Here is a 115,343-nt window from a genome sequence, read left to right as displayed (position 1 = left end):
GCAGTCCGCTCATGATCGTTCCGACTACCTGACCGGACCTCTCAGGTTCGGCCAGTGAGGCGGCAAACGGAATCAGCACCTGGGCAGCAACCGAAAAGACCCCTGCCACTGCGATTCCCACTGCCAGGGTGGCAAAGTTGGGCGCAAATCCGCTGACCGCTTGACCGGTCGCCGCCAGCAGCATGAGCCCTACCGTCAGCTTGCGTCGGTCGACCATGTCGCCTACCGGAACCAGAAGTATCAATCCGAGTGCATACGCGACCTGTGCAATGGTCACCGTCGCGGCCGCTGCAGAGGCCGAGACGTTCAAGTGGTCCGAGATGGAATCGAGGAGTGGCTGATTGAAGTAGTTACCGCCCGCGCACAGACCCGTCGCTGCAGCCATCAGCAGCACTATCGGTAGTCCGAGCCTCGGACGCGCGTCGCTTGAAATCATGTCGTCAAGCATGACCGGCAACACCGACGCGCGTCCAATAGATAGATATGCATGATCTATCTCCAGAAGCGATAGATTGGTGCAATGGAACTACGTCACATCCGCTACGCCCTGGCAGTCGCGGAAGACAGACACTTCAGCCGTGCAGCCGCGCGGTTGCACGTTTCACAGTCCGCGTTGAGTGCCCAGATCAGAGACCTCGAAAAGGAACTGGGAGTCGAATTGTTCAACCGTAACAGTCGAAACGTCGGCCTGACTGCTGCCGGGGAGGTTTTTGTCGCCCGCTCCCGTGAGGTGCTCGGCGCCGTGTCGAGACTGGTCAGTGATGTCTCGGCACGGAGCAACGAACAAGTGCGGCTGACGGTCGGCACCATCACCTCGGCGGGGCGCGTCGACGTCGGCCGTGCGCTGGCAGATCTGACACGCCGCCACCCTGCAATCAACATCACCGCGCGACCGTACGGCAGTGAAGTAGTTATCGAAGGAGTCCGGTCCGGCGCAATCGACGTCGGCATCGTCGGATTGGCCGCAGGCCGCTTACCCAAGAGCTTTGCCGCCGCACCGTTGTGGAGTGAACCCACCGCAGCGTTTGTTGCTCCCGACCATCCCTTTGCCCAGGCCTCGTCGATCAGACTCGAAGACCTACGGGATCACACTCTCGTGGACTTCGCCTCCGGCAGCGAGGCCCGTGTCCAAACCGACCAAGCCTTCGCCGAATCACAGGTCCCACGCGGAAAAACGCTCGAAGCCAACTCGGTGGACCTGATCTGTTCACTGACCGCCAACGGCCTGGGTGTCGGTTTGCTCCCCCAGTCCATGAGCGCCCTACATCCCGAACTGGTCTGTATTCCGATCACCGATGCCCCGCATCGGATCGTCCACGCAATTACCGAACCCACCCATTCGTCGGCGCTCGCCCGCGAATTCGTCGAACTACTCGCGGCGCAGTTCGCTACTTGAGCAGTTTAGACATTCGCCTGTCCGCCAACGGCTTACCGCCTGTCTGGCACGTCGCACAGTATTGAAAAGAACGCTCCGCGAACGACACCTCGCGTACGACGTCACCGCACACCGGACAGGGAAGTCCGGTGCGAGCATGTACTCGCATCCCCGAGCGTTTCTCACCTTTGAGCCGCGCCGCGTCCTGACCTTCCGAACGCTCGATCGCGTCGGCCAGCGTGGACCGCATCACGGCATACAGCGTCGAAATCTGCTCCGGCGTCAGCCTCGACGAGGTCGCGAAGGGCGATAGTTTCGCGGTATGGAGGATCTCGTCCGAGTAGGCGTTCCCGATGCCGGCGATCAGCGACTGATCGACTATCGAGTTCTTGATCCGCGCCGACGTCCCGCCCAGAATCTCTGCGAACTCAGCTTCTGTCACAGCCATCGCGTCCGGCCCCAACCGGGCGATGCCCGGAACCTCCTGCGGATCGTTCACCACCCACACGGCGAGACGTTTCTTGGTGCCGGCTTCGGTGAGATCGAATGCCGGCGTCAACCCTTCAGGTGTGAAGAAATGAACGCGCAGCGCCAACGGCCCCTTCCCCGGTTTCGGCGGCGTTGGCGACGGATTATCGAGCCACCGCATCCAACCGGCACGGGAGAGATGCGTGACCAACCACAACCCGTCGCAATCCAGAGCCAGATGTTTCCCGAAGCGGGCGGCGCCCGTGACGTCACGCCCTTGCAAAGTCGTGATCGGCGGATCGAAGGTCTTGAGCACACTCAATGCAGCGATATCGACGCGTCCCACCACTGCGCCGACCGCGTGCTGACGAAGGAACCCTGCCAGCGCTTCCACCTCGGGTAGTTCAGGCATGGCATCAGACTAACGCCGACCACGGACACTCACCGTGTGCTCAGTCCGTTTCGGTCAGCAGAACCACCGAGTGTCCACCGCGCGCCTTCGCTGCGTACATCGCGCGATCTGCACGTCGCAGCAAAGTGGGATAGGCGATGAGTGCATCGTCCGGCGATTCGAAAGGACCTGCGACCTTCGCGATTCCGACGCTCAGGGCCACCTCGGAATGGCCGGGAGCAGTGACCGTTGATCGCTGAAGTTCTTGTTCGAGTCGATCGACCGAGCGTTGATCGCCCGAATCGACGATGATGAACTCGTCACCGCCGATCCGTGCGATCAAGGCCGACGGGCCGGCGCATTCGACCAGTCTCGATCCGACCTTCTCGATCACAGCGTCCCCGACTGTGTGCCCGTACTCGTCGTTGATGGTCTTGAATCGATCGATGTCGACAGCGGCGACAACGACAAGCGCCGAATTGGCGTACGACCGCTCCAGTAACAGTCGCACCTCGTCGGCCAGTCCCCTCCTGTTGAGAAGTCCGGTCAGTGGGTCCAACTGCGAATTCAACGCATCGGTGCCGAGAATGGAGAAGATGAACTGACAGGCAAAGGGGATCACGTAGATCGCCGCGCCGACGAGAACTGTCAAAGCGACCAGAACCGGAACATCCGAATAGTTCTCGACAACGGAAATGCGCATCACAATGCCGATGACTACGACGAATACCCACAACATGTGCAGGCTCTGTATTCGAGCATTGTGGAAGAACGCGATGTATCCGCCGATCACCGAGAACATCACGGCATGTGCCAGTGCCGCAAGTGGATTGGAATACAACAGCATTGCGGCCGCTATTCCCACTTCCGAATAGAGCACAAAGGCGTATGACCAGGAACGGGAGAGGTTGCGCCTCGTCGAGAGGGCGACAGCCATCATCACGGTTATGACGATGATGACTGCGTTCGCGGTGCGCGCGTGCGGAGTGGTCGGTCCCTGTGGACTGAAGCGAGTCAAGAACATGATCACGGTGACCAGCACCAACGAGCAGACGACAAGAAACCGCGAGGCGACGGTCAACCCTTTGTCCGCGAGATAGCGATTGAAGGTGTCGAATTGGTCCGGACGCCGATACCAATCGACAAGTTGAGAAGAGATCAGCCGGAATGCGGGACCCGAGAGCGGCCGTTGAGACGCGACGGCGTCCGAACGCTCCACACTCTCGGCAGATTCCATAAGGTCAGGGTAATCCAGTCAACTCCCCGCAATCAGACAATTCTCACTCTTTGCCATCCCACATCACAACCCGATCGCCGCCGGCGGCCTTCGCGCGGTACATCGAGGCGTCTGCTACTCGAAACAGTTCCGTCAACTCCTCGTCGGAAATGATCGAAGACCATTCGGCAGAGGTGATCGCGACTCCGACGCTGGTCGTCACCGCTGGATCACGATCGTCGATTCGCAGGTGCCTTCGCAGATTGTCCTCGAATGCGGGCGCTGCACCGACGTCGATCGTGTCCACCAAGACGAACTCGTCCCCACCGAATCTGGCGAAGAGCGCCTTCTCGCCGCCGCACCACCGCAGTCGATCAGCAATCTGACGAAGTACGAGATCGCCTTCTTCGTGCCCCCGCGAGTCGTTGACGCTCTTGAACGAATCGACATCGACGATCGCGACGACATACGACGACTTGCTCGACGCATGCCCCGTTGCCCCCATTTCGACAACAGCTCGCTGCAGCCCGCGCCGATTCAGAAGGCCGGTCAACGGATCCACATCCGAGCTGTCCGCGTCGGAGCCGAGAAGTGAGAGGACGAACTGGCAGGCGAACGGGATGACCACGATCCCGGTGGCGATGATCAGACACAGTGCGGTGGCCAACGCAGGATCCGCGTAGACCGCGACCTTTCGGCCGACCACTGCAAGAACCACGATGGACAGGGCGATGTGAATCGCCTGGAGTCTCGCGTTGTGAAAATACGCGATGTAACCACCGATCAGTATCAAGAGCACGCACTGGATCAACCCGATGAAGGGGTCGTTGTTCAAGAACACACCGACAAATACGCCGACCTCGCAGTAGGCGACAAAAAAGTACGACCACCGACGCGTGATTTCGGGCAGAAGGCAGAAGAGCACGATCACCGCGACCGTGACTCCGATGATGACGGCGTTGACGACGCTGGTGACGTGGTTGTGCACGCCCGCGTCGCTGAAGCGCAGCAGAGTCATCGCAACGATGACCGTCGTCAGGGAACCGATGACCAGCAATCGGACGGCTAGCTCCAGGCCCTTCGTGGCGAGGTATCGATTGAAACTGTCGAATTGATCAGGACGCCGATACCACTGAACGAGAAGGTCGAAAGCCGACTTCACAGCTGATTTTTCACGGCCACGCGGAGCGGGCAGAATCGACTGCAGTCGGTCCTGCCCGAACGATGTCATGCGCAGATCATAGGTGCGCAGACCGTCGTTCGGGATCAAGAGCGCAGGATCGAGGCCGCAAATCCGCGGTCGGTGTCAGCGCCGAACGAGGTACGTGTCCATGATCCAACCGTGCTTCTCGCGCAGCTCCGCCCGGCGCGCGACGATCCGATCTTCGACGTCGCGCAGGTTGCCGGAAATCAACTCCTCGTCCGCGGTTCCGAGGTATGCCCCCCACCAGATTTCGGCATGGTCTTCGGTCACCTGAGTGAAGGTGCAATGCGCGTCGAGCATGACGACGGCGTTGTCCACGCCGTCGGGCAATCCCTCGGCCAGTTTGCGGCCGGTCGTGATGTGGATGGGTTCGCCGATTCGGTTGAGGACGATTCGGTGTTGTGCAGCCAACGACTGCACGCTGGTGATTCCCGGGATGACGGAGTAGTCGAACGTCACTCTCCCGCGAGCGAGCACCCGCTCGACGATCCGCAGAGTGCTGTCGTAGAGGGAGGGGTCACCCCAGACGAGAATCGCTCCGACGCCAGGTTCGGCCGCGAATTCCGCTTCGAATTTCGCGGCCCGACGCTCGTGCCAGTCCTCGACAACCCCCTCGTAATCGGTCGGGGTTCGGTCCCGCGGCGGGTCCGTGATCTCGACCACCTTGTAGTCGAGGTGAACATGCTCGTCGAGGATGCCGGTTCGCAAGTCGACCAGAGCCTGCTTCTCGTCACCCTTTCCGATGATGAAGAACGTATCGGCCCTGTTCATGGCCTTGATCGCCTGAACCGTCACCTGGTCGGGATCACCCGCACCGATACCGATCACCAAGAGTTCGCGCATGTGCCGAGGCTATATTGCCGTGCGCCTTTATTAACCGCGGGAGGTTAATAAAGGCGCACGGCAAGGCAGGCCCTAGACTGATTCCCGTGACTGTCTCCACTGCTTACGAAGACCTCCTCCGGCTCGTCATGGAGACGGGTACCGCCAAATCCGATCGAACCGGAACCGGCACCCGCAGCATCTTCGGTCACCAGATGCGTTTCGATCTTGCCGACGGCTTTCCGCTCGTCACCACCAAGAAGGTCCACCTCAAGTCGATCGTCAACGAGCTCCTGTGGTTCCTGCGCGGCGACTCCAATGTGGCGTGGCTGCACGAGCACGGCGTCTCCATCTGGGACGAGTGGGCCGACGAGAACGGCGAACTCGGCCCCGTCTACGGCGTCCAGTGGCGTAGCTGGCCCACCCCTTCGGGCGAGCACATCGACCAGATCACGCAGACCGTCGAGACCCTGCGCTCCAACCCCGATTCGCGACGAATCATCGTCTCGGCGTGGAACGTCGCCGACATTCCGCAGATGGCGCTGGCTCCATGCCACGCTTTCTTCCAGTTCTACGTCGCCGACGGCAAGCTCTCCTGCCAGCTGTACCAGCGCAGCGCCGACATGTTCCTCGGCGTTCCGTTCAACATCGCCAGCTACGCGCTGCTCACCCACATGATGGCCCAGCAGGCCGGACTCGACGTCGGCGAGTTCGTCTGGACCGGCGGTGACTGCCACATCTACGACAACCACGTCGACCAGGTCACCGAGCAGCTCGGTCGCGAGCCCCTTCCGTTGCCGACCCTGAAGCTGAACAAACGCGACTCCATTTTCGACTACACCTTCGAGGACGTCGAGATCGTCGATTACCAGCACCACCCCGCGATCAAAGCGCCGGTAGCGGTCTGACGATGACCGATCGCACAGTCACCCTCATCTGGGCGCAGGCCCACGACGGCGTCATCGGCGTCGACAACACGATCCCGTGGCGCGTGTCCGAGGACATGGCTTACTTCAAACGCGTCACTATGGGACATCCGGTGATCATGGGACGGCGCACCTGGGACTCCATTCCACTGAAGTTCCGGCCGTTCAGCGGGCGTCGGAACATCGTCGTGACGCGCGATCCGCAATGGCAAGCCGAAGGCGCCGAGGTAGTCCACAGACTGGACGACGCCTTGGCGTTGCCGGACGGTGACGTATTTGTCGTCGGAGGCGGGCAAATTTATTCGGCTGCACTGCCATTCGCGACGCATCTCCTGGTGACCGAGGTCGACCTCGACATCGCCGGTGATGCCTTTGCTCCCGAGATCGGCCCCGAATGGAACCTGAAGTCCGACGAGCCCTGGCAGACCTCGGAGAAGAGCGGGCTGCGCTTCCGCTGGCTGGAATACACGCGCTGACCGACTTCCGCCGATAACGAGGCACCTCGCGAGTGAGTCGGTCATACTCCAAGAACGACATTCACCGCTTCCGAGAGGTCTTCGATGGACAAGAAGTCACTGACCGCTCTCGCTCGTCAACAGTTGAAACTGGCGGGCTCGGCGACCAGCGGTCGCAGTTCACAAACCGTCTACGGCGGCCACCAGCGCAGCCTGCGACAGACGGTGATCGCCCTGAGCGCCGGCAAGAGCCTCGCCGAACACGACAGTCCGGGCGAAGCCACACTGTTGGTCCTGAGCGGGAAGCTGAATCTTGTGTGTGGGAGCGACCAGTGGAAAGGATCCACCGGTGATTTCCTCACCGTGCCGGCCGACCGCCACAGCGTCGAAGCGCTCGAAGACGTTGCATTTCTGCTCACCGTCGCTATGAAGGGTTGAAGTCGGTACCGTCTTCCGGGTGAGCGAAACCGTGATCGAAGTGTCCATCGTCGCAGCCCCGTCCGTTCTGTGGCCCGCCCTGCGCGACCCGTCGCTGATTCGTCGTTGGTTCGGCTGGGAGTACGACGGTCTCGACGACGAAATCACCCAGATCTACTCCACCGCTGAGGCCGATCCCGAAGCACTGACGCTGAAACTCGGAAACGGTGACCGCTTCTCACTTCTCGAACAAGACGGCAAGACGGTCGTCCGCATCGATCGGCCGGCCAAATCTGCCGACGACGACTGGTACGACGACATCACCGAGGGATGGACGACGTTCCTCCAGTTGCTCAGATTCGCAGTGGAGCACCACGGACTCGCTGAGCGAAGAACCATCTATCTCGACGGCCTGCTGCTCCCTGGCGAGAATGCGGCAACCGTCCTCGGGCTCACCGAAATCGGTTTGGAAGCGGGAAGTCGATACGCGGCGACAATCGCTCCCGGCGACTATTTCGAAGGCGTCGTCGACTACGTCACCGATCACCAATTCGGGTTGACAGTCGAAGATCTCGGTCCTGGTCTACTCTCTGTCGCGACCCAGTCGGTGACTCCGCAGCGGCCAGACGGAGGCATGTCCATCCTGCTGACCACCTACGACCTGAGCGATGACGAGTTCGACGAAATCAAGCATCACTGGTCGTCGTGGTGGGAAGGTCGCCGTCAGGAGGGCTGACGTTCCGCGAGGCGATATGCTTCGACCATGGTCGAAGCATCGGGTCACAGTCCGGCACGCACGTTCGGCGAGTTGCTCGACCGCCTGGGCGATTCCAATGCAGACATACCGACACTCCACCGTCTGCTCGAGGCGGTCCTGGTGGTCGGTTCAGGTCTGGATCTCGACCTGACTCTCCAACGGATCATCACCTCTGCGACAACGGTTCTGGATTGCCGCTACGGCGCCCTGGGGGTTGCGGCGCCGGGGGGCGGGCTCTCGGAATTCGTGTACGAGGGAATCTCCGGGTCCCAACGCGCGACCATGGGGCATTTCCCCGAAGGTCATGGCGTTCTGGGTGTTCTGATGAATCACCCGCAGACTTTGCGTGTGGCGCATCTCGGCGACCATCCCGAATCGGTGGGATTCCCCGCGAATCATCCACCGATGGAGAGTTTCCTCGGGGCGCCGATCATGATGCGAGGAAAGGTGTTCGGAAGCATCTACCTGACTGAGAAGCGCGGAAAAGCCGAGTTCACCCAAGAAGACGAGGTCATTCTCGAGGCCCTCGCCATCGCAGCCGGCATCGCTGTGGAAAACGCCCGGCTGTTCGAGCAGTCACGAACTCGTGAAAGATGGCTCACCGCAACATCTGCCATTCGCTCGCGGTTGCTGGCCGGTGACTCGCTCGAGGACGGCCTGCAACTTCTTGCCAGTCGCGTTCGGGACCTGACCGGCGTCGACGACGTGATCGTGGTGATCTGCGAGAACGGGTACGCACAGGTTCACGCTGCAGCCAGCGCCAGAACCACGTCACGTGGAGTCAGAATTCCAGCGACGACCTATCCGTTCGACGTGGTGCGGAGCACTCGAAAGCTACAGGTACTCACCACTTTAGGTGCGCTCACCGAACTGGTGCCGTCGGCCGGAAGTGCGGTCGTGGCACCGATGTGCGTCGCCTCGGGTGTAGTCGGCGCGGTCATCGTGGCGTCGAACTCGACCAACACGCACTGGGATCACGACGAACTGACCCGGATCGAGTCGATGGCCGAACTCGGCTCCGTTGCAATCGAGTTCGACGAGAAACAAAAGGCGCAACGCCTGTTGTCGGTTCTCGCGGACCGCGACCGCATCGCACGAGACCTGCACGACAACGTCATCCAGCGACTGTTCGCGAGCGGAATGAGCCTGCAGAGTACGCTTCCGGACGAGACCCTCCCGGAGTCGGCGCGCGCGATTGTCAAACGATCCCTCGAACAGCTCGACAAGACAGTCCGCGAGATTCGGACAACCATCTTCGATCTGCAGACTCCCACAGCCACCGATTCGTCGAGCCTGCGCCGACGCCTCCTCGATGTCATCGGCGACGCCACCGCACAGTCCGCCGTGACCCCCAGCGTCCAATTCTCCGGCGCCATCGACACTCTGGTGAATCCCGGGATCCACCAGCACGCCGAAGCTGTGCTGCGTGAGGGGCTGAGCAACGTCCTTCGGCATGCACACGCACACCACATCACCATCGCAGTCACCGCGGACGTCGAATTTGCGATCACGATCGAGGACGACGGCGTCGGACTCCCCTCCGACTTCCACAAGAGTGGACTTCACAATCTCGAGCGCCGTGCCGAACATTGCGGCGGTACGTGCACGATCGTCAACCACGATCCGAGCGGTGCACGCCTGCTCTGGCGAGTACCGCTCGGGCGCACCAACTCGAATCGACCGAAGTCCGGTCGGTAGACCTATCGACTGCCGCTGCGGATTTCGGTGGCCAGCACCGCAGCCTGAGTACGACGCTGCATGCCCAGCTTCGAGAGCAGACGCGTCACGTAGTTCTTGACTGTCTTCTCCGCGAGGAACAATCGCGCGCCGATCTCCCGGTTGGTGAGTCCTTCTCCGATGAGGTCGAAGACTGCTCGCTCCTGATCGGAAAGTTCGGCCAACGGATCAGCTGTGCGGTCGCTACGGATCCGCTGCATCAGCGCCTCCGTCGCCCGACTGTCGAGCAGTGAACCGCCGCGCCCGACTGTGCGGACCGCAGCGACCAGATCGGTTCCGAGAATCTGTTTGAGGACAAATCCCGAAGCGCCCGCCATGATCGCGTCGAGTAGTGCCTCGTCGTCCGCGTACGACGTGAGCATCAGGCAGCGCAGGTTGGGCAGCATCGAGCGCAGTTCGCGGCACAGTTCGACGCCGTTGCCGTCCGGCAGCCGTACGTCCAGAACCGCGACGTCGGCATTGCTCTGCGGTACCGCAGCCAATGCTTCTCCCACGGATGCGGCCTCACCCACCACCACGAAGTCTTCGACCCCGCCGAGTAGGTCGAACAATCCGCGTCTGACGATCTCGTGATCGTCGACCAGGAATATCCGCGTTGTCATCGAACCCCTCCAAAAGGCATCTCACGTCGAACGGTACCGGAGATGGTGGACTCAAAAGTCATTGAATGCATTCTCTTCACTTGTTGACGTGCCGGACGATGAGAACCGGGCAATCCGCAGTATGGAGCAGTGCCCGACTGGTCGATCCGAGGAGCATTCCCGCGAATCCGCCGCGCCCACGGCTGCCGACGACGATCAATTGCGCCGTCTCCGCGTATTCGCTCAGCACTCGGACCGGACGGTCACGCGCGACGACTCTCTCGACGACGACGTCTGGGTAACGCTCGGTGAAACCAGCCAATTGCTCGGCAAGGACAACTTCCTCACCTGTCTGGATGCTGCTCCACAGTGGATCGTCGGGGGTGGCGCCGAGGGAGGGCTGCACGCTCACATCGCTCCACACGTTGACGGCGATCAATGTTGCACCCCGAGCGGATGCCTGTTCGAAAGCATGCTCGACTGCCTCGATGCTGCTTTCGGATCCATCGACGCCGACGACGACAGGACCTTCGGTCGGCGGTCGACCATCAAGCGTCCGGCCCCGGACTACCGCCACCGGAGATTCGCCGTGCGAGACGACCGACACCGTCGCGGAACCGACGACCAATCCGGTGAATTCACCATGCCCGCGGGGCCCGAGCGCAATGATGTACGCGCCCTTGGACAATTCGATCAGGCGATCGGAGACGCTGCCGTCGAGTAATTCGGTGACGATCTGGAGGTCGTCGTCGATGCTTTGCCGCGCGAGGATCTGCGCGCTGTCCAGACGAGCGGTGGCAGTGCGGCGAAGTTCGTCCTTGAAGCTCTCGGCGAGGTACGGCTCGGAGTAGTAGAAAGCGGGGATGTGCACCACCGTCGCGATGTGCAGCGGACGACCGAGCGCCACCGCCGTTCGAGCGGCCCAGACGACAGCCGACGACGCCGATTCCGAGCCGTCCACTGCTACGACTACGGGTTTGGTTGCACTCATGTTCGTCCCTCCACGATCGACCAGAGAATCTCTTCGCCCTCACACTATTGCCCAATGACGGCAAAAAGGATTCATCAGCCGACGCGAGTCCCGAATCGGACATTCCGAGTTCGGGTGGACTGCGGCAACGGCCCCGCCAACATCCCTTTCGGGCGTCAACGAGGCCACCGGTGCCGGATTCGCACGCAAACCCTGGCTACTCGATCCACGTTAGGCGAAGAACCCGACCGGTCAGAAGTGAAAAAAGTCCCATATGAAAGCGCCGAAAATCGGGTTTCGTGCGCAAGAGATCCCGAATCACCCGATCTGCTGTGCGCCTTTATTAACCGCCGGCGGTTAATAAAGGCGCACGGCAGGGTCAGTCACAAATCTTGCGGAACTTCTCGATCAGCTGAACACGGCCGTTGCGATCGGCCGCCAACGGCGTGACGTTGAGCGTCGTGACGCCAGCTTCGGCGAAGGCTGCGACGCGTTCCTTGACGTAGCTCTCGGGACCGATCAACGACACGGCGCGAACCAGCTCGTCCGGGACCGCTGCTGCGGCCTCGTCCTTCTTGCCCGCGAGGTAGAGATCCTGAATCTTCTCGGCGGCCTCTTCGTAGCCGTATCGCACCGCGAGGTCGTTGTAGAAGTTCTTGCCCTTGGCGCCCATACCGCCGATGTAGAGCGCAAGGCTCGGGCGTACCCAGTCGAGCATGTGGTCGACGTCGTCACCGATGGCCAGGGCCGGCGACGCGTACACCTGAAGCTCGCCGAGGCTCGGATCGCGCTTGGCCTTGCCCTTCGCAATCGGCTCGCCCCATACGCTTGCTGCCTTTTCCGGATGGAAGAAGATGGGTTCCCAGCCTTCGGCGATCTCAGCCGTCAGCTCGACGTTCTTGGGTCCGAGCGAAGCGATCAGGATCGGGATGCGCTCACGCACAGGATGATTGATCAGCTTGAGCGGCTTGCCCAGTCCGGTGCCCTTCTCGGCGGGGAGCGGAACCTGGTAGTACTTGCCCTGGTATTCGACCTTCTCGCGGCGCCACACCTGACGGCAGATCTCTACGACCTCACGCGTGCGTCCCAACGGAGCGTCGTACTTGACGCCGTGGAATCCCTCGATCACCTGCGGTCCGGAAGCACCCAGGCCCATAACGAAGCGACCGTTGGAGACGAAGTCCAGGCCCGCTGCCGTCATGGCGGTCAACGAGGGCGTACGGGTGTAGATCTGGAAGATTCCCGAAGCGAGTTCGATGGTCGACGTCTTGGCCGCCAGGTAACCGAGCTGGCTGACCGCGTCGAAGGAATACGCTTCCGGAACGAAGGCGATGTCCAGGCCCGCCTTCTCCAGGTCACCGACCTCTTCGACGGTTTCGGCGAACCCGCCGCTGTAGTTCAAACCCATACCGATACGCACGTTGTAACCCCAATCCAGACGATTGCCGCCGTGTGCGACGCGCACACAGCCTTGGTACTCCCATCGAACACCTAACTCACATCGAACACTACGGAACATGAGTCCGCATTCATGTGACTACCCCGTTCGTATTCGATGACCGAAACGAACGGGGTAGCGGGAGAACTTGGAGAGGTCAGGATTCTTCGGGGCGAACCACCATGACGGGGCACTTGGCCGAAGCGATCAGAGTATTGCTGGTCGAGCCGAGGAGCATGCCACGGAATCCACCACGGCCACGGCTGCCGACTACAACAAGCTGCGCTTTTGCCGACCAGTCGAGCAGCCGTCCTCGTGGGTTGTCGAGGTATACCTCGCGCCGGACCTTCACGTCCGGGTACTGCTCGGACCAACCGGCCAAGCTCTCGCTGAGTACTGCGTGCTCTTCCTCTTCAAGAGACTGCGGGGCAAGCGCAGCTGCCCTCGGGTCTTCGAATGCCGCGCTGCCGAGGTCACTCCAAACGTGCAGCGCCACCAACTCGGCACCGCGGAACGCTGCTTCCTCGAATGCCGCGCCCACTGCTTGCGCGCTGAGCGCACTGCCGTCGACGCCGACCACGACGGGTCCCTCCGAAGGCACTGCGCCGTCGCGGTCCCGCACGACGATGACCGGGCACTTGCCGTGACTGGCAACACCGACCGCTGTATTACCGAGAACTGCCGTCGCCGCCTTGCCCGAAGCGGACGCTCCGACAACGACCCGCCTGGCCTGCGCCGAACTCTCGATCAACCACTGAGTTGCGCTGCCGATGGCGATTTCGGTGTGAACTTCGAGTTTCGGATCGATCTCATGGGCGAATTGTTCCGCCTCTGCCAAGATCGCTTTTCCCGCCTCTTCGACCCATTCGTACACCCCACCCGCGTCGACGTACGGTCCGCCGAAACCGTAAGGCGCGAAGTCGAGAGCGTGGATGATGTCGAGTCGCAATTCGCGCTGGGCGGCGATTTTCGCGGCCTCGCGGAGCGCAGTGGACGCAGTGTCCGAACCCTCGACTCCGACAACAACACTGTTATGTTCGCGTGAACTCATGTGCCCACCTTCCTGAAGAAGTAACCGAGCCACTTTCACTCTAACCATCCCACTTGTCCGGCTTTTTTGGGGTCGCCCCCTCTTCATTTCGGGGACTTAGGTCCCCGAAACTGTTGACGGATAGGAGAATTAGCAGAGCAATCAGGGCCAGGTGTGAACGGGATCTCCCGCCCGCATGTTCTCGACGTAACCGCGGAGCATTCCGGTGAGCGCAGTCGAGCGGTCCGCGCCCGAGGCCTCCGCGCGCGCCACGTGCTCTCGTTGCCAGGCGGCACCGGTCTGCCGATTCAGGCACCGCCCCTCGATGACGCCGAGATACCGATCGCGGGCCGCGGCGGACAATCCGAAGTCCGCCAAACCCTCGTCCGCCAACGGCAGCAGCCTTCGCAGGACCAACTCGTCGGCACCGACCCAACCGATCTCCGGCCAGTACAAGGTTGCGTCGAGTCCGTACTTGGCGCCGATGTGCAGGTTCTCTTCTGCCGCATGGAACGACATGTGCGACCACAGTGGCCGCTCCGCGTTCACCAGCGCCCGAACTGTGCCGTAATAGAAGGCCGCATTGGCCATGATGTCGACGACAGTCGGTCCGGCCGGCAGCACTCGATTCTCGATACGCAAGTGCGGCTTGCCATCCGAGCAGTCGTACACCGGACGATTCCAGCGATAGACCGTGCCGTTGTGCATCTGAAGCTCGCTCAACTCCGGAACCCCGCCCGCCGCGAGCACTTCCAGTGGATCGATGTCCGACACGTCAGGCAGCAGGGCCGGGAAGTACCGCGAGTTCTCTTCGAACAAGTCGAGCACTGAGTGGATCCACCGCTCACCGAACCACACCCGCGGCCGCACACCTTGGTTCTTCAGCTCGAAAGTTCTTGTGTCCGTGGCCTGCTCGAAGATCGGGATGCGCGATTCGTGCCAGAGTGCCTTGCCTGCCAGGAAAGGAGAATTAGCCGCCAACGCCACCTGTACGCCGGCCAGACACTGCGCGGCATTCCAATGCGCGGCAAACTCTTCCGGCGCAACGCGAAGATGCAACTGCATGGACGTACATGCCGCCTCCGGGACTACCGAATTGGTATCGGCTCGAAGAATTTCCACGTCGCTGCCAGGTAGCGCGACACCTTCGACGTCGAGTTCGATGTCCTCGCCTCGAGCGGTGAAAATTTGCTCGTTGAGCAATTCGTAGCGCGGGTTCGCGGTGATCCACTCTCGATCGAGATGCTCGAGTTGCAGAGTCGGCAGCATCCCGATCATCACCATCTCGGCGTCGTGCGCATGGATTCGCGCGTCTGCGACGTCGAGGGAGGCGCGCAGTTTCTTTTCCAATTCGAAAGTTGCATCACCGGTGAGTGGGCCGGGTTCAACGTTCATCTCGACGTTGAACTGTCCGAGCTCGGTTTGGAAAACCGCAGCGTCGTCGATGGATTCGAGCACTTCACGGTTGGACATCGCAGGAGCCATGTCCCCGTTCACCAGGTTGAATTCGATCTCCATGCCCAGCAGCGGCGCCGGCTTGTCGACGGCGTCTCGGAAGTCACCACCGTCGAGCATCTGCTTCATGGCGTCGACGCATGACCGCACTTTCTTGCGAAAGAGCCTACGGTCCGCCCGCGTAAACTCTCGCGCCGTGACTTCTGCACCCATCGCGCATTCCCCCTTCGACGATCAACGTCACTGAAGGCTATCCGGCCGGTGTCACCGACAAACGAGAACTGCGGTGGCACCAGGAAGAATTTCCCGACGCCACCGCAGTTCTCCGAAAGTTTCTCTTTACGAGTTGTCTACCCAGGTGACAGCCACGCCGCGAGCCTGCAGCCACGCTGCGGGATCGACCTTTGCGCCGTTCTCGGCAACCTCGAAGTGCAGGTGCGGGCCGGTGGACTGTCCACGGTTACCCACTGTGGCGATCTGCTGGCCAGCATTGACGCGCTGGCCGACGTTGACCTGGTAGTCGTTGACGTGGCCGTACGTGGTGACCGTGCCGTCGTCGTGCTGGACGCGAACCCAGAGGCCGAAACCTGACGCCGGGCCGGCGTCGATGACCTGGCCGTCTGCTGCAGCCAGAATCGGCGTACCGATCGGAGCCGCGATGTCGAGACCACCGTGGTGCGCTCCCCAGCGCGAACCGAAGGTAGAGGTCAGCGTTCCGGATACCGGCTGCACGGTGCGAGCAGAGGTGCCGGGGTTGATCCCCGCGAGGAACTGCTGTGCCTGCGTGTTGAGATCGGCAGCAAAATCGGGAAGCTCGGGAATGTCGAGAGCGGGAAGTGCCGCCAATTCAGCCGGAACGACAACGCCCTCGGGGAGCAGACCCTGCGGGATTTCGATGCCGGCGATGGTCTGTGTTGCCGGCGCCGCAGCAGCGGTTCCTGCACCCATCTGGCCTGCACCGACGAGGAGTGCACCGGTAGCCGCAGCTACGACACCCGCCTTGACACCGGCACCAGGGCCAGCCGACGGGGTGCGGTGGCGGCCGCTTGCTGCCTCGGGATCGATCTCGAAGACAACATCGTCATTGCCCGTGCGGTGGTGGTTTCCCACAGTGTGTACTCCGTCAGTCGTCGGCGTGCAGCGTCCTTCTGATGAAGCCCGCTCCTCTGTCTGCCGAAGAATGTAACAGTTTGATCAAGGCGGCCGCCACCGTTACCCGATCTTGACCAAAACTATTTCTCGCCGTTCTGTCGGCTGGCGTCCAGTTCTGACTTGAATGCGTCGTATCGTGCCCGGTGAGCGGGTCGGCGACGAATGATCGCCCACGCGATACCCAGAACCACGAACCAGATCGGTGTGACGACAAGTGCCTGCAGGGTGTCGTCCTTGGTTGTCAGCGCCCAGAGGATGAAGACGAAGAACGCGAGCACGACCCAGCACATCACGATGCCGCCGGGCATCTTGAACTTCGACACCTCGTGCAGGTGCGGACGACGCTTCCGGTACACCATGTAGCTCGCCAAAATGATCGTCCACACGAACATGAACAGCAGCGCCGAGATGGTCGTGACGACGGTGAAGGCCTCGATCACGGAATCGCCCGAGAACAGCAGGATCAGCGACGCCAGCAAGAAGATGCAGGAGAACATCAGGGCGTTCGCGGGGACCTTGCGCGAGTTCAGCTTGCCGAGTGCCCGCGGTGCGTCGCCCTCCTGCGCAAGGCCGAACACCATGCGCGAGGTGGAGTAGATACCCGAGTTGGCCGAAGACGCAGCGGAGGTCAGCACGACGAAGTTGATGACAGATGCAGCGATGCCGAGGCCGGCGAGTGTGAACATGGCGACGAACGGACTCTTGTCTGCGCTGATTTCGCGCCACGGAGTCACCGCGATGATCACGGTCAGTGCAACGACGTAGAACAGCAGGACACGAATGGGGATGGAGTTGATGGCCTTCGGCAGGTTCTTCTCCGGGTCCTTCGCCTCGGCGGCGGTGGTGCCGACCAGTTCGATGCCCACGAAGGCGAACACGGCGATCTGGAAGCCGGCCACGAAGCCCATGAATCCGGTCGGGAACATGCCGCCGTCGTTCCAGAGGTTGTCGATACCCGAGGTGGCACCGTTCGGCGCCGTGAACCCGGAGACGACCATGACGATGCCGACGATGATCAGGCTGACGATGGCGACGATCTTGATCAGCGCGAACCAGAACTCGGTTTCACCGAAAGCGCGAACGGTCGGGAGATTGAGGAGCAGCAGCGCCGCGATCGTCAGCAAAGCAGGTATCCATGCCGCGAGACCTGGCCACCAGTATTTGAAGTATCCGGAAATCGCGATGACGTCCGCGATGCCGGTGACGATCCAGCAGAACCAGTAGGTCCAGCCGGTGAAGAATCCCGCCCAAGGGCCCAGCAGATCCGCGGCGAAGTCGGAGAACGACTTGTACGCCATGTTCGAGAGCAGCAACTCCCCCATCGCCCGCATGACGAAGAAGAGCATGAAGCCGATGATCATGTACACGAAGATCACGGAAGGCCCGGCAAGCGAGATCGTCTTGCCCGATCCCATGAACAGTCCGGTGCCGATGGCACCACCAATGGCGATCAGCTGGATATGCCGGTTGGACAGCTGACGTGAGAGGTGGGGGTCTTCGCCGGACGGCTTCGTCAGGTCTGGTGTATTCGCGTGGTCGGACACGGAGGATCCCCCTCGTCATACGGTTCATCCGGGGCATCGAAATCGTGCCCGTCGGGGGAACCTCGGAAAATGTGCTCTCTCAAAGTACGCGTGCACTGGCTCACATCAAGCATCGGAAAGCGGACGCCGATAACCTGTCGAGGTGAACACTGACAGCACCGCCCATCAAGACGGACATATCGCCGCGACGCTGTTCGATTTCTCCGGAACCCTCTTCCGTTTGGAGGAGAGCGACGATTGGACCGAGCACCTCGTCGATCATCAAGGCGATCCGCTCGACGTGCACGCTCAAGCCGAGTTGATGCGTCGGATGACCGCGCCGGTGGGCAGAACCGTTGAGATGGACGAAGCCGGGATCTACGCGTGGGAGAACCGCGACCGGGATCCGAAGTTGCATCGTCAGGCGTACCTCGACGTGTTGAGTAAGTCCGGAGTGCCCGATCCGGTTCGGGCCGAAGCTTTCTACGCGCTGCTGGTCGATCCGGACCAGTGGTCGCCGTACCCGGATACCGGTGAGGTCCTGAAGTCATTGTCGGAGAAGGGCGTACGCACTGCCGTCTTGAGCAACATCGCCTTCGACATCCGTCCGGCGTTCGTCGACCGCGGCTGGGACGTCTGGGTCGACGAGTTCGTCCTGTCGTTCGAGGTGGGTGCAGTCAAACCGGAACCCGCGATCTTCGAATACGCCCTGGCACAGCTGGATGTGGATGCGGCGCAGACCCTGATGATCGGTGACAGCGACGTCGCCGACGGCGCGGCCCGAGACGTCGGTTGCCAGTTCGCACTCGTCGATCCCCTGCCGACGACCGAACGCCCGCACGCGCTACTCGACGCAGTGCGGAAGTTCGGGCTTCTGTAGGGAGCGCTCAGCAGTCGCCCGACTTACCGACTGTCTCGTATTCGCCGATGGCAGCAACCTTCTCGGCAGAGGCGCTCTGAGCGTCGAAGTGGTAGCCCAACCACTCCTTCGCCAGCCGTCTGGCGAGTTCGAGGCCGACCACTCGCTGCCCGAAACACAGGACCTGTGCGTCGTTGCTGAGAACTGATCTCTCCACCGAGAAACTGTCGTGGGCAGTCACCGCCCGGATCCCCGGGACCTTGTTGGCGCTGATAGCGACGCCCAATCCTGTTCCACACACGAGGAGCGCCCGGTCGGCTTTGCCGTCGGCCACCAACCTGGCGGCAGTAACAGCAACGTGCGGATACGCAGTGTGTTCGTCGTTCCCGACGCCGACATCGGTCACGACCTCCACGCGGTCGTCGGCTTCGAGGTCGGCCTTGAGTGCCTGCTTGTACTCCAAGCCGGCATCGTCGCAACCGACGACGATACGAAGTCGCTCAGCCATGATCGTGCTCCTTGCGTTCAGAGTTCGTGTTCAAGAAATCAGCGACGGTACGGACACACATCGCCATGGATATCGCGCCGGCGTCCGGGGTCCCGACGCTCCGTTCTGCCAGCGGTCGTGCCCGACCCACCAGCGGGCGCAATTGCGCCGTGGCGTCGGCTGCGGTCTGGGCAACGTCGGCGGCTTCGTCCCACGCTTGCGCCGTGAGGACCCCGTTTCCGACTGCGGCACTCAAGGTTTCCACGAACGGCCACAGAGCATCGAGCATCGTTTTGTCGCCTAGTTTTGCTCCACCGAGCGCCACTATCGCGTCATAGCCAGCCCGTACACCGTCAGCCAGGTCATGGGCGCCTGGTTGTCCCTTGTCACCCAACCGGGTCCCCATCGCCGTAAGCGCGGCACCCCACAGCACGCCGGACGTCCCGCCCGCCTTTGCTGCCCAGGCTTCACCCGCTGCAGTCAAAACTCCTTGTGGACCGGCACCCTGCGCGGCTGCGGCCTGCGCTGCCAGCGTCGCGTATTCGGTTCCGCGAACCATCCCGCGCCCGTGGTCTCCATCACCTGCCACCGCATCGATGCGACCCAGTTCTTCTTCGTTGACCGCCATCACCCGAGCGAGAGCATCGATCACCGTAGCCACGGTTTCTCCGCACAGCCGTCCCCGGTCGTCGCCCGCAGCGCTCACACCGGACGTCTCTTGCACGGAAGTGGTAGTACGACGCTCCCCCGATCGTGTTGCCACACCGAATGTTCCGCGCCGAAATGCCGGAGTGTCCGCGGCTGCGGTCCAGAACGATTCGAGTTCCTCGTCCAGCCACATGAGCGTCAGTGAACAACCGGCCATGTCGAGGCTGGTCACCAACTCTCCGACCTCCGGCGAGACAACCGTGTATCCGGCCTCCCGCAACAGCTTCGCCGCGGTACCCCAGACCACGAACAATTCCTCGTACTTGGTACGCCCGAGTCCGTTGAGGATCACTGCGACGCGGGTCCCGGAGCCGTCCGGCCGTTCGGCAAGCACACCGTCGACCAATAGCTTCGCCAGTTCTGCGGCACTTGGCATCTCGTGCGTGGACACACCCGGTTCTCCGTGAATGCCCAGCCCCAGATCCATCATTCCGGTTTCCACGGCGAACAGTGGGTGATCTGCGCCCGGCATGGTACATCCGTCGAAAGCAACACCGAGTGTTCGCGTGTTGTCGTTTGCCGCGCGTCCTACTCGCTGTACCTCGTCGAGGTCGTATCCTGCTTCCGCAGCCGCCGATGCGATCTTGAACACCGTGAAATCACCAGCGATTCCGCGCCGCTTCGTGATGTCCTCCGCGGATGCACTGGCAATATCGTCGGTGACCGGTAGGTACCGAGCGTCGATTCCCTCGTGCGCCAAAGCTTTCACTGCGAGCGAGAAGTTCATCACGTCACCCGCGTAATTTCCGGTCGTCAGAAGCACGCCGGCACCGCTGTCGACAGCGCGAGCGACGGAGGTCGCCTCCGCTGCGGAGGGAGACGTGAAGATATTTCCCACTACGGCGCCGTCGGCGAACCCCGGCCCGACAACACCACAGAACGCGGGATAGTGGCCGGAACCGCCACCTACGACGACCGCAACCTTGCCCGGTCGAGTCTCCTGGGCACGTACAACACCGCCTGGCACACCGACAACATAGTCGGAGTTAGCGTCGAGGAAACCCTCGAGCATGTCTTCCGTAAATGTCGCGGGGTCGTTGAATAGCCGAGTCATGACAAAATACCTCTAACGCAGTCGATTTCCGGTTTCGGGGTCGAATAGATAGACACGTTCAGGAAGAGCAGTCGCCGCGCACTCGTCGCCTGCCGCAAACCTCTCGTGGGCCGGTGTCTGAACCATCAGCGTTGATCCCGAGCCCGTCGACTCGGTTCCCGCTGCATTCACCTGCACCAGACCGAACTCCATCAGGTGCTCGAAATGCTTCACGTGCACCGTGATCTGCCCCTGCCCGGCAGGCCCCGACACCATAGTCATGTCTTGGGGGCGAACTCCGACTCGAACCGACTGACCCTCAACAACATTGCGTGTCGAGACCGGCAAGGTACCAGCCGAGCCTATGGCAACAACCGCAGATCCGTTCTCGAGGCGCACAATTCCGTCGAACATGTTGATCTGCGGTTCGCCCACGAACTCCGCCACGAAAATGTTAGCCGGATCGTCGAACACCTCGTCAGGAGTGCCGTACTGCTGGATGATGCCACCGTCCATCACCGCAAGCCGGTCGGCCAAGCTCAGCGCCTCGACCTGGTCGTGAGTGACCACGATTGTGGTGTAGCCGAATTCGCGTTGCAGCATCTTCAGTTCACGCCGAACCCGTTGCCGTGCCGACGCGTCGAGGTGCGAGAGCGGTTCGTCGAGGAGCAGCACCGGCGGGTTGCGCACAAGCGCCCGAGCGAGTGCAACCCGCTGCTTCTGTCCGCTCGACAATCCTGCCGGACGCAAGGCGAGTAGGTCCTCCATCTCCAGACGACGGGCAATGGTGGACACCAGTTCGTCTGCGCCCGCTACTTTTCGGGCTTTCAATCCGTACGAGAGGTTGTCGCGCACCGAGAGCGGCGGATACAAAGCGTAGCTCTCGAATCCAACCCCGACGCCTCGTTTCCCGGGTGCCAGCTGACTGATCTTCCGGTCACCGATCAAGATCTCCCCGCTCGAGACGGTCTCCAGTCCGGCGATCATCCGAAGGGTTGTCGTCTTGCCGCATCCCGAAGGACCCAGTAGCGCAACCAATTCACCGGGTTCGATGTGCAGGTCGATTCCTTTGACCGCGTGGAATGTTGCCCGCCCACGCGAAGAGTAGGTCTTCTCCAGGTTGTCCAAGGTCAGTGATTGCGCGACCTTCGCGCCGCTACGACTATCGGCGGTAGTGGTCATCGCCCGTCCTCCTGTGCTGCGTAGGTCGTTACACTTTCGCCGGTCCTAACGGCGCCGACGATCGCGCTGCCGAGTCGTCGACTGTCTGTTCCTTCTGGTGCGCCCTCGAACAGGTGAATGTTCTGGCGAGCCAATTCCACAACGATCTCGGCACCTTCGACCGCGAGCGAACCACCCGACGACAGACCGATCATCGTGACCCCGCCGCCGAGATCTATCGAGAGTTCGACATTGCGGCCAAGCCGCTCTACCAGTTGAATCCGGCCGCGTACGGCCACCGCGGCGGAGTTTCCCGAGTAATCTGCGCGAATCTCGATGTCACACGGTCGGATACCGATTCGAGCGCCGACCGACGACGAAATCGAGATGTCGGCCGGAATCTCGACCTCCAGCTCGGTGCCCAGAACCCGGAGCACCGCGCCGTCGACTGCTGCGTCGAACACGTTGATCTCGGGTTGACCGAGCGAGCGTGCCACGAACGTGTCAGCGGGCGCATGCCAGATGTTGGCCGGGGTGTCGATCTGGACCAGCCGCCCTTCCCTCAGGATTGCGATTCGATCACCCAGCGCGAGTGCTTCCTGATAGTCGTGCGTCACGTACACCGTTGTGGTGTTGGACATCTGGCCGAGCTGACGCAATTCTGCACGCATCGCAGCACGTAGTTTGGCGTCGAGGTGTGAGAGCGGCTCGTCGAGGAGGTACACGTCAGCCGGCCGCACCAGCACACGACCGAGTGCGACACGCTGCCGTTGTCCGTTGGACAACTCTCGCGGGAACCGCTCGAGCAAGTGGTTGATTCCCAGCGTTTTCGTGACCGCGTCGATACGGCGCTTCTGCTCGTCCTCCGAGTATTTTCCGGTTCGACCGGATTTGAGTGGTGACGCCAGATTCTCCGACACCGTCTTCTGCGGGTAGAGGGCGTAACTCTCGAAGGCCATGGCGACGTTACGGTGGTATGGCTCGACGAGAGTCATGTCCACTCCACCGATGTCGACGGTACCGTCGTCGACTTCGACGAGTCCGGCTATCGACTTGAGCGTCGTGGTCTTGCCTGCGCCGGAAGGTCCCAGAATGACCAGGAATTCACCGTCTGCCACGTCGAGGTCGATACCGTCGATGCCCACGGTCTTTCCGTAGTGCTTCGTCAATGCTTTGACAGTAAGTGCGACCATCAGGATTTCACCGCCCCAAACGACAGTCCGCGGACAAGGTATCGCTGAATCGTCAACGCCAGAATCAGCGGTGGTAGAGCAGCGATCACCGCCGCCGCAGCTGTCAGGTTGTAGTAGGCCTGTCCGCCGCCACCGAGGAACTTGGTCACCGCGACGGTGACGGTTCCTGCGTTACTGTCGGCCAGGATGAGAGGGAATACGTAGTTGTTCCACGCGAAGATGAACGAAAGCAAAGCTGCCGCAGCGATTCCGGGACGAACAAGTGGCAGTGCCACCATCACGAAGGCGCGCTTACGGGTGTATCCGTCCAACAATGCTGCTTGCTCGAGGTCTTCGGGAAGGTCTTCGAAGTACGAGCGCAGGATCCAGACCACCAGAGGCATCGTCACCAGTTGAAGAACCCACACCATCCCGAGTTTGGTGTCGAACAACCCGATCTGGTTGTAGATGACGAACAGCGGGACGATCACCATCAGCTCCGGCGCAAAGCGGAAGGAAAGCATGTTGAACATCAAATCGTTGGATCCCTTGTACTTCCAACGCCCGGCAGCATACGCCGCCGGAATTCCGATAGCCAACGAAACAAGAACAGCGCCACCACAATTGATCAAGCTGGTCAGCAGGGCCGACTTGAAGTCGACACTCGTCAGATCCGTGCCCTTCTGACTCAGCACGGTTCCGAAGTTCTCGAACGTGGGACTGAACTTGAAGTATGTGGTGGTCTGCTCGGCCGGAGTCTTCAGCGCCAGCAGAAACATCCACAGGATGGGAAAGAGCGAGAAGACGAACCACACGACCAACACGATGTCCGCGGCTACGGCACCGATGGTGAATCTCTTCTGGCCTGGCATCAATTCACTGGCCATGACTTTACGACTCCGCTCCGGCAGCACGACGCTGCGCTTTGCCCAACACGCTCACCAGATAGCGCGCGGTGACGAACACGATGATCCACAGCAAGAACATGTAGGTGCTGCCGCGGGAATAGTCGAGATTGATGATCGAATCCTCGAATGCACCGATCTGGAGCGTTCGGGTGGACAGTCCTGGTCCACCCGCAGTCAGGACGTACACCGCGTCGAACACTTTGAGGTTGTCCATGAATCGGAAGATCACGGCGACCAGAATGTAGGGCCACAACATAGGCAGCATGAGCCTGCGGAACATGTAGAACCAACTGGCACCGTCCACCTCGGATGCTTCGAACGGCTCCTTCGGCAGCGAACGCATTCCGGCGAGAACAAGAATCGCCACGAAGGGAGTGAAGATCCACAGGTCCACCAGAATGACCGACCACAGTGCATTCTGACTGCTCAACCAGTCGAATGTGTTACCCAGTCCAAGAACGTGATTCAAAATTCCGAACTGCGGATTGAACATCAGTTTCCAGATCACACCGGCGATGACAGGTGCAATCATCAATGGAAGGATCAGCACCTTCTCGAAGATCTTCCCGATCAAGCTCGAACGGTTGAGCAGCAACGCGATGCCGACGCCGATCACGGTTTCGACCGCTGTGGCAACAATCGCGAAGACTCCAGTCACGCGCACGCTGGTCCAGAAGCTCGAGTCGCCCAGGACACTCGCGAAGTTCTTGAACCACACGAACTGTGGATCAGGATTCACCGCTGCGTAATTCAGGAACGAGTAGTACGCGCCGATCACGAACGGGTAGAGAATTCCGACAACGATCACCACAGCCGGAATCGAGAGGATGTAGGGTCGCAACTTGCGTCGCCACATCGGTACTTCGGGAGGTTCGACGTTGTGGGGCGATGCGTCTGCCGGTTTCGCGGAGGGTGCCTCCGACGGCGGACGGGTGGATTGGGTAGTCACTATTCCTTACTCCCTTGCTCCGGTGATCCGCCGCGGATCAGAGGTTTACCTTGGATGTGTTGGTCTTGGCGAGCGAGGAGAGCGTCGACTGCGCATCCTTGCCGCCGTAGATGTCCTGCAGCGCCACGGCCCAGTCCTCCGTGGTGTCGAAGAACTTCTTCTGAGGCGTGAACTGGATTTTGGAACTGCCGATCACCGTCTCGAATGTTTCGAGGTAGCCCGGCATACCATCGCCGACTTCCTGTTTGAAAGTCTCGTCGAACACGGACTTGCGTACAGGGTTCGCGAAGATACCCGATTTGACGGCGTCGTTGAGTGTTCCCTTGCTGGTGGCCCACTGCAGGAAAAGCCAGGCCGCATGCTTTTTCTCGGAACGCGCATTCATCGCCAGCGACCACGTCCACAAGTTGGTCGCATAGCTGCCGTCCGGCCCGGCCGGCCCCGGGTACCAAGCGAGGTTCCCGGCTTCCCGACTCGCTCCGGGCTTGTTCTTCGGGTACGTCGCACTGTCTGCGTCGTACACCATCATTGCCTTGCCGTCACCGAGATCGCCTGTTGCCTGCGGATAGTCGTACGTTGTCCACGAAGTCGGTCCGGCAGCGTGCATCATGTCGATCCACTTCTGCGTGAAGGCCACCGCCTTGTCCGAATCCATGGTGGCGACCAGTTCGCCATCGCGGAGTTCGTAGTCCTTGGCACCCTCGCGACTGAACTGTGTCATGAATCCGGGGTGAATCGTCGCCCAGGACTTCGACCCTCGCGTGGCGATTCCGTAGACGTTCTCACTTCGATCCGTGAGATCCGTTGCAAGTTCGATCAATCCGTCGAATGTGTCAGGGAGTGTAATTCCCTTGTCGTCGAAGACCCTCTTGTTGTAAGTGACGACATTGTTCTCGAAGCCCAACGGTAACGCCCACTGTCCCCCTGTTCCGAGAGGGGATCCCAGTTCGAAATCCCAACGGGTAGAAGTTCGCAGCCCCTCGTAGATATCTTCGAAGTCGTATTCGTCGCTCGTGGCGGACGTGTTCTCGAGCCACGGTTTCAGGTCCTCCAGCCAAGCCGGTGGACCGTACTGCCAGATGAAGTACGCACCGAGCATGAACACGTCGTGCTTACCGGTTCCGCCTGCGAGTTCGGTGTTGAGTTTGGTGAAGTAGTCCGCCTCCGGCACCAGATCCGCCTTGACCGTGATTCCGGTCAGCTCGGTGAAATCAGCAAGGAGTGGCTGCAACGCCTGCTGATACGGGTGCGGAGTCTGCAGGATGTTGATGCTCGCGCCTTCCAGCGCCCGCCAATTGAATCCGCCGGTCACCTCGGACGCGCCGTTAGTCGGCTTCTCACCACCGCCGACACCACAGGCGGAAAGTATGGGCACACTTGCAGCAGCCATTCCCGCGATACCGAACGCCCGCAGCATCTCTCGACGAGTGAGCTGCGGGCCACCGCTGAATGGGACGCGGGGTGTGAAACGACTCATGTGGATTCTCCGCTGAATGGATGAGTGGGATCTCGAACGACCTGCGGCACAGGTCGGTTGTGCGAACTGTCAGGGAATGAGTGAGACCTTCACGGACTCGGCGCCACTGGCGACCAGATCGAGCCCCTTCTGGAAATCTTCCAGCGGAAGCTGATGCGTGCAGATCTTGTCCATCGGGAGCAGGCCGGACTCGATCATCCGGATTGCGGCAGGCCAGCAGTCGGGCCCCAGGTGCGCCCCGAGGACATCAAGTTCCTTGTCGTCGCTGATGATGCTCCAGTCGACGCTGACGTCGTCTTTGAACACCCCGTATTCGACGTAGGTGCCGAGCTTACGCAAGATGTTGAGGCCCTGGGGAACTGCGGACGGATGGCCTGTCGCTTCGATATAGACATCGGCCCCGTACCCGTCGGTGAGATCCTTGACGATCTGCACGGCGTCCTCGTCGGCGATGTTGATGACGATGTCGGCTCCGCACAGTTTGGCGAGCTCGAGCTTTTCCGGTGCCATGTCGAGAGCGATCACGTGCGCGGGGCTTTTTGCTCGCGCCCCGGCGACCATCCCCAGCCCGATCGGCCCGCAGCCCGCAACCACAACAACGTCGTCGAAGGTAATGCCTGCTCGTTCGACTGCATGTAGTGAGCACGACAGCGGCTCGGCAAAGGCGGCATGCGCTGCCGGCAGATCCTTGGATACCTTGTGCACCAGAGCTTCCACTGGGTAGACCATGAATTCGGCCATCGCGCCGGGGGTGACACGCTTGAATCCGTACAGGTTGTGCGGCTGGCACATGTGATACTGCCCGCGCTTGCAGTAGCGGCACTCCCAACACGGGACGATCTGTTCGGAGACCACACGGTCGCCCACCTGGATCCCCCAGCGCTTCGCCCCTGCCGCATCGATCGAGACAACCTCACCGACAAATTCGTGCCCCGGAATGACCTCGGTCTCCGCCCAAGCCGGACGGTTTTCGTCGCCCCAGAATTTTGCTGCACCGTGGTAGCACTTCAAGTCGCTCGCACAGATTCCGACTGCTTCGACCCGAACCAGCGCTTCACCGGGGCCCGGTACAGGCTTCGGCACTTCTTCGAGTCGATAGTCGCGCGGACCGTGGCAGATGACCGCCTTCATCGTCTCGGACATCTTTGTCTCCTCTTGGGATCAGGTCTGGATGGGGCGCAATGCGCTGGTCCAGTAGCTGCACATGAACACAATTTCATGTGTCGGCGGTCACAGTATCGGATCCTTTTACATATGTCCAGCACAATTGTTCATCTGAACTAGGTGCGTGAGCATCTGTTCATGCGGTACCTTTCTGTCATGCCGATCAGCAGCTCAGACGCGATGCCACTACCCGCATCCACGCCTGCCGGCTCGACATCGACCAGCACAAACAGCACATTCACGCGCGCGTTGCTCTACACCGCGGCCAAGCTCTACTACGACGAAGAAGCTACTCAGGCCGAAGTCGCAAAAGCCCTCGGCACCAGCCGTGCCACTGTCAGTCGCATGCTTTCCGAGGCGCGACGGCAGGGCATAGTCCGCATCCAGGTCGTACCGCCGCAAGAAGAAGCACACGGAAGCCTGGCCGAGCGGTTGCGCGTCAAACTCGGACTGCACCGCGTGTACCTGTCTGGACCTCTGCCCACTCCGGCGCAGCAGAAGGGCACGGTCGACGTCATGGGCTCGGTACTTGCCCCGGCGACAGCCGAGGCCCTCGCCGGGGCCGGCCTCATGCCAGGTGACGTACTGCTCGTGTCCTCCGGGCGCACGGTATACGAAGTCGCACAATATGATCTGACACCCATCCCAGGGGTCCTCGTCGCTCCCACCGTTGGTGGCAACGACCAACCGGAAGAGTGGTACCAGACCAACGAGATCACCCGCTTGATCTCGAACAAGATCGGCGGACGTCCGAATTATCTTTTTGCGCCGGCGCTTCCAGGACCCGATCTGTATCCGACCCTCACCAAGGATCCGGCCATACAGCGAGTTCTCGGCCTGTGGCCACAGGCTCGGGCTATCCTCATGGGCATCGGCGCTCCACCTCTACTGCGCGCCGACATTCCGCAGTTCGTCCCGATAACGTCGTCATCGCTTCGAGAAGCCGTGGGCGACATCTGCTCTCGATTCTACGATCGCGACGGCAACACCGTCGACTTCCCCGGTAGCGAACGCCTTATTGCGCTCGAACTGTCTGCACTGCAAGATATCCCGGTGGGCATCGCCGTGGCCGTCGGCGCCGAGAAAGTCGCTCCTATCATTGCCGGTGCGCGCAGCCGGTACTTCAATCAACTTGTCACCGACCCAACCACCGCACAACAGATACTTGCGGTCGAGTAACTTCGAAAGGCTTTGCCATGCCTACTGCGTCAGCTCGCCCGCTCGCCGGAAAACGCGCTCTTGTCACCGGAGCGTCGAAAGGCATCGGCGCGCAAATCGCACACGCCTTTGCCCAGGCCGGCGCGGACGTAATCGTCTCCGGTCGTAGCCGCTGCGAACTGACAACGCTGGCCGACCGACTCCGCGACAGTTTTGCCGTCCGCGCCGAGATTCTCGTTGCAGATCTCGCATTACCCGACGCACCGACACAGGTCGCACAGGAGTCTCTCGCGGTATTCGGTGGCCTGGATGTGCTGGTCAACAACGCTGGAATCTCGTATCCCGAATTTGCCACCGACATCACCGAACCCAACTTCGACGCGGTTCTGAACGTCAACCTCCGTGCGCCGGCCTTGCTCGCCGCGAAGATCGGCTCAGCCATGGCCGATGCGGGCGGCGGAGCCATCGTGACGGTTGCTTCGGCAGCAGCCTTGCGCGCGTTGCCCGAGCACTATTCGTACTGCATCGCAAAGGCCGGGTTGGTGATGGCCACCAAAGTGCTTGCCTTGGAATTAGGTAGCCGCGGCGTCCGGGCCAACTCGGTCTGCCCGACGGTTGTACTCACCGAGATGGGCCAGACGGTATGGGGTGAACACGACAAGGCTGCACCGATGTTGAACCGTATCCCGACTGGGCGCTTTGCCATGCCGGACGAGGTATCCGAAGCCGTCGTCTGGCTGGCGTCGGATGCCGCCGCCATGGTGAACGGAACCGACCTTCCCATCGATGGCGGCTACCTCGTAAGCTGAGCGGCCGCAGCCATCGGGCCGTTCAGCCGAACTCGGCGAGGGCGTGGATCTGTTCTTTCGTCGACGGGTACAGCGTCAACCACGTTTGATACAAATCCTCGTACATCGCCTTGTTGGCTGCGTTCGGCACTACTTCGTGCGACAGAGTCGTCCAATCGGTATCCGGCGCAACAAGTCCGGTCCCGATCGCAGCCAACAGCGCATCGCCGTAGCTGGCGCCGATGGTCTGAGCCGGAACCAACTGCGTGTGTCCGGTGATGTCGCTGATCGCCTGTGTCCAGACCCGACTCTTGACCCCGCCTCCCACAGCGATCGTGCGGCGAACAGGTTCATCTGTGTCACCGAACATTTCGAGTATCTGACGGATTCCGAAGGCGATACCTTCATAGGCGGCCCGAAACAGATGCCCCCGGCCGTGGCGCAACGACAGTCCTGCGACGACGCCTCTGGCTTTGGGGTCGAACACGGGGGTACGTTCGCCGGCGAAGTACGGCAGGATCAGCAGCCCTTCGGCGCCGGCCGGCACGGCCTCGGCCTCGGCGAGCAACTGTTCGAATGGTGCATCACCGGTGAGCTTTTGAAGCCATCCGGTCAGGCTTCCGGCAGTGGAAGTGCCGGCCGCGAGTGCCAGAGTATTCTCCTGAACCCCTGCGGTTGTCCACAGTGCCGGATTGCTGTGAAACTTGTCGAGCACCTGTACCAGGAACATCGTCGACCCGTACATGAGCATGAGATCCCCGGGATGACGGGCCCCCACACTGAACCCCTCGGAAAAGGCGTCGACAGTACCCGCGACAACGGGCGTCCCGGCAGGTAGTCCGGTCTGCTCGGCCGCATCAGCATGTACCAGTCCGACAACATCACTCGGCCATACCAAACGAGGCGATTCCAGATGCCCCAGAATGCGATCCAGCCAATCGGATTTCCAGCTGAAGTCTCGGACCGAATAAAGCGGATCACACTGACTGGCCGTGTGATGATCCTGAACGTACTCACCGGTCAGCTTTGCGGCGATGTACGAATTCGAGCCGTACCACCGCGTCGCCGCGGCAAAAGTTTCCGGTTCATGGATGCGTACCCACTCGATCTTCGGTCCGACGGCCTGACTCGACAGGAGTTTGCCACCACAATCGAGTATTGCCTCCTCGCTGAACAATTCGGTCAGCGAGGCCACTTCTGCCGAGGCTCGACTGTCGATTCCGTAGAGGATAGCCGGACGAACAGGACGAAGTTCACTGTCGCACAACACCAGTGCCGGACCGACGCCACTGACACATACACCGGCCACCTTGGCAATCGTGGGAACCTGTGCCACAAGACGTTTCGAGATCTCACAGACCTCGGACCACCACATCTTCTCGGCGTCCACCTCGGCCCACCCAGGGCGGGGCATCGAGATCTGGTGATCGATCTGCTCGGTCGCCAGGACCACACCGTCAGGGGTCACCAGAACCCCTTTGCTGCTACCCGTCCCCATGTCTATACCTACCAACAAGTCCACGGAGTCACCCTAACCGAGCGAGCGGTGTCAGGCTCTGTGGTTACACACCTTCGGTGAGTTCGCGCAACGACGCGTAGCGCTCGCGCACGTGGGGAGCTGGTTCGGCGTCGAATCGTCGCTCTTCCGGTTTCGGCCACACCGGCGGCTGCGTGTCCCCGGACAGTGCCCATGCTGCTTGCCTGCATGCCCCTTCGGCGACGTACTCACCCGGAGCAGGGATTACGACCGGCACTCCGAGAATTGCCGGCGCAATCTCACAGAGAGCGCGAGACTTCGCTCCGCCTCCGACGAGGAGAACTCGCTTCACCTCGACGCCCTGACGAACCAGATCGTCGACGCCGTCAGCCAAGCCGCACAGGAGCCCTTCGACTGCGGCGCGCGCGAAATGCGCCGGCGTCGAGTTCTGCAGCCGGAAGCCGTGCATTGCTCCCGTGGCGTCGGGGCGGTTGGGCGTCCGCTCGCCCTCGAAGTACGGAATCATGACCAGCCCGTCGTTTCCGAGGGGCGCGGTCAGCGCCAACCGGGACAGTTCGGCGTGATCGACACCGAGAATGGACGCTGTCGCATCAAGAATGCGCGCGCCGTTGAGAGTGCACACGAGCGGCAGGTGCAGACCGGTTGCGTCCGCGAATCCTGCCACGTTTCCACTGGGATCGTGCGTGGGGGTGGCCGATACAGCCGACACGACGCCGGATGTTCCGATCGAGATGATCACGTCACCGGGGACTGCTCCCAAACCCAGTGCGGCTGCGGCATTGTCACCCGTACCCGGTCCGATGATTCCCCCGGGGTCAGTGCTTCCGATCTTGTCGTTCGGCGATGCAACTCGGGGAACATGGGGGGTGCGATCGCGAAATGCCAACGCCAGCAAGTCGGTACGGTATTCGCGCGTCGAGGCAGCGTAATAGCCGGTTCCACTTGCGTCGCCCGCGTCTGTGGCGAGCTCCTCGATTGAACCGGACCCGCCCAATTTCCAGGACAGCCAGTCATGCGGAAGACACACCGCGGCAGTGCGATCGGCGTTGCCTGGCTCGTGATCTGCGAGCCATCGAAGCTTGCTTGCCGTGACCGCGGCGACCGGAACTACGCCAACCGCGTCGGCCCACGCCTTCGATCCGCCGAGTTCTTCGACCAGATCCGTCGCAGCCTTCGCCGAACGAGTGTCGTTCCACAGCAGCGCCGGCCTGACGACCTCGCCGCCGCTGTCCAGACACACCATGCCGTGCTGTTGAGCTCCGACGGATACCGCTGCGACGTCGCCGAGCCCACCCGCCGCGGCGATTGCATTGTCCATCGCCTCGAGCCAGCATGTCGGATCTATCTCGGTACCGACGGGATGGGCCGCCCGTCCTTCTCGTACCAGTTCTCCCGAATCGGCATCACGGACAATGACTTTGCACGACTGGGTAGACGAATCGATACCGGCTACGAGGGTCACACTGGCGTCCTTTCCGAAGGACCGTCAGCTCGCGTTGGCGACCGCGGGCATCCGGTTGCTGCGCTTACGCAGCGATCGCACATATTCTGCGCGCTCGGTCTCCGTCATTCCACCCCAGATGCCGTACGGCTCGTGGACGGAGAGTGCGTGTTCGCGGCACTGCTGGAGCACGGGGCACGTCGCGCAGACCTTCTTGGCGTTGCGTTCACGGTTCTCGCGAGCGTGTCCACGCTCGCCGTCCGGGTGGAAGTACACCGCGGAATCGTGCCCACGGCACGCTCCCTGCAGCTGCCAGTCCCACACTTCGGCGGTCGGGTACGGCATCGGAAGGTGCTTGTGCATGATGGCGACCTCAATTCCTTACTCGGGTGAAACGGATTCGGGTGACTCGGGGCTGACGCCGGGTCGGACTTATCGACGCCTGGCCGATTGGCCGAGTCGATGTGCACAGACCGTTGCGAGTTCGCCGGTGACCGGCGGAGTCAGCGCTACGACGCCGTCGTCGAGAATTGCCTGCAGCCTGCGGAAATACTCATCCGGGGCGAGGCCGAAGGTTACAAAGATCTCTTCGTCAGGTCCACCGTCGAACTGCTGCCACTTACGTGCGAACTCGACGATCTCTTGTGTATCGGTGCGGCTCATCAGGTTCTCCCCTGTTTGTGCGCCCTGCTTCACAGAAACTGCGACTCGTCTCCTCGGACGCCCGTGGCAGTGAGTCAAGACACAGACTATGCCTACTTCTGCTTTTTCACAAGACTTACTTACGTCTTTTTGTGGACAAAGTATGCCAACTTTCGCACGCTGAAGTTACCGACGAGGAATGCTTGAATAGGACAATGACCCGACCGTCCACGACTCCGGCTACCGCGGGAGAGGTATTCACGCTGATACGCAGCGGTTCCGCGACCACGCGCAGCGAGATCGGGAAGCTCACCGGCCTGTCCAGGACGGCGGTATCGGCCAGGGTTGCAGCACTTCAATCGCTTGGTTTGATCGCCGATGACGACGAGGGCCCGTCGACGGGCGGCCGGCCGCCGTCCACTCTCACCTTCGCGAACTCGTCCGGCGTGGTTCTCGTCGTGGCAATCGGTCGATCGCGGGCACAACTTGCCGTCACCGACCTGGCGGGCACGATCCTCGCGGCAGAAGACATCGACAAGTCGGTCGGGGTCGGCCCCGACGAACTGATGCCCGAAATTGCCGAGCATCTTTCGTCACTACTGGCCCAGGTCCACCGCGCGTCTACCGAGGTCATCGGAATCGGACTGAGCATTCCCGGAACGGTCGACGTCGCCGCGGGAGCGAGCCTCGACTCTCCGATGATGGCCGGATGGGACGGCGTCGCTCTTGCCCCCTATCTGGCATCGGTGACCACGGCGCCACTGTTTGCCGACAACGATGCCAACGTGATGGCCCTGGCCGAATTGAGCGAACGACGCGAGAGCGCGCCCAACCTCCTGATGATCAAGGCGTCAACCGGCCTCGGCGCAGGAATCGTCATGGGCGGAATCCTCCAACGCGGTTCACTCGGAGCGTCCGGCGAGATCGGGCATACCAAAACCGCTGCAGCGCGGGGCATGAAGTGTCGCTGCGGCGATGTCGGCTGCGTCGAAACCGTCGCCAGCGGTTGGGCTCTCGTGCACGCCCTCCGAGATCAGGGTCGAAGCGTCGGGCACGTGCGTGACGTTGTCCGCCTCGCCCTGGACGGCGACAGCGAAGCCCGCCGGCTCATCAGAAGCAGCGGCCGACTTATCGGCGACGTCATTTCCGGCGCGGTCAACCTCCTCAATCCCGAGGTCCTGATCATCGGCGGCGACATGGCCGAGGCAGACGAGCTCTTCCTCGCCGGACTTCGGGAGTCCGTCTACGGCAACGCAACGGCGCTTGCCACCCGAAAGCTTCAGATCGCTTCGGTCAGCCACGGCGCACAATCCGGGATCCTCGGTTGTGCGGTTCTCGTCCTCGACCATCTGCTCAGCGCAAGGGAAATCGATCTGCGGATCGCCGCGTCGCTCCACACCTGAGCAACTGATTTCTCGCATGCTCTGAACCAGATAATCAGACCTTTCCGGCACCCCTTGTGTTGACGCTCACACTTCTGCATAATTCATTACCTACCGATCATTCGGTTGCCAATATCGACAATGAGATCGCGCAGGAACGCTCCGAGTCAGCCAAAAGCATGCACCGAGCACACCGGCAACGTCGCAGATCGAACAGCGTTTCACCCCTGTTCCGACTTCGCAGTTCACCGCGCCGGTGAACCACGTGACTGGCAGAAAGTAGCTCGATGACCACAACCAGAACTGGCACCAAGCCCGCCGCGAAGGAGTACGACCGCGCCGCGATGGCGTCGATGGTCGGCACCACCGTCGAGTGGTACGACTTCTTCATCTACGCCCAAGCCGCAGCCCTGATCTTTGCCGACCTGTTCTTCAAGCCGATGGGCTCGGCAGGCCAGATCGTCTCCTACGTCACGGTCGGCATCAGCTTTGTCTTCCGTCCTCTCGGCGCCATCGTGGCCGGATATCTCGGCGACAGACTCGGCCGTAAACGTGTCCTGGTCGCGACGTTGGCGATGATGGGGGCCGCGACCGTTCTCATCGGCGTGCTGCCGACGTATGCCTCGATCGGCATCTGGGCGCCGATCCTGTTGATCCTTCTCCGAATCGTGCAGGGATTCTCGACGGGCGGCGAATGGGGTGGGGCTGCTCTTCTTGCCGTCGAACACGCACCCACCAAGCGTCGAGGATTCTTCGGAGCGTTCGTCCAGATGGGCGTACCGCTCGGAATGTTGCTCGCCACCGGCGTTTTGGCACTGTGCACGTTCACCCTCACGGACGAACAGTTCACCACCTGGGGATGGCGAGTGCCGTTCCTGCTCAGCGTCGTGTTGATCGGCGTCGGCTTCTACATTCGAAGCAAGGTCAGCGAGTCACCCGTGTTCGCCGAACTCAAGGAACGCCGCACCGAGAGCAACACGCCTATCCGAACTCTGTTCAAGAAACACCCGAAGCAGGTCGTACTCGCGGCCCTCTCCTTCATCGGCACAAACGGCAACGGCTACATGGTGATCGGCGGATTCATCGTCGCGTACGCAACCAAGACCTACGGCCTGGGTAAGACCGAACTACTGATTGCCACGCTCGCAAGTGCAGTCACGTGGGGCGTTTTCACCATGATCGGCGCTTACTGGTCGGATCGGCGCGGCCGCACCACGGTGATGAACGTCGGCAACCTCGCAATGATCCTCTTCGCGGTGCCGTTCTTCCTCCTCATCGACACCGGCAATCTCGGCTGGATCTACGTGGCGATGATCCTGTTCTCGGTCGGACTCGGACTGTCGTACGGACCTCAACCGGCATTGTTCGCCGAACTGTTCCCAGCTTCGATCCGCTACAGCGGCGCGTCGATCTCTTACGCTGTCGGCACCATTTTCGGCGGCGCCTTTGCTCCCACCGTCGCCCAATGGCTCCTCGGCAAGACCGGTGGCACTCTTGCCATCTCGATCTATCTCGCCCTGTTGGCCGCAGTGTCGTTCGTCGCCACGATGCTCATCAAGGACCGGTCTGGACGAGATCTGATGGTGTAATCGACCTGAATGAGAACGCCCCACGGCGTCGCGATGCCGGAGTTTGTCAGCCGAACTTTCGAATGGCGAACTCCGGCAACGTCTTCGCAGTATTCGCGGAGCGTACGATCTTGTGGTTCTTGCCTCGCATCAGCGCCAGTTGGATCCGCGATTCGATCCAGAACGCACCGCGTGGCGATCGGTTCCAGGTCTTGTGCAGCAACGTCTTCGTCGCTGCGACGGCGTCCGGCGAGCGAGTCATGATCTGCGACAACAGTTCCTGTGCCGGTTTGATCGGATTGTCACTGACTCCGCTCACGAACCCCCACTCGAGAGCCTGATTTCCATCGAACAGTTCAGCAGTCATGGCGAGGCGTTTCACGACGTCCATCGCCGCGAGTTCGCGCATCGTGACCGTTCCGGTCATGTCGGGGATCAATCCCCACTTCGCCTCCATCACCGAGAACGTGCAATCAGGGGTGGTGAATCGAAAGTCTGCGGCGAGCGCCAATTGCAGTCCCCCGCCGAAGCAGTGGCCGTGAACGACCGCGATGACCGGCACGGGCAATTCGCGCCACACCCAGCACGCACGTTGAAAGAGGTTGGTCTTCTGACCGGGAAATTTCGCGAACGCCTTGGCCATCCGTCTCGGCTGCTTACCGGCAGAAGCGAAGTCCAATCCGGCCGAGAATGCGTCGCCCGCGCCTTGCAGAACCACGCCCCGGATCGAACGATCAGTTCTGATCGTTCGAGCCGCGTCCACCAGCGCGTCGAGCATGTCCAGATCGAGACCGTTGAGTTTCTCCGGCCGGTTCAGCGTCACGTACGCCACCGACTGCACTACCTCGACACGAACACGATCACTCACGGCAACTCCTCCGATTCGACATATCCCCGACGAACTTACCTGAGAGTAAGTTCGTCGGGGATTCGTCATACCATCTCGGCAAGAAGTTCCATCGTCACTTGCCCGGCCGGATCCGAATCAGTGGATGAAGGCACGGCCACGACGGTGTCCACGCCCACCGCTCGATACGCCTCGAGTTGCTCGCGCGCATCGGCCGCGGTTCCCACGATTCCCACTGTCTCGACAACCATGATCACCACGTTCCTATTGAGCGACAACAACTAACCGAAGTCGCGTCGTCGAGTGGCGAAGTGGTCAAGCCGGTCCTGCTACCCGGACAGTAGAACTCGGCGTCGTCAGTACTTCGCCGTGACAACCCACACTTTCAGCCGTCCAGGTGGCTTTGATCGACGCGACAACGGACTGCAGTAGTGGATCCAGGTCGACCAACTCTCGATTCCAGACGACACCCACGTGCAGTTCGAGGTCGTCACTCAACGGAACCACGGCGAATCCCGGATCGGCAAAGATTCCGGCTGCGCCACCGGTCGAGGGGTGCAAAGAAATTGTGATGCCCTTGTTGCGCCTGATATGACTCGCCAGGAGCACAGTGTCGTAGTCGGGCATCCGGTGCAACTTCTTGATCCCGGAATCCACGAAACGCTGGCGCACTCGACGCATCGCGAAAGGCTGCGGGGTCACGGGTGGCACCGTCAGTGTGCGATGAGCGAGATCTTTGAGCGCGAGCATTTCGCTACTCGCCAATGGATCGTCGGCGAGCATGGCGACCACGAACGAGTACGAACCGATAATCACGCTGTCCAGCAGATCGGTGTTGATGGGTAGATGAACGAGGGCAGCTGCGAGATCACCCTTCTCGACGTCGGCGATCAGATCCGCAGAGTGAGCGACGACGAAATCCACGGAACACGGCGCCGCCGCATCTTCGACGACTGCTATGAAACTGTCGGTCATCGCGGGCGGCGCGCGGTGTGTTCCCCCGATACGCATCACCCGGTTGCTGTTGACGAACTCCGCTGCGACGACGCCGAGTTGGTCGATACCACGAAGGACGTCGCGGACTCGATCGAGCAGTGCCCGGCCCAACGGTGTCACTTGCACCTCGTGGTAACGGCGGACGAACAGTTCGCCACCGAGTTCGCGTTCGAGTTCTTTGATCATCCGGCTCACCGGCGACGCCGTGAGGTGCATTCTGGCAGCGGCTCTACCGAAATGCAGCTCCTCTGCAACGGCAACGAAACACCTCAGGTGCGATAGATCCATTCATCGAGAATGTTCGTCGGTCAAGCAGTAGTCAACTCGGGAATTCCTACACGTTGCGTTTTGCGGCATATGTGAGCGTCGAAATGAGTGATGGCCACCGCGACCGCATTCGTGTGATCGTTGAACGAGCAGCAGGAAGACCCGGCCTTGTCGCGATCCACAGCCATGTCGCGACCCACAGCCGCCCCCAATTCCACACTGCAGCAATTGCATTCACGAAAACGCGCAGGCGACGGCACCCAGTGTCCACATGCCGGACACACCGGTAGCTTCCCCTCGGTCCCGGACACGAGTTCCGTCACGAAAGGAATTCCCCACATGAGCATGCCGCAGGACACCGCGCCCGATCTGCCGAACGAACACGACCTTCCCTTGGCAAACGTCCGGGTCGTAGACCTCACCGGGCAGAGCGGCGAGATGGGTCCACGTATCCTCGCGGATCTGGGAGCCGACGTCATTCGAGTCGAGCCGATCGTAGTCGATCGGCCGTCCGCCGAGCTTCAGGAGTTCGCCGGACTCGACGTCCGTCACGAGACCCACAATGCGAACAAGCGCTCGGTGTCGCTTGACCTCGACACGACTGCCGGCATCGGCATCCTACGACGACTGTTGCAAACGGCAGACATTTTCATCGAGGGTCTCGGAGTGGACAGACTGACCGATCTCGGTCTGGAACCGGCGGCGCTTCGGCGGGAGTTCCCGACCCTGGTGATCGTGTCATTCAGCGATTTCGGCCGCACCGGACCGTACCGGAACTGGACGGCAACGGAGCTGGTACATGTCGCTCTCGGAGGTGTGTTGTCACGGTCGGGTCTGCCCGGGCGCCCGCCGTTGGTTCCTCCCGGACCGATCGCACTCGAATCGGCTGCGGTCACCACCGCATGGGCCGCGTTGCTCGCCTACTACAACCGGCTGCTGACCGATTCGGGAGACGACGTCGACGTCTCGGTGTTCGAAAGCACCGTTCAGATCATCGATCCGGGATTCGGCATGGCAGGATCGGCGGCCGGCGGCGTACCGACATCCGACGGCCCCCGCGGACGACCCGATTCGAGCCATCTGTACCCGATCTTCCCGTGCACGGACGGATACGTACGCCTGTGCATCCTCAGCCCTCGGCAATGGCAAGGGATGTTCGAATGGATGGGTAGGCCTGCTGAGTTCGCGGATCCCGAACTCGGTCAACTGAAACACAGATACGCCGCAGTTGGCACGCTGTATCCCGCAATCGAAGCATTCCTCTCTTCCAAGAGTCGCACGCAGGCGGTGACGGAAGGCCAACAATTCGGTGTGCCGTGCGGCGAACTACTCGACTTCGCGGAGGTTCTCGACTCCGAACACTACTCGGCGCGAGATGCTTTCGCTGCGGTCCCCACTCCCCTGGGCACACTCCGAATCCCGAACGGACTGATGGAGATTGACGGCACACGAGCCGGAATTCGCAGGCGGGCACCGCGACGCGGCGAGTACGACACCGAGATTTTCTCCGATCTACCGCCGCTGGCCGGCCCGTCGACGGCGAACTCGCCACGAGCGAACCCCGTCCGACGGCGACCGCTGGACGGAATTCGCGTACTCGATCTCGGCGTCATCGTCGCAGGTGGCGAAACAGGTCGACTTCTCGCCGACATGGGCGCCGAGGTGATCAAGATCGAAAACACCGCCTTCCGTGACGGTAGCCGACAGTCCATGTCCGGCGCACTCATCACTCCGGTCTTCGCCTGGGGCCACCGAAACAAGAAGAGCATCGGTATCAACCTTCGCTCTCCCGAAGGCCGTACCTACATCGCATCTCTCGTCGAACAATCTGATGTCGTCCTCTCGAACTTCAAACCAGGAACAATGGACAAACTCGGCTTGTCCTATCAGGAGCTGTCCCGGATCAATCCTCGGATCGTCGTTGCCGACTCGAGCGCCTTCGGTAACAGCGGGCCTTGGAACGCCCGGCTCGGATACGGTCCGCTGGTCCGCGCCTCGACCGGCCTGAGCCTGGCTTGGAAGTACGACACCGCCAACGGCGGATTCGCTGACGCCTCCACCATCTATCCTGATCACGCAGCGGCAAGAGTTTCCGCGATAGGTGTTCTCGCGCAGCTTGTCCGACGCCTCAAAACCAACCGTGGTGGAACAGTGAGCGTGGCCCAAGCCGAAGTGATTCTGGCTCAACACTCGGATCTGTTTGCCAGCGCATCGGTACGCATCGGCACGGAGTCGGACAGAGGAACTGGCAACACACCGAGCGGACTGTATCCCGCCGCAGGCACGGACGAATGGATCGTGATCGACGTCCGCGACTCCGACGAATGGGAACGACTGGCCAAGTGCATCGGCTCGATCGAACTCGTCTCCGACCCCCGATTCGAGACTGCGACGAAACGCCTCGAACACCGCGCCGCACTCGACGCCGTCATCGAGAACTGGACCCGCAGTCGATCACCACGGGCAGCAGTCGATCTACTCCAGGAAAGCGGAGTCCCGGGCGCCATGATGCTAAGGCTTCCGGAACTACCCGAAGATCCGCACCTGCAGGCACGCCAAACCTTCAGAGTCGCAAGGCATCCGTTGATCGATCGTCTCCTGCCGAGCGAGAACACACCGGCGCACTTCGAAAACATTCCCGATGTGGAGTTACGACCGGCTCCGCTTCTCGGCGAGCAGACCCGCGAAATCGCGTCGACCCTTCTCGGCTTGTCCGACGAGGACATCGATCGCATGATCGCCGCTGGCGTCCTCGAGGAAGAACTCCCTCCGATCGACACCGACAACCGGTCCGTCACAAACTCCTGAAAACCCCGGTCACCGTGCCGACGGTCACCGCGAACACCAGAGCAAACTACAGAAAAGAACAGCGCCATGACCGTCATCCCCACCCATCGCGTCGTACCTGTCGATCCTTCCGCGAACCGTCAGCTCGAATTGCTGCGCGCACAGCGCGACGACTTCCTGGCCGACGGTCCGCCGTCTGCCGAAGTTCGACTCGATCGGATCGACCGGTTTCTCGCCTCCGTCCTCGAGCACGTCGACGAGTTGACCGAGGCCCTCGACGCCGATTTCGGAAATCGTCCACGAATTGCGAGCCTGCTCAGCGACATAGCCGGAGTTATCCCCGGAGTGGAGCACATCCGAAACAACATCGACGAGTGGATGGCAGATCAGGAGGTGGTCGGCTCGGATGCTGCGGGCACTCCAACCTTCGTGCAGATCCGGCCGAAGGGCGTGATCGGGGTCATCGGACCGTGGAACTTCCCGGTGCTTCTGGTCGTACATCCGGCCATTGAGGCGCTGGCAGCCGGAAATCGGATCATGATCAAGTTTTCCGAGATCCCGTCGAGAACCGCAGACGTGTTCGCCAAGGCGATTGCCACGAGAATGTCCCCGGAGGAAGTGGTGGTGATCAGAGGCGGAGTGTCGACGGCATCGACATTTTCGGATCTGGCTTTCGATCACATCATCTTCACCGGGTCACCAGCCGTCGGTGCCCTCGTCGCCGAAAACGCGGGCCGGAATCTGGTACCGGTGACTCTCGAACTGGGCGGAAAGAATCCGGTGGTCCTCGGTGACGACGCCGACGTCGCGTTTGCTGCCGAGCGCATCTCGGGTGTTCGAATGATGAATGGCGGACAAATCTGCTTGTGCCCGGACTACGTCTTCGTGCCTCGTGCGAAAGTCGACGACTTCGTGAACGAATACCGCAGTTCTGTCGAGAATCACTTCGCGGACTACCCGAACAACCCCGGCGTCGTCACGATCGTCAACGACCGCAACTTCGATCGAGTCACTGCGCTTATCGACGACGCGGTGAGCAAGGGGGCACGCGCGATCTCCCTCGTCACAGACGAGGATCAGAAGTCCCTTCCGGACAGGGCATCTCGACGAATCGCACCAACCCTGCTGCTCGATGTCACATCCCAGATGGCAATTGCCGCCGAAGAGATATTCGGCCCAGTCATCGTCGTGTACCCCTACGACGAGCTCACCGAAGCGATCGACCACATCAACGCGCAACCCAGCCCACTGGCGGCGTACTGGTTCGGATCCGACAGCGCTGACTTCCGAGAGTACATACGCCGCACCACATCCGGTGGAGTAACCCGGAACGACCTCGTCGTCCACTGGGGCGTCGAAGGAGCTCCGTCCGGAGGAATCGGGCGCAGCGGAATGGGGGCGTACAGCGGCAAAGTAGGATTCGACACCTTCTCACACCACCGAACCGTGACGGCCAGTACCACTGAGACCGCGTTGGCAGCCCGATTCATTCCGCCCGCCGGTGACGTCGAAGCCGAAACCATCGGGGCTGCAATTGGTTACGCCCTGGACGCAATCCAGCAGCGCCTAAGCAAGTCCTGAGGCTCCACGTCGACTCGACCACCCGAAAAGGTTCACCATGCGCACCACCGCCGCCATTTCCACCGGTCCGAACAGTTCGTTCGAACTCCACGAGATCGAGATTTCCGATCCACGCTCGGACGAGATACTGATTCGGCTCGTCGCGACCGGAATATGCCACACCGATCTCGGCGTCAAGGCCGTCTCGACACCTGGTGTCGCAGCTGTCTACGGGCACGAGGGCGCAGGTGTGGTCGAGAAAATCGGATCCGAAATCACCGGTGTCCGAGTGGGCGATCACGTGGTGATCGGTTTCGACAGCTGCGGTCGATGCCCGAGATGCGCTGCCGGGAATCAGGCTTACTGCCAGGAATTCGGTCTGCGCAATGCCTCGGGGATGCGGCTCGACGGTACGTCACCACTGACCACTCTGGACGGAACCGAGGTATGGGCGTCCTTCTTCGGCCAGTCCAGTTTCGCGCGACACGCGATAGCCCGACGCACGAATGTGATCGTCGTGCCACCTGACGTGGATTTGACAATGGTTGCTCCACTGGGATGCGGATTTCAGACTGGGGCCGGTGCAGTCGTCAACATCGTCGATCCGGAACCGAGTTCGAGCCTGGCCGTCTTCGGTACAGGCGGAGTCGGAATTGCTGCAGTGATGGCGGCTTCGGCACTCGGAGTGGAGACGATCATCGCGGTCGATCTCCACGCCGAGCGTCGACAACTCGCTCTCGACGTCGGCGCTACACACGCATTCGACGGTTCCGATCCCGATCTGTCGGAAAAGGTTCGCGCACTGACGAAAGAGAGACCGACGGCGGCGATCGACACCACGGCCGTTCCCCAGGTGATACGTACAGCCGCACACGTACTCGGACCCCTGGGAACTCTGGTTCTGGTGGGCATCGGCCAACCAGAAGTGAGTTTCGACGTCTCCGACATCATCATGTCAGGAAAGACGATCCGTGGCTGCATCGAGGGTGCTGCCGATCCGGCGATTCTGATTCCACGTCTGCTCGCCTGGTATGCCGAGGGAAAGTTTCCGTTGGAGAAGGTGGTGACGACGTACGGCTTCGAGACGATCAACGAGGCCGTGCGAGCTGCGACCGGGGCAACGGTCAAACCGATTCTCATCTTCTGAACCTGTGCGCCCTGGTTGCCCGAACACTCATTCAACATGACATCTATTGCAGGAGAAGCAGAACCGATGAACTCACTTCGTGATATCGATCCCCGAACACCGGTTCTGGTGGGCGTGGGCCAAGCGTCCGAACGTCTCGACGATCCCGACTACCGAAAACTGTCTGCAGTCGGACTCGCAGCAGAGGCGGCACATGCCGCGCTCGCCGATACGGGCGTCGACCCCGCCCTGGTCGGTGCCCGACTCGACACCGTTGCCGGAGTCCGACAGTTCGAGATTTCGAATCCGGGTGCATCGGCCCCGCTGGGGAAGTCCGACAACTATCCACGTTCAGTGGCAGATCGCATCGGTGCCGACCCCACCCGCGCAATTCTCGAGGTCGTGGGCGGGCAGTCACCTCAGCATCTCGTCACGGAATTTGCACGCACCATCGCGAGCGGCGACGCGGATGCTGTGCTGATCTTCGGATCCGAGGCGATCTCCACCACCCGTCACCTCGCGGGAACCGACGATAAACCGGACTTCGGCGAAACCCGCGGGGGTGAACTGGACGACCGCGGATTCGGATTGAACGGGTTGGCCTCGAGCTATACGGCAAGCCACGGGCTCACCGACATTCCTAGTCAGTACGCGTTGTTCGACAACGCTCGCCGCGCCCGTCTCGGGTTGACTCGCGAAGCGTATGCGCGATCGATGGGTGAACTGTTCGCACCATTCACTACTGTGGCGGCGAAGAACCCACATGCCGCCGCTCCGACGGAACGAAGCGCGGATGAGTTGGCCACCGTCACCGGACGCAACAGAATGATCGCCGACCCGTACCCCAGATTCCTGATTGCACGCGACCAGGTGAACCAGGGAGCCGCCGTTGTGCTGACGTCGGTGGCAGTCGCCACCGAACTCGGGATACCGCAGGAGAAGTGGGTCTTCCTGCACGGTCAGGCCGATCTCCGTGAGAAGGACCTGCTCGATCGCGCCGACCTCGGCACCAGCCCCGCCGCGATCACTGCTGCCCTACACGCACTCGAGGTCGCCGGCATCGGCGTCGACGACCTGAACGTGCTCGACTTGTACAGCTGCTTCCCGATTGCCGTGTCGAACGTGTGCGACGGGCTGGGGTTGGAGGCCGACGACCCTCGCAACCTCACCTTGACCGGCGGACTGCCCTACTTCGGCGGTGCCGGCAACAACTATTCGATGCATGCCATAGCCGAAGTGGTGCAGGCGCTTCGCGCGGCACCAGGGACTTACGGCTTCGTCGGTGCCAACGGCGGCCTGCTGAGCAAGTATTCGACCGGAATCTACTCGACCACACCGACGAACTTACGGGACGACAACAGCACCGGCCTGCAGGTCGAACTCGACTCGGCGCCGAACGTGCTCGTCGCAATCCGAGCGGACGGCTGGGCAGAGATCGAGACCTACACAGTTCAGCACCGACGTGACAAGGTGCTCGGGATCGTAGTGGGTCGCCTCGACAACGGACGCCGCTTCCTGGCCACCGGCATCGACGGCGACAGCGAGCTTCTCGACCGTCTTCAGATCGGGGAGCCGATCGGGAGCAGAGTGTTCGCGAGATCGTTCGGACCGGGCAACGTCGTCACGTTGTCGGAGGAGCGCATGGATGAACTTCGTCCGCGAGCCATACCCCAGCTGCGCAACGACTATCAGTTCGCCACAGTCCGGCGTACGGGCCATCTCCTCGAAGTGACGATCAATCGCCCCGAGACACGCAACAGCCTCACCCCGCAGGCCAACGACGAGCTCGACCAGATATTCGACGCCTATTTCGCCGACCCGGACCTCTGGGTCGCGATCCTCACTGGAGCCGGCGACAAATCCTTCTCCGCAGGCAACGATCTCGGTTACTCGGCGAGCGGGAAACCCATGTGGGTGCCCAAGAACGGTTTCGCTGGTCTGACGAGCCGACGGAACATGACTAAACCCGTTATTGCCGCGGTCAACGGTTATGCCATGGGCGGCGGATGTGAAATTGCTCTGGCCTGCCATCTGGTTGTCGCCGACGAAACGGCGCAGTTCGCGCTCAGCGAGGTGAACGTCGGTCTCGTGGCCGCGGCAGGTGGACTCGTTCGGCTGCCACGCTCCGTTCCCGAGAAGCTGGCAACCGAGATGATCCTGACCGGCAACAGGATATCCGCGGAGACTGCCAAGTCTTACGGCCTCGTCAATCGAGTCGTCCCGGCGGGCACCGCACTCGACGGAGCCCGTGCGTTGGCGGACGAGATCCTGACCGGATCACCTACGTCGGTACGCATTTCACTTCAGATCATGAATGAGACTCGTGCGGTATCTGACGTAGTCGACGCGATCGATCAGCCGTCGCCCGCTCTCGACGAGTTACTGGTCAGTGAAGACCTCGTCGAAGGACTGACGGCGTTCGGGTACAAACGTCCACCCGAGTGGAAGAACCGCTGATTTCTGCCGAACTATGTCGAACCGCGAGTGAAACCCCCGAAAGTCCGCGGACTTTCGGGGGTTTGCTCGTCGAATTAGCTGCACTAATGTACTGATAGTTTCGAATCAACCACGCCACGTTGGTCTTACGACACAACATCGCCCCGATCTACTCCTCTGTTGAATCAGCGACCTACTCTTCCGGTGAACGTGGTCGCGGTTGCCCACAAACGCAAAGCTCCGCTGACCCAGATCACAAAAGACTTGCCTGCTGCACTCGAAAATAGCTGCACCCCAAACAACTTGACAACGTCGGACTAGTTGTTTGCGAGAATTTTTTAGATCACGGGCTTAGCTAAATCCACCACACCAACTGGACGATTGGTCTGCAGTTCCGAAATTGGAAGCGCTGCACTGATCGACCTGGCGATGGAGCCCACGTGCCTTTGAATTCATTTTCACGACGAATGTTCTTGACCGCCGGCGCCGGCGCGGCAGCTGTCGCGGAACATCGACCGGAGTGGGTGGGCGGTCAGCCGCTCGGGCTCGGCCCCCGGGTGCCGATGACGATCATTTCGCCGTGGACCGTCGGTGGGTTCGCGTGCTCGCAGGTCTTCGACCACACGTCGGTGAATCAGTTCCTGGAGAAGCGATTCGGGATCACCCAACCGGAGATCGATCCGTGGCGGCGGACGGTCAGCGGGGACCTGACGTCGGCCTTCGACTTCGCGAACCCGCGAAGCCGGCCGAATGTCACTCGCCCGCAGCCCACCCCGCCGCTCGAGCCGCGGTGGACCCCGACCCCACCGGCCTTGCAGCACATGCCGGTGCAGGAGAGCGGTACCCGTCCCGCTCGGGCATTGCCGTATCAGCCGGACGCGTCGGCGACCGTGGACTCCGGTGCGCGTTCTCTGACGGTGCGCCTTGTCAACGGCGGTGCCGAGTCGGCGCACCTGGCCTTGTATCCCTACGCCGACGAGTTCGATCTACCGCGGCACTACGACGTCCCCGGGGGAGGCTGACGACACCGTAGCCCTCGAGGGTTCGCAGTACAGCCTGACTCTGTTGGGCCCCAACGGTTTCAGACGCGAATTTGCCGGGGCGATCGACGGCGCGGCAGCTGCGCTCGACGTGTCCACCCGAATCGACGCGGCGGGCGGAGTAGTCGATGTGACTGCGGCTAATTCAGGGTCCCGCGCTCTGACCGTCGTGATCGACGGTCAGAGCCGTCTGATCGCGGCCGGCGGTAGTGCGTCGTGGACGGTGCCGTCAGTAGACGGCTGGTATGAGGCCACCGTGTCCGTCGACGAGGATCCGGACTTCCGCCGCCGACTCGTCGGGCACATCGAAAGCGGACGGGCCAGCGTCAGCCAACGAACGTGACACGGCTCTGCCAACTTAACTGCTGTGAGTCAGGGATGATGGTCGGATCAGTCGTGGAGACGAAACGCGGGCGGATGCGACGCGGTCGCTGTACACACGGCACCGCTATCCCGCGGAGATCATCGCGCATTGCGTGTGGCTGTACTACAGGTTCGCCTTGAGCTTGCGCGATGTCGCAGAGTTGATGCTCGCCCGCGGCATCGTCGTCTCGCACGAGACGATCCACACGTGGTGCGCAAACAGGGCCGCGCTCCGAGGGTGCTGGTAGCGGTGTTCAGCGATTTCGCCGCACTTCCGGCCCCGCCGACACAAGCTCACCCGAGCGATTACCGCTCCGAAATGACCAACCGATTCGCCACCTGGAACGACGTCACCGCGTACCCGCCACCTGAGCCCGTGTCCCATGAAAGAATCCGCCGCATCACTCGCTGCTACTTCGGAGCCATACGGATTGCACCGTCGAGCCGAATGGTCTCACCGTTGAGCATGGCATTGTCGATGATGTGCGCGGCAAGAGCCGCATATTCAGCGGCCTTACCAAGACGTGACGGATGCGGAACCTGCTGCCCGAGGGAACGCTGCGCCTCCTCGGGAAGACCTGCCAGCATTGGTGTTTCGAAAATTCCGGGCGCAATGGTCACTACCCGGATCAGATGGCGAGCGAGCTCGCGGGCAATCGGCAGTGTCATGGCAGCAACTCCGCCCTTCGAGGCCGCATACGCAGGCTGTCCGATCTGCCCGTCGAACGCCGCGACCGACGCGGTGTCGATGATGACGCCACGTTCGCCGTCGATGGGGTCGGTCTGCGCGATCTTCTCTGCGGCGAGACGCAGCACGTTGAAGGTGCCGATGAGGTTGATGCGAATCACTCGTTCGAAATCGACAAGAGGAAGCGCTCCAGCCTTACCGAGGACTTTGCCCGGCGTCCCGACGCCAGCACAGTTGACCAGCACACGCAGATCTCCGAGCGATGAAGCGAAGTCCATCGCCGAGACGATATCGCCCTCCGAGGTGACATCGGCCGGCGCGAAGTGGGCACCCCGGCCGATCTCCTTGGCTGCGACATTCCCTCCGGACGCCGGTAGATCAAGAAGTACTACTTGAGCGCCACGCTCATGTAGTGCTCGGGCGGTCGCGTTGCCCAACCCTGATGTTCCTCCGGTCACGACAGCGACCGCTCCCGAGATATTCATGCACTTCTCCTCTTTGGATGATGGTACGAAAGGTGTGTTCACGCGCGGTACTTACCGATGCGGGAATAAGTCGGCCCACAGAACGGACCGGTAATACTCAGTGCGTCGGGTCGGGACGCGGATACTTGAGTTGCCCCTGGACACGTGCACCGCCATTACTGAACGTGCCGACAATCGTGGAGTCAGATGCGTTCGATGATCGTGGCGTTGGCCAACCCGCCGCCTTCACACATCGTCTGCAATCCGTAACGTCCGCCGGTGGCCTCAAGGTGGTTCACCAAGGTCCCGAGCAGGCGGGTACCGGAGGAGCCGAGCGCATGCCCGAGCGCGATCGCGCCACCGCGCGGGTTCAGCTTGGCCGGGTCGGCTCCGAACTCATGCGCCCATGCCAGCGGCACGGGCGCGAACGCCTCGTTGACCTCATAGGCGTCGAGGTCGTCGATGCTGAGCCCCGACTTCGCGAGGATCTTTTTCGTCGCCGGGATCGGCGCAGTGAGCATGAAGACCGGGTCGTCACCGGCGACCGAGAACGAATGGAACCGCGCTCGCGGCGTCAGGCCCAGCTTCGACGCCATCTCCTCACTCATGATCAACACCCCGGAGGCACCGTCCGTCAGGGGCGACGAGTTACCGGGGGTGATCGCCCACTGCGCTTCCGGGAACCTGTCCGCATACTTATCGGAGAAGAACGACGACTTCAGGCCCGACAACCCCTCAGCTGTGGTGGACGCGCGCACCGTCTCGTCGACCGCGTGCGGCACCGTCTCCCCGGTCGCGTCGGTCACGTCGATCGGAATGATCTCCCTATCGAACAGCCCGGCTGCGGCGGCCTCGGCGGCCCGGCGATGAGATTCGGCGGAATAGGTGTCAAGGGCCTCGCGGTCGAACTTCCACTTCGCGGCGATCAGTTCAGCCGAAATACCCTGGTTGACGAGGCTCTCGGAGTAGCGGGCAGCGATGCCAGGACCGAAAGCGTCCTGTCCGATCGTCGAGCTGCCCAACGGAATCCGCGACATCGACTCCACTCCAGCGGCGATCACGATGTCGTAGGCGCCGGCGATGACACCCTGCGCGGCGAAGTGCGCGGCCTGCTGGCTCGATCCGCACTGGCGGTCAACCGTGGTCGCAGGGACCGACTCTGGGAAACCGGCCGAAAGCAGAGCAGTTCGCGCGATGTTCACCGCTTGCTCACCGATCTGAGAGACGCAGCCGCCGATGACGTCGTCAACCAGGGCGGCGTCGACCCCGTTACGTTCGACCAGTGTGCGCAGGACGTGCGCGAGCAGTTCGACCGGGTGCGTACCCGACAGTGCCCCGCCAGGCTTCCCCTTCCCGGAGGCGAGCCGCAATGTATCAACGATTACTGCACGTGTCATTGCTGAGTTTCCTTCGGTCGTCTTGAACCCCTCGGACGAGAGGTCTCCATCAGTGGCATCACCGCGGCACCCACTCTCGAAGAGGCAGAGTCGTTGCATTCGCTGTCAGGTAGCGGCTTGCACACATAGTGCGGCGCTCATATCAAAAATGCCGCACCAAACGCCTTGCTTCGGCCCCGACCACCAAACTCCTACCGGCGGAGTTGGGTTAGACCCCGAAAGGCGAGCCAGACCAGGTTTACGCACTCACAGAAGCATGCAGGCTTTGCAATTCTGGGGTTCATCATCGCTTGGTGCCGTGCGCAATACGCACGGCACCAAGGTAATACCCGCAACCGAAGTTGTTCAGGTCCATCCGCCGGCATCGCCGCTAGTCAGCGCCAGCCGTAACCTTGGACACTACGATGATTCCCGCCAGTTCTCGTTGGTGAGAGTCATCCGAATTCGATCAACGCCGTATCCGGTTGCCCCGCAACCACTTTTGACTCCTCGACACTCGACCAACCGCACCGAGCAGTTGTAAAATCTGTTATCGAGAAATTGCGTCGAGATCTCGATTCTTGGTGCGATCACCCATTCTGATAATCCCGGCTGAGACCAGCAACAGAACGATAACTACAGCACAGGTCGTGTAGCCGCCAGGACCAGCCAGGAGTGGAAGCACGATGAATGGCGCAACCGCGCCGCCGAGGTGGCCGACCCCGTCACAGATCGCCGTACCGGTACCGCGTTGAGCAGTAGGGAAAACCTCAGCCGTATACATGAATGCTGGTGCCGACATGGTGCCGACCCCGTAGGCGGCGACCAAAGCCCCCACGGCGCCTAACGTGTTTCCACCGGTCATGATCAAGCCGACGCCAGCGGCGAAGATGAGTGTTCCCGCAACAATCAGTGTGCGACGTTCTATCCGTTCGATCAACAGTGCCACCATCACAGCCGCAATGATCGGTGCAACACGGGAATAAGCGGAAATCTCGAGTGCTTGAGACATCTGGATTCCGACGCCCTCAAGTATCAAGGGCAGATAGCTCACGACTCCGTACATCGCAATGTAGAAGATGAACCAGTAGCCAAGGACTATCGCGAGTCTCCGTCGCAGTGGTTTGCGAAGCAAGGCCCTCAGACTGGATTCGCCTGGATCTGCGCGGCGTGTCTCCGCGAAACCCTCACTTGGATCGACACCGGCATTGCGCTGCATCTGGCGCACAATTGTTGCGGCCTCGTCAACACGCCCCTGTGCAACGAGCCAGCGCGGCGATTCCGGCAACGATCTTGAGTTGATGAAAGGCAAGACTATTAGAACTAGCCCTCCGAACATGAGCAACAAGCGCCAGCCCGCTGTGTGTAATCCGTTGAGTATTGGAAGTGAAACCAGCCCGCATACCAGATTCAACACCATTCCGATCAGGTAGATGCGGGAAAGGTACTCACCGCGACGATCGCGCGGGGCCATCTCACCAATGTAGCCCGAACACAGTGCAATAACCGCGCCCATGCCGCATCCCGCTAAGAACCGGAACAACGACAGTGATTCGACGTTCCATGCCATTCCGGTTGCAAAGCCACCGAGACCGAGAACCAGGAACGTGAGGAATAGGCCCTTCTGACGCCCAGCGCGATCTGCAACGCGGCCAATGAAATACGCGCCTACACAGTAGCCGATGAGGTTCCACATAACCGGCCAACTAAGGTCTGCACTTTCCAGCCCGAGATTTTCTTTCACACCGGGAATGATCAAGGGGAACACTGCAATGTCGTAGTTGGCGAAGAAGAATGCCAACACCAACGCCAGCCAGCCCCCACGACTCAGCCCGACCCGAGGCATCTGGTCAATCGTTGCCTCAATGGTGAGATTGCCACCTATCGACGACACAATCGGTGGTGAGTGTTCGTCGAGTGCATTTTCGTCGTTCATCGCGCTGTCATCTCTCATTCGGTGAGGAGGTCTCAATTGGTGTGTGTCACCGCGTCCCTGCTGTAGCTCCCGCAAAGACTCCGTACCCAGATCCGCTAGATCGTCGCGCCTAGATGCGCTGTAACCAGGTCGATTGCCGTGCCGTACGAACTCAGGTTCGGCATCGTCATGAATCCGTGAATCGTGTCTCTGATGTTGATGTGATTCACGAAAGTTCCGTCGCGCTCCAACAAGGACGCGTAGTTGATGCCATCATCACGAAGGGGGTCATGCCCCGCCGTGATTACCAACGCTTCTGGTAGGTCGGCAAATGACTGGTTGAGAGAAGGGCACACCCGCGGATCCGAACGCTCTTCGCTTGTTGTGTACATGTCGAAGAACCACAAGACGTCAGATGTGGTCAGCACAGGTGCGTGCTCGTTGTCGAACCACGAGGGTCGCGCAATCGCGTACTCCGTCCCCGGATAGAAAAGCACCTGAGACTTCAATGCCGGTATCGCTCCCCGATCGAGATGGGTAAGCACGGCGGAAAGATTTGCGCCGGCACTATCACCGCCCACAGCTAGCCGGTTTACATCGATACCGAGCGCCGGTCCGTTCTCTCGGACCCATGAAAGTGCCGCAACTGCATCGTTGACAGCGGCCGGGAACTTGTTCTCGGGAGCAAGTCGGTAGTCGACAGATACAACGACAATGTTGTTGCGCAATGCGATATCTCGGCACAAGTAGTCGACTCCGCCGTCAAGTCCGCCAGTGGCCCACCCACCTCCGTGGAAGTAGAGCAGTGCGGGAATTGGTCGAGCGTCGACGTCCGGACGGTAGACCCGGACGGTGAAGGTCACCTCATTCGCATGCACGCTGTGCTCCGACACCTCGCCGACCTGTGGGAGTTCCGGCAGTTGTACACCCATTTGATCGATGGCCGTGCGCACGTCGGCGATAGAGAATCCGCTGAGGCCTTCAGCGGGCAGAACTGCCGCCAACGCGACTGCGACCGCTTGGGAATCTGCGGCTAGCGGGGTCTGGAGTGAAACTTCGGTCATGATGTTATCCGTTCTTGTTGAGTTCGAGTCCGGTGAATTCACCGTTTTCCCACCATTCTTCGATGAGCCCCCAGTAGTCCCGGTCGGGCGCTTGATAGATCTCCCGGAAGATTCCCTGGGTGACGTTTCCCTGGCCGTTGTAGTAACCGGGCGTGCAGGTCGCCTGGTAGGCGGCATGGGACTCGCCGGCGAGACGGACCACCTCGCCCCACTCGGATTCCGCCTCATGCGTGGGCTCGAAGCTCACGATGTCGGCGTCGAGCGCGTGCTTGATCATTCGGGTGGCATGCCGTGCCTTGCGATCGAGCATGTAGGTGTAGTGCACGTTGAATGCGTTCTGGCTCAACCCCAGTTCGATGAGGTTGGGGAAATCTCGCGAGAAGAATCCATGCAGGGTTTTCAGACCGCCGGCGAAATGCTCGCGAAGGTTGCGCCCGTCGCGCCCGAGAATCTCGTAGCCATAACTTCCCACCGTGTGCGGTCCGGTTTCGAACCCGGTGGCGAAGATCAAACAATCAACTTCATGCTCGACACCGTTGGCAACGAACCCGTTTTCGGTGATCCGATCGAGGCCCTGTCGTGCATTGATCAAGGTGACTGATTCTTTATTGAAGATCGGCAGGTATTCGTCGTGGAACCCGGGGCGCTTGCAGACCACGCCGAACCATGGCTTCAGCGCCTCAGCTGTCTCCGGGTTTGAGACCGTCCGGTCGACACGTTCGCGAACAGCGTTGACGATCTTCAAGTCGGACAGGATGGAAAGATGAATCTGGTCTTTCTCCGGCAGTGAGGACACCTCGACATCGACCAAATCGTGCCCGGGGAGGGCACGGTAGATCTGCGTCCACACATCTTGAACGAGGTCCTCCACGTGCACGAGACCCGACAATTGGTCGGTGAAGTTCTCGTGCATCTGCGATTGCCAGCCGGGAGTGAGAGTTGCAACCCAGTCAGGATCAGTTGGGGCGTTGTTTCGTTCGGCGACCAGCGCCGGGGTGCGCTGCACGACGAACACCTGCTCCGCGGCATCGGCAAGGCGCGGCGCGACCTGGATGCCCGTCGCCCCGGTACCGATCAGTGCGACCCGCTTGTCCCGGAGTTTGTCCAGCGGGAGATCTTGATCGCCTCCGGTGTACTGGTAGTCCCATCGGCTGGTGTGGATGATCTTGCCCTTGAAGTCATCGATTCCCGGCACAGTCGGGTACTGCGGTTTGCTGAACGGACCGTTGGCCCTGATGACGAACTTGGCGCGAATGGTGTCTCCGCGGTCGGTTGCGATCACCCAGGCGTTGTGTGACTCATCCCAACGGACGTCGGTGACGACGGTTTGGAACAGCGCGTTGGGGTAGATATCGAAGAGCCGCCCCAGTCGTTGGGCGTGTTCGAAGATTTCTTTCCCACCGACGTATTTTTTGGTCGGCATGTAGCCGGATTCCTCGAGGTACGGCAGGTACAGGTACGACTGGACGTCGCACTGTGCACCCGGGTATCGGTTCCAGTACCAGGTGCCGCCGAAGTCGCTCGCCTGCTCGACGATGCGAAAATTGTCAATGCCTTGTTCCTTCAACCACTTTCCCGCAGTGATACCGCCGAAGCCGCCGCCGAGTACCACGACGTCGAGGTCCAGATCGACACCTTCCCGGTCGATTCGAGGCGCGTACGGGTCCCAGGTCCGGAGGGCCTCTTCGTCGTGCGCGTCCGCGCCCTTCGATCTGCTCGTGGGTCGAGCTAGCCGCGCGTCACGCTCTTCGTCGTAGCGGGCAAGCAGTTCTGCGTAGTCGAAGTCCACATCGACCGGAACTCCGGATTCGGGCAACACGACTGGGGTTTTGACGACGCCATCTTTGCTGTTCATCGAAATCCTTCTGAGAGATTGACGGAAAACCGACACAGCGTCGAAATTTCTTGACAGCCTGTCGAGTAGTGACATAAGTTACAGACCCAGATGGGATCTGTAAACCCCACTCAGTCCGCACAGCAATCGAGCCTGGACTGAAGGTTGATAGTCGTCGAGATGAGGAAATTCACTGTGAAAAAGCACATTTCACTGGAACCCGAACTTGTGTCCGCTGCAGCGACAGGCGGAACTGTGGACGGTGTCCTGCGCCGCTCCGCCGCGAGGTTTCCCGGCAACACGGCCCTCACCTTCGACGGAAGGGCGCATAGCTATCGCGAACTCGATGACGCCGTCACCAAAGTGGCTGCATACCTGATCTCACTCGGCCTGAATACGGGTGATCGCGTCGCGGCGTACGGCACCAACTCCGATGCATACGTGATCAGCTTCCTTGCCTGTACACGCGCAGGCCTGGTACATGTGCCGGTTAACTACGCACTCAGGGGCGGGGAGTTGACGTATCTCCTCAGCCAGTCGGGGGCACGGGCTGTCCTGGTCGACCCAACCCTTGAGGACGTCCTCACTACCGTGTCGAGCAACCTGGTCGCTGGCGAACACATCCTGCTGCTACGCGAGGCGGAGGGTTCCATACTCGAGGTCGCCGCAGAAGACACCGTTCCGAACCTGATGCCGGCTTCCTCACCAACTCACCTGGCCCAGCTCCTCTACACCTCTGGCACTACCTCAAAGCCCAAGGGCGCCATGATGACCCACGAGGCTTTGGTCTACGAGTACGTTTCGGCGGTGATGGCACTCGACTTGACGGCCGACGACAACCCGCTCGTCGCAATGCCGCTCTACCACTCGGCAGGCATGCACGTGTTCATGCTGCCTTACCTCTCGGTGGGTGCGACCGTGAATTTGATTGCAGCGCCTGACATTCCGGAAATACTGCGCCGCGTCGAGGAGGACCGGATCGGATCCTTGTTCCTCGCCCCGACCGTTTGGGTTCCGCTCGCCAGCCACCCCGATTTGGACTCTCGCGACCTGTCCTCGCTACGCAAGGCACAGTACGGCGCGTCGATCATGCCGGTGACGGTGCTCAATCGACTGCGTGAACGCTACCCCGATCTCGGATTCTACAACTGCTTCGGCCAGTCCGAGATCGGTCCGCTGGCAACGGTGCTCCGCCCCGAGGACCATGAGGACCGGCCTTCTTCCTGCGGTCGACCGGTCTTCTTCGTCGAGGCCAAAGTCGTAGACACGGAAGGAACCGACGTCGCCGCCGACGAGTCAGGCGAAATTCTTTACCGCTCCCCACAACTCTGCCGAGGGTACTGGGAGAACCCAGATGCGACGGCGGAAGCGTTCCGTAATGGCTGGTTCCACTCCGGCGACCTCGTTACGCGCGACGAAAAGGGATTTGTGACCGTCGTCGACCGGATCAAAGACGTCATCAACACCGGCGGCATCCTCGTCGCCTCCAGGGAAGTCGAGGACGCAATCTACTCGCATCCAGCAGTCGCGGAGGTCGCAGTCATCGGCGCCCCTGACGACAAGTGGATAGAGGCGATCACCGCTGTCGTGGTTTTGCGCGACGGCGCGCAGGCCACCGAGGAGCAACTGATCGAGCACGTCAAAGAACAGATCGCACCGTTCAAGGTACCCAAGCAGATCAGGTTCGCCGAATCCCTCCCCCGCAATCAAAGCGGCAAGCTCCTCAAACGGGAACTGCGAGCGTAACGCGTTCTGCAAAGCCACATTTCACACCGGCAAGCCAAAAGCCCCGGCATTGACCACACGGTTGGTGCCGATGAAAAAAGTTCGTCGTCCTCAATCGCCGACGACGAGCGAAACTCAACAGGAGAGATCATCATGTACCGAGTCACCATCGCCTACAACCACCCCAGCGATCCCGCCGCTTTTGACGAGTACTTCGTCAACAATCATCTTCCGATCGTGCGCGCCATCCCGAACCTCGCGAAGGTCACTTTCGGAAAGTGCGAGACGCTGGATGGGTCCGCCCCCGAGCACTACGGAATCGCCGTCATGTACTTCGAGTCGAAGGAAACGGCGATTGGCGCGCTCACCTCGAAGGAAGGCAAAGCAGCCTCCGCGGACGTCGCCAACTATTCAGCAGACGACGCGCTCATCTCGTTCAGCAACGAGGACCACGCCTGGCCGTGAAATCGACTGCGGCAGAACATCGCGCTCACATCGCACACGCCTGATGCAGGACCACACCTAATGGGTTAGACAGGCGCGTCCGGCACCAACCCCACACAGGCGCATCCAAATAACAGGAAACGAATGGAGACTAAATGACACGGCGATATGTGGTCACCGGCGCCGCCTCAGGCATCGGACGAGCGAGTGTCGAACGACTCCGCGGTCAAGGTCATCGAGTCATCACAGTTGATATCACCAGTGCCGATATCAACGTCGACCTTTCAGCCTCGGAAGGTCGTGACGAGATGACACAAGCGGTGACGGCACTCTGCGACGGCCAGGTGGATGCCGTCGTTGCCGTCGCGGGTACGACCGCCCCAACTGCGAAAACCGTGGGCGTCAACTTTTTCGGGGCGGTTCGGACACTCGAACTCCTCCGCCCGTTGCTGGCCAAGTCAGATGCGCCCCGTGCAGCGGTAGTGTCGTCGCTGGCCGCCTTACAGCCGGTCGACGAGAAGCTTCTCGAGCTCCTACTCGCAGGTGACGAAGCGGCAGCGAAACTCGAGGTCGACCGAATCGGTGATGCGGTAGATGCCACCGGAAATAATCCGATGTACACATCAACCAAACGCGCGTTGTCACTGTGGGTCCGAAAGAATGCCTCGGCGCCGGAGTGGGCCGGTTCTCGCATTGCGTTGAACGCGGTGTCGCCCGGTGTGATTCGCACCCCGATGACGGACCACGGATTCAGCTCAGAGGCAGGGCGTGAGATCTTCTCAGGAATCCCACTCAATGCACCGGCAGGAAACCCTGAAGTCGTCGCCGCCGCATTGGATTTTCTGACGAGTGCCGAAAATTCATTTACGACCGGCCAGGTACTTTATGTGGACGGAGGAATAGAATCAGCATCCCGCTCTGACGAATTCTGACCCACGATACCCGTCGGAGCACTTGCTCCGGAGTGCAGTGACGCCCTCTCGAGCAATCGGGAGGGCCTCACTATGCACCGCAATCGTCATTTCGACGTCGCGGATCTATCCCCCATGCGGAACTGAACGCCACTGAACGCAGATTCTCCAGCATTCGCCGGGTTTCACTCGGCTCAGGCTTCACCAAGCGATCTTGATAATAGGCATTTATGCTCATGTCATTCAGGACAGTCGCCAATCCCACGTAATCAGAGCTACAGGGCTGCGCCACACCTGCCAACGCGTCCATTTCGATCTGATGCGCGTATTCGCGGACGAACGATTCCAACAACGCCGACCACCGGCGACGAATATCGACATCGATACTCACGGCCTGCATTCCGGCGATCATAACTGCATCGTGGTCAACCCACGTGGAATAGGAGGCATTTGTCAGTCGGTCGTGGTAGTCCTCGATCGATTCGTGAGCGCGTCGGGGAACCCCGCCCGTCCGCTCGATCCATATGTCCCAAACTTCCGCTACCAAATCACCGAGCACCTCATACTTCGATTCGAAATAGAAGTAGAAGTTTGAACGGTTGATACCGGCTGCAGTAGCGATATCTGCCACAGAGAGTTCGAGGAAGTTCCCTTTTGCGAGGAGATCGCGAAACGCGTCTAAGATTGCTCTTTTTTGAAGCTCACCCTTCGAAGGATGCTGGCGTCGAGAACTTGAGGCTGGTTCATGGTTCTCGATCGTAGGCATGACTAGATCATACCGAGGTCACCCGAACGACTGACTGACATGCTGCGCGATGCCCGTGAGACCATGGATCCCTGCGGGACGGATCCGGCTGGGACGTCGAGAACTACTGTGATAGTGGCGCCAACATAGGCTGCCCGGCCTGGCGAACTGCATAGCCACCTAGACTTTGCCCAACGATTACTGCGACCGGTCGGGGCAGAGGTCCTATCTGCTTGCCGATGCCAACTCGGACAGATTAGTCACAAATGCCAGGCCGAGAACGCCCACAACTGTGATTGTGACGTGGGCCCCCTTCGACTCGCTTTCGGTTCCGAAGGTCAAACAGATCGTCAGCGCTCGGCTGCATGCTTGACCGCGTCAAGTGCGTCGTTGGGTCGTTCGGATCGTCGGTGTTGCGTCTATCCAGTTCGCTTCGCTCCACCTCGGCGGCCGCCCGAGGGCTCAACCCCACGACGCAGGTCGGACGATCAGATGGAAGCTCTGATTCCGGAACGTAGCCGAAAACTGATCTCAGAGACGGAATCCGGGATCTGATTGGAGCGATCTCCGTAGCAGGAAGTCTGTCGCCGAAACTGGGTACTGCGACAAATGCTCCATATGCCGCCTGGTTGTCCATACCTTCCACTTCACGTTCGCGGTATTGCATCGGCGAGGGTGAGCCCACGATCCCCCGACCACGCCGCGAGGTAGACCTCGACCAGTTCGACGGTGTTGGGCATCTGCGCCCCCCCAGAACATCCCCCGGCCCAAGCCTGCCTCGGTGAAGCGGACAGTGAGCGAGGTGACTTCGCTCTCCAGTTGATGCCAACCGAGGCGTCGTGGATCTCCCCTGGACAGATCCTCCGATTCGAGATATCCCCGACGAACTTACGTGAGAGTAAGTTCGTCGGGGATTCGTCATACCATCTCGGCAAGAAGTTCCATCGTCACTTGCCCGGCCGGATCCGAATCAGTGGATGAAGGCACGGCAACGACGGTGTCCACACCCACCGCTCGATACGCCTCGAGTTGCTCGCGCGCATCGGCCGCGGTTCCCACGATTCCCACTGTCGCGACCATCGCGTCCGAGACCTGACTCAAGATCTCTCGAGGCGCGGTCCCGGCCCTGGCTGCCTCGATCACGGATGCAAACCCTGCTCGCACGAACATGTCCGAGTACCCGGGGGCAGCGAGATACGGCACAAGCCCACGTCTGAGCTGATCGATCGACATCTGAGTTGGGCCTTCGGTTGCCACGGCCGCCGGCGCCCAAACCGACACCTGGGGCATTGGCGTTTCCATTTCAGCCGCGATTTCCTTGCACCGTGCGATCAGGCGCCCCGCTTGCTCCGGGCTGACCAGATTGAGCACCAGTTCGTCGCCCAACTCCACCGCGGCGCGAAGGGCCTTGTCTCCGAAAGCTGCAACGATCAGCCGCCCACCCGGCGGCTGAAGTCGCAGCCGATATCCGCTGGTCCGCATCACCGTTCCGGCGACTTCGCCCCGCTCGCCGTTCATGAGCGCTCGCACACCGCGGGCGGACTCCGCGAGTGCACGTGCTGCCCCGGATCTGCTTCGCCCATGCCATTTTTCGACCACGACAGTGCTGGACGTGCCCAACGCTATCGACACGTGACGCCCGGTCAGGTCGGCTACCGACGCCGCCCCGATCGCGATCATCGCCGGATCACGAACCGTCACCGCGAGCGGGCCGACCACCAACTCGGAGTGCTCGAAGCCGGCGCCGACTGACGTCGCCAGAGCAAAGGCGTCGTACGTCGCCATCTCCCCCACCCACACTCGGCCGAACCCCAGTTTGTCGGCGAGGCGTGCAGTAGTGGTCACCTCCCGCGGCGGACGGTCCTGCCACAAACCCAAGGAGATGTCGATCGTCGGCAGTCGGCTCCTCGAAATCCCGCTTTTCGAAATCCCGCTATTCGAAATCGGAGACAAGACCCATTCCCTTCAAGAGTGTCGGACGGTCGTAGTACTCGAGCCACTCTGTGACCAGCCCGTCTGCCATGCTGAGGATTCCGACAACAGGAACGACGCCGTGGGTCCCGTCGAAGTGGAAATCGTCCACTCGCTGTACAAAAACCCTGCCGTCGATCACGCCGAGCGACTCGATCTTCAGGGTGATCCGTTCACACTTACTTGCCAGCAATGCAATTCGGCCCGCTACAGCCTCCTTGCCGACAAGAGGTTCCTGCATCACGCTGTGGAGCACACCGTCTTCGGCGAACAGGTCGACGACGCGTGCCCAGTCCATGACGTCCCACGCCTGGAACATCTCACGCGCCAACGCAAGCTTGTCACTGTCGTTCATCACACTCATGCCACACTCTTCTGTCGAAGCTCACGCTTGAGGATCTTTCCGGTCGAATTGCGCGGCAGTTCTTTCCGAATCTCCAGCCGCTCGGGAAGTTTGTACGACGCGATGCGCTTGTCTTTCAGGAACGCAACCAGAGCATCGAGTTCGAGTTCCGTCTCGGGTCGAAGTGTCACCACTGCTGCGACGCGCTCACCGAGCACTTCGTCGGGGTCGCCGATGACGGCCACGTCCGCGACGGCCGGATGCTCGGCGATCAACCCCTCCAATTCGGCCGGAGCGATGTTCATTCCACCGCGGATCACCAGGTCCTTGCCGCGATCCAGGTAGCGGAGGAATTGTCCGTGATCACCGGCAATCTCGAAGATGTCTCCGGTGCACAGGAATCCGCGTTCGTCGAACGGTGACGGCCGATCGCCGAGATAGCCGGCAAAGACCGTCGGTCCGCTGATTCGCAACTCACCCGGGTGCCCGACTTCCGTGATGTCCTCGCCAGTGACCACGTCGACCAAGCGAACGTCCATCCAGTCCGAGATCCTGGTGCTCCAGCGAAAGTTCTCGACACCGAAACGAGGGAAGTACCGTGCGCGGTCGTCCGGATCCGGCATGTCCGCAGGCGAGGAGAGCAGACTGATGCCTTCGTTGGATCCGAAGAAGTTGATGACTCCGATTCCATATCGCTCCTGCCATCCCCGCACCATCGGAGGTTGCAGTGGCACAGAACCCGAACCGATCCGCGTCAAGCTCGACAGATCGACCGCCGCGAGCATCGACTCGTCGGCGAGCAGCATCCACAACAGAGCAGGCGGCGCTACCGTGTATGTAACCCGCTCGGCCTCGATCTGCCCGAGGAACACTCGAAGGTCGAACGGGTGGTGCTGTACCAGTACACATCCCGTGCGGAGCCAGGGCAGGAACATTCCGTTGATTCCGGCCATGTTGACCATCGGGAACGGGTTCAGCAGGACGTCGTCGACGACGATGTCGGGAGCATCGATCGTGGCCCAGCAGATGGCCAGCCACTCGTAGTGCGAACGTGGGACCCCCTTCGGCTCGCTTTCGGTTCCGGAGGTCCAACAGATCGTCATCGCGTCGTTGGGGTCGTTCGGATCTTCGGTGTTTCGTCTGTCCAGAGCACTTCGCTGCGATTCGGTGGCTGCCCGAGGACTCAGCCCCACGACGCCGGTAGGAAGCTCAGCCGGAAGCTCTGATTCGGGAGCGTAGACGAATACCGATCTCAGAGAGGCAATCCGGGATCTGATTGCAGCGATCTCTGTAGCCGGGAATCTGTCCCCGAAGCTGGGCACGCTGACAAATGCTGCAAACGCCGCCTGATTGGCCATTCCTTCCACTTCACGTTCGCGGTACTGCATGGGCAAGGGTGAGACCACGATCCCCAGCGACCACGCTGCAAGGTAGACCTCGACCAGTTCGACGGTGTTAGGCATCTGAACGCCCAGAACGTCTCCCCGGCCCAAGCCTGCCTCGGTGAAGCGCGCAGCGAGCGAGATGACTTCGCGCTCCAGTTCGTTCCAACTGAGGCGTCGTGGATCTCCGCCGGACAACTCGCTGCGGTTCGCCGGATCAACTACGGCAAGCTCGTCCCCTCGGGCCCGCACCTGCGCCCGGAACACGTGATCGATCGTCTCGTCGGACCACCACCCTTTCGAGGTGTATTCGTCCACCTTGACGCGAGGCTGCAATCCCCTGTGTGTCTTGTTCATTCGCGCACTCGATTCAGTTCTCGTAACGGCCGGAAATGTCGATCACGTCGCCCTGCTTCTCGAACGCCTGAGTAGCGGCATTCCACTCGAACGGCTGAAAGGCCAGGATTCCCAACGCATGATCCGCGGTCATCGTGAACTTGATTCCGTCGATGAACATCGGCGGGTGGTAGTCCTGCGTTCGCGCGGCACTCATGATGGTGGCACGTGAGAGTCCGTCGGATGACTGAGAGGCCCGAGTGAAGTTGTCCACCAACAGGTCACCGATGGCCCAGCCGTTCACGGTGTAGCTGTTGGTCGGGGAATCTGCACCGTGAGCCGCTGCACCGGCGAGATAGTCGCGCACCGCCGCGTCGTCCTTGTAGAGAGCGTTGTTGGGATCCTTGAGCCACACCATCACCTGCTGCCCGTCCGCAGCATCACCGGCGGGTGCATACAGGGTCGCACCGTCGACGCAGTTCGACGGCTGAATCACGGTGTCGGGCTTCCATCCGACACGTCCGATCGCCTGAGTGATCGCGAGGCAGTCGGTAGTGACACCGGCGACCACCAAAACCTCGGCGCCGCTGGCCTTGAGAGTCGAAGCCGCCGTCTTGGGGTCGGTCAGCGCCTCCTCCGCCGCGATCTCGAAGTTGGTTCCTTCGATCGCGGACTTGAAGCCGTTGGCGATTCCCTGTCCGGACTCGGTCTGGTTCGTGGCCAGTGCGACCTTGGCGCCGTTCGGATACTTCTTCTTCAAGCTCTCGACCACTACCTCCATCTCGACGCCCGGATCCGGTAGATACTCCGTGGTCCACGGGAAGTCTTCGATGACCCGGAACTCGGGCATGCCTGCCTGCGCGAAGAGCAGCGGCACGCAGGCAGTGGTCTGATCGTCCGCGATGGCGTTCAACTGTCCGGCCCCGAAGGTACCCAGAACGTCGACCTTGTCCTTCTGAATGAACTCTCCGACGTTGGCTTTGGCGCGCTCCGGGGAGAATGCGTCGTCCTTGACCACGACGTCGAGCTTGACGCCGCCGACGCCGCCGGCCGCGTTCTCCACCTCGAACCGTGCTCGCATTCCTTCGATCACGTTGCCGACGGCATCGGCGAGCGGGCCGGACGTCGGCCCACTCCATCCCACCGTGAGTTTGTCGGTGATCGGCGCTGCGGCACCGCTGGGATCACTGCAGTCGTCGACCGATACTGCGCCGGCCGATGTCGACGTGTTGCTCTCTGCGTCGGAGCTACCTCCGCAGGCCGAAAGGAGTAGTGCCGCAGCGGCGATGACTGCGGGAATCGTGGTCTGCCTTTTCATATCGTCCAGTTCCTTGCTGTGAGTTGAGGGAAACGAGAGTGGGCGAGGGAGACGGCGCTCAGGTGCGAGGTTCACCCTCGCGATACTTGGGATGATCGGCGGGAACCACGAGGACGAACCGTCGGAGCACGCTGTTGATCCGTCCGACGATTCCGTCCGGCATCAAGAACACGATCGCGATCAGCACCGCGCCGAACACCACTCCCGACACGGGGCCGTCGGTGACGCTTCCGGTGTAGTACGGCAAGAACACCACTGCCGTTGCCCCAACGATCGGGCCGAATTGGGTTGCGATTCCGCCCAACACCAGTCCGGTGATGAACTCGATCGACTTCATCAGCGAGAAGGATTCGGGTGAGAGCGCGCCGATGTACATCGTGAACAGCGAACCTGCCAGGCCCGTGATCGCGCCGGAAAGCCCGAAAGCGAGAATCTTGACCCGCGCGACGTTGATGCCGTTTGCGCTCGCCGCGATCTCGTTGTCACGCACCGCGACCATAGCCAGACCGAATCGACTCTTGACGAGATTGCGAATCAGGAGCATGACGATCGCCAGAGTCACCACCGACACCCAAAAGATCCAGAGGTAGGTGTCGGCTCGGGTCAACCCCGTCCATTTCGGCGGAACGAGCAGATTTGCGCGAACCACCATTCCGGCGGCACCACCGGTCAGATCCCCGGTCTTGCGGATCACCTCGGGAAATGCCACAGCGACGGCGAGTGTCACGAGAGCGAGATACAGCCCCTTGATCCGCAACGAGGGAAGACCGACGAGAAGCCCTAGTACAAAACACAATACGACCGCCATCGGGATCGTGGTCAACGGCGAGTATCCGCGATCGACGATCAGAACGCCGGTCGTGTACGCGCCCAGGCCGAAGAAGGCAGAATGGCCGATCGACAGAAGTCCGGTGTATCCGCTGACGATATTGAGTCCCGCAATGGCAATCGCGATGATGAAGACGCTCGTGAACTGGCCCACGCGAAACGGCGCGCTCTGTGACGCGAGAAGCAACGCACACACGGCAGCCACCAGCAGAACCAACTGGAGTATCCGGTACGACGCCGATCCGGCGACCACTACCCGCGGTCGCCTGACTGCCTTTTCGGCGACGGTGGGTTCATTTCTCTCGGCAAGCGTCGTCATACCCGCTCCAGTTTCTTGGTACCGAACAGTCCATTGGGTCTGACGAAGAGGATCACCACGATGATCAACAGGGCGGATGTCTGCTGCAGCGAGCCGCCGATGACCGAAATGTAGCCGCTGAGCATCGATTCCAGGACACCGATCGTCAACCCGCCGACCACGGCGCCGACGAGACTGTCCAGGCCGCCGAACAGCGCTGCGGCGGATGCTGCGATGAAGATCGGGAACATGGTCGTGAGACCGAGTTGTTGCGGCGAGAGCGGAGTGACCAGGACACCGGCCAGGGCACCGATGGCAGCTGCTACTCCCCAACCGATTGCGAGTATCCGGCTGGTCGGAACTCCGGCGAGAGTGGCAGATTCGGCATTGTCCGCGACGGCACGCATGTGCAGACCGACTCTCGTCTTGCGAAAGAGCAAGGACATCAACACAAGTAGGACAACGAGCGCCACCAGTACGCCCAGTGCGTCGCCGTAAACACGCGCACCCCCCACCGAGATGTAGTCGGTCGGACCGTTGGGGAACGGGCTCGGCATGATCTTCGTATCGCTCCCCCACAGCATTCCGGCCAACGAGTTGAGCCCGGTGAACAATCCCAGTGCCACGATCAGCACTGCCATGTCGCTTCGACGCTGAACCGGCCGGATGAGCAGACGCTCCATCAATGCTCCGAGCAGGAACCCCAATGCCAGGGCCGCTCCGATCGCCGACCAGATCGGCCAGGACATCGTCGTCAGCCACCAGGCGACAAAGGTTGTGAACAGGGCCAACTCGCCCTGAGCGAAGTTGATCGTGCCGGTGGCGCGAAACACCACCACTAGTGCCAGCGCGAGAATTGCGTAGATCGACCCATTGGTCAATCCGGAGATGAGTCGTTCGAGAAAGAGTGTCACCGTTTACTCCTGGTACCCGAGGTAAGCGCTGCGCACGACGTCGTCGGAACGAAATTCCTCGGGCGTTCCGGCAGCGACGATGGTGCCTACGTCGAGCAGGAAGACCTTCGACGCGAGTTTCATCGCGAGATCGGCGTTCTGTTCCACGATCAGCAGTGCAGTTCCGTCGCTGCGGTTGATCGCACCGAGCGTGTCGAACAATTCGGCGATGACGATGGGCGCCAGCCCCAGGCTCGGTTCGTCGCACAAAAGGAGGGTGGGACGGCTCATCAATGCCCGTGCGACCGCGAGCATCTGCTGTTCACCGCCTGAAAGAGAACCGGCCAACTGTGTGGACCTCCTCGCGAGCACGGGGAATGTCTCACACCACCGCTCGATGTCGGCTTCGATCTCCGCCTTGTCCTTACGAAGGGCAGCGCCGACGAGCAGGTTGTCACGCACCGACAGTTGACCGAGAGTTCCGCGGCCCTGTGGGACAAGGCTGACGCCGGCGGCCACAGCGCGTTCAGGTTTGGATCCCAACGGCGACCCGTTGAAGGTGATCGTTCCCTGATGCGGGATCAATCCGGCAAGCGCGCGCATCATGGTGGTCTTGCCTGCACCGTTCGCGCCGAGAACGACAGCGACCCCGCCGGGTTCCACGTCGAGCGAAATCCCGTGCAGTACATTGCCTCGCCCGTAACCGGCGTGCAGATCGTCGACGCTCAGCAGGGTCATGCGGCACGTCCCAGGTACGCGTTGATCACGGCGTCGTCCTGCTGGATCTCCGCCGGGGTTCCCTCGGCAATTTTGTGGCCGAAGTTCAGGGCGACAACGTGATCGGAGATCCCGAGCACCAATCCCATGTGGTGTTCGACCAGAAGCGCGCCGAAGCCGAAGTCGTCGCGGAGCGAGACGATCAGTTCTCCCAGTTCTTTGACTTCACTGTGCGTGAGCCCGCCGGCAGGTTCGTCCAGCAGAAGCAGCGAGGGCTCGGACATCAATGCCCGTGCCAGTTCGACACGCTTGAGAGTTCCGAACGGTAGACCGGACGCGGGTGCGTTCGCGACGTCGACGAGTTCGAGACGTTCGAGCAGGTACCAGGCCTTCTCTCGAAGTTCTCGGACTCGCGCACGCGCCGGAGGCAGGCCGAGAAGCCCACTCACGAGCCCGAAGCGACCTCGCGACGATCCACCGACCATGGTGTTGTCGAAGACACTCATGCCGCCGAACAGCGCGAGATTCTGAAAAGTTCGAGCGATTCCTGCAGATGCCAACGCATAGGGACGCAATCCCAACAGGTCGGTTCCTTGCCAGGTGATGACACCGCGACTCGGTTCGTAAATCCTTGTGATGCAGTTGAACAGCGTGGTCTTACCAGCGCCGTTCGGCCCGATGAGTCCGCAGATCTGTCCCGCGCGGACGTCGAAGCCGACGGCGTCGAGAGCCGTGACTCCGCCGAATTCGATCGACACATCGGAAAGCGTGAGTACGACCGGTGCATTCCCAGGTTGTGCGGGTGGTGTGTTTCCAAGCATTGGTTTCACCTCCTCGTGACACTTCAATTAACAGTGTGATAGAGATTACTACAGTAAACAGAGGCACTCCGTCAACGTGCGGCCCCCGATCCGGAGCCGAGAAGGGACATCATCGTGAGGTCCAACAACATTCACGCAGTCGACAGCGGCGGGGGCCCAGACGTCAGGGACTACAGCCCGGTCGACGCTCTCGTCGCCAAGCAGGAAATCTACGAGGTTCTGGCTCGTTTCCTCCGAGCCGCAGACCGCGGCGACGTCGAGGACGCCAGGCGGTGTTATCTGCCCGGCGCAACCGAAGACCACGGGGGTGTCTTCACCGGCACCGCCGACGACTACATCGACCACATCGCCGGGGCCATCACCCACCCACGGTCACTGACCACCCACGCAATGACCAACGTCTTGGTCGAACTCGACGGGGATACAGCACACGTCGAGTCCTACGTGCTTGCCTTCGCACGAATCAAGACCTCGGACGGCATAGCCGACACACTCACCGCGGCGCGCCTGATCGATCGCTTCGGTTTCGAGGACGGCAGGTGGGGAATCCGCCACCGCGCACTGCGGTGGGACTGGAACCACGACATGGCCACAGCCGAAGGCTGGATCTTCGGGATGCTCGCGCCTGAAACGTCATTGAAGAAGAGCAAGAAATTCCCCGACGACCTCATCTACACCCGACAGACGCAGGAGAACTCATGACAACCTTTCGCGGAACTCCGGTCGAGGGTGCGACCGTCCTCGTCACCGGCGCCAATCGAGGCCTCGGGTTGGCCTTCGTCCAACAGGCGAAGTTGATGGGCGCAGCCAAAATCTATGCGGGGGTGAGAAATCCCGACGAGGTGCCGGCCGAACTCCGAGCCACCGGTGCGCACATCGTCGAACTCGACGTCACCGATCCAGGACTCGTCGACACTGCCGCCGGGGCGTGCGGTGACACCTCGGTCGTCGTCAACAACGCCGGGCTGTTCACCGGGAATCGGCTGATCGAGGCCGACGACCGAGAGGCCGCTCGAGCCGAGATGGAGGTCAACTACTTCGGACCGCTGACGATGATCCGAGCCTTCGCGCCGGTCCTCGCCGCCCGCGGCGGTGGATCGATAGTCAACGTCTTGTCAGTCGCCGCAATCGCACCCACCGCCTTCATGGGCGGCTATTCACCGGCCAAGGCGGCTGCTCTGTCGCTCGGCGGCATCGCCCGTGCCGAACTCGAACCGGACGGCATCACCGTCACCTCGTTGATCGTCGGCAGTGTCGACACCCGCATGGCTTCACACGTGCAGGGCCACAAGGAAAATCCCCTCGACATCGCCGCGACCGGACTCGCCGCCATGCAACGCGGCGAGTGGACGTGCGACACCGATTTCATGGCAATCGACGCCCGTGCGCGTCTGGCTCGAGACCCGATTCGGTACGAACGCGGACTGGGCAAGCTCCTCTTCGCCGGCGAACTGACCACTCGATCATGAGCGATCCGATTCGTGTTGCCCAGTGGGCGACCGGCGCCATCGGCAAGACCGCGCTCCGCGGAATCATCGATCGTCCCGACCTCGAGTTGGTCGGCCTGTACGTCTACAGCGACGCCAAGGCCGGGCGCGATGCCGGCGACATAGCCAGACGCGCACCGACGGGCGTGATCGCCACACGAGACGTGGACGAGATCATCCGCTCGCGCCCCCAGGTTCTCATCCACAGTCCGCGTTTGCAGATTCCGTACGAACGCCACGACGACGATTTGTGCCGTCTGCTGCGCGCCGGGATCAACGTGATCACGACGGCCGGGCAGCACTTCCCCCGCGCACACGGCACCGAGCGCGAGCACATGTTCGCCCAAGCATGTAAGGAAGGCGATTCGACGCTCTTCGGTGTCGGAGTGAGCCCGGGCGTCATCGGTGAGCGATTGGCATTGGCTCTGACGGGAACATCGATCGAACTGGACCGCATCACGATCGACGAGGTGCTCGACGCTCGCGGCATGCCTGACCCCGACTTCGCGTTCACCGTCATGGGAATGGGTTCGCCCCCGGAGGAACTGGACGGAACCGGGCCGTTGCCCTCGCTGTACGCGTCGCTGTATCTGGAGACCATCGCGTTCATGTGCGAACGTCTGGGGATCACCTACGACGAGGTCGTATCCGATCACAGGGTCGTTGCGGCGCGAACGGATCTCGACGTGGCCGCCGGACGCATCGCCGCCGGAACCGTCGGAACCACCGAATGGCGCTGGCACGCAATGGTCGACGGAAAGCAGTTCCTCACTCTGGCCATCATCTGGACCATGGAACCCGATCGTGAGGAATACGCGGGGCGCGATCAGTGGGAAGTCCATCTGTACGGCAAACCCGAGATCGTGATGACCGTCAATCTCGTCGAACCACAAGATCCGAACAGCCGGACAACCGCCGGTCAGTTCATCACTGCGGGCCCGGCACTACGCGCCGTCGAGCATGTACTCGCTGCTCCCACCGGCATTTTCGAACCCCCTGTCTTTGCCCCCTTCAGATTGGAGCATTCAGCATGACCACTCAGCCGACGGCCGTAGGTTCGACTGCCACCCGTGAACCCGCCACCCGCGAACCTTCTGTGAACGCGCTCCTACCCGATGGTCGCCCCGTGCAGAATCTCGAAGACTTGCTGCGCAGCCGGGCGATTGCCAGTCCGGAGAGCACCGCCGTCATCTCCGATGACGGCCGTACCAGTTTCCGCGAGCTGGACATCGAAGCAAATCGTGTCGCGAATGCACTTCTGCGCGATGGTGTTCGAACAGGTGACCGGGTGGCGTACATCGGCGCCAATGCACCGTCTTTCCTCTCCGTCCTGTACGGATCTTCGAAGATGGGCTCGATTCTGACGGCCGTCAACAATCGGCTGGCACCGGGCGAGGTCGACTACATCCTGAGCAACAGCGAGCCGACCGTCGTCGTACTCGGAGCAGGCGATGAGGGCCTCTCCGACGTCGCGGCGGCGGTCGGTAGCGTCCGGACCGTCGTCACGGTGGACGGTTCCGCAAACTCGGTCTCGTGGAGCGACTGGCTCTCCGGTGCCGGGGACGACGACCCAGGAGTGTCACGCCTTCCCGACGATACCGCGCTGATCTTCTACTCGTCGGGAACCACCGGCCACCCCAAGGGAATCGAACTCACCGGCGCGAACCTCGGCCGCGCCCTCGCGACCATGTATCACCTGCTCGATCTCGACACCGATTCCGTGGCCATGTGCCCGGTCCCGTTCTTCCATGTGGCGGGGCTGGGTCTCGCTCTCGTCACGACGCTCGGCGGTGGCGCTCTACTTCTCAAGACCATCGCCGGTCCGCTGGAGCTGGTGGCGCTGATGCAGGAGTACCGGGTGACTCATGCGGTCGCTGTTCCCGCGGTGATCAGCGTCCTCACCTCTCTTCCTGCTGTGCGTGAGGCGGATTGGAGTGCCCTGCAGTTCCTGGTCTACGGAGCGGCGCCCATGCCGCTACCCCTGTTACAGGACGCCACCAAGGTTTTCGGATGCAGCTTCCTGCAGGCCTACGGACTCACCGAGTCGACTGGCGGCGTCACCATGCTGACCCCCGAAGATCATCGGGCGACCGACGAGTCGACCGCGCATCGGTTGAAGTCCGTCGGGCAACCGATGTTCGGCGTACCCATCCGCATCGTCGATCCCGTGACGCTCGAAGACGTCCCGGTCGGTACCCGCGGCGAGGTGGTCATCGGCGGCGCACACGTCATGAGGCGCTACTGGCGCAACGAGGCAGCCACTGCGGCCACCATGTTGGACGGCGACTGGCTCCGAACAGGAGACGGCGGATCGTTCGACGAGGACGGGTATCTCTACCTCCACGACCGCCTCAAGGACATGATCGTCTCCGGCGGTGAGAACGTCTATCCCGCCGAGGTGGAGAGCGTTCTCTCCGGCCACCCCGACATCCGGGAGGTCGCGGTAGTCGGCATTCACTCCGATCGGTGGGGTGAGACTCCCATTGCGGTGGTCGTTCGTTCGGGCGATTCGGCTGTCACCGAAGCTGAGATCATCGAGTGGTCACGCGAGCGACTGGCGCACTTCAAGTGCCCCAGTGCAGTTCAGTTCATCGAGGAACTGCCACGCAACGCGAGTGGGAAGCTTCTCAAGACTCGTCTGCGACAGGACTTCGCTTGAGTCCATGACAAGAATTCGGGGCCGGTCGCTTTGAGCGATCGGCCCCGATTTCTGTCGTTCGATGTGAAGCTGGCTCAGCCTGGGTGAATCCGGAATTCGACGCCGCCGACGATCAGGCCGGGCTCGACGGTGTTCGCTCCGATCGACGCCGCCAGATCGACCGCACTGAGCATCGACCGCTCGCCCGGAACGAACGACACGGCGCGCGACCCCAGCGCAATCGAGAGTGATCGCGCCGAATCCAGTTTCTTGCCGAACACTTCGGCCCACAGCGCCGCCGTCTTGGCCGGATCGGGAGAGGACACGTCGACGCCGAGAATGTCGTCGACCCGTGGATCGAGGGAAACCTCCTTCTCCGTCTGGTCCCAGAACCACTCGTCGGCGTCGGGAATCTCGTCGAGTTCTACGAGCAGTCCGAGATCACCGGGATGAAGTTGGACGATCCGGTGACCGTAGGCCTCCAGATCTGCCACCGTCCGAACATCGGCCGCAGCTGCACGTTCCAGATAGGGCTCGATGTTCGAAACCTGGATCGAGAGTGCATAGCCGCCCTCCCCTCCGCCCTTGCGGATCCATCTCGCCAGCGAGACCCTCTCGTCGAGCGGTGCGACGATCTCGAGAAATGCCTGCGGCCCGACGGCCAAGGTCTCGTCGGCCAAACCGATGTCTTCGAGCAGTGGATCTGCGAATCCTGGTGCCAGATTCAACGCTTCACGTAATTGTTGACCGGTCTTGTCCAGGTCTCGTGCACCGATCACCACCTGCCGCAGGATCTCCCACGTGCCCGCGTCGTGCGTGCCCGTCACAGTCCGACCGCTTCGGCTGCGGTGTCGGCACTCTGCCAGCGTCGGAGCTCGGCACCCGGCGCCCACGTCGAGTGGGTGCCACTCGAAATCCGTTCGGGAAGGCGAAGTTTGCACAACGGTCCGTCTCCGACGCGGGCAGCGTCGAAGATCAGGCAGAAGGACGCGTCCTCGTTCATGTCGGTGGTCAACGTGATGAGATAGCCGTCGTCTTCGGCGGTACCACCCACGCGTGGTGCCATCGAGGTCTCGCTTCCATACACGCCGTCACCGAAGGAGAATCGTTCCTCGTTCCCCGTCAGCAGGTCGTGTTTGACCAAGCCGTCGAACAGGAACCACGACGGCTTACCAGAAGCCGCATAGGCGTATCGGTACTTCTCACCCGCGAAATTGCCGTTCATCATGCCGAATTCGGTGATCGAGTCACTGAGTTGCTCTTCACGCGTGGCTCCGGTGACCAGGTTCAAACGCCAGCGGTGAAGCCGGGTCTGCATGCGATCGAGAGCGAGGAAACGGAAGGCGCGCTCCCACTGATTGCCCATACCGTTGTCCGACGGCTCCGGATCACCCTGGTAGAAACCGTCCAGAACAATCTCGTCCCCCTCTTCGTAGGCGTTCACGAAGTGCAGGACGTAGGTCGGATCGGCCTCGAACCACTTGATGTCAGCGGTGTTTCCGCGGCGTGGGATGACTCCGAGACGGAGCGGGATATCGGGATGGAAATTCGCGACGTGCGCGCCCTTCTCCAGTAGAACCGGATCCCAGAACAAGGGGCAGTCGTTGAGGATCGCGTAGTTCTCCGTGAAGGCCATGTCGTGTGGCAACCGCGGACCGGGAAGCGGGACGTCGACGTAGTGGACCAACTCGTTGGCCGAGTCCACGACGCCGTAGTGCATGTACGGCGCTTCCTTGCTGTAGTTGAAGAACAGCATTTCTCCGGTCTTGTCGTCCACCTTCGGATGCGCGGACACACCCCATTCGAAGGGGAACTTGCCGTTCCAGCTTTCCTTTCCGAGTGTCTCCGCCGACATCGGATCGAGACGATACAGATCTCCGCACTGGTAGAAGCTGGTGAGAGCAGTCCCCCGGTGAACGACGACGTCGGTGCTGGACGCGTCCTTCATCCGAGTGCGCGCACCCTTGCCGCCCTCGGGGCGACTGAGTTTGGGAGACTCGGCGAGTCCGGCCCACAAGGCGCCGCCGGCATCCTGCTCGGCCGCCAACCCGTCAGTCCGTACGAATCGATTGCGGTAGAACGACTCTCCGTCACGAAAGCCCACGATGTGAATCATTCCGTCGCCGTCGAAGGGATGATAAGCCTTCATCGAGGGATGGAGCGGATTCTCGGTGTTGCGCAGGTAGACACCGTCGAGGTCTTTCGGAACCTCACCGAATACGACTTCGAGGTTGTCCGCTTTGAACTCGGTGGTCTGGGGTTGCCACGGGCCGGTGCGATACGGGTGATCGTCATCGGCGGGAAGGGTGGACAACAACTTGCCTACGATTTCGACGTCCATGGAATTCTCTTTTCGACTGATGGGGAAAGGCTGGGCTGCACTTTCAGGAAACTGCGTCGACGACAAAACTGACGGTGGTGGCCGTACTTCCACCGAAGTTGAGCGTCGCAAAGCGGCTCGCACCCTCGACTTGGAAACCGCCGGCCGTTCCCGTCACCTGATGGGCCGCGTCGAGAAGCATTCGAACACCACTGGCACCCACCGGATGACCACCGCCGATCAGACCGCCGCTGGGGTTGATCGGTAGCTTGCCGCCCATGGCGATGTCACCACTCTCGATGGCTTTCCACGACTCGCCGGGCGCGGTCAGACCGATGTGGTCGATCGCGAGATACTCACTCGCCGTGAAACAATCATGTGTTTCGATCCCGTCTATCCCGGCCAGGTCGACTCCGGCCCGGGAGAAGGCACCCATCACCGCATCCCGAACGTGTGGCATCACGTAGGGATTATCGGCGTCGCGGGCCAGCTTCTGCTCGAGACCTAAACCAACAGTCCGGTGACCCCAGCCCGCGATCTGGGCCAGCGGAGTCGCCGCGGCATCAGGATGCTCGCGGAGGTACTTGTCCGTCACCAGCACAACCCCGGCGCCACCGTCGGTCACCTGGCTGCAATCGAATCGTCGAACACCGCCTTCCACAACAGGATTGGTGGCTTCGTCGCCGCCTGCATTCCCGAGCAGATCGGGTACCGCCCAACCGCGTGTCTGTGCATTGGGGTTGTTCTTCGCGTTCGCGAAATTGATCTGCGAGATCGCGCGAAGGTGAGATTCGTCGATCCCGTAGCGCCGCCCGTACTCCTTCGACACACGATCGAACATGTACGGCCACATGAATTTTGCTTCCTGACCTTCGTGTCCGACCCAGGCTGCAGCGCCCAGATATCCGGCCGCGTCATCACCCGGAACCGTCTTCTCCAGTTCGATACCCATCACCAGAGCCGCGTCGTAGTTGCCGGCGCGCAGGTCTGCCATCGCCGCAAGTACAGCGATACTGCCCGATGCGCACGCCGCCTCGTGCCGGGACGAGGGCACACCCCATAGATCTGGATGCACGGTGGCGGGCATCGCACCCAGCTGACCTTGGCCGGCAAACAATTGACCGAAGGCATTACCGACGTGGATCACCTCGATGTCAGTGGCAGGAACCTTCGCCGCGGCCAGGGTGTGGTTCGCCACCTCTTCGGCAAGGTTCGCGAAATCGAGTCCCTCGCGGGTGAAGTTCCGTGCGAAGTCGGATTGATACCCGCCGAGAATCCAAATGTTCGAAACAGTCATGACCTCTCCCCTTGCCGATCCGGCATCGGTGACGTCACCGAGATACCCGTGCATCGGCGGTTGTAATTTCATCGCAACCGTACTACAACTAGCAGAGTAACTCTACTAATTGAAGGGTTGAAAATGACTGATGCTTTTGTCCTCGACTACGTGCGCACACCGCGCGGCCGAGCATCGACGCGAGGTGCCCTCCACGAACACAGCCCAGTCGATCTTGTCGTCCACCTGGCCAAGGCTTTGCAGGGTCGAACGAACCTCGCCGCAGAGCAGATCGACGACGTCGTTCTCGGTTGCGCATCGCAGGTGGACGAGCAGGGCGCGAACATCGCGAGAACTGCCGCACTCCTTGCCGGTTGGGGCGATTCCGTTCCCGGCGCGACCCTCAATCGTTTCTGCGCATCCGGTGTCGACGCAGTCGGCCAGAGCGCAGCCCGCATTCGCAGCGACGACGTCTCCCTCGTCGTGGCCGGTGGCGTCGAAAGCGTCTCCCGCACTCCGATGTTCAGTGATCGCGGACCGCTGTGGACCGACCCGGCAACCATCGCGCAGATCGGCTCCATCCATATGGGTGTTGCCGCCGACTTGAATGCCACGATCGAGGGGTACTCCCGCGACGAGTTGGATGCGTACGGCGTCGAAACCCAGCACAAGGCTGCCGAGGCCTGGCGCAACGGCGCATTCGAGCGGTCCGTTGTGCCAGTTCCCGGCAGAAATGGTGAAGCCGGAATCGCGCACGACGAACTGGTCAGGGCAGAGACGACGGCAGAGGGACTCGCAGCGCTGCCTCCGGCCTTCGAAGGGCTCGGCGCCGCCGGTCAGGATGCACTCGCGCTCGCCGCCTACCCTGAGGTCGGCAAGATCGAACACCTGCACACCGTCGGATCCTCTCCCGCCATGGCCGACGGCGCAGCACTACTACTCCTCGGATCCGAGAAAGCCGCGGCCAGAGCCGGCCTGACCCCTCGCGCACGGATCATCGGATCCGCCTCGACTTCGGTGAATCCGGTTCTCATGCTCACTGCGGGCCAGAGCGCCGTGGAGGCAGTCATCGCTCGAGCCGGGCTTCGTCCACAGGACATCGACGTGTTCGAGTTCGCAGAGGCCTTCTCCGCGCTCTGCCTACGGTTCCGCCGCGATCTTGACGCCGGGCCGGACCGCATGAACCCCAACGGAGGCACGATGGCGATGGGCCATGCATTCGGCGCCACCGGAGCAATTCTCGTCGGCGCGTGTGTCGACGAACTGGTACGGAGCGACGGACGCTACGGTGTGGCCGCGGTCAGCGGCGCCGCCGGTGTCGGAGTCGCGGTGCTCGTCGAACGGATCGCCTCGTGACCGCCAGTTCACTCTCGGGCCGCGTTGCCGTCGTCACGGGAGGGGGTAAGGGCCTCGGCCGTGCCGTCGCACTGCATCTCGCGAGCCGAGGGGTCACGGTGATCGTCAACAATCGAAATCGCACCGTCGACGCGAGCGGCCGGGGCCCTGCAGATCAGGTCGTCGACGAAATCCTCGAAGCCGGTGGCCACGCCGTCGCCAACCACGACGACGTCACCGACCCCGAGGTCGGTCGAAAGTTGGTGGACGACGCTCTCACTCGGTTCGGACGACTCGACTTCTGCATCACCAGTGCCGCGGTCAGCGGTCCACAGATGCTCCATCGCACCACCGCCGAGAACCTCAGCACCGTCATCACGACAAACGTCGTCGGGACCGCGCTGGTTGCCGCTGAAGCCTCCCGAGTGATGCGCGAGGCCGGATTCGGGCGCATCGTGATGATTGCCTCGACCGCAGGACTGCACGGCGAACCCACCGTATCCGCCTACGCCGCCAGTAAGGGTGCCGTCATCGCATTGGGCCGCACCGCGGCCGGCGAAGGTGCGAGTCGCAATGTGTTCACCAATGTCGTACTGCCCTATGCCACTACGCAGATGACCGAATCCGGAATGGATTCACGATTCATCGACATCATGGGTGCCGACCTGGTAGCCCCGGTGGTCACTGCTCTCGTCGATCCCGAGTCCACGACCAACGGGCAGGTGATCGTCACCGCAGGTAACGGAGTGCGTTCGGCCGACGCCGTCGAGGGCTCGACCGAATTCTTGCCCACCACCACAGAACTCGATGCCAAAGCGCTCGACGCACTGCTCGTGACCAGCCGGCTCGGCACTCCTCACACCTATCCGAGCGCACAGGAAGCCTTCGCGGACTTCGCTTCCGAACTGCTCGACCACCACAATCAGAAAGCGCGCGCATGACCGACATCCCATTGGGCGACCTTGCACTGAACTTCGGTGTGAGCGCACTCGCCGTGCTCGTCTTCATCGCAGTCGTGATGGCCGTAGCCATCCGGATGAACAATCACTCGATCATCGACATCTGTTGGGGGCCTGGCTTCGCCGTCGTCGCCGTCGTCTCGTACCTGACGTCCATCGGAGCGGACGGCAACGATCTGCGTCGCCTCGTGGTGCTGGCACTGACCGTGGTGTGGGGAATGCGACTCGGCCTCTACATCGGCTTCCGAAACCGTGGGCACGGGCAGGACAAGCGCTACACTGCCCTGCTAAAACATCAACAGGGACCGCTGGTTCCGTTCCTGATTCGCAAAATCTACGGCCTCCAGGGCGTTCTCATTCTCGTGGTGTCGCTGCCGGTCCAGTTCGCGATGTACGAGTTTCGCGCCCTCGGAGTCCTCGGCGCGATCGGCATCGCAGTCTGGACCGTCGGCTTCGTCTTCGAATCGGTTGGTGACTACCAACTTTCCCGCTTCAAGGCAGATCCGGCCAATTCAGGAATGGTGATGGATCGTGGACTCTGGGCCTGGACCCGGCATCCCAACTACTTCGGTGACGCATGTGTCTGGGTCGGACTGTTCATCCTCGCACTTGGTGATCCATTGGCGCTGATCACGATCGTCTCGCCGATCGTCATGATCAAACTGCTGGTGAGCTACAGCGGTAAGGCCCTTCTCGAACGCGGCATGCGCAAGAGCAAGGGGCAGGCCTACGACGACTACGTCGCCCGGACCAGTGGCTTCTTTCCCCGTCCACCCCGTCCGGCACGAAACCACGCGTCGTGAGCGCCCCCACGAGTGGTCTCGCTGACGTCTTCGATCTGGAATCGACCGGCCCGGACCGGTGGCAAGGGTCGAACGACGGTGTTCGGCTACCTCAGTTGTTCGGCGGCCAACTGGTCGCCCAGTCGATTCTCGCAGCCGGGCACACGGTTACCGACGGCAAAGCGATCAGTTCCGTCCACACGCACTTCCTTCGCCCGGGGTCGACGAATCGCGCGACCGAGTTCTCGGTAGATCGCCTTCGGGACGGAAAACGCCTGTCCACCAGAGGCGTCGACGTCCACCAGGACGGACGACTCGTCTGCCGTTCGACGGTCTCTGCTTCCTCGATCGACGAGGGCATCACTCACAGTCGCGCCGTACCCGCCGCACTCCCGCCCGCTGAGTGCGTGACGTTGCAGGAGTTGGCCGAGGCAGACGGTGGGCTGGGTGAGGTGTGGGAGGAGTTCTCCGCCATCGAGATTCGTGTGTCCCCCCTCGATTCGCAGTCCCCCACGACGCATTCGGCGGCGCCTCCGCGCAACATCTGGATGCGTTCGGCTCAGCGACTGAGCGACGATCCGCTGATTCACGTCGCTGCTCTCGCCTATGCCAGTGATCTGATGCTGATGGCAACCGCGCTGACTCCGCACGGCTACGACATCGGGCAGGAGCACTCGCTCGATACGGATTGGACGGGCGTGTCCCTCGATCACACGATGTGGTTTCAGCGTCCCGTGCGAGCGGACGAGTGGCTCCTCTTCGAGCATTCGACACCCACTGCTCATGCCGGCAGAGCAGTCGTGAATGCCGCGGTCTTCGATCAGTCCGGACTCCAGATCTGCCAGATCACCCAGGAAGCGTTACTCATTGCCCGTATCGAGTGATTCCCGACTCTTTCTGCAGACCACTCGGTACGGTCTCGCGGTGCCGCAGGGTTCGCGGCCTATGATTTCGGGGTGGTACGAGTGAATGCAACCGGATCTTCGGCGTCGGCCGGATCTCCGACACCCACGCCGTCGGTGGGCGTCACCGAGTTGCCTGCGGGCGGACCCAACGCACTGGCGGTCACGCTCGGGCTACTGGGAGACGAGTGGAACCTCTGGATTCTGCGGTTCGCCCTTTTGGGGTCGCGTCGATACAACGACTGGCTGGCTCTCGGGGGAATCTCCAACTCCGTGCTGTCCTCACGGTTGGCAGTCCTGACGGCCGGCGGAATGCTCGAGCGCCGGGAGTACCAGCAGAACCCGCCGAGGCACGAATACTCGGTCACTCGCAAAGGCCAGTCGATCTGGCCGGTCCTCATCACCATGTGGTCGTGGGAGAAGCAGTGGGCACCGAATGAAACCGCGCCACTACCGCCACTACGGCACAGCACCTGCGGAAACGACTTCACTCCGATCCTGCGTTGCAAGGAGTGCGGCGAGGACGTCGACGTGCGATCCCTGGACTCCCAAATGGGGCCGAGTGGGGACTTCTCACGCAGTGTGCCCGAAGCAACGTCGAGGCGCCGCTCCACCAAGTCCGAACGCCGACCGGAAATCCTGGCTCACACGATGGAACTCGTCGGCAATCGCTGGTCGGCAGCGATCATCGGGGCAGCTTTCCGAGGTGCCCGTCGTTACGGAGAGTTCGCCGAGATCACCGGTGCGCCGCCGGCAATCGTCGCCGATCGGTTGAAGCACCTCACCGAGATCGGTGTGATGGAAACGCGGCCGCTTCCGGATCGCCCACAGTGGTCGGAGTATCGACTCACCGACAAGGGAACCGCGTACTTCCCCGTCGTGATGTGCATGATCTCGTGGGGTCAGCGCTGGTTCAGATCCGCGGACGGTCCGGACATCGTTCTCCATCACAAGGCGTGTGGAAAGCGGTTCGAAGCAAGGCTGGGTTGTAGTGCGTGTGGTGAGGAACTGAGGTCTTCGGACATCGAGGCGATCGACCTCACCACCTCGGTGCACGTGCCGGGGTCCGGCTGGTCCTGAGATCCCCACTCAGCCGGCAGTGCGGATCCGGTCGAAGCTCCGGCCTCGGTGTTCGAGCGGCAGCCTGTCCCCTCGCCCGAACAATTTGTTGCGCAGCGTCCCCGCTTCGTAGTCGCTCTGGTAGGCACCCCTCCTCGTCAGCTCCGGAATCACATGCTCCACAATGTCTTCGAAGGTTCCAGGAGTCACCGCGTACGCGAGATTGAAGCCGTCGACGTCGGTCTCGGCAACCCACTCCTGCAACTCGTCGGCGACCTCCGCGCCGGAACCGACAACGATCGGGCCGAGCCCGCCGATACCCGCCCACTCCGCGATGTCTCCCACCGTCCATTCGCCGCCCTTCTCGTCGGCCTGACGAAACGATGCGACCGCGGATTGAATGGCGTTGCTCTCGACGTTCCCGATCGGCTCGTCCGCCCGGTATCCGGAGAGATCAATTCCCATCCACCCCGAGGTGAAAACGAGTGCACCTTCACTACTCGCGTAGCTGCGGTAGTCCTCGAGCTTCGCCTGGGCCAACTCGGGGGTTCGGTCGGTGATGATCGTCAACAGTGTGTAGATGCGGGCCGAGTACGGATCGCGCCCGACCTTCGTCAGTTCGTTTCGGATTCGGGCAACGGTGTCTTTGAGAATCGCCTTTGTCGGTGCACCCACAAAGATCGCCTCCGCATTCTCCGCGGCGAACCGAACCCCGCGTGGCGACGCGCCGGCCTGGAAGATGACCGGCGTCCGCTGCGGAGAAGGTTCGGAGATGTGGATGCCCGGAACCGTGAAGTGCTTGCCTTCGTGCTCGATCGGGTGAACTTTGGCGGGGTCCGTGTAGACCCCGGTAGTTCTGTCACGCACCACCGCGTCGTCTTCCCACGACGTTTCCCACAACTTGTAGAGAACTTCGAGGTACTCGTCCGCGTGGTCGTAGCGATCGTCGTGCTGGAGTTGGTCGTCCTCGCCCATGTTCCGTGCAGCCGACGGGAGGTATCCGGTGACCACGTTCCACCCGATTCGCCCGTTCGTCAGGTGGTCGAGGGTGCTCAAGCGCCGAGCAAACGGGTACGGATGCTCGAAAGCTGTACCTGCGGTGATACCGAAGCCCAAGTGCTCGGTCACGGCCGCCATCGCCGACGCCAGCAGTAGCGGGTCCGAGACCGGTACCTGCGCGCCCTGCCGCAGCGCTGCGTCGTGATTGCCGCCGTACACGTCGTATGTTCCCAACACATCAGCCAGGAACAGCCCGTCGAATCGTCCACGCTCGAGGAGCTTCGCCAATTCCGTCCAGTACCTCAGATCCGTGTACCTGGACGACTGGTCCTCCGGGTGGCGCCACAGACCTGGCGATTGGTGGGCGACGCAGTTCATGGCAAAGGCGTTGAAGCGGATTCTGCGGGTCATTCCCGCACCATGCCGTGCCTGCACCGCAGTGACCACCATTGCGATCAGTGCGATCGGTTCGGCTCCTGCTTGCACCCGGCGATACCGTCGACTTCGCGACCTCGTCGGCGGGCCGCTACACTGACTAGCGCAGCTGTGACGCCCGAGGCTTCGTGCCGACAGGTCGAGCGGATGCAACAGTAGTATCGGGAAGCGAAAACCCCGGCAGCACAGGGTTTTCAGCACTTGTCGGTACGCTCCCCGCCCTCGTAGCTCAGGGGATAGAGCATTCCTCTCCTAAAGGAAGGGTCGCAGGTTCGAATCCTGCCGAGGGCACATTTGGAATCTCAAGCGCAGATGGGAATGCGTTCTCAAGCAACGAACAATTGCGTCGGCCTGATCTCGGGCGCCGCGCTTTCCCGCGTGATCACAGCCAAATTTGGGTTTGAAGTATGCGAGTCACTTCGATCGGCTGATCATAAATCCCGTCCGTCTGGTTTGATAACTGCACACTCGCCGAGCAAAGTGCGAGCAACAGACTCGAAGGACAGCGTAATGACGCAACAAGGGATTCAGTTACCGGTTCAGCAAACCCCGATTCGGAAACAAGGGCCGTGGGGTTTGTGGTGGCTGACGGTAATCACCTTCGGAATCTATTACCTCGTCTGGTACGACCGCATCAACGGCGAACTGGCAAGCTTCACGGGGAATCAACGTGAGGGCTGGACGCGCTGGTGGTCGCAGATCATCCCGTTCTACGGCCTTGTGGGACTATCCCGTACGGCGAAGCGGCTGAACCAGGCCCACGGGATTGTGAACTCGTCCGTGACGGTCTCCCCGGTGACGACTTGGCTATGGGCACCGGCATGGTTCGGATCGCAAACGCGTTACCTGCAGCGACGGATCAACACCCTCGCCGACATCCAGGCGAGTCACAGAATCTAACACCATCGAGCGGAGCCCCCGCCTGGAGAGGTGGGGGCTGTCCCGTCTCGCGGAACCAGTAATGTCTCGCCCAAGGGCCTGCTTGTCTCGATCACTGGCCAGACCGGCAACTTCAAACTGGCTGCAGTGCAGCGAAATAGATCGATTGATCGACAAGGGAGTCGATCCGAGTTGTTTCGCCTAAATCCTGATCTACGGAGGCTGCGACACGGAGCATTTCGACGCTCCGTGTAAGTGTCGAGACACTAGGTGGGACTCTCCCCACATCGGCGTGACCAACGTGCCATTCTTGAATTCATGACGACGCCTCACTCCACGGCAACTCCCCCGAAGAACATGTCTTTGATCCCGGGTGGGACGTACTGGATGGGCTCCGAAGACTTCTATCCGGAAGAACGCCCAGTTCACCAGGTCACCGTCGACGGATTCTGGATGGACACGACGGCGGTGACAGTCGCCGAGTTCCGACGCTTCGTGAAGGCAACCGGCCACGTCACCACTGCGGAAATCGCCCCGGATGCCGCCGACTATCCCGACGCCGATCCAGCCCTCCTCGTCCCGGGATCGTTGGTCTTCAATTCCCCACCCGGCCCGGTTTCACTCGACGACTACACCCAGTGGTGGTCGTTCACTCCCGGCGCCGATTGGCGCCATCCCGAGGGCTCCGACAGCAACATCGGGGGACGTGAACGGCACCCCGTCACCCACGTGTCGTACTTCGACGCCCAGGCCTACGCCGCGTGGGCCGGCAAGGAACTCCCGACCGAGGCCGAGTGGGAGTTTGCCGCCCGTGGCGGACTCGATCGCCAGGCCTACGTGTGGGGCGATCACGACTCTCCGGGCGGGCGCCCCGGTGGCAACGTATGGCAGGGCCAGTTCCCCTGGGAGAACCTGCTCGAGGACGGGCACGAGCGCACCGCTCCGGTCGGAAAGTTCCGGCCCAACGGCTACGGACTGTTCGACATGGCCGGGAACGTGTGGGAATGGACGGCCGATCACTACACGTCCGACCACGCCCACAGTTCCAAGAACGTCGCGCCGGCCTCGTCGTGCTGCATTCCTCGCAATCCCCGCGCGGAGTTCGCCACCGAGGCCTTGGCCGGCGAACCCTACGCACGACGGGTGATCAAAGGCGGCTCACATCTGTGTGCACCGAACTACTGCTTGCGATATCGCCCCGCCGCGCGGCAGGGCGAATCCGAGGAGTCCTCGACCTGCCACGTCGGCTTCCGGTGCATCATCCGCATTCCGCAGGAGTAGATCAGAAGGGCCGGTCCCCCAGGATGGCCACCCGCTCCATGACGCGGCGATGAGGGAAGTAGTCGCTCGCAGCGTAGTGCTGGGTGGCCCGGTTGTCCCAGAAGGCAATGGAATTCGGCGCCCACTTGAAGCGGCACTGGAAGTCCGGGACCTTGACCTGCGCGAACAGCAGGTTGAGCAGATCGTTGCCTTCGACAGGATCCATATCCGGAATGTGGGTGGTGAAGAGGCTGTTGACGAACAGAGTCTTACGCCCGGTCTCCGGATGCTTACGCACCATCGGATGCAGAACCGGCGGGTACTGCTCCTTCATCTGCTCCAACTTCTCCGGGCTCATGCTGCGTCCGAAGGACGGCACAAAATCGTGGATGGCGTCCTTGCCGTCGATCAAGTCCTTGATCTCGTCGGGGAGGCAGTCGAAGGCGTTACCCATATCGGCCCAGAGCGTGTCACCACCGGCAGGCGGTACGTCGATCGCCCGAAGTACTGAACCGAGCGGCGGCGTCTTCGTCCAGGTGACGTCGACGTGCCAGATGTTCTCCGTTCCTGGACTGTCCTCACCGCGTTCGAATCTGACGACTGCCGGGACCTCTCCCTGCGGGAGAAGTGGATGAACCTCCAGTTCACCCCAATGGGCCGCGAAGTCACGATGATTCAAGCTCGAAATCGGCTGGTCCCGAAAGAACACGACCTTCCATTCGAGGAGGGCCCGGCGCACGTCCTCGATCTGCTCCTCCGACGGATCACGCAAGTCGATATCGCTGATCTCGGCACCGATGAACGGTGTGACGGGTGTGAGAGTGAACCGCTCGTACGGCCTCGATTCAACGCCTTCCGGATTACGCCTCATTCCGCGTGGTCCGAATTCGATTGTGTGATTGCCGATTTGGACTGTTCGTGATGATGTAAGGGTAGCCATCGAATGACTCCGTCCTGTCGTGTCGTGTCGCGGGGTCACACGTCAGTCGACGCATGCAGCCGCTTTGCTCGTGTGCGTTTGTGTGCGCTTTGGGGTGCGGTCAGTGCTCCTACCGCGAGATCGACCAGATGATCCACCGTCGTATCGAAATCTGCCTGCACAACCGGGTTTTCGTCTTCGCGGCGCTGCTCGAAGATTGCCAGAGCGGAGACGCTCATGTTGAACGTCAGATCGATCCGTTCCACCGCGACGCGGCGGGGCAGATGTGGCAATGCCCGCGTCAACCTGCCGACAACCTCGTTGATTCCTTCACTGACCTCGCGAAACTCAGCACTCTGTGTATCCACTGACGGTGAAATTCTCGCGATGAACCGCGCATAGTTGGACCCGTCGACCGTCGTCATGAAATCGGCCAGCGGATACAGGAAGGCTTCGACCAAAGCACGGACCAGGTCGGTCCGCCCACTGGCGTCGACGTCGTCCAGATACGTCAGTCGCGCGGCATTGATCTGATCCATCCGATGCCGGAATACGGCCAGCACCAGACCGTCTCGCCCACCGAAGTGATACTGAACTGCAGAGTTGTTGCGCTGCCCGGCCGCAGTCGCCACGTCCCGCATGGACACTTCGTGAATACCGTGCTCGGCGAACATCCGCTCGGCGACGGCGATCATGGCGTTCTTGGCATCCAACGAGGCGGGCATGCACCGACCATATAAGTCACTGACTTAATTCCGCAAGACCCACCCCCTGTGCGCGGTTTGGGAGTGCAGGGACTCCTTAACCACTCACAGGGGTGATTGTCCCAGTCAGCGAGACCTACGCCGCCAACTGAATTCCGATCGATACTCTCCAAATTAAGACGACTGCTTAATCGACCCCGGTTTTGCACACGCCAAGGAGCCTGCTGGTGAATCGCCATTCCATCCCGATCATTCCCGAGACGCCGAACGTCGCGGCCGCCGTGTACTACCCCGATCAGAATCCCCCGTACACCCGCCCGGAACCGCTTCGCCCGCCGGTCGGGGCCCCGAACGTGCTGCTGATCATGATCGACGACGTCGGATTCGGCGCACCCTCCGCGTTCGGCGGCCCGTGCCGCACCCCCACCGCCGAGCGTTTGGCCGAAACCGGCGTGAAATACAGCCGATTCCACACCACGGCTCTGTGCTCGCCGACGCGTGCCGCCACACTGACCGGGCGCAACCACCACAGTGTCGGTATGGGTGTCATCTCCGAAATGGCCAACGCGGCACCGGGATACAACGGGACCCGTCCCGCCTCTGCCGCCACGGTCGCACGCGTCCTGCAGGGAAACGGCTATGCGACGGGCGCTTTCGGCAAGATGCACCAGACCCCGACGTGGGAGACCACCGCTGCCGGGCCGTTCGATCGGTGGCCGGTCCGTGAGGGTTTCGACAAATTCTACGGTTTTCTCGGTGCCGAGTCCGATCAGTTCACCCCGGTTCTCTACGAGGACTTCACGATGGTCGACTTACCCAAGACGCCACAGGAGGGTTACCACCTGTCCGAAGATCTCGTCGACCACGCGATCGAATGGGTCGAGGGTGTCAACACGATGGACCCGGACAAGCCGTGGTTCTGCTACCTCCCCTTCGGCGCGTGCCACGCTCCACTCCAGGTCCCGGACCGCTACCTGGACAAGTACGTCGGCGAATTCGATCACGGGTGGGATCGCCAACGTGAGATCACCCTCCAAAAGCAGAAGGAACTGGGTGTCGTCGCTCCTGACACCGAGTTGGCCCCCTGGGCTCCGGGGCTCCCGCACTGGGACGAACTCGACGACGACCAGAAGAAGGTCTCGGCCCGTTTGATGGAGTTGTACGCGGCATTTCTCGAGCACACCGACGACGAGGTAGGCAGGCTCGTCGACCGGTTGCAGGAAATGGGTGTACTCGACAACACTCTGGTGCTCTACATGCTGGGTGACAACGGCGCCTCCGCCGAGGGCGGCATGGAGGGCTCGTTCAATTACCTCGCCGGCCTCAACGGTTACAAGAGTGCGACATCCGACGTACTGGCGCGCTACGACGAGTTGGGGACCGAAACCAGCTACCCGCACTATCCGGCGTCGTGGGCTCTGGCTCTCGACACCCCGTACCAGTGGGCCAAGCAGGTTGCGTCCCACTACGGCGGTACCCGAAACGGTCTGATCGCCCACTGGCCCAAGGGGATCGACAAGCCAGGCGTCAGGGAGCAATGGCATCACTGCGTCGACATCACGCCGACAATCCTGGAAGCTGCCGGTATTCCGGCACCGACCAGCGTCGACGGGGTCACCCAGAAACCGATGGAAGGCGTGGCAATGAACTACACCTTCGCCGAGCCCGACGCCGAAGAGCGCCACACCACACAGTATTTCGAGATCTTCGGCAACCGCGGAATCTACGATCACGGTTGGACCGCAGTCACGGCCCACCGCGCACCCTGGCTGATGGCCACTCACGGCCTCGAGCTCACACCGATGAGCGAAGACCGTTGGGAGCTGTACGACACCTCGGTCGACTGGTCGCAGGCCCGCGATCTCGCGGACGAGCATCCCGAGATCCTGGCCCGGCTCAAGGAAAAGTTCCTCGTCGAGGCGGCCAAATATCAGGTGTTGCCGCTGGACGACAGAACGGTCGGTCGCCACGCCACCGCGGAATCACGCCCCCCGCATCCGATGATGGGCCGCAAGACCCTCACGCTGTACCCACACATGAACGGTCTGGTCGAGAAAGCCGCGCCGACGTTCTTCAACCGCTCGTACACGCTGATCGCGAGTCTGGGTAGCGTCGCCGACGGCATGCTGGTCAGCCTCGGTGGCCGGTTCGGCGGATTCGCTTTTTACATACTCGATTCCGTCCCCGTCTACTGCTACAACTTCAGCGGCGGTGGTCGGACCTTCGTGCGCGGGCGCAACCCGCTGGCACCCAATGCACGCGAGGTGTCCGTCCACTTCGAGTACGACGGCGGCGGAATCGGCAAGGGTGGAACCGCAACCCTGAGCGTCGACGACGAGGTGGTCTCCGAGGGCCGGATCGAGAAGACCACTCGGGCGATCTTCAGCATGAACGAACAGCTCGACGTCGGCATCAACCGGGGAAGCCCGGTCGCGGAAGAGTTCGCGGACAAGGGCACGTTCCGCTACGGCGGCAAACTCAACAGCGTGACGATCGACTTGCGCTCCACCCGCGACGTGGTGTCCGCGGAGGAACGGGAGAAAATCTCACTCGCCGTGCACTGATCGAACAGGCGACGCTCGCCGATTGTGCAGCCGCGCGCGATATCTGCCGTGCGGCTGCACAATCGCCCTGCGTCTATCCGACCGTGTACATCTGCAGGCACGGCCCCACCGGGCGAGCTTCCAGGATGTCGCGCGCCTTCTCACGCGCAGCGTTGAACTCCCAGGGCGCAGTGGTACCCGGCACTCCGAATCGATATCTGCTCAAGGCACATGAACGCTGCGGTTCCGGTAGACGATCCAAGGCAGGTACCGCGTCGACAGAGAGCCCGTGCAAGTAGGAAACGTCGATGCTCTTGCCGCCCTCGAACCGCTCCACGTTCTTTTGCGCGATGTACGCATCGGGGTTGAACACCGCGAAGGCCAGCAGCGCGACGGCCGAAGTGGCGAGAACGGCTGTGGGCAGACACTTCCCGGACATCCGAATACCTGCGACGAGCAACAACACGAACACGAAGCCCAGAAGCAGCTCTGTCGCGAAGACGCTGACCCGGAGCACCGTGAAACCGTACTGATTCTCGTACAACCACATCCGGTGCACAGCGGATGCCACGATCACCAGACTGAAGAGGCACAGTGCACCCAACAGTCCGCGGGCAAGACGCCTCGATCCAGCGTCGCGGCGGTCGATGTACCGCACTGCGACGGCGATGACGAGCAGCGTCAGCACGGTAACCGCCATGAGCTGCCAGAAACCCTCACGCGCGTAGTCCGCGTAGGTCAGTCCGTCGGTCACCTGTACGTGCTCGTCTCCCCCGAACAGCGTCTTCGTCTGTACTGCAACAAAACCGAGGAACAGCACGTTGAGCACTCCGAGCGGGACCGCCCACTCCCACATCGGCAACGGCGTCGCCGGCGCAGGTGCAAACGCGTCCACCGTCGGCGTTCTGCGACGCAGGTACACCGCAACCAGCGTGCCGAACGCCATCACGACGCCGGCAAAGATCCGTGCTCCCGGGTTCGACACCGAGATGGCAGGAGCGAAGCCGCCGAAGATCTTCGCGAACTCCGGATCCGCACTCACGAACAAAGATCCGAAAATCAGCAGGAGAAGAATCGATACTGCGCTCACGACGACAACTCGCGCCGCCGGCACCCGCGGAGCGGAGCGGGTAGCAAGTTTTCGACGACGAACGAAGTTGACCGTACGGTGGGGTGCCCGCCAGGGAGCGACCGTTCCCAGAAGTATTCCGGTCCACGTCCGCCCGCCGATCAGAGTCCACGTGAACAGAACCCACGCAGCTACGACGCAGAGGAACACCAACCACTCCGCACCGCGAACGGCGGCAACGCCCAGAAGTGCGAGCATCCCCATCGCGGCGGCCCACTGCGTCGTAGACATCCGCGGCGGCGTCAGAATCCCGAACACGATCACCACGCCGACACCGACGATCACGTACGCGATACTCACGAACCCTGGATCGAGGATCAGGGCCGCCAGCGCCCCAACGCCGCTCGCGCCGACGAGCATCGAGCGGGTGGCCATCGACGTGCGATCGGGACGCCAGAACCGGCTGGGTCGCTTGGGTTTTGCAACCGGTATCGGCGCTTTCGGCGGAATGACTATTGGAGCGCTCATGTGATCTCCCATGTTTCGGGTTCAAATTTCGGGTTCGGAACTACGGGCGAATGCCTGATGAAGGCATGCGCCATCGCGAGATCTCTCGATCTCGTTGGAAACTTTGATTCAGCTCTGCGGCAGCACTACTCGAATGCAGCAGCCCGACGGGGCATCGACGACGGCGATCCTGCCGTCATGTAATTCGACCGCCCACTTCGCGATCGCGAGGCCGAGCCCGGTTCCCCCGTCGGTCGATCCGCCGCGGATGAAGCGGTCGAACACTCGCTCACGGGCCTGTGGCTCGATGCCGGGGCCGTCGTCGTGGACATCGAGCACCAACTCCCCTGCACTGCCGGTACGTACTCGGATGACAACTTTCGTGTCGACGTTCCCGTGCTGAACCGCGTTGTCCACCAGGTTGGTCACCACCTGATGGAGGCGATCCGGATCGGCTACCACGGACAAGTTCGGAGGCTTGACGTCTATCTCGATGTCGCCCGCACTCACACTCGACAGCTCACGTAGGAACGGCTCGACCTCGAAACGGCGGCGCTTCAACGGCATAGCGCCGCCCTCGAGTTTCGAGAGGTCGAGAAGGTCGGCCACCAGCGCTCCCAGTCGTTCCGTCTGCCGCAACGCCGATTTCATCATCGCCGGATCCGGTTCTTCGACACCGTCGACAACGTTTTCGAGCATGGCTTGCAAAGCGGTGATGGGCGTGCGTAATTCGTGGGAGACGTTGCCGATCAACTCGCGGCGGTACCGGTCGTCGGCCCCGAGGTCCTCGGCCATCCGATTGAACGCATGGGCGAGTTCGCCTACCTCGTCGCGGGAAGTCGCTCGCACCCGCCGCGAATAATCGCCACGCGCCATCGCCTTCGCCGCGGCCGTCATCTCGCGAAGCGGTGACGTCATTCCGTGTGCGAGCACTTGTGTAACTCCGAGAGCGACAACCAACGCCGTCAGGAGAGCAAAACGAAATGGTTGTTGCGACGTCAGCCAGAAACCGCCCGCGGCGAACAACAACGCTGCGACAACCAGGAGGCCGACCTTCACTTTGAACGATCGCATCGGGTCCAGCGGCCGCGGCCACCGTGCAAAGAGTCGGTCGACGCCGCTCATCGCGGCACGTCCCAGGCGTACCCGACGCCGTGAACGGTCCGGATCACGGAAGGTCCGAGCTTGCGTCGTAGAGCCTTGACGTGGCTGTCGACGGTCCGACTACCCGCTCCCTCACCCCAGCCCCAGATCTCCTCGAGCAGCGACTCCCGCGGGATCGCCGCTCGCGGCCGCTCCGCCAGGTAGGCGATGAGATCGAATTCGGTGCGAGTCAGGTGGACTTCCTGCGTATCACGACGCACTCGACGTTCGGTCAGGTCGATCACGACGTCGCCGAACTCGAGCAAGTCGGCCACCGGGCGAGCAGCGTGCTCCGCACGATCAGCGCGCCGAAGCAATGCCTGAACACGGGCGACGAGGACACGCATGCTGAACGGCTTGCTCAGATAATCGTCGGCCCCGACGCCGAGACCGATCAGCATGTCGGTTTCATCGGCACGAGCGGTCAACATCAGCACGGGCACCGGGCGCACGGCCTGGATGCGGCGGCAGACTTCGAGGCCGTCGAATCCCGGCATCATCACGTCGAGCACCACTAGGTCGGCGTCCATCTGCTCGCAACGGGTCACAGCACTGGGACCGTCGAATGCCAACTCGACGTCGTAGCCCTCGGCACGCAGCCTCGCTGCGATGGACTCGCAGATACTGACCTCGTCGTCGACCACGAGCACTCTTCGCTGACTCATGGAACTGACTGTATTCGGCCCTCGTGGATGAACCTGGGAGGACTTGTGAAGGTTCTGTGCAGGTTCTAGAACCTGCGGATGTTGTTGATCGGCAGATCCGCCAGCGGCGTCAGTCCGGTCGGAACACCAACTCCGTAGGCGTTGAACACCATTCCGAATCCGGCGTAGATGCCGACGTGCGTCGCACCGGGGTAGAAGGTGATGACATCGCCGGGCGCGAGGGCCCACCGAGGAACCGGCTGTCCGACGTTGGCCTGCTGTTGGCTGGTCCTTGGCAGATTCACTCCCGCCTGCCGAAACGCCCATTGCACCAGCCCGGAGCAGTCCCACGAGTTCGGCCCGACACCACCCCACTGGTAGGGCTTTCCGGTCTGAGTGCTCGCTGCTGCCAGCGCGATCAGGCCTGCCGGACTCGGAATGGGGAGGGCGGCTGATCCGCTGCTGATGCTTCCTGCGCTTCCCAGGCTGCCGGAGCTCCCGCTACTGCCGCCGCTACCGAGGCTCCCCGGATCGGCCGAGGCGGGGGCAGCGGAGAGCAACAGGACGCTTCCGGTCAGCAGAGCAGCGACCGTTCCCGTGCGGAGTGTCGACTTCTTCATGCATCCGTCCTTCGTGGGAGTCGTTTCGGCGCGCGGCAGCGCACCTCGATAGCCGTGAACTGGTAAGACACGTGAAAACAAACACTTCGTTCGGATATTAACGGCGTAGACGTGGTGTTCGGACAGGAATCATTGATCCCATTTGTCGGTTTTCGACAAACAGGCCTTACGTCCCGGCCTGGCAAAGATCAGGGAATGATCGGGGATTTCCTGGATCCGTCGGAGCCTGCGGATCCCTAGATTCGAAATCATGCGCTCATACCTCCTCGTCGCCGCGGTCATCATCGGAGCCACCACGGCGCTGATCGGTTGCTCGACGCTCCAGCGCGCAGTGGAGATTCAATCGGATCTCGACGGACTCACCAGGTCGGGTGTCGTCGGGTCGATCGCAACACTCGACGACGGAACCACGACGGCTGTCATGACCAGCGGCGTACCCAATCGGACCAACTGCGATTCGATCGGCAAGAATGATCGGGTCCGGATCGGAAGTGTGACAAAGACATTCACCGCTTCGCTCGTCCTGCAGTTGGTGGCCGAAGGCAAGGTCGACCTCGACGCACCGATCGAGCAGTACCTCCCGGGCCTACTGCACGGCAGTGACGTGGACGGCAGTGGCACAGATGGCAGTGGCACAGATGGCAGCGCAATCACCGTGCGGCAACTGCTGCAACATCGCAGCGGCCTACCCGAGTTCGCCGGAGAACCCGGCGCCGACGAATGGATTGCCGCAAACGAGGACCGAACGCTGACGCCGTCCGCCGCGGTCGCCATCGCCCTCGGCAAACCGGCGCAATTCGTCCCCGGAACGTCGTTCGTCTACACCAACACCAACTACATCGTTCTCGGAATGCTCGTCGAATCGGTGACCGGCCGCAGCTACGCCGACGAACTTCAGTCTCGGATACTCGACCCGCTGGACCTGGAAGACACGTACCTCCCGGCGGCCGGTGAGCGCGACATCAGGGGCGATCACCTGACGGGCTATCAGGATCTCGACGGTGGCCTGACCGATGTTTCCCGCACGGAACCGTCGATCCCCTGGTCTGCCGGAGCGATGGTCTCGACGGGCACAGACCTGAACACCTTCTGGCGTGCGCTACTCGACGGGCAGGTGGTGCCGGCCGAGCAGCTTGCCGAGATGACCACCCCTCAGGTCGGCGCCACCGAAGCCGAGGGGCTCGGGTACGGGATGGGCATCGGCGCCACCGAACTTCCCTGCGGCGTCACCTATACCGGCCACAGTGGCGGGATCTACGGGTACTACACGCTGTCCGGTGCGACGCCGGATCGTGCGTTCACCGTGACGCTGACGTCGACGCCGAAGGACCAGCCGGACACCGTCGCGATACTCTCGCACGCGCTCTGCCCCTGACGCTGTTACCAGTACTGATGACGCTGCCCGTCGGTATCCGCGACGAAGATGACCGCGTCGGCGCCGTCCAACTCCGAAGGTTTCAGCGGCAGATGCCCTGGCAGGATCGCTTCTCCCGCGGTGATCGACGGGCCGAGCGCGGCTAGCAGGGCCGGAGTCGAGAACAGGGCACGCCGACCGGTCGCATCGGCCAACGCTCCCTGCAGAGTGCCCGGATCACTGTCGGGGTTGGCGTCGGTTGCCAAAAATACGTAACGCTCCCCGAGGACAAGTCCGACAAGTGAGCCGGCGCTCCCCCAACTGACCACGTCGCCGTTGACCGGCATGTCGGACGGCACTCGCAAGAGATGGGCATTGTGTGCGAACAGCAGGCTAGGCCCGCGTCGCTGCTCCTGGGCGATGACCGCCAGCAGGTTCTCGGCCATCATCTCGGCACGCAGACTGAGCAGTGTTCCAATGCGATCAGGAGCGGAACTCGCCATCGCGGAGTGATAGCGCAAGAGCCCCAGAGCGGTGCGTGAATGTGCAAGGGCCAGGTCGTACCCGGCCGGGTCGACGGGTCGCAGCACTGGTGCGGCGCGCCGCAGGACGCTGCCGAGGTCGTCCGCAATGATGCGCAGAGCGCGAGCATGATCGGAGTTGCCGACGGACGCAGCCGGATCGAACATCGCCGCCGGGTTGGTCCAGTCGGCGTCCTGACCCAGTAAAAGGTCGGCGTCGTCGAGAGATTGTGGCCGCAACGCGGCGGGCAGGAAGTCACCTGCCGCAGACAGTGCGCGGCGCGGGCTCGGTGCACCGGAGTACTCCACCGGAGCGTCGAAGCCGTAGAAGCGAACTCGGTCAGCCGGAGCGCGGCCGTCGTTGTACTCGCGTAGCCATTCGACGAGTTCGCGGTTTCCCGGTACCGCACCGAATCCGTGGCTGAAGCCTGTGGCGAGCACCTTCTCGATGTCCGCCTCTCCCCCGTTCACGTACTCGTCGACAAGCAATGCCGCAAAGACATCTGTTTCGAGCACGATCGACCGATATCCTCGTTCGACCAGTTGGCCGAGAAGTTCGTTGCGCAGCAACGGAAAAGCCTTGATCCCATGAGTCGGCTCGCCGAGAGCGAGCAGAGCCGGCACCTCGGTTCGTGCTGCGAGCACTTCGTCGACGGCACGACCAAGACTTGCCGCGTCTTCGAGTTGGCGGCCGAGCTCACTCAGCGCTGGGGCAGTGGACATGATCATCCCTTTCGAAGGTGGACTGCCTTCGACAGTATCGTTGAAGATTCGGGTGAAACTTTTACAACAATTACCTGGGGTATACCGTGAAAAGCCTCAATCGGAGGTGATCAGTGCGGCCCATCGACCTTGCCCGTGAACACGGGTTGTCCGCACAGGCGATCCGCAATTACGACGACGCCGGCGTCCTTCCTCCGACCGATCGCAGCAACGCCGGCTACCGGCGATACACCCCAGTGCACGCGCAGGCCCTGCGAACTTTCCTCGTATTGCGCGGCGGTCACGGCCACCAGCGGGCCACGGAAATCATGCGTGCGACCAACCAGGGCGACACCGAGTCCGCCTACCGCCTGATCGACAGTGCACACGGGACACTGCTCGCCGAGCGAGGAACTCGCACCGAGGTAGCCGCAACGCTGGGGACTCTGTCCACCATGGCACCGGCACTGGTCCACGGTCCAGCGCTGACGGTCGGTGAGCTTGCGCGCCGTCTCGGCGTTCATCCGGCGACACTGCGCACGTGGGAAGAGCACGGCATCCTGCACCCCGAGCGCGAACGAGCAACGGGTTATCGCGAATACGGTCCGGAGTGTGTGCGCGACGCCGAGATCGCGCGGCAGCTGCGGCGCGGCGGCTACCGACTGTCGCAAGTCGCCCAGTTTCTCGATTCGCTGCGCGAGGCCGGCGGAGCGGACTCATTGGCAGCGTTCCTCGAATCCTGGCAAGACCGGCTGACCACACGCAGTCGCAACCTTCTCGCCGGCGCGGCTCAGCTCGATGCCTATCTCACGATGCTGGATCAGACCTAGCCGGGCCGTCGTCGACGCAACCTATTCTCGCCCTGTGACATCGCCCGGCTTCTTGTCCTCCCGCAGACCCCGCCAACTCGGATGGCGAAGGCGTCCGGTCCCCGTCCAATCCATGAACCGCGCCTCACCGACGAGTTCAGGCCTCACCCACACCGCACCCTTGCGGTCATCTGCTGGAAGTTCCTCCTCGAACGGACTTTCCTTCTGACGCAACGGTTCCAGCACCGCAAGCAGTGACTCCAAATCACGATCACTGAAGCCGGTACCGACGCGCCCCACGTAGGTCAATCCGTCCTCACCCGGAATTCCCATGAGCAGCGCCCCGATCCCCTGCGCTCGATTGCCCTGCCCGGTGCGCCACCCACCGATCACCACCTCTTGGGTGCGCCAGTTCTTCACCTTGATCCAACTCGACCCCCGCCGCCCTGGAAGGTAGACCGATGCACGACGTTTGGCGACAATCCCTTCCCACCCGGCATCGGTACTCACCTCCAAGGCCTTCTCCGCCGTGCCCTCGATCTGCGGTGGTACCTCGAGCTCACCGACCTTGCCCGCCAACGCATTCAACACGGTGCGGCGATCCGAATAGGACTTCCGCAGCAAAGACACTCCGTCGAGGTACAGAAGATCGAAGGCCAGGAACACCGGTTCCCCACCTCGCTGGAGGAGGCCGAAATCTGTAACTCCCGCGTCGTTGTACGCCACCACCTCACCGTCGAGAACCACGTCATGACCGTCCAGCACCTCGGCCAACCCGGCAAGGGCTGGATAGTCCCGGGTCTTGTCGTTACCCGCGCGACTGCGAAGCGACATTGTGCCCGAATGAGATTCGAGAATCACTCGAATCCCGTCCCACTTTCCTTCGAAGGCCCACTCCTGCGGGTCGAGACCTTCGAGCGTTCCAGCGGTGGCAAGCATCGGCTCGAGATTCTTGGGAAACTCCGTTCCGAAACTCGCGTTCTGATCCTTCATCAGATGCATCAACCACTGATCACCCTTTGTCCGGATCAGCGCGAAGCGTCCCTGCACCCGCTCCCCACTCAAGCGCACGATCACCTCGTCTTCACGCCACTTCTCGGTCTCGTATGTCCCGGAATCCCAGATCGTCATCGAACCGCCGCCGTACTCCCCCTTCGGAATCGTGCCCGAGAACGTGGCGTATTCGAGCGGATGATCCTCGGTGTGCACGGCCAACCGATTTTCTCCGGCACTGGTCGGCACACCCTTCGGGACTGCCCAGGACACGAGCACACCATCCCGCTCGAGACGAACGTCGTAATGCAATCGTCTGGCGTGATGTTCTTGAATCACAAAGGTATTGCCCGCTGTCTCCTTGTCCACTGCAGCAGGGATCGGCTCCGGAGTCCGGTCGGCCGACCTCTTGTTGCGGTAGTGCGTCAACGTATCGGCTACAGACGCCGAGACCGGCGGATCCAGATCGCCCAGCAGATCACCGTCGGATTCGACGCGCTCCAGAACCTCGTCGAACAGCAGGTGGCGCAGTTTCGGATCGTCGAGTTCGTCCCAACTGCGCGGCGCGGCAACATAGGGTTGATCGCGACCACGCATCGAATACGGCGCAATGGTGGTCTTGGCTGCGTTGTTCTGACTCCAGTCCACGAAGATCTTGCCTGCCCGGACATTTCGCGCCATCGTCGCGGTGACGAGATCCGGGTGAAGCTTCTCGAGCCCGGTGGCGATCTGCTTGGCGACAGTCGACGCACCACTGCCGTCCAAGGCTCGATCCAGTGGAACGTAGAGGTGGATTCCCTTGCTACCACTGGTTACCGGATAGGCCGTCCACCCCAGAGTTGCGACCAGATCTCGAATCGACCTCGCCACCTCGGCGCACTCGGACAATCCGACGCCCTCACCTGGGTCGAGATCGAATACCAGTCGTGTCGCCGGACCACGCTCGGAACCGTCGAATCGCCATTGGGGAACGTGTAATTCGAGTGCCGCCTGTTGCCCCAGCCACGCCAGGGATGCAACGGAATCGAAAATCGGGTAAGTGACGACGCGATCAGAATGTTGCAGCGACGCACGCGTGAGCCACTGCGGGGCAGACGACGCCAGGTTCTTCTCGAAGAAGGACTGACCGTCCACACCGTTGGGCCAACGCTTACGAGTACCAGGTCTACCGACGACATGCGGAAGCATGACTGCGGCGATACGGGTGTAGTAGTCGATGACTTCGGCCTTCGTGGTGCCGCTCTCGGGGTAGAGGATCTTGCCCAGATTGGTCACGGACACGGTTGTGCCGTCGAGAGTGATCTGACCCCGATCCGTCGTTGCCATCTCCTCATTGTGCTGGATAGCGCTGCGTCTGGCAGTAGAAATCTGATGGATCGGAAACCTGCCGCTGCGCCAGGCCACGGGCAAGACTGGATTCTCGATGGGAGAGGAGACCACGATGACAGTTCGCAGTTCCGTGGAGCCGTTGGTGGACAACAACTGGCGGATGTTCGCCACCTGTAAAACAGTGGACCCGGCGGTGTTCTATTCGCCGGGTGAAGAGCGCGGACGCAATCGGGCTGCACGGGAGAGTTCCGCGAAGCAGGTGTGCTTCCGCTGCCCGGTCATTCGGGACTGCCTGACCTTTGCACTCGAGACCGCTGAACCGCACGGAGTCTGGGGTGGGACGACACCGTCGGAGCGCCTTGCACTGCGACGCTCAGCTGCGTGAACTCCGCTCACACGAGACCCCCGTCACGTCCAGACCGGACAAACAGGCAAGATGGCCTAGTGCCTATGACACGACGCGCAGTTGCCGTGACCGCGATCTTCGCTTCCTCGATCTTGTTGGGCTCGTGTTCGTCGCAGCCGGAGGCACCTGCGGCAGCAGATACCACCACCACGGTTCCCGAGGCGTTCACCAAACTTCCCTCGACGACCGCAGTGGACAAGTGCGGACCCCAGAGCGGGACCACCCTCGAAGACGGTGTCCTGACCATCGCCACTGACTCACCGGCGTACGCGCCGTGGTTCGTCGACAACGATCCGTCGAACGGCAAAGGCCTCGAGGGTGCGGTGGCCCGGGCGGTCGTCGACAAGCTCGGGTACAACACCGACCAGGTTCGCTTCACCACTGTCGCCTTCAACGACGCATTGAAACCAGGCCCCAAGGATTTCGACTTCGACGTCAATCAGTTCACGATTTCCGGGGATCGCCGCGCGAACGTCGACTTCAGCTCGCCGTATTACGCAGTGGCGCAGTCGGTGATCGCCTCACGCGGAAGCAATGCCGCCGGCGCAAAGAATCTTGCGGATCTGGCCGGCTACCGTTTGGGCGCTCAGACCGGTTCCACCAGCCTCGCGGCGATCACCGACACGATTGTTCCGACCACTGCGCCACGCGAGTTCGCGACCACGGACGACGCGAAAGCTGCGCTGGCCGCGGGCGAGATCGACGCATTGGTCGTCGACATCCCGACCGGATTCCACATCACCGAGAACGAACTGCCCGGGTCGGTCATCGTGGGTCAGTTTCCGCGGCCCGGCGCAGTCACCGAATTCTTCGGTTTGGTGCTCGAGAAGAACAGTCCGCTGACCGAGTGCGTCTCCGCGGCAGTCGATGCGCTCTACGCCGACGGAACCCTCGAGAAGCTCGCAACCGAATGGATTACCGACAGCGCCGACGCACCCGTTCTCGAGTAGTTCAGCCGGCGCGCCCACTGATCGCGCCGACGAAGACCTTCGGGATGTCTGCCGGTGTCGGAGCGAAGTGACTGTTACCGCCGGTGAGAGTCGAAATCTGCTCGAGCACATCGGTATCGGCATCATCGGTGACACCGATGGTGATGATCGGTACCGGCCGCGTCGGGTCCTGCTCGCGAGTCAGGGCGTCGAGAAGTTCCTGCAGGGCGATACCCGACGGATCGTCGTTGGCACCGTCGGTAAGCAGAATCACCGAATTGATCGAGGCCGGATCGTAGGACTGTTGCATGGACCGATACGCGGCGAGAACGCTGTCGTACAAACCTGTTCCGCCGCCGACGATCGAAGAGAGGTTGTCGATCCGAGACAGCAGTTTGCTCCGATGATCCGTGTCACCTTCAGTTGCATCCATACGGGCGACAGGTTCGAGTTCGCGGTAGTCCGTCCCGTCACCGAGGTCTACGGAGAACGCCCAGAGACCCAATTGTGCGTTGGCAGGGAACATTCGGATCGCGATGTCACCGGCCTGCGCCGTCGCGGCCATTCGAGTGACCCCGTCCTGCATGTAGTCCATAGACCCCGAGACGTCGACAACTGCCAGCGCGCGGGAAGGCCTGGACAGAATCTCGTACCGCGCAAGCGCTTTGGTGACCACGGACGGATCGGACGGCACCAGCGAGCCGACCTTTCCCACTCCACCGGCTACCGGTGGAGCCTGATCCGCGCCGCGGAACCCGAGGCCGGCAAGTACGGAACGCCCGGTGTCCGATGCCAGCGCTGCCGCCAGCAGTTTGCCGGCGTCGTCCGCCGCCGACGAGTCTGCACCCACACTTGCCAACGGGTAGTCCATGAAGACCGAACCGGACGACGGTACCGACGCGGTGAGTCGACTGTCCGCATGTGCGGCGAGATAAGCCTCAAAGGTCTGCTCGGTAGTCACCGCGGTTCCGCCGGACGCGTCCACGGTTTGGATGCGCCCGGTCGAACCGGTTTCCTTCAGATTTCCGTACTGCGCTTGTGCCACCGGCACCAGGGCTGCCGAAATGGATGTGAGGTCCCCGCCCCGCGACTGGGTCTCGGCAAAGGCCGCCACGATCGGCGCGCTGGAGACGGCACTGGTCAGGGGATCGCCGATGTGCAGCGATGGAGCGCCGAGGACATCCGTCCATGCGCCGGGTGCCTCGGCATCCGGCGCCGAGACGGCGACAACCGGGGTGGAGGCGACCGAGTTGCTAATCCGGCGAATCTCCTGCCCGCTCGCCGAAACCTTGTCCAGCCATTCGCTCGAATCAGGGATCCACAGTGCGGGCGAAGTACCGTCGGCGATCGCCGCGACGGTGAGCACGGGATCTTGCGGCGTCACGCTGAGCGAGCTGCATCCGAGATCCGCGGCGGGGATGGCAGCGGCGACAGCTTCGAGTCCCGAGGCGATCGACGGATCGGCCGCCACGGTCACGGTTTCCGGGTTGTCACAGTTGGTTGCCGTCGCAGCTGCAGCGGCGCCCGCACCGAGTTCTCCCTTGTCGCTGACGCTTTTGAACGTCACGGCGAATGCTGCGGTTCCACCGACTGCAACTACCGCCAAGAGTCCGATCAGAACCTGCACGGATCGAGGCATGGACGCAGGTGGTGCGCCGTACCCATGACGAGACGACATTGATCGAATCCTTTCCGGCGGGACCCGCATCATTAACCAACTGATGCCCGGTTTATCCCGCCGAAAAGAATCCTAACTCATGTTAGCGGTGAAGTAGCTCTATGTGGAACTCTCTACAAACTAGGTGTAGATCTGGACAAACTGGGCCAGTGACTTCTCCACATCGCCTTTGAGCGCCCGCGCCACACTCGAACCGATCGGGCCGAACAACGGCGCGCCGCCCAACTCGACTGTCAGCGCGAGTTCCGACCCGTCGCCCTTTGCCTTCACGTCGAGTTCGAGACCGAGCTTGACCCCGCCCTTGCCGTCTCCCTTGAGTGAGATCGCCTTCGGGACGTCGTACTTCTTGATGGTCCACCGAACACGGTTGCGCAGGCCTTTCACCGTCACGACCGAGCTGATCTCGGTGCCGACACCCAATTGCTCGGGAAGTTCACTGCGCCATCCGTCGTGAACCACGAGCCAGTTTTCGTAGCCGCTGAGATCGGAGGCCTTGTCCCACACTTCTTGAGGAGGAAGCGGAACGTCGATTTTCACTGTGAGCTTTGCCATGGCAGAACAATAAGCCCCGTGCGCCTTTTCCGTAACCAGAGGTACCAGAAAGACGCACGGGGCTTTGCCCCTCTTAGTGGCTGACGGCCTTTTCGACGCCGACGCCGGTGAGGGAGCGAACTTCCATCTCCGCCTGCTTTGCCGGATCTTCGATCTTGTTGCGTCCGATGTACGTACCGACGATGCCGAGGACGAATGCCAGCGGGATCGAGACGATGCCGGGGTTCGAGAGCGGGAACCAGGCGAAGTCGGAGTTCGGGAACATCGACGACGGCTTGCCCGACACTGCCGGGGAGAACACGATCAGCGTCAAGCAGCTGACCAAACCGCCGTAGATGCTGAAGAGCGCACCGGTGGTGTTGAACTTCTTCCAGAACAGCGAGTACAGCAGGGTGGGTAGGTTCGCCGAGGCCGCCACTGCAAAGGCGAGGGCCACCAGGAAGGCGATGTTCTGCCCCATCGCCATGATGCCGAGAACGATGGAGACGAGTCCGATGACCACGACGGTGATTCGAGAAACTCGAACCTGCTGCTCCTCGGTTGCGTTGCCGCGCTTGATGACACTGGCGTAGATGTCGTGAGCGAACGACGCCGAAGCAGTGATCGCGAGACCGGCAACGACGGCGAGGATGGTCGCGAACGCCACCGCGGAGATGATGCCGAGGAAGATGGTGCCACCGAGCTCGAAGGCGAGCAACGGAGCGGCCGCGTTCTCTTTACCGGGTGCTGCCAAGATCTTGTCCGGTCCGACCATGCTGGCCGCGCCGTAACCGAGAACCAGTGTGAACAGGTAGAAGGCACCGATGAGCGCGATCGCCCAGGTCACCGAGCGGCGAGCTTCCTTGGCAGTGGGCACCGTGTAGAAGCGCATCAGCACGTGCGGCAGGCCCGCAGTGCCGAGCACCAAAGCGATTCCGAGAGAGATGAAGTCGAGCTTCGTCATTCCGGAAAGACCGTACTTGGCACCGGGTCCGAGGATGTCTCGTCCCTGCACACCCTTGGTGGTGGAACTGTTGACCATGTCCTGCGCATTGGCGAGCAACTGAGAGAAGTTGCCGCGCACTGCCCACAGAACGAGTACGAACATGATTCCGGCTCCGGCAACCAGCAGAACTGCCTTGACCATCTGTACGTAGGTGGTGCCCTTCATGCCGCCGACCAAGACGTACACGATCATCAGCACACCCACGATCGCGACGACGATCGACTGTCCCACCTTGCCGTCGATGTTGAGCAGCAGGGCGACAAGTCCACCGGCGCCGGCCATCTGGGCAAGAAGGTAGAAGAGGGAAACGGCCAGGGTGGACAGGGCTGCCGCCATGCGCACCGGACGCTGCTTGAGCCTGAAGCTCAGGACGTCGGCCATCGTGAATCTGCCGGTGTTCCTGAGCAATTCGGCGACCAGAAGCAACGCAACCAACCAGGCGACAAGGAATCCGATGGAGTACAGGAATCCGTCGTAGCCGTACACGGCGATCGCACCTGCGATACCGAGGAACGATGCCGCCGAGAGGTAGTCGCCGGCGATGGCGAACCCGTTCTGCGGGCCGGTGAACTGCCCACCGCCGGTGTAGAAGTCGGACGCCTTCTTGGTGGTCCGGCTGGCGCGGATGACCAGCGTCATGGTCACGACGACAAACGCGAGGAAGATCGCGATGTTGAAGGCGGGGTTTCCTACGTCCGTTCCGGACGCGGCGAGTGTGGTGATCACTGTGCGGGACCTTCCAGTTCTTCACGGATGGCGGCGGAGCGGGGATCGAGCTCACGACCGGCGAACTTCACGTACCACGCGGTGATGGCGAAGGTCGTGACGAACTGCCCCAGGCCGAGGATGATGCCGAGATTGATGTTGCCGAGGACCTTGGTGGCCATGAAGTCGTGGGCATAGGTAGCCAGGACGACGTACACCGCATACCAGAGCAGGAAGAATGCAGTGATGGGGAAAACGAACTTGCGCAGACGCGTTCGGAGTTCCTGGAATTCGGGACTCGCTTGCATGTCTATGAATGCCTGGGCATCCGGGGTACGTCGCTCTTGCGGCGACCCCTCACTGATTTCTGCTGTGGACACTGCCGGCTCCTCGCCTCGCGTGTGAAGTGAACTACGCACAGACGTTAGTGAGATCGGAGTCACATGAAGATGCTGTGGCGCCAGTCACACGGTGAGCAGTCGCGCGCTGCGCCGAACGGTCAGGCAGGCGCGACCAACGGCAGAGGGTTCGGGCGGTGAAAGTCAGGGTTGGCGGAGATCGTCTTCGCGATCGGAGCCCATTCCGAGCCGTTCCGGGGCGTGCATCCGCGTGAAGATTCGCGCAATATCTGCCGGTATCTGCTTCGACGACACCTTGCTCACGACGATCATCGTGAGGAACGCCAGCGGCACGCTCACCGCGGCCGGGAACGCGAAAATGGCTGCCGGCCAGCCACCGAGGACGTCCTCCGACAAACCACCCAGGACGGCGACAGTGGCGGCAGTGCCCGCAACACATCCACCGACCACCATCCCCGCCCCCGCGCCGACGGCAGTCAGACCGCGCCACCAGATACCCAACACGAGCAGTGGGCAGAGCGTCGACGCGGCGACCGCGAACACCAACCCGACGGTTCTCGAGAGGTCGACCGACACCACCGCCAGCGACAGCACGAGCGGAACGAGCCCGGCCAGGAGCGCTGCAATACGGAAGTCTCGAACTCGTCCGCGGAGAACATCGGTACTGACGACGCCCGCGATGCTGACGAGCAATCCGGACGACGTCGACAAGAAGGCGGCAATGGCACCTGACGCGACGAGGGCTGCCAGCAGTTGTCCGCCCCACCCCGAGAACACCGAACCCGGCAGCAGCAACACCGCGGCGTCGGAGGTGCCCGTGATCAGAAGTTGCGGAACGTACAGGCGAGCGAAGACGCCGAGGAGGGTCGGAAACAGGTAGAACACGCTGACCAGACCGACAACTGCAAGCGAGGTCAGACGAGCGGCCCGGCCGTCGGGGTTGGTGTAGAACCGGACGAGAACGTGAGGCAGGCCGAGCGTTCCGAGGAAGGTCGCGAGCATCAGCGAGTACACCTGATACATCGGGTGCGGCCCGCCGAAACCCCAACCCGGGGTGATCCAATCCGAGTTCTGCGCGGGCGCTCCGGCGACGACGGGAACCGCGGCTCCCGCGTCGAGAACCATGGACATGCCTTCACCGAGGGTGTGCTCCCCCGGGCCCAGTGTCACGGTTCCTTCGACCACTCGCCCGTCGACTGTGCCGCCGCTGACCGTGACCGGCTCCGATACCTGGACGACGACGTCGGTGGTGATGTCGACGGTCGTCGCAGTGGTGACCGTCGGCGGCATCGACGCGCCGACGTCGTGATGATCGCCGAAGAAGTAGAAGGTCAGTGCCACAGCGGGAATCGCGACGGCAGTCAGTTTCAGCCAGTACTGGAAGGCCTGAACGAAGGTGATCGATCGCATCCCGCCGCCGACGACGTTGGCGATGACGATGACCCCGACCGCGACCCCGCCGATCCAGCTGGGAACCCCGAGCAGAATGTTGAGCGTCAGTCCCGCGCCTTGGAACTGTGGAATCAGATACAGGATGCACACCATCGCGACGACGAGCATTGCGAGCTTGCGCAATCGCGGTGAGCCGAGACGGAATTCGGCGAAATCGGGGACGGTATATGCACCGGAACGCCGAAGCGGTGCTGCGACGAACAGCAGCAGGGCGAGGTATCCGGCGGTGAATCCGATGGGATACCAGAGGGCGTCGGCGCCGTATTTCGCGACCAGCCCGGCCACGCCGAGAAACGAAGCAGCGGAGAGGTACTCACCGGAGATGGCCGTCGCATTCCACCGCGCGCTGACGGTTCTGGACGCGACGAGAAAGTCCGAGGTGGTACGAGCGAGCCGAACGCCGTAGATTCCGATAGCTACGGTTGCCACGGCCGCCGCAACGATGCCGAGCACCGTCAGCACCGGGATAGGTTGTCCTCCCACAGCGCCGCGCTCAGTCGTCCACGATGTCGTTGAAGTCCTGCTCGTTTCGCTCCGCACGACGCACGAACACCCAGCCTGTGGTCAACAGCAAGGGATACACGGCGCCGCCCATCACGAGCCACGGCAACCGGATGCCCAGGACTGCGACCTCCGACAGCGTCGGGAAGAGGTGTGTCAGAAGCGGTACTGCACACAGGAGCCCGGCTGCGACGACGGCAAGGCGAATCGCCAGTCCCAACTGCGCGCGAACGAGACCGCGGATCATGGCGTCACCGACTTCCGTCTGTTCCTGCACCTCCACCCGCGTACGGACGATCCGTGCGCCACTACGTTGCGCCAACACAACGCGCTCACGCTGCGGAGGATCGGACTGCGACGTCACCGTGACAACCAGCTCTGCTTGGGCGCACGAACCAGTCGATCCTTGAGTTCACGGGTGTGTCTGCGGCTGACCGGAAGTTCGACGGGAGGCTTGTCTCCGTGCGGGCGCAGACAGACCACCAATCCGCTGCCTACTGTGCGGATGCCGGTGACCAGCGCCAAAGACACCAGGTAGGAGCGGTGCACGCGCAAGAAGCCCGCGTCGGCCCAGCGTGATTCGAGTGTCGAGATCGGGATGCGTACCAGGTGCGACTTCCCAGCGGTGTGCAAACGCGCGTAGTCCCCGTCGGCTTCCACCCACTCCACCGAGGAACGTTGAACGAGCGTCGTAACGCCGCCGAGTTCCACCGGGATCACCTCGTCGGTGGACGCAGCTTCGGGCTTGTTCTCGCTCTTGGTGCGCCCGGCCAACCCCACGATCCGTTGAACGGCCTGAGCGAGACGCTCCTCGCGGAGCGGTTTGAGTAGGTAGTCGACGGCACCGAGGTCGAAGGCATCAACAGCTCGATCGTCGTGCGCTGTCACGAACACCACGGGTGGTGGCGTCGCGAAATTGGAGAGGATGCCTGCCAGTTCGAGACCGTCGAGTCCGGGCATGTTGATGTCGAGAAATACCGCGTCGATGCTTCCACCGCGCAGTATCCGCAACGCAGTCGTCGCATCCGATGCCGTGTGAACGTGCGCCACCGAGTCCTCGGCGCGCAGCAAGAAGGCCAGCTCGTCGAGGGCTGGTTTCTCGTCGTCGACGGCAAGGACAGTCAGCTGGGCATCAGTGTCAGTCTCGTTCACAACAGGTCCATGTTCCCACGACGGTTTCAGCCTGATCATCGAAGGCGAGAATCAGACGTGAATACCCTGCTTGAACTTGGGAACACGCATGCTGACCTTCGTACCGGCACCCGGCGCTGTCTCCACCACGAGTCCGTAGTCGTTGCCGAACGCGGCACGAAGTCTGTCGTCGACGTTGGCCAAACCGACGTGAGCAGCTTCGCGTGCGCTGGGTCGTCCCGATCCCGACTCGATGGCGTCAAGTGAGCCGGAACGCAGTAGTTCAGGGTCCATCCCCACACCGTCGTCCTCGACGCTGATGATGCAGTCAGGTCCCTCGTCCGCGGCCACGATGCTCACGGTCCCGCCCTCCGGCTTACTCGAAATGCCGTGACGAACCGCGTTCTCGACCAGCGGCTGGAGAGCCAGGAAGGGAAGAACCACGTTGAGCACTTCGGGTGCTATCTGAAGGCGGACGTTCAGCGCCTCCCCGAATCGCGCGCGTTCGAGGGTCAGGTAACGATCGATGTTGCGTAGCTCGTCGGCAAGCAGGGTGAACTCACCCGCAGATCGGAACGAGTACCGGGTGAAGTCCGCGAACTCGAGGATCAGTTCTCTGGCCCGCGCCGGGTCGGTTCGAACGAACGACGCGACCGTGTTGAGCGCGTTGTAGATGAAATGGGGACTGATCTGCGCGCGGAGGGCACGCACTTCGGCGCGATCCAACAGGGCTCTGGACGCGTCGAGGTCGGCGAGTTCGATCTGGCTGCAGGCGTATCGAGCCACCTCGGTGACCGCTCCGAGCATTCCCGGCCACGGGTCTTCGCTGGTGACGATTCCCAGCACGCCGACCACGCCGATGTCCTCGATCAGCAGGGGCTGAGCGATCAGCGCTCGCACATGGTGATCGCTCGGTCCGCGCACCAGGTCCGAGTGGGTGACGAGCACCCGGCGTTCGCCTTCGATCGCGCGAATGGCGGCGTCGTGGAATTGATCGGACAACGCTTCGTGACGGCCGTCCCACGCCAGCAGATTTCCCGACGCGTCTGCGAGGCCCAGACCGGAACCGCCGGTCAGCTCGCGTAGGTGAGGCGCCGCCTCGGCGGCCGAATTCTTGTCGAGTCCACGCCGAAGTGGCCGCGCGGCAAGTGAAGCAGTATGGAGCGCGGCATGGACGGCACGCTCGGTCGGGGTGGTCACCTCACGTCTGGTGCGCATCCACACCGCTGTCAGTGCCCCGGCCACTGCGAGAATCAGCACGCTGAGAAGCGCGACCACGGCCGGACTCAATGCGAATCCTCGTCCAGTTTCCGGATCAGTGTTTTCGGGGCCACCGTGCGGTACGCATCTTCGACGACGTCGGCTACGTCGTTCCAGAATTTCTCGTCCTCGGTCTCGTCGGCACTCGGAACGTCGAGGTACACACCGATCCATCCCCGGCCACCCACGTACGGGGGGACGAAGAACCTCGTCGGATCGCGACTGACCCAATCTGCCTGCGCCCCAGGTGGGGCCGCGGCCCAGATCGCGAGGCGATCGTCGTGGTGGTGATCTGCCATGGTGACGAACTGCGGCGCTTTGCGCACGAAAAACGACGATTCACCGTGGCTGACCCGCTCGGTTGCCTCTGGCAATGCCAGTGCCAGAGCGCGGATTCGTGCCGACGCCGTCATCGATTCACGACCCGCAGGTATTCGGTGCCGGAACACCTGCAAATCGATCCTTCACCCACGCAACAGCTCCCGGCACAGCGGCGCCGTCCGCGTGACCTTCGCCCGGTCGCGCCTGGAATTCGATGACGTCACCCTCGGCGCAGGCACGTTCGACGGCCGCCTCGGTCCATTCCGGACGGATGAGGTTGTCATTGGTACCGACGACTACGTACATCGGACCGCTCGCGCGTTGGCGTGGGAGAGCAACGTCGCTGAGCCACGCGTGAATTCGGTCCGCGTCCTCGGCGGTAGCTGGCCGGGTGTCGGCGGGCGTCACCTTTCCGACAAGACCCAACTTCTCCGTCGCGCGAGAGGACAGGCACGAGGTGAGCAGGTCGTAGTTCTGCTCGAATGCGCCGCGCACGTAGTCGGTTCGTTCGAGCTCCGGATGGGTGAGGGACAGCCCTTCGAGTACATAGGGCAGCAGCAGTTGCTGAGGCAGTGACAGATTCACCTCGGAATCACTCGAGATGATCGGCGAGATGTCCGCTGCCGGGGACAGGTTTGCTGCACCGACGAATTCCAGTCCGTCGCCGTAGGTGTCGGCTTCCTCGGCCGCTGCCCAGGAAGCCTGCCCGCCTTGGGAAAGCCCCAGAGTTGCCCACCGAGTCGAGGTGTCCGGAACGACGTTGCGCGCCGCTCGAACCGCGTCGATGACGTTGAACGCCGCGGTGTCCGGTTGCAGGTAAGGATGCGGGTCCGGAGTGCCGAGGCCCTCGAAGTCGGATACAGCGACCACGTATCCCGAGTCGAGGAACGGCGCGACCAGGCCGATCGTGCCGAAGAGGGTCGGCGAGGTCGACGGCGCACAGTCGTCCGAAATACCCGTCGTGCCATGGCCGATGGAGACGATCGGCCAACCGCCCTCCGGCGGCGTTCCAGGCGGTGTGAACACGGTTCCCGATACCTGGGTCTCCCGGCCGTCGATACCGGAGGTGGAGCCGTACAGGATTTTCACCGCGCTCGCTCCGGACGCCGCCACTTCGGCTGTGCTGGTGAAGGGTTCACTGTCGAACACGACGCCGCGTTGCGCGCTGCTCTCGACCGGCGGGGTCGTCGTGGTTGCGTTGTCGGTGACAGAGACATCTGGCGAGGCATCCGATCCGCAGCCGACGCTCACGAGGAGCGCGCTCGCCACCACGACTCCCCAGCCTGCGCGAACCCTCGAACTCCGAACCGTCATACGCAGTGTTCCCCTCTATTTGCCCGCGCTGCCTGCTCGGCGACGCCTGACACGTTCCTCGGCTGCGGCCTCTTCGATGTCGAGTCCTTCCAATACGGTACGCAATACCTCGTCGTCGAGATCTCCGTCGTCGCGCGCGGCGATCAGTGCGACTCGTTGCGAGCGAAGGGATTGATGCCGGAATTTGTCGAAGAGCGCTCCCGCATTCCACAAGGCGGCCTCGCGATCGGCGTCCTCGTCGACCTCCTGGAGTTGAAGCCTCGCCTGCATCGAGCGGCGTACGCGCTCGACAATTGCCTGTAATTCCTTTCCGTCGATCCCCGACGGAGGGTGCGCAGCCGCGTCGGCCAACGCCTTCTCACCGGCTTTGCGAGAAATGTTGCGTGCCAACTCCATCTGTTCCTGAGTACGCAATTGTTCATAGGGATCCGCGACGTCGAGACGACGAATCAGGAACGGCAAGGTCGATCCCTGGATGAGCAGTGTCCCGACCGCGACGATGAACGCGATCGCCTGAATGACGCCGCGTCCGGGGAACGGCTCGCCGGACGAGAGCGCGAACGGGATACCGCCGGCCGCAGCAAGAGTGACGACACCACGCATTCCCGCCCACGAGACCACCAGATTCTGTTTCCACGTCAGTTGATTCTCGCGATCACGGCGCAGGGTTACACCGAATCGCACACGGGAGTAGCTCAGGAACAGCCACACCGGCCGAATCACGATGACCACGGCCAGGACTGCCAGACCGTACGCGAACACGTGAAGCACCGGAAGTCCGTCGGCGACAACATCGTCGATCACGAAGCTCAGTTGCAGCCCCATGTACGCGAAGACGAACATCTCGAGGAGCGTGTCCAGGCTCGACCACACCGAGCGCTCCTGCAGCCTGGTCATGATCGACGCGTCCGTCGAATAGTGTCCGATCACCAGACCAGCAACCACGACGGCCAGAACACCGGACGCATGTAGTTCTTCAGCGGCCAGGTAGGCAGCGAACGGAAGGACCAGCCCCAAGCCGGTTTCGAGTGGAGAGTCGTACATGCGGGCACGAACGAACTTGACGACAAACGCGAGCACCAAGCCGACGACAACGCCGCCGATTACTTCGTACGCGAAGAACAACAGGGGCGAATCCGTCGCAATTCGCGTTCCGGTCACGGCAGCGACCGCGACGGTGAAGAGGGTCAGCGCGGTCGCGTCGTTGACGAGCCCTTCGCCCGTGAGGATGGCGATGACTCGTTTCGGGAGCCCGAGTTTCTGACCGACCGCCACCGCGCTGACGGCATCGGTCGGCGCGATCACAGCTCCGAGCACGAGGGCGGCGCCGATAGTGAACTCGGGAACCATCCATTCGGCGAAGAAGGCAACCACGAACGCCGTCACCAGCACCATTCCGACGCCGAGACGCAGAATGGGCGCAAGGTTGCGTTTGAAGGTCGCGACCGAGAACTTGAGAGCGGCCGAGTAGAGAAGCGGCGGCAGGACCACACCGAGAATGACGTGGGGGTCCAGTTCGGGCCGCGGCATACCGGGGATGAAGGAGGCGACCGAGCCCACGGTCACCAGGACCAGCGGGGCCTGCAGGTTTCGTCGATTGGACAGCCCGGTGACTGCGATGGCGGCAATGACAACCAGCAGAATCCAGGTGAAGTTCACGCGTTCATTCTGCCCGCCGACCCTGGGAGTTCACCCAGCGGACGCACAGAAGCCCGCAACCTTTTCGGTTACGGGCCCCTGAGCAACGGTATGGCCGAATCCGGTTTTACTGCTTTTCGGGAACAGCCTTCTTGGCGGCCTCGGCTGCCTTGTCGATCTGATCGCCGTACTTGTTTCCGGTCTTGTCGTCGGCGATGTCGGCGACCTTGTCGATCGCGTCGTGAACCTTGTCGGAGTTCTCCGCTGCGAGCTCCTGGCCCTTTTCGACCAATCCCTTGACGTTGTCCAAGAAACCCATGTCCGTGTCCTCTCCCGGTGCTGACGCACATCCTTCGGCGGAATCGTTCCTCCGCGCCCTTCGATTCTCACAGGTCGACGGCCTCTACGCCAGAAAGCAGGTCCGTGCGTTCGAGCCGCGCGCAACTCGAGGTAGCGTTAACCCGCCAATAGCTGATTGATCACCCATCGACATCGACAGGTGCCCGGATTGAATGCAGGACTGCGCGGGACGGGGAGCGACCCCCACCCCACGCGTGAACTGCTGTCCCGGTGGTGGTCGGATCGCACCGATTACACCTGGCTCCCCCGATTCCTCGACACTCGCGGGCTGACCGTTCCCGGACGCAAATTAGTCGCGGTGTGGTGTTTCCTCTTCGCCCTGATCGCGGTGACCATGCAGTTGAGCCGCTTCGGTTCCGATTCCGCCCTTGCACGGTCCATCCTCGCAGTCGGGACCATCAGCGGGGTGTATGCCGGTTGCCGTTGGGTGCGAAACGAATCGTGGCCCACCTGGCGCCAATCCGTGGCCTTTGTCGTCTGGGCCGACCTCTGGCTCGCCGTCACGCTCTTCTTCGCGGTTCGCACAGCGTTCGTCGGAACGCTGGGTTGCGTCCTGTTCATCATGATCGGCTTCTACGCGGCGATAGTTCACAGTCCGCGTGTTGCCGTGACCCACATCGGCTGGGCTCTTACTGTCTGCACGACGCTCGCTGCCATGGCGATGTCCGAGCCGGTCAACGACGACTGGGTGGTCGTGAATCTCTATCTGATGGTTGCCGGTGTGGTTTTCTCCACCGCGTGGATTCTGCAGATCGTCTGGCTGCGCCTGACCGACGACGCACGCAACGCCCACCGGGACTACCTCACCGCGACACTCAATCGCCGCGGACTCCAGGACGAGGCACAGCATCTGCTGCGCAGTGATCGAACGCAGGCTCTGATCGCACTGCTCATCGACGTCGACTCGTTCAAAATCCTCAACGACACGCACGGTCACGTAGCAGGCGACGACGCGTTGACCGCTGTCGCTGACCGCCTCATCGCTGCCGCCGGGCCCGAGGCAGTGGTGGCGCGAATCGGCGGCGACGAGTTCGTCGTCCTGCGCGGAGTCGATCGAGGAGATATCGAACAGGTCGCCACCGAGATACATTCGGCGGTCTCGTCCGACTCCGATCCCTATCCCGTATCCGCCAGTACCGGCGTCAGCGTCTACCTCTGTCCCGAGACGGACTTACCGGATCGGGCTGTCAACGAACTGATCGAGCACGCAGACAATGCGATGTACCGGGCCAAGAAGCGCGGCGGCGATCGCATTGCCTGGGTGCAGATGTTCAGGCGCTGAAACTACTTACTCACTGTGGGCATGGTGGTGCTCGCCGGGCAGGTCGTCGGGCGTCGCGAATATCTTCCGCTTCTCCCCGTGCAGGCGTGCGCTGATCCACCACGAGAGTTCCACGAGCACAACGCCGATAGCACCGAGGGTGATCGCGAGCGTCGTCGCAGCGACGTTGCTCGGATCAAGCTTGAAGAACTCACGAGTGAACGGCAGCGCGAACAGGATGAGGTACCCGGCAACCGAACCGCCGATCAGAACGAGCTTCCACCACACGTACGGCCGAGCAACGACGGCCAGGACCCACACGGCGATCATGATCAACGTGATGAGTGCACTGGTTCCGGCCTGGATCTTCTGGGTTTCCGTCTGGTCCGGGCCTTGGTAAGCCAACACGTAGGAGATGAACGTAGTGATGCCGATGATCAGGCCCGACGGCAACGCCAGACGCATCACGCGGGAGACGAAACCGGTTCGCGCGCGCTCGTTGTTGGGTGCCAGAGACAAGATGAAGGCCGGGATACCGATCGTGAACCACGCCGCGATCGTGACGTGGCGGGGCAGGAACGGGTACGGCAGCGGTTCGAAGTCGAAGACCTGGGACAGGACGCCGGTGATGCCGATCAGGAACGCAAGCACCACCGAGTAGACGGTCTTGGTCAGGAACAGATTCGACACACGCTCGATGTTGCCGATCACTCGGCGGCCTTCCGCGACGACGTACGGGAGCGTCGCGAACTTGTTGTCCAGCAGCACGATCTGGGCCACGGCTCGGGTCGCCGGACTGCCCGAACCCATCGAGACTCCGATGTCGGCGTCCTTGAGGGCGAGCACGTCGTTGACGCCGTCACCGGTCATCGCGACGGTATGTCCGCGAGACTGCAAGGCAGCGACCATTTCCCGCTTCTGATCCGGTCGTACTCGACCGAACGTCGTTGCTCCGTCGAGAGTGTCCGCCAGCTTTTCCTGATCGCTGGGAAGATCCCGCGCGTCGATGGGACGGTCACCACCCTCGAGCCCGAGGGAACCGGCAACGGCACCGACGGAAACCGCGTTGTCGCCGGAAATGACCTTGACCGCGACCTTCTGGCTGGCGAAGTACTCCAACGTCTCCTGCGCGTCCGGACGCACCTTCTGCTCGAGTACGACCAGAGCCTCAGGGGTGACTGTGCCCGGCGCGTCGGCGTCGTCGACGGGAAGGTTGCTGCTGCCGAGCATGAGGACACGAAGCCCGCTCGAACCCACTTCTTCTGCCTTGCGGGCCATCTCCGAGTCGGGATCGAGCAGCACGTCCGGGGCGCCGAGCACCCAGTTGCCGTGACTGCCGTACGACTGGCCACTCCACTTCTTCGCCGAGGAGAACGGCGCGAGCGCGGTGGCTTCGCCCCAACCGGAATCGTCGGAGAGAGACTCGCGAATCGCCAGAACGCTCGCGTTCGGGCGAGGGTCGGACGCGGCCATCGCGCTCAACGCGGACTTGACTGCAGACTCCCCTGATCCACCCGGTGCGACATCGACCTCGGACAGACGCATGCCGTTCTCGGTCAGCGTTCCGGTCTTGTCCGCGCACACCACGTCGACACGGGCCAAGCCTTCGATCGCCGGCAACTCCTGAACGAGACACTGGCGCTTGCCCAATCGGATGACCCCGACCGCAAAAGCAATGGACGTCATGAGCACAAGGCCTTCGGGAACCATCGGAACCAGCGCTGCCACCATGCCGTTGAGGGCGGGTCGGATCGGCAAGCCGATCGTGAAGAGCTGATTGAAGATGATCAGCGCTCCCGCCGGAATCATCAGATAGGTGATGAATTTCAGGATCTTGTCGATACCGCTGCGCAGTTCCGAATGCACGAGGGTGAACTTGCTCGCCTCTTCGGCCAGCTTGGCCGCGTATGCATCTCCACCGACCTTGGTGGCGCGGTACGCGCCGCTACCTGCGGCAACGAAACTGCCCGACAGCACTTGCTGGCCGCTCGCCTTGTGAACCGGATCAGCCTCACCGGTGAGCAGCGATTCGTCGACCTCGAGTGCGGCAGAACTGACCACCTCACCGTCGACGACTATCTGGTCACCGGATCCGAGTTCGATAATGTCATCGAGCACAACATCTTTGGGCGCCATTGCCACGGCGACGCCGTCACGCCTGACCATGGGCTTGGCCTGACTCACGATGGCCAGAGCGTCGAGCGTGCGCTTGGCGCGGATCTCCTGGATGATGCCGATACCGCTGTTCGCGATGATCAACAACCCGAACATGCCGTCGATGATCGAACCCGTCGCGAGCACGATCACCAACAACACGGTCAGGATCGCGTTGATGCGAGTGAAGACGTTGCCGCGAATGATGTCCTTGACCGAGCGGGACGCCCGGTCCGGTACATCGTTGGTTTGTCCCGACGCGATCCTTGCTGCAACCTGATCGGCGGTCAGACCGCGGGCGACGTCGACGTCGTCCGGCAATCGCTCAGGCGCTACCGCCAC

103 protein-coding genes and 1 tRNA gene (2 of these 104 only partly in view) are annotated in these 115,343 nt (G+C 61.9%); 38 read left to right on the top strand and 66 right to left on the bottom strand.

The features are described 5' to 3' along the window. Positions 1 to 448, bottom strand: partial view of an MFS transporter gene (locus FEZ59_RS18765; protein WP_092763097.1) — the beginning only. It extends 785 nt beyond the left edge of the window; only the first 448 of its 1,233 coding nucleotides appear in the window; its start codon is at positions 446 to 448; the stop codon falls past the left edge of the window. A 72-nt stretch (positions 449 to 520) separates the two neighbouring features. Between FEZ59_RS18765 and FEZ59_RS18760 the strand changes: the two genes are divergently transcribed. Beyond that, the gene (locus tag FEZ59_RS18760) at positions 521 to 1,396 is read left to right on the top strand and encodes a LysR family transcriptional regulator (protein WP_019744779.1); all 876 of its coding nucleotides are present in this window, start codon (positions 521 to 523) and stop codon (positions 1,394 to 1,396) included. Here FEZ59_RS18760 and FEZ59_RS18755 read toward each other — a convergent pair. From FEZ59_RS18755 to cobF, 4 genes are all read right to left on the bottom strand, one after another. Beyond that, positions 1,389 to 2,255 carry an Fpg/Nei family DNA glycosylase gene (locus FEZ59_RS18755; protein WP_172933020.1) on the bottom strand — a complete coding sequence of 289 codons (867 nt, stop codon included), beginning with the start codon at positions 2,253 to 2,255 and terminating at the stop codon, positions 1,389 to 1,391. The genes FEZ59_RS18760 and FEZ59_RS18755 overlap by 8 nt on opposite strands. A gap of 40 nt (positions 2,256 to 2,295) precedes the next feature. After that, complete coding sequence (locus tag FEZ59_RS18750; RefSeq protein ID WP_172933019.1) at positions 2,296 to 3,471, bottom strand: GGDEF domain-containing protein; 1,176 nt, start codon at positions 3,469 to 3,471, stop codon at positions 2,296 to 2,298. A 43-nt stretch (positions 3,472 to 3,514) separates the two neighbouring features. Then, entirely contained in the window at positions 3,515 to 4,681 is a 1,167-nt protein-coding gene (locus FEZ59_RS18745) for a GGDEF domain-containing protein (protein WP_020908672.1), read from the bottom strand. Between the two features lie 75 nt (positions 4,682 to 4,756). Then, the gene (cobF, locus tag FEZ59_RS18740) at positions 4,757 to 5,497 is read right to left on the bottom strand and encodes a precorrin-6A synthase (deacetylating) (RefSeq protein ID WP_172933018.1); all 741 of its coding nucleotides are present in this window, start codon (positions 5,495 to 5,497) and stop codon (positions 4,757 to 4,759) included. A gap of 86 nt (positions 5,498 to 5,583) precedes the next feature. Between cobF and FEZ59_RS18735 the strand changes: the two genes are divergently transcribed. The 5 genes from FEZ59_RS18735 to FEZ59_RS18715 all read left to right on the top strand — a co-directional run bounded on the left by FEZ59_RS18735 (position 5,584) and on the right by FEZ59_RS18715 (position 9,729). Further along, complete coding sequence (locus FEZ59_RS18735; RefSeq protein ID WP_003946427.1) at positions 5,584 to 6,384, top strand: thymidylate synthase; 801 nt, start codon at positions 5,584 to 5,586, stop codon at positions 6,382 to 6,384. A 2-nt stretch (positions 6,385 to 6,386) separates the two neighbouring features. Then, positions 6,387 to 6,878 carry a dihydrofolate reductase gene (locus tag FEZ59_RS18730; protein WP_019744784.1) on the top strand — a complete coding sequence of 164 codons (492 nt, stop codon included), beginning with the start codon at positions 6,387 to 6,389 and terminating at the stop codon, positions 6,876 to 6,878. An 84-nt stretch (positions 6,879 to 6,962) separates the two neighbouring features. Then, positions 6,963 to 7,295 carry a cupin domain-containing protein gene (locus tag FEZ59_RS18725; RefSeq protein WP_003946336.1) on the top strand — a complete coding sequence of 111 codons (333 nt, stop codon included), beginning with the start codon at positions 6,963 to 6,965 and terminating at the stop codon, positions 7,293 to 7,295. A gap of 19 nt (positions 7,296 to 7,314) precedes the next feature. Then, positions 7,315 to 8,010: a hypothetical protein gene (locus tag FEZ59_RS18720; protein WP_070795877.1), complete on the top strand. Its 696-nt coding sequence runs from the start codon at positions 7,315 to 7,317 to the stop codon at positions 8,008 to 8,010. A 27-nt stretch (positions 8,011 to 8,037) separates the two neighbouring features. After that, positions 8,038 to 9,729: a GAF domain-containing protein gene (locus tag FEZ59_RS18715; protein ID WP_021332279.1), complete on the top strand. Its 1,692-nt coding sequence runs from the start codon at positions 8,038 to 8,040 to the stop codon at positions 9,727 to 9,729. 2 nt (positions 9,730 to 9,731) lie between these two features. On the opposite strand, the gene FEZ59_RS18710 is transcribed toward FEZ59_RS18715, so the two are convergent. From FEZ59_RS18710 to cycA, 7 genes are all read right to left on the bottom strand, one after another. After that, positions 9,732 to 10,370 (bottom strand): response regulator transcription factor, encoded by a 639-nt coding sequence (locus tag FEZ59_RS18710; protein ID WP_019744786.1) that lies wholly within the window; start codon positions 10,368 to 10,370, stop codon positions 9,732 to 9,734. Between the two features lie 76 nt (positions 10,371 to 10,446). Further along, a complete protein-coding gene (locus FEZ59_RS18705) occupies positions 10,447 to 11,340 on the bottom strand; it encodes a universal stress protein (RefSeq protein WP_029255952.1) in 894 nt (297 codons plus the stop codon). A gap of 358 nt (positions 11,341 to 11,698) precedes the next feature. After that, a complete protein-coding gene (locus FEZ59_RS18700) occupies positions 11,699 to 12,739 on the bottom strand; it encodes an LLM class F420-dependent oxidoreductase (RefSeq protein WP_007727670.1) in 1,041 nt (346 codons plus the stop codon). Positions 12,740 to 12,914: 175 nt separating this feature from the next. Then, positions 12,915 to 13,808 (bottom strand): universal stress protein, encoded by an 894-nt coding sequence (locus FEZ59_RS18695; RefSeq protein WP_019744789.1) that lies wholly within the window; start codon positions 13,806 to 13,808, stop codon positions 12,915 to 12,917. A gap of 141 nt (positions 13,809 to 13,949) precedes the next feature. Continuing rightward, the gene (locus FEZ59_RS18690; RefSeq protein WP_047888502.1) at positions 13,950 to 15,455 is read right to left on the bottom strand and encodes a glutamate-cysteine ligase family protein; all 1,506 of its coding nucleotides are present in this window, start codon (positions 15,453 to 15,455) and stop codon (positions 13,950 to 13,952) included. A 126-nt stretch (positions 15,456 to 15,581) separates the two neighbouring features. Further along, a complete protein-coding gene (locus tag FEZ59_RS18685) occupies positions 15,582 to 16,352 on the bottom strand; it encodes a M23 family metallopeptidase (RefSeq protein WP_003946431.1) in 771 nt (256 codons plus the stop codon). 122 nt (positions 16,353 to 16,474) lie between these two features. Then, entirely contained in the window at positions 16,475 to 17,938 is a 1,464-nt protein-coding gene (cycA, locus tag FEZ59_RS18680; RefSeq protein WP_070795874.1) for a D-serine/D-alanine/glycine transporter, read from the bottom strand. Positions 17,939 to 18,080: 142 nt separating this feature from the next. On the opposite strand from cycA, the gene FEZ59_RS18675 reads away from it, so the two are divergent. Next, on the top strand, positions 18,081 to 18,797 hold the full coding sequence (locus tag FEZ59_RS18675; protein WP_020908678.1) for an HAD-IA family hydrolase: 717 nt from the start codon (positions 18,081 to 18,083) through the stop codon (positions 18,795 to 18,797). Between the two features lie 7 nt (positions 18,798 to 18,804). Here the strand turns inward: FEZ59_RS18675 and FEZ59_RS18670 are convergent, their stop codons facing one another. From FEZ59_RS18670 to eltD, 8 genes are all read right to left on the bottom strand, one after another. Beyond that, positions 18,805 to 19,284 carry a ribose-5-phosphate isomerase gene (locus FEZ59_RS18670; RefSeq protein ID WP_021345197.1) on the bottom strand — a complete coding sequence of 160 codons (480 nt, stop codon included), beginning with the start codon at positions 19,282 to 19,284 and terminating at the stop codon, positions 18,805 to 18,807. Beyond that, positions 19,277 to 21,025, bottom strand: a complete 1,749-nt coding sequence (locus FEZ59_RS18665) for a dihydroxyacetone kinase family protein (RefSeq protein ID WP_151531545.1) — start codon at positions 21,023 to 21,025, stop codon at positions 19,277 to 19,279. Before FEZ59_RS18665 ends, FEZ59_RS18670 begins: the two co-directional genes overlap by 8 nt. 12 nt (positions 21,026 to 21,037) lie before the next feature. After that, positions 21,038 to 22,186, bottom strand: coding sequence for an ABC transporter ATP-binding protein (locus FEZ59_RS18660; RefSeq protein WP_172933017.1), 1,149 nt, complete (start codon positions 22,184 to 22,186; stop codon positions 21,038 to 21,040). Further along, on the bottom strand, positions 22,183 to 23,358 hold the full coding sequence (locus FEZ59_RS18655; protein WP_172933016.1) for an ABC transporter ATP-binding protein: 1,176 nt from the start codon (positions 23,356 to 23,358) through the stop codon (positions 22,183 to 22,185). The genes FEZ59_RS18660 and FEZ59_RS18655 overlap by 4 nt, the downstream gene beginning before the upstream one ends. Then, positions 23,358 to 24,224 carry a carbohydrate ABC transporter permease gene (locus tag FEZ59_RS18650; protein WP_172933015.1) on the bottom strand — a complete coding sequence of 289 codons (867 nt, stop codon included), beginning with the start codon at positions 24,222 to 24,224 and terminating at the stop codon, positions 23,358 to 23,360. Before FEZ59_RS18650 ends, FEZ59_RS18655 begins: the two co-directional genes overlap by 1 nt. 4 nt (positions 24,225 to 24,228) lie before the next feature. After that, positions 24,229 to 25,101 carry a sugar ABC transporter permease gene (locus tag FEZ59_RS18645; RefSeq protein WP_021345202.1) on the bottom strand — a complete coding sequence of 291 codons (873 nt, stop codon included), beginning with the start codon at positions 25,099 to 25,101 and terminating at the stop codon, positions 24,229 to 24,231. A 130-nt stretch (positions 25,102 to 25,231) separates the two neighbouring features. Next, on the bottom strand, positions 25,232 to 26,611 hold the full coding sequence (locus FEZ59_RS18640) for an extracellular solute-binding protein (RefSeq protein ID WP_172933106.1): 1,380 nt from the start codon (positions 26,609 to 26,611) through the stop codon (positions 25,232 to 25,234). A gap of 129 nt (positions 26,612 to 26,740) precedes the next feature. Next, entirely contained in the window at positions 26,741 to 27,814 is a 1,074-nt protein-coding gene (eltD, locus tag FEZ59_RS18635; RefSeq protein ID WP_202022973.1) for an erythritol/L-threitol dehyrogenase, read from the bottom strand. Positions 27,815 to 28,015: 201 nt separating this feature from the next. On the opposite strand from eltD, the gene FEZ59_RS18630 reads away from it, so the two are divergent. Both FEZ59_RS18630 and FEZ59_RS18625 read left to right on the top strand, forming a co-directional pair. Beyond that, a complete protein-coding gene (locus tag FEZ59_RS18630) occupies positions 28,016 to 29,014 on the top strand; it encodes a sugar-binding domain-containing protein (RefSeq protein ID WP_151531546.1) in 999 nt (332 codons plus the stop codon). Positions 29,015 to 29,031: 17 nt separating this feature from the next. After that, positions 29,032 to 29,802: a glucose 1-dehydrogenase gene (locus FEZ59_RS18625; RefSeq protein ID WP_172933014.1), complete on the top strand. Its 771-nt coding sequence runs from the start codon at positions 29,032 to 29,034 to the stop codon at positions 29,800 to 29,802. 22 nt (positions 29,803 to 29,824) lie between these two features. Here the strand turns inward: FEZ59_RS18625 and FEZ59_RS18620 are convergent, their stop codons facing one another. The 4 genes from FEZ59_RS18620 to FEZ59_RS18605 form a co-directional block, all read right to left on the bottom strand. Further along, a complete protein-coding gene (locus FEZ59_RS18620; protein ID WP_031333752.1) occupies positions 29,825 to 31,303 on the bottom strand; it encodes an FGGY-family carbohydrate kinase in 1,479 nt (492 codons plus the stop codon). Between the two features lie 40 nt (positions 31,304 to 31,343). Further along, positions 31,344 to 32,741, bottom strand: a complete 1,398-nt coding sequence (xylB, locus tag FEZ59_RS18615; RefSeq protein WP_172933013.1) for a xylulokinase — start codon at positions 32,739 to 32,741, stop codon at positions 31,344 to 31,346. 24 nt (positions 32,742 to 32,765) lie between these two features. Beyond that, positions 32,766 to 33,083: a WhiB family transcriptional regulator gene (locus tag FEZ59_RS18610; protein WP_003946343.1), complete on the bottom strand. Its 318-nt coding sequence runs from the start codon at positions 33,081 to 33,083 to the stop codon at positions 32,766 to 32,768. Positions 33,084 to 33,152: 69 nt separating this feature from the next. Beyond that, positions 33,153 to 33,383: a DUF3263 domain-containing protein gene (locus FEZ59_RS18605; protein WP_020970382.1), complete on the bottom strand. Its 231-nt coding sequence runs from the start codon at positions 33,381 to 33,383 to the stop codon at positions 33,153 to 33,155. 194 nt (positions 33,384 to 33,577) lie between these two features. Between FEZ59_RS18605 and FEZ59_RS18600 the strand changes: the two genes are divergently transcribed. Continuing rightward, a complete protein-coding gene (locus tag FEZ59_RS18600) occupies positions 33,578 to 34,765 on the top strand; it encodes an ROK family transcriptional regulator (protein WP_019744795.1) in 1,188 nt (395 codons plus the stop codon). Between the two features lie 266 nt (positions 34,766 to 35,031). Next, positions 35,032 to 36,333 (top strand): MFS transporter, encoded by a 1,302-nt coding sequence (locus FEZ59_RS18595; RefSeq protein ID WP_092763081.1) that lies wholly within the window; start codon positions 35,032 to 35,034, stop codon positions 36,331 to 36,333. Positions 36,334 to 36,379: 46 nt separating this feature from the next. Here the strand turns inward: FEZ59_RS18595 and FEZ59_RS18590 are convergent, their stop codons facing one another. From FEZ59_RS18590 to FEZ59_RS18580, 3 genes are all read right to left on the bottom strand, one after another. Next, positions 36,380 to 37,180 (bottom strand): crotonase/enoyl-CoA hydratase family protein, encoded by an 801-nt coding sequence (locus FEZ59_RS18590; RefSeq protein ID WP_037133488.1) that lies wholly within the window; start codon positions 37,178 to 37,180, stop codon positions 36,380 to 36,382. A 65-nt stretch (positions 37,181 to 37,245) separates the two neighbouring features. Next, positions 37,246 to 37,410, bottom strand: coding sequence for a hypothetical protein (locus FEZ59_RS18585; RefSeq protein WP_242459851.1), 165 nt, complete (start codon positions 37,408 to 37,410; stop codon positions 37,246 to 37,248). Between the two features lie 64 nt (positions 37,411 to 37,474). Beyond that, a complete protein-coding gene (locus tag FEZ59_RS18580; protein WP_172933012.1) occupies positions 37,475 to 38,443 on the bottom strand; it encodes a LysR family transcriptional regulator in 969 nt (322 codons plus the stop codon). Between the two features lie 318 nt (positions 38,444 to 38,761). Here FEZ59_RS18580 and FEZ59_RS18575 point away from each other — a divergent pair, with 318 nt between their 5' ends. The 6 genes from FEZ59_RS18575 (at position 38,762) to FEZ59_RS30065 (ending at position 47,714) form a co-directional block, all read left to right on the top strand. Next, complete coding sequence (locus FEZ59_RS18575) at positions 38,762 to 41,230, top strand: CoA transferase (RefSeq protein ID WP_172933011.1); 2,469 nt, start codon at positions 38,762 to 38,764, stop codon at positions 41,228 to 41,230. Between the two features lie 66 nt (positions 41,231 to 41,296). Then, the gene (locus tag FEZ59_RS18570) at positions 41,297 to 42,790 is read left to right on the top strand and encodes an aldehyde dehydrogenase family protein (protein WP_172933010.1); all 1,494 of its coding nucleotides are present in this window, start codon (positions 41,297 to 41,299) and stop codon (positions 42,788 to 42,790) included. A 37-nt stretch (positions 42,791 to 42,827) separates the two neighbouring features. Next, positions 42,828 to 43,916 (top strand): NAD(P)-dependent alcohol dehydrogenase, encoded by a 1,089-nt coding sequence (locus tag FEZ59_RS18565; RefSeq protein ID WP_172933009.1) that lies wholly within the window; start codon positions 42,828 to 42,830, stop codon positions 43,914 to 43,916. A gap of 66 nt (positions 43,917 to 43,982) precedes the next feature. Then, positions 43,983 to 46,352, top strand: coding sequence for an acetyl-CoA acetyltransferase (locus FEZ59_RS18560; RefSeq protein WP_172933104.1), 2,370 nt, complete (start codon positions 43,983 to 43,985; stop codon positions 46,350 to 46,352). Positions 46,353 to 46,771: 419 nt separating this feature from the next. Beyond that, positions 46,772 to 47,353, top strand: coding sequence for an alkaline phosphatase family protein (locus tag FEZ59_RS30070; protein WP_346343236.1), 582 nt, complete (start codon positions 46,772 to 46,774; stop codon positions 47,351 to 47,353). A gap of 43 nt (positions 47,354 to 47,396) precedes the next feature. Next, entirely contained in the window at positions 47,397 to 47,714 is a 318-nt protein-coding gene (locus FEZ59_RS30065; RefSeq protein WP_242459850.1) for a phospholipase domain-containing protein, read from the top strand. A 431-nt stretch (positions 47,715 to 48,145) separates the two neighbouring features. Here FEZ59_RS30065 and FEZ59_RS18550 read toward each other — a convergent pair whose 3' ends face one another. The 5 genes from FEZ59_RS18550 to FEZ59_RS18530 form a co-directional block, all read right to left on the bottom strand. Next, the gene (locus tag FEZ59_RS18550; RefSeq protein ID WP_172933008.1) at positions 48,146 to 48,907 is read right to left on the bottom strand and encodes an SDR family NAD(P)-dependent oxidoreductase; all 762 of its coding nucleotides are present in this window, start codon (positions 48,905 to 48,907) and stop codon (positions 48,146 to 48,148) included. A gap of 182 nt (positions 48,908 to 49,089) precedes the next feature. Further along, positions 49,090 to 50,283, bottom strand: coding sequence for an acetyl-CoA C-acyltransferase (locus FEZ59_RS18545; RefSeq protein WP_172933007.1), 1,194 nt, complete (start codon positions 50,281 to 50,283; stop codon positions 49,090 to 49,092). A 529-nt stretch (positions 50,284 to 50,812) separates the two neighbouring features. Continuing rightward, on the bottom strand, positions 50,813 to 52,198 hold the full coding sequence (locus FEZ59_RS18540) for an MFS transporter (protein WP_172933006.1): 1,386 nt from the start codon (positions 52,196 to 52,198) through the stop codon (positions 50,813 to 50,815). A 95-nt stretch (positions 52,199 to 52,293) separates the two neighbouring features. Next, positions 52,294 to 53,241 (bottom strand): alpha/beta hydrolase, encoded by a 948-nt coding sequence (locus tag FEZ59_RS18535; RefSeq protein WP_172933005.1) that lies wholly within the window; start codon positions 53,239 to 53,241, stop codon positions 52,294 to 52,296. Positions 53,242 to 53,245: 4 nt separating this feature from the next. Continuing rightward, positions 53,246 to 55,096, bottom strand: a complete 1,851-nt coding sequence (locus FEZ59_RS18530) for an NAD(P)/FAD-dependent oxidoreductase (protein WP_172933004.1) — start codon at positions 55,094 to 55,096, stop codon at positions 53,246 to 53,248. A 207-nt stretch (positions 55,097 to 55,303) separates the two neighbouring features. Between FEZ59_RS18530 and FEZ59_RS18525 the strand changes: the two genes are divergently transcribed. The 3 genes from FEZ59_RS18525 (at position 55,304) to FEZ59_RS18515 (ending at position 58,176) form a co-directional block, all read left to right on the top strand. Beyond that, positions 55,304 to 56,821, top strand: a complete 1,518-nt coding sequence (locus FEZ59_RS18525; RefSeq protein WP_346343239.1) for a fatty acyl-CoA synthetase — start codon at positions 55,304 to 55,306, stop codon at positions 56,819 to 56,821. Positions 56,822 to 56,953: 132 nt separating this feature from the next. After that, positions 56,954 to 57,265, top strand: a complete 312-nt coding sequence (locus tag FEZ59_RS18520) for an EthD family reductase (protein ID WP_172933002.1) — start codon at positions 56,954 to 56,956, stop codon at positions 57,263 to 57,265. Positions 57,266 to 57,399: 134 nt separating this feature from the next. Next, positions 57,400 to 58,176: an SDR family oxidoreductase gene (locus FEZ59_RS18515; protein ID WP_094273838.1), complete on the top strand. Its 777-nt coding sequence runs from the start codon at positions 57,400 to 57,402 to the stop codon at positions 58,174 to 58,176. Between the two features lie 70 nt (positions 58,177 to 58,246). Here FEZ59_RS18515 and FEZ59_RS18510 read toward each other — a convergent pair whose 3' ends face one another. From FEZ59_RS18510 to FEZ59_RS18470, 9 genes are all read right to left on the bottom strand, one after another. Continuing rightward, positions 58,247 to 58,921 (bottom strand): TetR/AcrR family transcriptional regulator, encoded by a 675-nt coding sequence (locus FEZ59_RS18510; protein WP_172933001.1) that lies wholly within the window; start codon positions 58,919 to 58,921, stop codon positions 58,247 to 58,249. 897 nt (positions 58,922 to 59,818) lie between these two features. Next, on the bottom strand, positions 59,819 to 60,772 hold the full coding sequence (locus FEZ59_RS18505; RefSeq protein WP_242459870.1) for an LLM class F420-dependent oxidoreductase: 954 nt from the start codon (positions 60,770 to 60,772) through the stop codon (positions 59,819 to 59,821). Positions 60,773 to 60,833: 61 nt separating this feature from the next. Then, positions 60,834 to 61,235, bottom strand: coding sequence for a nuclear transport factor 2 family protein (locus tag FEZ59_RS18500; RefSeq protein ID WP_019744799.1), 402 nt, complete (start codon positions 61,233 to 61,235; stop codon positions 60,834 to 60,836). Next, the gene (locus tag FEZ59_RS18495) at positions 61,232 to 62,953 is read right to left on the bottom strand and encodes a class I adenylate-forming enzyme family protein (RefSeq protein WP_172932999.1); all 1,722 of its coding nucleotides are present in this window, start codon (positions 62,951 to 62,953) and stop codon (positions 61,232 to 61,234) included. Before FEZ59_RS18495 ends, FEZ59_RS18500 begins: the two co-directional genes overlap by 4 nt. Positions 62,954 to 62,966: 13 nt before the next feature. Continuing rightward, on the bottom strand, positions 62,967 to 64,250 hold the full coding sequence (locus tag FEZ59_RS18490) for an ABC transporter substrate-binding protein (protein ID WP_020908683.1): 1,284 nt from the start codon (positions 64,248 to 64,250) through the stop codon (positions 62,967 to 62,969). Between the two features lie 58 nt (positions 64,251 to 64,308). After that, the gene (locus tag FEZ59_RS18485) at positions 64,309 to 65,397 is read right to left on the bottom strand and encodes a branched-chain amino acid ABC transporter permease (protein WP_172932998.1); all 1,089 of its coding nucleotides are present in this window, start codon (positions 65,395 to 65,397) and stop codon (positions 64,309 to 64,311) included. Then, entirely contained in the window at positions 65,394 to 66,290 is an 897-nt protein-coding gene (locus FEZ59_RS18480) for a branched-chain amino acid ABC transporter permease (RefSeq protein WP_019744803.1), read from the bottom strand. Before FEZ59_RS18480 ends, FEZ59_RS18485 begins: the two co-directional genes overlap by 4 nt. 3 nt (positions 66,291 to 66,293) lie before the next feature. Continuing rightward, the gene (locus tag FEZ59_RS18475; RefSeq protein ID WP_020970388.1) at positions 66,294 to 67,007 is read right to left on the bottom strand and encodes an ABC transporter ATP-binding protein; all 714 of its coding nucleotides are present in this window, start codon (positions 67,005 to 67,007) and stop codon (positions 66,294 to 66,296) included. Continuing rightward, positions 67,004 to 67,807 carry an ABC transporter ATP-binding protein gene (locus FEZ59_RS18470; RefSeq protein ID WP_069146421.1) on the bottom strand — a complete coding sequence of 268 codons (804 nt, stop codon included), beginning with the start codon at positions 67,805 to 67,807 and terminating at the stop codon, positions 67,004 to 67,006. Before FEZ59_RS18470 ends, FEZ59_RS18475 begins: the two co-directional genes overlap by 4 nt. Positions 67,808 to 67,921: 114 nt before the next feature. On the opposite strand from FEZ59_RS18470, the gene FEZ59_RS18465 reads away from it, so the two are divergent. Genes FEZ59_RS18465 through FEZ59_RS18450 form a run of 4 tightly spaced genes read left to right on the top strand, consistent with a single transcriptional unit; the run spans position 67,922 to position 71,953 of the window. Beyond that, positions 67,922 to 68,509 (top strand): nuclear transport factor 2 family protein, encoded by a 588-nt coding sequence (locus tag FEZ59_RS18465; RefSeq protein ID WP_019744806.1) that lies wholly within the window; start codon positions 67,922 to 67,924, stop codon positions 68,507 to 68,509. Then, on the top strand, positions 68,506 to 69,276 hold the full coding sequence (locus FEZ59_RS18460; RefSeq protein ID WP_172932997.1) for an SDR family oxidoreductase: 771 nt from the start codon (positions 68,506 to 68,508) through the stop codon (positions 69,274 to 69,276). Before FEZ59_RS18465 ends, FEZ59_RS18460 begins: the two co-directional genes overlap by 4 nt. Next, the gene (locus FEZ59_RS18455; protein WP_019744808.1) at positions 69,273 to 70,328 is read left to right on the top strand and encodes a dihydrodipicolinate reductase; all 1,056 of its coding nucleotides are present in this window, start codon (positions 69,273 to 69,275) and stop codon (positions 70,326 to 70,328) included. The genes FEZ59_RS18460 and FEZ59_RS18455 overlap by 4 nt, the downstream gene beginning before the upstream one ends. Then, positions 70,325 to 71,953, top strand: coding sequence for a long-chain-fatty-acid--CoA ligase (locus FEZ59_RS18450; protein ID WP_172932996.1), 1,629 nt, complete (start codon positions 70,325 to 70,327; stop codon positions 71,951 to 71,953). Before FEZ59_RS18455 ends, FEZ59_RS18450 begins: the two co-directional genes overlap by 4 nt. A gap of 74 nt (positions 71,954 to 72,027) precedes the next feature. On the opposite strand, the gene FEZ59_RS18445 is transcribed toward FEZ59_RS18450, so the two are convergent. From FEZ59_RS18445 to FEZ59_RS18435, 3 genes are read right to left on the bottom strand one after another with little or no spacing between them, the layout of a single operon-like run. Further along, positions 72,028 to 72,759: a VOC family protein gene (locus FEZ59_RS18445; RefSeq protein WP_070795857.1), complete on the bottom strand. Its 732-nt coding sequence runs from the start codon at positions 72,757 to 72,759 to the stop codon at positions 72,028 to 72,030. Continuing rightward, a complete protein-coding gene (locus FEZ59_RS18440) occupies positions 72,756 to 74,273 on the bottom strand; it encodes a carotenoid oxygenase family protein (RefSeq protein WP_019744811.1) in 1,518 nt (505 codons plus the stop codon). The genes FEZ59_RS18445 and FEZ59_RS18440 overlap by 4 nt, the downstream gene beginning before the upstream one ends. A gap of 43 nt (positions 74,274 to 74,316) precedes the next feature. Next, the gene (locus FEZ59_RS18435; protein ID WP_172932995.1) at positions 74,317 to 75,549 is read right to left on the bottom strand and encodes an acetyl-CoA acetyltransferase; all 1,233 of its coding nucleotides are present in this window, start codon (positions 75,547 to 75,549) and stop codon (positions 74,317 to 74,319) included. Positions 75,550 to 75,672: 123 nt separating this feature from the next. Between FEZ59_RS18435 and FEZ59_RS18430 the strand changes: the two genes are divergently transcribed. The 5 genes from FEZ59_RS18430 (at position 75,673) to FEZ59_RS18410 (ending at position 80,586) form a co-directional block, all read left to right on the top strand. Further along, positions 75,673 to 76,884 (top strand): acetyl-CoA C-acyltransferase, encoded by a 1,212-nt coding sequence (locus FEZ59_RS18430; RefSeq protein WP_019744813.1) that lies wholly within the window; start codon positions 75,673 to 75,675, stop codon positions 76,882 to 76,884. Beyond that, entirely contained in the window at positions 76,881 to 77,804 is a 924-nt protein-coding gene (locus tag FEZ59_RS18425) for an SDR family NAD(P)-dependent oxidoreductase (protein ID WP_172932994.1), read from the top strand. Before FEZ59_RS18430 ends, FEZ59_RS18425 begins: the two co-directional genes overlap by 4 nt. Continuing rightward, complete coding sequence (locus tag FEZ59_RS18420; RefSeq protein ID WP_172932993.1) at positions 77,801 to 78,625, top strand: DUF1295 domain-containing protein; 825 nt, start codon at positions 77,801 to 77,803, stop codon at positions 78,623 to 78,625. Before FEZ59_RS18425 ends, FEZ59_RS18420 begins: the two co-directional genes overlap by 4 nt. After that, positions 78,622 to 79,488 (top strand): acyl-CoA thioesterase domain-containing protein, encoded by an 867-nt coding sequence (locus FEZ59_RS18415; protein ID WP_020908689.1) that lies wholly within the window; start codon positions 78,622 to 78,624, stop codon positions 79,486 to 79,488. The genes FEZ59_RS18420 and FEZ59_RS18415 overlap by 4 nt, the downstream gene beginning before the upstream one ends. A gap of 81 nt (positions 79,489 to 79,569) precedes the next feature. Beyond that, the gene (locus FEZ59_RS18410) at positions 79,570 to 80,586 is read left to right on the top strand and encodes a helix-turn-helix domain-containing protein (protein WP_021345229.1); all 1,017 of its coding nucleotides are present in this window, start codon (positions 79,570 to 79,572) and stop codon (positions 80,584 to 80,586) included. Positions 80,587 to 80,595: 9 nt separating this feature from the next. Here FEZ59_RS18410 and FEZ59_RS18405 read toward each other — a convergent pair whose 3' ends face one another. Next, positions 80,596 to 81,975 (bottom strand): LLM class flavin-dependent oxidoreductase, encoded by a 1,380-nt coding sequence (locus tag FEZ59_RS18405; RefSeq protein ID WP_020908691.1) that lies wholly within the window; start codon positions 81,973 to 81,975, stop codon positions 80,596 to 80,598. A 242-nt stretch (positions 81,976 to 82,217) separates the two neighbouring features. Between FEZ59_RS18405 and FEZ59_RS18400 the strand changes: the two genes are divergently transcribed. From FEZ59_RS18400 to FEZ59_RS18390, 3 genes are all read left to right on the top strand, one after another. Beyond that, a tRNA-Arg gene (locus tag FEZ59_RS18400) sits at positions 82,218 to 82,290 on the top strand. Positions 82,291 to 82,509: 219 nt separating this feature from the next. Further along, on the top strand, positions 82,510 to 82,899 hold the full coding sequence (locus FEZ59_RS18395; protein WP_070385542.1) for a DUF4234 domain-containing protein: 390 nt from the start codon (positions 82,510 to 82,512) through the stop codon (positions 82,897 to 82,899). Positions 82,900 to 83,196: 297 nt separating this feature from the next. Beyond that, positions 83,197 to 84,159: a formylglycine-generating enzyme family protein gene (locus tag FEZ59_RS18390; protein WP_020908702.1), complete on the top strand. Its 963-nt coding sequence runs from the start codon at positions 83,197 to 83,199 to the stop codon at positions 84,157 to 84,159. A 1-nt stretch (position 84,160) separates the two neighbouring features. On the opposite strand, the gene FEZ59_RS18385 is transcribed toward FEZ59_RS18390, so the two are convergent. Both FEZ59_RS18385 and FEZ59_RS18380 read right to left on the bottom strand, forming a co-directional pair. Then, complete coding sequence (locus FEZ59_RS18385; protein WP_172932992.1) at positions 84,161 to 85,078, bottom strand: TauD/TfdA family dioxygenase; 918 nt, start codon at positions 85,076 to 85,078, stop codon at positions 84,161 to 84,163. A gap of 35 nt (positions 85,079 to 85,113) precedes the next feature. Further along, on the bottom strand, positions 85,114 to 85,782 hold the full coding sequence (locus tag FEZ59_RS18380) for a TetR family transcriptional regulator (protein WP_020908704.1): 669 nt from the start codon (positions 85,780 to 85,782) through the stop codon (positions 85,114 to 85,116). Between the two features lie 206 nt (positions 85,783 to 85,988). On the opposite strand from FEZ59_RS18380, the gene FEZ59_RS18375 reads away from it, so the two are divergent. Next, positions 85,989 to 88,325, top strand: coding sequence for an arylsulfatase (locus FEZ59_RS18375; RefSeq protein WP_172932991.1), 2,337 nt, complete (start codon positions 85,989 to 85,991; stop codon positions 88,323 to 88,325). Between the two features lie 73 nt (positions 88,326 to 88,398). Here FEZ59_RS18375 and FEZ59_RS18370 read toward each other — a convergent pair whose 3' ends face one another. From FEZ59_RS18370 to FEZ59_RS18355, 4 genes are all read right to left on the bottom strand, one after another. Beyond that, the gene (locus FEZ59_RS18370; protein ID WP_242459849.1) at positions 88,399 to 89,901 is read right to left on the bottom strand and encodes a DUF4173 domain-containing protein; all 1,503 of its coding nucleotides are present in this window, start codon (positions 89,899 to 89,901) and stop codon (positions 88,399 to 88,401) included. Positions 89,902 to 90,009: 108 nt separating this feature from the next. Further along, positions 90,010 to 91,005 carry a HAMP domain-containing sensor histidine kinase gene (locus FEZ59_RS18365; protein WP_084325245.1) on the bottom strand — a complete coding sequence of 332 codons (996 nt, stop codon included), beginning with the start codon at positions 91,003 to 91,005 and terminating at the stop codon, positions 90,010 to 90,012. Continuing rightward, a complete protein-coding gene (locus FEZ59_RS18360; protein WP_020908708.1) occupies positions 91,002 to 91,688 on the bottom strand; it encodes a response regulator transcription factor in 687 nt (228 codons plus the stop codon). Before FEZ59_RS18360 ends, FEZ59_RS18365 begins: the two co-directional genes overlap by 4 nt. A 65-nt stretch (positions 91,689 to 91,753) precedes the next feature. Then, a complete protein-coding gene (locus tag FEZ59_RS18355; protein ID WP_029255974.1) occupies positions 91,754 to 92,287 on the bottom strand; it encodes an NlpC/P60 family protein in 534 nt (177 codons plus the stop codon). Positions 92,288 to 92,537: 250 nt separating this feature from the next. Here FEZ59_RS18355 and FEZ59_RS18350 point away from each other — a divergent pair, with 250 nt between their 5' ends. Continuing rightward, on the top strand, positions 92,538 to 93,662 hold the full coding sequence (locus FEZ59_RS18350) for a serine hydrolase domain-containing protein (protein WP_172932989.1): 1,125 nt from the start codon (positions 92,538 to 92,540) through the stop codon (positions 93,660 to 93,662). Positions 93,663 to 93,667: 5 nt separating this feature from the next. Here FEZ59_RS18350 and FEZ59_RS18345 read toward each other — a convergent pair whose 3' ends face one another. Then, entirely contained in the window at positions 93,668 to 94,891 is a 1,224-nt protein-coding gene (locus FEZ59_RS18345) for an erythromycin esterase family protein (protein WP_172932988.1), read from the bottom strand. Between the two features lie 107 nt (positions 94,892 to 94,998). Between FEZ59_RS18345 and FEZ59_RS18340 the strand changes: the two genes are divergently transcribed. Beyond that, positions 94,999 to 95,694 carry a TioE family transcriptional regulator gene (locus tag FEZ59_RS18340; protein WP_084325243.1) on the top strand — a complete coding sequence of 232 codons (696 nt, stop codon included), beginning with the start codon at positions 94,999 to 95,001 and terminating at the stop codon, positions 95,692 to 95,694. Positions 95,695 to 95,715: 21 nt separating this feature from the next. Here the strand turns inward: FEZ59_RS18340 and FEZ59_RS18335 are convergent, their stop codons facing one another. After that, a complete protein-coding gene (locus FEZ59_RS18335; RefSeq protein WP_172932987.1) occupies positions 95,716 to 97,992 on the bottom strand; it encodes an ATP-dependent DNA ligase in 2,277 nt (758 codons plus the stop codon). Between the two features lie 115 nt (positions 97,993 to 98,107). Here FEZ59_RS18335 and FEZ59_RS18330 point away from each other — a divergent pair, with 115 nt between their 5' ends. Both FEZ59_RS18330 and FEZ59_RS18325 read left to right on the top strand, forming a co-directional pair. Then, entirely contained in the window at positions 98,108 to 98,380 is a 273-nt protein-coding gene (locus FEZ59_RS18330) for a WhiB family transcriptional regulator (RefSeq protein WP_019744832.1), read from the top strand. 65 nt (positions 98,381 to 98,445) lie between these two features. After that, entirely contained in the window at positions 98,446 to 99,351 is a 906-nt protein-coding gene (locus FEZ59_RS18325; protein WP_172932986.1) for a transporter substrate-binding domain-containing protein, read from the top strand. Between the two features lies 1 nt (position 99,352). On the opposite strand, the gene FEZ59_RS18320 is transcribed toward FEZ59_RS18325, so the two are convergent. The 12 genes from FEZ59_RS18320 to FEZ59_RS18265 form a co-directional block, all read right to left on the bottom strand. Beyond that, complete coding sequence (locus FEZ59_RS18320) at positions 99,353 to 101,008, bottom strand: substrate-binding domain-containing protein (protein ID WP_172932985.1); 1,656 nt, start codon at positions 101,006 to 101,008, stop codon at positions 99,353 to 99,355. Positions 101,009 to 101,128: 120 nt separating this feature from the next. Further along, positions 101,129 to 101,560, bottom strand: coding sequence for an SRPBCC family protein (locus FEZ59_RS18315; RefSeq protein ID WP_003939735.1), 432 nt, complete (start codon positions 101,558 to 101,560; stop codon positions 101,129 to 101,131). Between the two features lie 73 nt (positions 101,561 to 101,633). Then, on the bottom strand, positions 101,634 to 103,271 hold the full coding sequence (locus FEZ59_RS18310; protein WP_003939876.1) for a cation acetate symporter: 1,638 nt from the start codon (positions 103,269 to 103,271) through the stop codon (positions 101,634 to 101,636). Beyond that, the gene (locus tag FEZ59_RS18305) at positions 103,268 to 103,630 is read right to left on the bottom strand and encodes a DUF485 domain-containing protein (RefSeq protein WP_003939976.1); all 363 of its coding nucleotides are present in this window, start codon (positions 103,628 to 103,630) and stop codon (positions 103,268 to 103,270) included. Before FEZ59_RS18305 ends, FEZ59_RS18310 begins: the two co-directional genes overlap by 4 nt. 162 nt (positions 103,631 to 103,792) lie before the next feature. Next, entirely contained in the window at positions 103,793 to 105,544 is a 1,752-nt protein-coding gene (locus tag FEZ59_RS18300; protein WP_019744836.1) for a cation acetate symporter, read from the bottom strand. 10 nt (positions 105,545 to 105,554) lie between these two features. Further along, positions 105,555 to 105,926: a membrane protein gene (locus tag FEZ59_RS18295; protein WP_003939880.1), complete on the bottom strand. Its 372-nt coding sequence runs from the start codon at positions 105,924 to 105,926 to the stop codon at positions 105,555 to 105,557. After that, a complete protein-coding gene (locus FEZ59_RS18290) occupies positions 105,923 to 106,753 on the bottom strand; it encodes a LytTR family DNA-binding domain-containing protein (RefSeq protein WP_202022972.1) in 831 nt (276 codons plus the stop codon). The genes FEZ59_RS18295 and FEZ59_RS18290 overlap by 4 nt, the downstream gene beginning before the upstream one ends. Before the next feature lie 12 nt (positions 106,754 to 106,765). After that, a complete protein-coding gene (locus FEZ59_RS18285) occupies positions 106,766 to 107,983 on the bottom strand; it encodes a histidine kinase (protein ID WP_019744838.1) in 1,218 nt (405 codons plus the stop codon). Further along, positions 107,980 to 108,366, bottom strand: a complete 387-nt coding sequence (locus FEZ59_RS18280; RefSeq protein ID WP_172932984.1) for an MmcQ/YjbR family DNA-binding protein — start codon at positions 108,364 to 108,366, stop codon at positions 107,980 to 107,982. Before FEZ59_RS18280 ends, FEZ59_RS18285 begins: the two co-directional genes overlap by 4 nt. A 4-nt stretch (positions 108,367 to 108,370) precedes the next feature. Continuing rightward, on the bottom strand, positions 108,371 to 109,588 hold the full coding sequence (locus tag FEZ59_RS18275) for a lipase family protein (RefSeq protein WP_172932983.1): 1,218 nt from the start codon (positions 109,586 to 109,588) through the stop codon (positions 108,371 to 108,373). Between the two features lie 15 nt (positions 109,589 to 109,603). Beyond that, on the bottom strand, positions 109,604 to 111,247 hold the full coding sequence (locus FEZ59_RS18270) for a Na+/H+ antiporter (RefSeq protein WP_019744841.1): 1,644 nt from the start codon (positions 111,245 to 111,247) through the stop codon (positions 109,604 to 109,606). 106 nt (positions 111,248 to 111,353) lie between these two features. Beyond that, positions 111,354 to 111,545 carry an antitoxin gene (locus FEZ59_RS18265; protein WP_003940164.1) on the bottom strand — a complete coding sequence of 64 codons (192 nt, stop codon included), beginning with the start codon at positions 111,543 to 111,545 and terminating at the stop codon, positions 111,354 to 111,356. A gap of 180 nt (positions 111,546 to 111,725) precedes the next feature. On the opposite strand from FEZ59_RS18265, the gene FEZ59_RS18260 reads away from it, so the two are divergent. Next, entirely contained in the window at positions 111,726 to 112,868 is a 1,143-nt protein-coding gene (locus FEZ59_RS18260) for a GGDEF domain-containing protein (RefSeq protein WP_133727926.1), read from the top strand. Between the two features lie 6 nt (positions 112,869 to 112,874). On the opposite strand, the gene FEZ59_RS18255 is transcribed toward FEZ59_RS18260, so the two are convergent. Then, a protein-coding gene (locus tag FEZ59_RS18255; protein ID WP_019744843.1) for an HAD-IC family P-type ATPase crosses the window boundary here: on the bottom strand, positions 112,875 to 115,343 show its 3' portion. The gene runs 36 nt beyond the window's last position; 2,469 of the gene's 2,505 nt are visible here — the last part of the coding sequence; its start codon lies beyond the right edge, outside the window — the gene reads right to left on this strand; its stop codon occupies positions 112,875 to 112,877.

It is taken from the genome of Rhodococcus sp. MS13, from assembly GCF_013277835.1.
GTDB lineage: Bacteria > Actinomycetota > Actinomycetes > Mycobacteriales > Mycobacteriaceae > Rhodococcus_F > Rhodococcus_F erythropolis.
The sequence above is the reverse complement of the archived record's forward strand: the minus strand, read 5'-3'. Positions and strand labels throughout refer to the sequence as shown.

Coding starts and splice junctions, on each gene's coding strand:
- FEZ59_RS18610 (WP_003946343.1), bottom strand. CDS start 33,083: ATGCACAAGCACCTTCCGATGCCGTACCCGACCGCCGAAGTGTGGGAC.
- FEZ59_RS18440 (WP_019744811.1), bottom strand. CDS start 74,273: ATGGACGTCGAAATCGTAGGCAAGTTGTTGTCCACCCTTCCCGCCGAT.
- FEZ59_RS18750 (WP_172933019.1), bottom strand. CDS start 3,471: ATGGAATCTGCCGAGAGTGTGGAGCGTTCGGACGCCGTCGCGTCTCAA.
- FEZ59_RS18350 (WP_172932989.1), top strand. CDS start 92,538: ATGCGCTCATACCTCCTCGTCGCCGCGGTCATCATCGGAGCCACCACG.
- FEZ59_RS18600 (WP_019744795.1), top strand. CDS start 33,578: ATGACCCGACCGTCCACGACTCCGGCTACCGCGGGAGAGGTATTCACG.
- FEZ59_RS18435 (WP_172932995.1), bottom strand. CDS start 75,549: ATGACTGTTTCGAACATTTGGATTCTCGGCGGGTATCAATCCGACTTC.
- FEZ59_RS18315 (WP_003939735.1), bottom strand. CDS start 101,560: ATGGCAAAGCTCACAGTGAAAATCGACGTTCCGCTTCCTCCTCAAGAA.
- FEZ59_RS18645 (WP_021345202.1), bottom strand. CDS start 25,101: ATGTGGCGACGCAAGTTGCGACCCTACATCCTCTCGATTCCGGCTGTG.
- FEZ59_RS18665 (WP_151531545.1), bottom strand. CDS start 21,025: ATGACTCGGCTATTCAACGACCCCGCGACATTTACGGAAGACATGCTC.
- FEZ59_RS18450 (WP_172932996.1), top strand. CDS start 70,325: ATGACCACTCAGCCGACGGCCGTAGGTTCGACTGCCACCCGTGAACCC.
- FEZ59_RS18545 (WP_172933007.1), bottom strand. CDS start 50,283: ATGACACGTGCAGTAATCGTTGATACATTGCGGCTCGCCTCCGGGAAG.
- FEZ59_RS18640 (WP_172933106.1), bottom strand. CDS start 26,611: ATGCTGCGGGCGTTCGGTATCGCGGGAATGGCTGCTGCAAGTGTGCCC.
- FEZ59_RS18460 (WP_172932997.1), top strand. CDS start 68,506: ATGACAACCTTTCGCGGAACTCCGGTCGAGGGTGCGACCGTCCTCGTC.
- FEZ59_RS18470 (WP_069146421.1), bottom strand. CDS start 67,807: ATGCTTGGAAACACACCACCCGCACAACCTGGGAATGCACCGGTCGTA.
- FEZ59_RS18715 (WP_021332279.1), top strand. CDS start 8,038: ATGGTCGAAGCATCGGGTCACAGTCCGGCACGCACGTTCGGCGAGTTG.
- FEZ59_RS18265 (WP_003940164.1), bottom strand. CDS start 111,545: ATGGGTTTCTTGGACAACGTCAAGGGATTGGTCGAAAAGGGCCAGGAG.
- FEZ59_RS18725 (WP_003946336.1), top strand. CDS start 6,963: ATGGACAAGAAGTCACTGACCGCTCTCGCTCGTCAACAGTTGAAACTG.
- FEZ59_RS18365 (WP_084325245.1), bottom strand. CDS start 91,005: ATGAGCGGCGTCGACCGACTCTTTGCACGGTGGCCGCGGCCGCTGGAC.
- FEZ59_RS18755 (WP_172933020.1), bottom strand. CDS start 2,255: ATGCCTGAACTACCCGAGGTGGAAGCGCTGGCAGGGTTCCTTCGTCAG.
- FEZ59_RS18760 (WP_019744779.1), top strand. CDS start 521: ATGGAACTACGTCACATCCGCTACGCCCTGGCAGTCGCGGAAGACAGA.
- FEZ59_RS18500 (WP_019744799.1), bottom strand. CDS start 61,235: ATGAGTGTGATGAACGACAGTGACAAGCTTGCGTTGGCGCGTGAGATG.
- FEZ59_RS18580 (WP_172933012.1), bottom strand. CDS start 38,443: ATGGATCTATCGCACCTGAGGTGTTTCGTTGCCGTTGCAGAGGAGCTG.
- FEZ59_RS18380 (WP_020908704.1), bottom strand. CDS start 85,782: ATGCCCGCCTCGTTGGATGCCAAGAACGCCATGATCGCCGTCGCCGAG.
- cobF (WP_172933018.1), bottom strand. CDS start 5,497: ATGCGCGAACTCTTGGTGATCGGTATCGGTGCGGGTGATCCCGACCAG.
- FEZ59_RS18535 (WP_172933005.1), bottom strand. CDS start 53,241: ATGACCGAAGTTTCACTCCAGACCCCGCTAGCCGCAGATTCCCAAGCG.
- FEZ59_RS18320 (WP_172932985.1), bottom strand. CDS start 101,008: ATGTCGTCTCGTCATGGGTACGGCGCACCACCTGCGTCCATGCCTCGA.
- FEZ59_RS18325 (WP_172932986.1), top strand. CDS start 98,446: ATGACACGACGCGCAGTTGCCGTGACCGCGATCTTCGCTTCCTCGATC.
- FEZ59_RS18330 (WP_019744832.1), top strand. CDS start 98,108: ATGACAGTTCGCAGTTCCGTGGAGCCGTTGGTGGACAACAACTGGCGG.
- FEZ59_RS18710 (WP_019744786.1), bottom strand. CDS start 10,370: ATGACAACGCGGATATTCCTGGTCGACGATCACGAGATCGTCAGACGC.
- FEZ59_RS18345 (WP_172932988.1), bottom strand. CDS start 94,891: ATGATCATGTCCACTGCCCCAGCGCTGAGTGAGCTCGGCCGCCAACTC.
- FEZ59_RS18385 (WP_172932992.1), bottom strand. CDS start 85,078: ATGGCTACCCTTACATCATCACGAACAGTCCAAATCGGCAATCACACA.
- FEZ59_RS18370 (WP_242459849.1), bottom strand. CDS start 89,901: ATGAGCGCTCCAATAGTCATTCCGCCGAAAGCGCCGATACCGGTTGCA.
- FEZ59_RS18565 (WP_172933009.1), top strand. CDS start 42,828: ATGCGCACCACCGCCGCCATTTCCACCGGTCCGAACAGTTCGTTCGAA.
- FEZ59_RS18670 (WP_021345197.1), bottom strand. CDS start 19,284: ATGGCTGAGCGACTTCGTATCGTCGTCGGTTGCGACGATGCCGGCTTG.
- FEZ59_RS18360 (WP_020908708.1), bottom strand. CDS start 91,688: ATGAGTCAGCGAAGAGTGCTCGTGGTCGACGACGAGGTCAGTATCTGC.
- FEZ59_RS18275 (WP_172932983.1), bottom strand. CDS start 109,588: ATGACGGTTCGGAGTTCGAGGGTTCGCGCAGGCTGGGGAGTCGTGGTG.
- FEZ59_RS18655 (WP_172933016.1), bottom strand. CDS start 23,358: ATGGTCGCACTTACTGTCAAAGCATTGACGAAGCACTACGGAAAGACC.
- FEZ59_RS18395 (WP_070385542.1), top strand. CDS start 82,510: ATGACGCAACAAGGGATTCAGTTACCGGTTCAGCAAACCCCGATTCGG.
- FEZ59_RS18490 (WP_020908683.1), bottom strand. CDS start 64,250: ATGAAAAGGCAGACCACGATTCCCGCAGTCATCGCCGCTGCGGCACTA.
- FEZ59_RS18560 (WP_172933104.1), top strand. CDS start 43,983: ATGAACTCACTTCGTGATATCGATCCCCGAACACCGGTTCTGGTGGGC.
- FEZ59_RS18695 (WP_019744789.1), bottom strand. CDS start 13,808: ATGAGTTCACGCGAACATAACAGTGTTGTTGTCGGAGTCGAGGGTTCG.
- FEZ59_RS18575 (WP_172933011.1), top strand. CDS start 38,762: ATGAGCATGCCGCAGGACACCGCGCCCGATCTGCCGAACGAACACGAC.
- FEZ59_RS18605 (WP_020970382.1), bottom strand. CDS start 33,383: ATGAGCCGCACCGATACACAAGAGATCGTCGAGTTCGCACGTAAGTGG.
- FEZ59_RS18570 (WP_172933010.1), top strand. CDS start 41,297: ATGACCGTCATCCCCACCCATCGCGTCGTACCTGTCGATCCTTCCGCG.
- FEZ59_RS18520 (WP_172933002.1), top strand. CDS start 56,954: ATGTACCGAGTCACCATCGCCTACAACCACCCCAGCGATCCCGCCGCT.
- FEZ59_RS18660 (WP_172933017.1), bottom strand. CDS start 22,186: ATGACCACTACCGCCGATAGTCGTAGCGGCGCGAAGGTCGCGCAATCA.
- FEZ59_RS18690 (WP_047888502.1), bottom strand. CDS start 15,455: ATGGGTGCAGAAGTCACGGCGCGAGAGTTTACGCGGGCGGACCGTAGG.
- FEZ59_RS18335 (WP_172932987.1), bottom strand. CDS start 97,992: ATGGCAACGACGGATCGGGGTCAGATCACTCTCGACGGCACAACCGTG.
- FEZ59_RS18510 (WP_172933001.1), bottom strand. CDS start 58,921: ATGCCTACGATCGAGAACCATGAACCAGCCTCAAGTTCTCGACGCCAG.
- eltD (WP_202022973.1), bottom strand. CDS start 27,814: ATGTCCGAGACGATGAAGGCGGTCATCTGCCACGGTCCGCGCGACTAT.
- FEZ59_RS18475 (WP_020970388.1), bottom strand. CDS start 67,007: ATGACCCTGCTGAGCGTCGACGATCTGCACGCCGGTTACGGGCGAGGC.
- FEZ59_RS18540 (WP_172933006.1), bottom strand. CDS start 52,198: ATGAACGACGAAAATGCACTCGACGAACACTCACCACCGATTGTGTCG.
- FEZ59_RS18550 (WP_172933008.1), bottom strand. CDS start 48,907: ATGAATATCTCGGGAGCGGTCGCTGTCGTGACCGGAGGAACATCAGGG.
- FEZ59_RS18630 (WP_151531546.1), top strand. CDS start 28,016: ATGCCACTACCCGCATCCACGCCTGCCGGCTCGACATCGACCAGCACA.
- FEZ59_RS18495 (WP_172932999.1), bottom strand. CDS start 62,953: ATGAACAAGACACACAGGGGATTGCAGCCTCGCGTCAAGGTGGACGAA.
- FEZ59_RS18430 (WP_019744813.1), top strand. CDS start 75,673: ATGACTGATGCTTTTGTCCTCGACTACGTGCGCACACCGCGCGGCCGA.
- FEZ59_RS18290 (WP_202022972.1), bottom strand. CDS start 106,753: ATGATCAGGCTGAAACCGTCGTGGGAACATGGACCTGTTGTGAACGAG.
- FEZ59_RS18650 (WP_172933015.1), bottom strand. CDS start 24,224: ATGGCCAGTGAATTGATGCCAGGCCAGAAGAGATTCACCATCGGTGCC.
- FEZ59_RS18455 (WP_019744808.1), top strand. CDS start 69,273: ATGAGCGATCCGATTCGTGTTGCCCAGTGGGCGACCGGCGCCATCGGC.
- FEZ59_RS18730 (WP_019744784.1), top strand. CDS start 6,387: ATGACCGATCGCACAGTCACCCTCATCTGGGCGCAGGCCCACGACGGC.
- FEZ59_RS18625 (WP_172933014.1), top strand. CDS start 29,032: ATGCCTACTGCGTCAGCTCGCCCGCTCGCCGGAAAACGCGCTCTTGTC.
- FEZ59_RS18485 (WP_172932998.1), bottom strand. CDS start 65,397: ATGACGACGCTTGCCGAGAGAAATGAACCCACCGTCGCCGAAAAGGCA.
- FEZ59_RS18530 (WP_172933004.1), bottom strand. CDS start 55,096: ATGAACAGCAAAGATGGCGTCGTCAAAACCCCAGTCGTGTTGCCCGAA.
- FEZ59_RS18705 (WP_029255952.1), bottom strand. CDS start 11,340: ATGAGTGCAACCAAACCCGTAGTCGTAGCAGTGGACGGCTCGGAATCG.
- FEZ59_RS18585 (WP_242459851.1), bottom strand. CDS start 37,410: ATGGTTGTCGAGACAGTGGGAATCGTGGGAACCGCGGCCGATGCGCGC.
- FEZ59_RS18390 (WP_020908702.1), top strand. CDS start 83,197: ATGACGACGCCTCACTCCACGGCAACTCCCCCGAAGAACATGTCTTTG.
- FEZ59_RS18515 (WP_094273838.1), top strand. CDS start 57,400: ATGACACGGCGATATGTGGTCACCGGCGCCGCCTCAGGCATCGGACGA.
- FEZ59_RS18595 (WP_092763081.1), top strand. CDS start 35,032: ATGACCACAACCAGAACTGGCACCAAGCCCGCCGCGAAGGAGTACGAC.
- FEZ59_RS18355 (WP_029255974.1), bottom strand. CDS start 92,287: ATGAAGAAGTCGACACTCCGCACGGGAACGGTCGCTGCTCTGCTGACC.
- FEZ59_RS18745 (WP_020908672.1), bottom strand. CDS start 4,681: ATGACATCGTTCGGGCAGGACCGACTGCAGTCGATTCTGCCCGCTCCG.
- FEZ59_RS18280 (WP_172932984.1), bottom strand. CDS start 108,366: ATGACGGCGTCGGCACGAATCCGCGCTCTGGCACTGGCATTGCCAGAG.
- FEZ59_RS18420 (WP_172932993.1), top strand. CDS start 77,801: ATGACCGACATCCCATTGGGCGACCTTGCACTGAACTTCGGTGTGAGC.
- FEZ59_RS18405 (WP_020908691.1), bottom strand. CDS start 81,975: ATGACCCGCAGAATCCGCTTCAACGCCTTTGCCATGAACTGCGTCGCC.